At 71.6% G+C, this 94259-nt stretch carries 91 protein-coding genes; 38 read left to right on the plus strand and 53 right to left on the minus strand.

From position 1 onward, the window contains the following. Positions 1-49: 49 nt before the first annotated feature. Complete coding sequence (locus MSA03_RS10495) at positions 50-1036, plus strand: IS481 family transposase (protein WP_147050944.1); 987 nt, start codon at positions 50-52, stop codon at positions 1034-1036. On the opposite strand, the gene MSA03_RS10500 is transcribed toward MSA03_RS10495, so the two are convergent. Beyond that, positions 1033-1668, minus strand: a complete 636-nt coding sequence (locus MSA03_RS10500; protein WP_028496974.1) for a TetR/AcrR family transcriptional regulator — start codon at positions 1666-1668, stop codon at positions 1033-1035. The genes MSA03_RS10495 and MSA03_RS10500 overlap by 4 nt on opposite strands. 136 nt (positions 1669-1804) lie before the next feature. Here MSA03_RS10500 and MSA03_RS10505 point away from each other — a divergent pair, with 136 nt between their 5' ends. Together MSA03_RS10505 and MSA03_RS10510 are read left to right on the plus strand one after the other, a co-directional pair. Continuing rightward, on the plus strand, positions 1805-4609 hold the full coding sequence (locus MSA03_RS10505; RefSeq protein ID WP_147050945.1) for an MMPL family transporter: 2805 nt from the start codon (positions 1805-1807) through the stop codon (positions 4607-4609). Continuing rightward, positions 4606-6705 carry a YhgE/Pip family protein gene (locus MSA03_RS10510; protein ID WP_147050946.1) on the plus strand — a complete coding sequence of 700 codons (2100 nt, stop codon included), beginning with the start codon at positions 4606-4608 and terminating at the stop codon, positions 6703-6705. The genes MSA03_RS10505 and MSA03_RS10510 overlap by 4 nt, the downstream gene beginning before the upstream one ends. 269 nt (positions 6706-6974) lie before the next feature. On the opposite strand, the gene ccsB is transcribed toward MSA03_RS10510, so the two are convergent. The 5 genes from ccsB to MSA03_RS10535 are packed head-to-tail and all read right to left on the minus strand — an operon-like array spanning position 6975 to position 11771. Next, positions 6975-8009, minus strand: coding sequence for a c-type cytochrome biogenesis protein CcsB (gene ccsB / locus MSA03_RS10515; protein WP_147050947.1), 1035 nt, complete (start codon positions 8007-8009; stop codon positions 6975-6977). Between the two features lie 10 nt (positions 8010-8019). Beyond that, positions 8020-9759, minus strand: a complete 1740-nt coding sequence (resB, locus tag MSA03_RS10520) for a cytochrome c biogenesis protein ResB (RefSeq protein WP_174799877.1) — start codon at positions 9757-9759, stop codon at positions 8020-8022. Next, positions 9740-10552, minus strand: coding sequence for a cytochrome c biogenesis CcdA family protein (locus MSA03_RS10525; RefSeq protein WP_147050948.1), 813 nt, complete (start codon positions 10550-10552; stop codon positions 9740-9742). Before MSA03_RS10525 ends, resB begins: the two co-directional genes overlap by 20 nt. After that, the gene (locus tag MSA03_RS10530) at positions 10549-11145 is read right to left on the minus strand and encodes a TlpA family protein disulfide reductase (RefSeq protein ID WP_147050949.1); all 597 of its coding nucleotides are present in this window, start codon (positions 11143-11145) and stop codon (positions 10549-10551) included. Before MSA03_RS10530 ends, MSA03_RS10525 begins: the two co-directional genes overlap by 4 nt. Further along, complete coding sequence (locus MSA03_RS10535) at positions 11142-11771, minus strand: histidine phosphatase family protein (protein ID WP_147050950.1); 630 nt, start codon at positions 11769-11771, stop codon at positions 11142-11144. Before MSA03_RS10535 ends, MSA03_RS10530 begins: the two co-directional genes overlap by 4 nt. Positions 11772-11880: 109 nt before the next feature. On the opposite strand from MSA03_RS10535, the gene aspS reads away from it, so the two are divergent. Then, a complete protein-coding gene (gene aspS / locus MSA03_RS10540) occupies positions 11881-13221 on the plus strand; it encodes an aspartate--tRNA(Asn) ligase (RefSeq protein WP_147050951.1) in 1341 nt (446 codons plus the stop codon). A gap of 251 nt (positions 13222-13472) precedes the next feature. Next, the gene (locus tag MSA03_RS10545) at positions 13473-13655 is read left to right on the plus strand and encodes a YegP family protein (protein WP_147050952.1); all 183 of its coding nucleotides are present in this window, start codon (positions 13473-13475) and stop codon (positions 13653-13655) included. A 6-nt stretch (positions 13656-13661) separates the two neighbouring features. On the opposite strand, the gene MSA03_RS10550 is transcribed toward MSA03_RS10545, so the two are convergent. From MSA03_RS10550 to MSA03_RS10570, 5 genes are all read right to left on the minus strand, one after another. Beyond that, a complete protein-coding gene (locus MSA03_RS10550; RefSeq protein ID WP_147050953.1) occupies positions 13662-13961 on the minus strand; it encodes a Dabb family protein in 300 nt (99 codons plus the stop codon). Further along, positions 13958-14215, minus strand: a complete 258-nt coding sequence (locus MSA03_RS10555) for a glutaredoxin family protein (RefSeq protein ID WP_147050954.1) — start codon at positions 14213-14215, stop codon at positions 13958-13960. Before MSA03_RS10555 ends, MSA03_RS10550 begins: the two co-directional genes overlap by 4 nt. Positions 14216-14304: 89 nt before the next feature. After that, a complete protein-coding gene (locus tag MSA03_RS10560; RefSeq protein ID WP_003792170.1) occupies positions 14305-14403 on the minus strand; it encodes a 30S ribosomal protein bS22 in 99 nt (32 codons plus the stop codon). Between the two features lie 83 nt (positions 14404-14486). Continuing rightward, the gene (locus MSA03_RS10565) at positions 14487-14678 is read right to left on the minus strand and encodes a helix-turn-helix domain-containing protein (protein WP_028496985.1); all 192 of its coding nucleotides are present in this window, start codon (positions 14676-14678) and stop codon (positions 14487-14489) included. Between the two features lie 93 nt (positions 14679-14771). Then, entirely contained in the window at positions 14772-15167 is a 396-nt protein-coding gene (locus tag MSA03_RS10570; RefSeq protein WP_028496986.1) for an ArsR/SmtB family transcription factor, read from the minus strand. Positions 15168-15234: 67 nt separating this feature from the next. Between MSA03_RS10570 and MSA03_RS10575 the strand changes: the two genes are divergently transcribed. After that, on the plus strand, positions 15235-16677 hold the full coding sequence (locus MSA03_RS10575; RefSeq protein ID WP_028496987.1) for a TrkH family potassium uptake protein: 1443 nt from the start codon (positions 15235-15237) through the stop codon (positions 16675-16677). Further along, complete coding sequence (locus MSA03_RS10580) at positions 16670-17341, plus strand: potassium channel family protein (protein ID WP_028496988.1); 672 nt, start codon at positions 16670-16672, stop codon at positions 17339-17341. Before MSA03_RS10575 ends, MSA03_RS10580 begins: the two co-directional genes overlap by 8 nt. Before the next feature lie 6 nt (positions 17342-17347). Here the strand turns inward: MSA03_RS10580 and proC are convergent, their stop codons facing one another. Next, positions 17348-18184 carry a pyrroline-5-carboxylate reductase gene (gene proC, locus MSA03_RS10585; protein ID WP_147050955.1) on the minus strand — a complete coding sequence of 279 codons (837 nt, stop codon included), beginning with the start codon at positions 18182-18184 and terminating at the stop codon, positions 17348-17350. Between the two features lie 100 nt (positions 18185-18284). Here proC and MSA03_RS10590 point away from each other — a divergent pair, with 100 nt between their 5' ends. Together MSA03_RS10590 and MSA03_RS10595 are read left to right on the plus strand one after the other, a co-directional pair. After that, complete coding sequence (locus MSA03_RS10590; RefSeq protein WP_147050956.1) at positions 18285-19397, plus strand: alpha/beta fold hydrolase; 1113 nt, start codon at positions 18285-18287, stop codon at positions 19395-19397. A gap of 17 nt (positions 19398-19414) precedes the next feature. After that, positions 19415-20383, plus strand: coding sequence for a cation diffusion facilitator family transporter (locus MSA03_RS10595; RefSeq protein ID WP_028496991.1), 969 nt, complete (start codon positions 19415-19417; stop codon positions 20381-20383). Between the two features lie 18 nt (positions 20384-20401). Here MSA03_RS10595 and MSA03_RS10600 read toward each other — a convergent pair whose 3' ends face one another. Further along, a complete protein-coding gene (locus MSA03_RS10600) occupies positions 20402-20833 on the minus strand; it encodes a nucleoside deaminase (protein ID WP_147051018.1) in 432 nt (143 codons plus the stop codon). A 62-nt stretch (positions 20834-20895) separates the two neighbouring features. On the opposite strand from MSA03_RS10600, the gene upp reads away from it, so the two are divergent. Beyond that, positions 20896-21528 (plus strand): uracil phosphoribosyltransferase, encoded by a 633-nt coding sequence (gene upp, locus MSA03_RS10605; protein WP_028496993.1) that lies wholly within the window; start codon positions 20896-20898, stop codon positions 21526-21528. A gap of 32 nt (positions 21529-21560) precedes the next feature. On the opposite strand, the gene MSA03_RS10610 is transcribed toward upp, so the two are convergent. Next, a complete protein-coding gene (locus MSA03_RS10610) occupies positions 21561-25079 on the minus strand; it encodes a TM0106 family RecB-like putative nuclease (protein ID WP_147050957.1) in 3519 nt (1172 codons plus the stop codon). Between the two features lie 82 nt (positions 25080-25161). Here MSA03_RS10610 and MSA03_RS10615 point away from each other — a divergent pair, with 82 nt between their 5' ends. Further along, positions 25162-27258 carry an NAD(+) synthase gene (locus tag MSA03_RS10615; protein ID WP_147050958.1) on the plus strand — a complete coding sequence of 699 codons (2097 nt, stop codon included), beginning with the start codon at positions 25162-25164 and terminating at the stop codon, positions 27256-27258. A gap of 3 nt (positions 27259-27261) precedes the next feature. Here MSA03_RS10615 and MSA03_RS10620 read toward each other — a convergent pair whose 3' ends face one another. Next, on the minus strand, positions 27262-27849 hold the full coding sequence (locus MSA03_RS10620) for a 4'-phosphopantetheinyl transferase family protein (protein ID WP_147050959.1): 588 nt from the start codon (positions 27847-27849) through the stop codon (positions 27262-27264). 95 nt (positions 27850-27944) lie between these two features. Here MSA03_RS10620 and MSA03_RS10625 point away from each other — a divergent pair, with 95 nt between their 5' ends. Next, the gene (locus MSA03_RS10625; RefSeq protein WP_147050960.1) at positions 27945-28502 is read left to right on the plus strand and encodes a phosphorylase family protein; all 558 of its coding nucleotides are present in this window, start codon (positions 27945-27947) and stop codon (positions 28500-28502) included. A gap of 43 nt (positions 28503-28545) precedes the next feature. On the opposite strand, the gene MSA03_RS10630 is transcribed toward MSA03_RS10625, so the two are convergent. The 4 genes from MSA03_RS10630 to MSA03_RS10645 all read right to left on the minus strand — a co-directional run bounded on the left by MSA03_RS10630 (position 28546) and on the right by MSA03_RS10645 (position 33724). Beyond that, positions 28546-28725 (minus strand): hypothetical protein, encoded by a 180-nt coding sequence (locus MSA03_RS10630; protein WP_028496998.1) that lies wholly within the window; start codon positions 28723-28725, stop codon positions 28546-28548. A gap of 507 nt (positions 28726-29232) precedes the next feature. Beyond that, entirely contained in the window at positions 29233-32232 is a 3000-nt protein-coding gene (locus MSA03_RS10635) for an AAA family ATPase (RefSeq protein ID WP_147050961.1), read from the minus strand. Then, positions 32229-33380, minus strand: coding sequence for an exonuclease SbcCD subunit D (locus MSA03_RS10640; protein ID WP_147050962.1), 1152 nt, complete (start codon positions 33378-33380; stop codon positions 32229-32231). Before MSA03_RS10640 ends, MSA03_RS10635 begins: the two co-directional genes overlap by 4 nt. A gap of 59 nt (positions 33381-33439) precedes the next feature. Next, the gene (locus MSA03_RS10645; protein WP_147050963.1) at positions 33440-33724 is read right to left on the minus strand and encodes a DUF2277 domain-containing protein; all 285 of its coding nucleotides are present in this window, start codon (positions 33722-33724) and stop codon (positions 33440-33442) included. A gap of 56 nt (positions 33725-33780) precedes the next feature. Between MSA03_RS10645 and MSA03_RS10650 the strand changes: the two genes are divergently transcribed. Continuing rightward, positions 33781-34617 carry an alpha/beta fold hydrolase gene (locus MSA03_RS10650; RefSeq protein WP_147050964.1) on the plus strand — a complete coding sequence of 279 codons (837 nt, stop codon included), beginning with the start codon at positions 33781-33783 and terminating at the stop codon, positions 34615-34617. A 7-nt stretch (positions 34618-34624) separates the two neighbouring features. Here MSA03_RS10650 and MSA03_RS10655 read toward each other — a convergent pair whose 3' ends face one another. From MSA03_RS10655 to MSA03_RS10670, 4 genes are all read right to left on the minus strand, one after another. Further along, entirely contained in the window at positions 34625-35008 is a 384-nt protein-coding gene (locus tag MSA03_RS10655; RefSeq protein WP_147050965.1) for a hypothetical protein, read from the minus strand. Next, on the minus strand, positions 35005-35295 hold the full coding sequence (locus MSA03_RS10660; protein ID WP_147050966.1) for a hypothetical protein: 291 nt from the start codon (positions 35293-35295) through the stop codon (positions 35005-35007). Before MSA03_RS10660 ends, MSA03_RS10655 begins: the two co-directional genes overlap by 4 nt. 105 nt (positions 35296-35400) lie before the next feature. Next, a complete protein-coding gene (locus MSA03_RS10665) occupies positions 35401-35697 on the minus strand; it encodes a GNAT family N-acetyltransferase (RefSeq protein WP_028497003.1) in 297 nt (98 codons plus the stop codon). Continuing rightward, a complete protein-coding gene (locus tag MSA03_RS10670; RefSeq protein ID WP_147050967.1) occupies positions 35694-36272 on the minus strand; it encodes a P-loop NTPase family protein in 579 nt (192 codons plus the stop codon). Before MSA03_RS10670 ends, MSA03_RS10665 begins: the two co-directional genes overlap by 4 nt. A gap of 383 nt (positions 36273-36655) precedes the next feature. Here MSA03_RS10670 and MSA03_RS10675 point away from each other — a divergent pair, with 383 nt between their 5' ends. The 4 genes from MSA03_RS10675 to MSA03_RS10690 all read left to right on the plus strand — a co-directional run bounded on the left by MSA03_RS10675 (position 36656) and on the right by MSA03_RS10690 (position 39844). Beyond that, a complete protein-coding gene (locus MSA03_RS10675) occupies positions 36656-37369 on the plus strand; it encodes a winged helix-turn-helix domain-containing protein (protein WP_147050968.1) in 714 nt (237 codons plus the stop codon). Between the two features lie 282 nt (positions 37370-37651). Further along, positions 37652-38617, plus strand: coding sequence for a DNA-3-methyladenine glycosylase family protein (locus MSA03_RS10680; protein ID WP_244946400.1), 966 nt, complete (start codon positions 37652-37654; stop codon positions 38615-38617). Positions 38618-38682: 65 nt separating this feature from the next. After that, the gene (locus MSA03_RS10685) at positions 38683-39087 is read left to right on the plus strand and encodes a VOC family protein (protein WP_147050969.1); all 405 of its coding nucleotides are present in this window, start codon (positions 38683-38685) and stop codon (positions 39085-39087) included. 13 nt (positions 39088-39100) lie between these two features. After that, positions 39101-39844: an SDR family oxidoreductase gene (locus tag MSA03_RS10690; RefSeq protein WP_147050970.1), complete on the plus strand. Its 744-nt coding sequence runs from the start codon at positions 39101-39103 to the stop codon at positions 39842-39844. Here MSA03_RS10690 and MSA03_RS10695 read toward each other — a convergent pair. From MSA03_RS10695 to MSA03_RS10705, 3 genes are read right to left on the minus strand one after another with little or no spacing between them, the layout of a single operon-like run. Then, positions 39833-41917, minus strand: a complete 2085-nt coding sequence (locus MSA03_RS10695; protein WP_147050971.1) for a S9 family peptidase — start codon at positions 41915-41917, stop codon at positions 39833-39835. The genes MSA03_RS10690 and MSA03_RS10695 overlap by 12 nt on opposite strands. 21 nt (positions 41918-41938) lie before the next feature. Continuing rightward, complete coding sequence (locus MSA03_RS10700) at positions 41939-42769, minus strand: aldo/keto reductase (protein ID WP_147050972.1); 831 nt, start codon at positions 42767-42769, stop codon at positions 41939-41941. Between the two features lie 19 nt (positions 42770-42788). Then, on the minus strand, positions 42789-43595 hold the full coding sequence (locus tag MSA03_RS10705; protein ID WP_147050973.1) for a Cof-type HAD-IIB family hydrolase: 807 nt from the start codon (positions 43593-43595) through the stop codon (positions 42789-42791). 97 nt (positions 43596-43692) lie between these two features. Between MSA03_RS10705 and MSA03_RS10710 the strand changes: the two genes are divergently transcribed. The 3 genes from MSA03_RS10710 to MSA03_RS10720 are packed head-to-tail and all read left to right on the plus strand — an operon-like array spanning position 43693 to position 46480. Further along, positions 43693-44973 (plus strand): sensor histidine kinase, encoded by a 1281-nt coding sequence (locus tag MSA03_RS10710; protein WP_147050974.1) that lies wholly within the window; start codon positions 43693-43695, stop codon positions 44971-44973. Then, complete coding sequence (locus tag MSA03_RS10715) at positions 44961-45638, plus strand: LuxR C-terminal-related transcriptional regulator (RefSeq protein ID WP_147050975.1); 678 nt, start codon at positions 44961-44963, stop codon at positions 45636-45638. Before MSA03_RS10710 ends, MSA03_RS10715 begins: the two co-directional genes overlap by 13 nt. Beyond that, a complete protein-coding gene (locus MSA03_RS10720) occupies positions 45635-46480 on the plus strand; it encodes a DUF4097 family beta strand repeat-containing protein (protein ID WP_147050976.1) in 846 nt (281 codons plus the stop codon). Before MSA03_RS10715 ends, MSA03_RS10720 begins: the two co-directional genes overlap by 4 nt. 257 nt (positions 46481-46737) lie before the next feature. On the opposite strand, the gene MSA03_RS10725 is transcribed toward MSA03_RS10720, so the two are convergent. After that, complete coding sequence (locus tag MSA03_RS10725) at positions 46738-47670, minus strand: phosphotransferase (RefSeq protein ID WP_147050977.1); 933 nt, start codon at positions 47668-47670, stop codon at positions 46738-46740. Positions 47671-47983: 313 nt separating this feature from the next. Between MSA03_RS10725 and pgi the strand changes: the two genes are divergently transcribed. Further along, positions 47984-49663 carry a glucose-6-phosphate isomerase gene (gene pgi, locus MSA03_RS10730; protein ID WP_244946401.1) on the plus strand — a complete coding sequence of 560 codons (1680 nt, stop codon included), beginning with the start codon at positions 47984-47986 and terminating at the stop codon, positions 49661-49663. Between the two features lie 14 nt (positions 49664-49677). Here the strand turns inward: pgi and MSA03_RS10735 are convergent, their stop codons facing one another. After that, positions 49678-50388, minus strand: a complete 711-nt coding sequence (locus MSA03_RS10735) for an NRDE family protein (protein WP_147051020.1) — start codon at positions 50386-50388, stop codon at positions 49678-49680. A gap of 40 nt (positions 50389-50428) precedes the next feature. Between MSA03_RS10735 and coaBC the strand changes: the two genes are divergently transcribed. After that, positions 50429-51643 carry a bifunctional phosphopantothenoylcysteine decarboxylase/phosphopantothenate--cysteine ligase CoaBC gene (gene coaBC, locus MSA03_RS10740; RefSeq protein WP_147050979.1) on the plus strand — a complete coding sequence of 405 codons (1215 nt, stop codon included), beginning with the start codon at positions 50429-50431 and terminating at the stop codon, positions 51641-51643. A gap of 25 nt (positions 51644-51668) precedes the next feature. Here coaBC and MSA03_RS10745 read toward each other — a convergent pair whose 3' ends face one another. Next, a complete protein-coding gene (locus MSA03_RS10745; RefSeq protein WP_147050980.1) occupies positions 51669-52304 on the minus strand; it encodes a YdeI/OmpD-associated family protein in 636 nt (211 codons plus the stop codon). After that, on the minus strand, positions 52305-54359 hold the full coding sequence (locus tag MSA03_RS10750; RefSeq protein WP_147050981.1) for a glucose PTS transporter subunit IIA: 2055 nt from the start codon (positions 54357-54359) through the stop codon (positions 52305-52307). It lies immediately after the preceding gene. Positions 54360-54537: 178 nt separating this feature from the next. Here MSA03_RS10750 and MSA03_RS10755 point away from each other — a divergent pair, with 178 nt between their 5' ends. From MSA03_RS10755 to MSA03_RS10775, 5 genes are all read left to right on the plus strand, one after another. Further along, a complete protein-coding gene (locus MSA03_RS10755) occupies positions 54538-54939 on the plus strand; it encodes a RidA family protein (RefSeq protein WP_147050982.1) in 402 nt (133 codons plus the stop codon). Positions 54940-55123: 184 nt separating this feature from the next. After that, positions 55124-56590 carry a phytoene desaturase family protein gene (locus MSA03_RS10760; RefSeq protein ID WP_147050983.1) on the plus strand — a complete coding sequence of 489 codons (1467 nt, stop codon included), beginning with the start codon at positions 55124-55126 and terminating at the stop codon, positions 56588-56590. A 24-nt stretch (positions 56591-56614) separates the two neighbouring features. Continuing rightward, positions 56615-56956 (plus strand): cupin domain-containing protein, encoded by a 342-nt coding sequence (locus MSA03_RS10765; protein WP_147050984.1) that lies wholly within the window; start codon positions 56615-56617, stop codon positions 56954-56956. Positions 56957-56988: 32 nt separating this feature from the next. Next, positions 56989-58464: a lipase maturation factor family protein gene (locus MSA03_RS10770; protein ID WP_147050985.1), complete on the plus strand. Its 1476-nt coding sequence runs from the start codon at positions 56989-56991 to the stop codon at positions 58462-58464. Between the two features lie 188 nt (positions 58465-58652). Continuing rightward, a complete protein-coding gene (locus tag MSA03_RS10775) occupies positions 58653-59603 on the plus strand; it encodes an aggregation-promoting factor C-terminal-like domain-containing protein (protein WP_147050986.1) in 951 nt (316 codons plus the stop codon). A gap of 70 nt (positions 59604-59673) precedes the next feature. Here MSA03_RS10775 and MSA03_RS10780 read toward each other — a convergent pair whose 3' ends face one another. Then, positions 59674-60168 carry a GNAT family N-acetyltransferase gene (locus tag MSA03_RS10780; protein WP_244946402.1) on the minus strand — a complete coding sequence of 165 codons (495 nt, stop codon included), beginning with the start codon at positions 60166-60168 and terminating at the stop codon, positions 59674-59676. Positions 60169-60598: 430 nt separating this feature from the next. Here MSA03_RS10780 and MSA03_RS10785 point away from each other — a divergent pair, with 430 nt between their 5' ends. Beyond that, on the plus strand, positions 60599-61918 hold the full coding sequence (locus MSA03_RS10785) for an HNH endonuclease signature motif containing protein (protein WP_244946403.1): 1320 nt from the start codon (positions 60599-60601) through the stop codon (positions 61916-61918). A gap of 67 nt (positions 61919-61985) precedes the next feature. Here the strand turns inward: MSA03_RS10785 and MSA03_RS10790 are convergent, their stop codons facing one another. Both MSA03_RS10790 and MSA03_RS10795 read right to left on the minus strand, forming a co-directional pair. Next, positions 61986-63539 carry a molybdopterin-dependent oxidoreductase gene (locus MSA03_RS10790; protein ID WP_147050989.1) on the minus strand — a complete coding sequence of 518 codons (1554 nt, stop codon included), beginning with the start codon at positions 63537-63539 and terminating at the stop codon, positions 61986-61988. 63 nt (positions 63540-63602) lie between these two features. Then, the gene (locus MSA03_RS10795) at positions 63603-65387 is read right to left on the minus strand and encodes a DUF2207 domain-containing protein (protein ID WP_147050990.1); all 1785 of its coding nucleotides are present in this window, start codon (positions 65385-65387) and stop codon (positions 63603-63605) included. Positions 65388-65422: 35 nt separating this feature from the next. On the opposite strand from MSA03_RS10795, the gene MSA03_RS10800 reads away from it, so the two are divergent. Then, a complete protein-coding gene (locus MSA03_RS10800) occupies positions 65423-65854 on the plus strand; it encodes a MarR family winged helix-turn-helix transcriptional regulator (RefSeq protein WP_147050991.1) in 432 nt (143 codons plus the stop codon). Between the two features lie 19 nt (positions 65855-65873). On the opposite strand, the gene MSA03_RS10805 is transcribed toward MSA03_RS10800, so the two are convergent. The 4 genes from MSA03_RS10805 to MSA03_RS10820 all read right to left on the minus strand — a co-directional run bounded on the left by MSA03_RS10805 (position 65874) and on the right by MSA03_RS10820 (position 68942). Beyond that, entirely contained in the window at positions 65874-66608 is a 735-nt protein-coding gene (locus MSA03_RS10805) for an ABC transporter permease (protein ID WP_147050992.1), read from the minus strand. Further along, positions 66605-67342: an ABC transporter ATP-binding protein gene (locus MSA03_RS10810; protein WP_147050993.1), complete on the minus strand. Its 738-nt coding sequence runs from the start codon at positions 67340-67342 to the stop codon at positions 66605-66607. Before MSA03_RS10810 ends, MSA03_RS10805 begins: the two co-directional genes overlap by 4 nt. Positions 67343-67360: 18 nt before the next feature. Then, a complete protein-coding gene (locus tag MSA03_RS10815) occupies positions 67361-68371 on the minus strand; it encodes a DUF2804 domain-containing protein (RefSeq protein WP_147050994.1) in 1011 nt (336 codons plus the stop codon). A 115-nt stretch (positions 68372-68486) separates the two neighbouring features. Next, entirely contained in the window at positions 68487-68942 is a 456-nt protein-coding gene (locus MSA03_RS10820; protein WP_147050995.1) for an Hsp20/alpha crystallin family protein, read from the minus strand. A gap of 364 nt (positions 68943-69306) precedes the next feature. On the opposite strand from MSA03_RS10820, the gene MSA03_RS10825 reads away from it, so the two are divergent. Then, complete coding sequence (locus MSA03_RS10825) at positions 69307-70350, plus strand: putative endonuclease domain-containing protein (RefSeq protein ID WP_147050996.1); 1044 nt, start codon at positions 69307-69309, stop codon at positions 70348-70350. 181 nt (positions 70351-70531) lie between these two features. On the opposite strand, the gene MSA03_RS10830 is transcribed toward MSA03_RS10825, so the two are convergent. From MSA03_RS10830 to MSA03_RS10840, 3 genes are all read right to left on the minus strand, one after another. After that, positions 70532-72025 carry an L-serine ammonia-lyase, iron-sulfur-dependent, subunit alpha gene (locus MSA03_RS10830; protein WP_147050997.1) on the minus strand — a complete coding sequence of 498 codons (1494 nt, stop codon included), beginning with the start codon at positions 72023-72025 and terminating at the stop codon, positions 70532-70534. 58 nt (positions 72026-72083) lie between these two features. Then, positions 72084-72578, minus strand: a complete 495-nt coding sequence (locus MSA03_RS10835) for a hypothetical protein (protein ID WP_051526413.1) — start codon at positions 72576-72578, stop codon at positions 72084-72086. 94 nt (positions 72579-72672) lie between these two features. Continuing rightward, positions 72673-73038, minus strand: coding sequence for a VOC family protein (locus MSA03_RS10840; RefSeq protein WP_028497232.1), 366 nt, complete (start codon positions 73036-73038; stop codon positions 72673-72675). Between the two features lie 81 nt (positions 73039-73119). On the opposite strand from MSA03_RS10840, the gene MSA03_RS10845 reads away from it, so the two are divergent. From MSA03_RS10845 to MSA03_RS10870, 6 genes are all read left to right on the plus strand, one after another. Then, positions 73120-75009: an alpha-amylase family protein gene (locus tag MSA03_RS10845; RefSeq protein ID WP_147050998.1), complete on the plus strand. Its 1890-nt coding sequence runs from the start codon at positions 73120-73122 to the stop codon at positions 75007-75009. A 33-nt stretch (positions 75010-75042) separates the two neighbouring features. Next, positions 75043-75465 carry a hypothetical protein gene (locus MSA03_RS10850; RefSeq protein WP_147050999.1) on the plus strand — a complete coding sequence of 141 codons (423 nt, stop codon included), beginning with the start codon at positions 75043-75045 and terminating at the stop codon, positions 75463-75465. 102 nt (positions 75466-75567) lie between these two features. Further along, the gene (locus tag MSA03_RS10855) at positions 75568-75909 is read left to right on the plus strand and encodes a PadR family transcriptional regulator (protein ID WP_028497229.1); all 342 of its coding nucleotides are present in this window, start codon (positions 75568-75570) and stop codon (positions 75907-75909) included. Between the two features lies 1 nt (position 75910). Further along, the gene (locus MSA03_RS14570) at positions 75911-76279 is read left to right on the plus strand and encodes a DUF1048 domain-containing protein (RefSeq protein WP_147051000.1); all 369 of its coding nucleotides are present in this window, start codon (positions 75911-75913) and stop codon (positions 76277-76279) included. After that, positions 76276-77034 (plus strand): ABC transporter ATP-binding protein, encoded by a 759-nt coding sequence (locus MSA03_RS10865; RefSeq protein WP_147051001.1) that lies wholly within the window; start codon positions 76276-76278, stop codon positions 77032-77034. The genes MSA03_RS14570 and MSA03_RS10865 overlap by 4 nt, the downstream gene beginning before the upstream one ends. Then, positions 77031-77795 carry an ABC transporter permease gene (locus MSA03_RS10870; protein WP_147051002.1) on the plus strand — a complete coding sequence of 255 codons (765 nt, stop codon included), beginning with the start codon at positions 77031-77033 and terminating at the stop codon, positions 77793-77795. Before MSA03_RS10865 ends, MSA03_RS10870 begins: the two co-directional genes overlap by 4 nt. Here MSA03_RS10870 and MSA03_RS10875 read toward each other — a convergent pair. From MSA03_RS10875 to MSA03_RS10925, 11 genes are all read right to left on the minus strand, one after another. Further along, positions 77792-78874, minus strand: coding sequence for a YihY/virulence factor BrkB family protein (locus tag MSA03_RS10875; protein WP_147051003.1), 1083 nt, complete (start codon positions 78872-78874; stop codon positions 77792-77794). The two genes, MSA03_RS10870 and MSA03_RS10875, sit on opposite strands and share 4 nt — an antisense overlap. Before the next feature lie 103 nt (positions 78875-78977). Beyond that, a complete protein-coding gene (locus MSA03_RS10880) occupies positions 78978-79664 on the minus strand; it encodes an alpha/beta fold hydrolase (protein ID WP_147051004.1) in 687 nt (228 codons plus the stop codon). A 271-nt stretch (positions 79665-79935) separates the two neighbouring features. Further along, positions 79936-81681, minus strand: coding sequence for a ParA family protein (locus MSA03_RS10885; protein WP_147051005.1), 1746 nt, complete (start codon positions 81679-81681; stop codon positions 79936-79938). A gap of 103 nt (positions 81682-81784) precedes the next feature. Next, on the minus strand, positions 81785-83299 hold the full coding sequence (locus MSA03_RS10890; RefSeq protein WP_147051006.1) for a SulP family inorganic anion transporter: 1515 nt from the start codon (positions 83297-83299) through the stop codon (positions 81785-81787). Between the two features lie 79 nt (positions 83300-83378). Continuing rightward, the gene (locus tag MSA03_RS10895; RefSeq protein WP_147051007.1) at positions 83379-84086 is read right to left on the minus strand and encodes a substrate-binding domain-containing protein; all 708 of its coding nucleotides are present in this window, start codon (positions 84084-84086) and stop codon (positions 83379-83381) included. After that, on the minus strand, positions 84083-85060 hold the full coding sequence (locus MSA03_RS10900; RefSeq protein ID WP_147051008.1) for an aldo/keto reductase: 978 nt from the start codon (positions 85058-85060) through the stop codon (positions 84083-84085). Before MSA03_RS10900 ends, MSA03_RS10895 begins: the two co-directional genes overlap by 4 nt. Beyond that, positions 85057-86013, minus strand: a complete 957-nt coding sequence (locus MSA03_RS10905; protein ID WP_147051009.1) for a Gfo/Idh/MocA family oxidoreductase — start codon at positions 86011-86013, stop codon at positions 85057-85059. Before MSA03_RS10905 ends, MSA03_RS10900 begins: the two co-directional genes overlap by 4 nt. A 24-nt stretch (positions 86014-86037) precedes the next feature. After that, positions 86038-87336, minus strand: a complete 1299-nt coding sequence (locus MSA03_RS10910; protein WP_147051010.1) for a protocatechuate 4,5-dioxygenase subunit alpha/beta — start codon at positions 87334-87336, stop codon at positions 86038-86040. Between the two features lies 1 nt (position 87337). Continuing rightward, complete coding sequence (locus tag MSA03_RS10915) at positions 87338-88273, minus strand: amidohydrolase family protein (RefSeq protein WP_147051011.1); 936 nt, start codon at positions 88271-88273, stop codon at positions 87338-87340. A gap of 1 nt (position 88274) precedes the next feature. Next, positions 88275-88970 carry a 4-carboxy-4-hydroxy-2-oxoadipate aldolase/oxaloacetate decarboxylase gene (gene ligK / locus MSA03_RS10920; RefSeq protein ID WP_036273193.1) on the minus strand — a complete coding sequence of 232 codons (696 nt, stop codon included), beginning with the start codon at positions 88968-88970 and terminating at the stop codon, positions 88275-88277. A 19-nt stretch (positions 88971-88989) separates the two neighbouring features. After that, a complete protein-coding gene (locus MSA03_RS10925) occupies positions 88990-90018 on the minus strand; it encodes an amidohydrolase family protein (protein WP_147051012.1) in 1029 nt (342 codons plus the stop codon). Positions 90019-90136: 118 nt separating this feature from the next. On the opposite strand from MSA03_RS10925, the gene MSA03_RS10930 reads away from it, so the two are divergent. After that, on the plus strand, positions 90137-91057 hold the full coding sequence (locus MSA03_RS10930; RefSeq protein WP_147051013.1) for a LysR family transcriptional regulator: 921 nt from the start codon (positions 90137-90139) through the stop codon (positions 91055-91057). 2 nt (positions 91058-91059) lie between these two features. Here MSA03_RS10930 and MSA03_RS10935 read toward each other — a convergent pair whose 3' ends face one another. Together MSA03_RS10935 and MSA03_RS10940 are read right to left on the minus strand one after the other, a co-directional pair. Further along, a complete protein-coding gene (locus MSA03_RS10935) occupies positions 91060-92895 on the minus strand; it encodes a cutinase family protein (RefSeq protein WP_170245487.1) in 1836 nt (611 codons plus the stop codon). A gap of 198 nt (positions 92896-93093) precedes the next feature. After that, positions 93094-93747 carry a nucleotidyltransferase domain-containing protein gene (locus tag MSA03_RS10940; protein WP_147051015.1) on the minus strand — a complete coding sequence of 218 codons (654 nt, stop codon included), beginning with the start codon at positions 93745-93747 and terminating at the stop codon, positions 93094-93096. A 51-nt stretch (positions 93748-93798) separates the two neighbouring features. Here MSA03_RS10940 and arfB point away from each other — a divergent pair, with 51 nt between their 5' ends. After that, the gene (gene arfB / locus MSA03_RS10945) at positions 93799-94236 is read left to right on the plus strand and encodes an alternative ribosome rescue aminoacyl-tRNA hydrolase ArfB (RefSeq protein ID WP_147051016.1); all 438 of its coding nucleotides are present in this window, start codon (positions 93799-93801) and stop codon (positions 94234-94236) included. The last annotated feature ends 23 nt before the right edge of the window (positions 94237-94259 follow it).

The following is a 94259-nucleotide window of genomic DNA, read 5'->3' on the forward strand; positions in this document are numbered from 1 at the left end:
GTGGCCGGCCGCAAACGCGGCCGGCCACCGATCTATTTCAGGAGACACCTTGAGCCATCGCAATGCCGCACTGACCCCACGCCATCGTCTGCGAGTCGCTCGACTCGTCATCGAGGACGGATGGCCGATCAGCGAAGTCGCTGCCCGTTTCCAGGTGTCGTGGCCCACCGTGAAGCGGTGGGCCGAGCGCTACGTTGCTGGCGAGCCGATGCAGGATCGGTCGTCGCGGCCGAAGTCTTCACCGAATAAGACGAGCACGAAGATAATGAAGCGGTGCGTGAGCCTACGAATGCGCCTGAGGGAAGGGCCCGTCCAACTCGCGTCCCGGCTCGGCATCGCCCCGTCCACGGTCCACCGGATCCTCAAGGGAGCCCGCATGAATCGGCTCTCCTACGTCGACCGTGCCACCGGCGAGGCGATCCGCCGGTACGAACACAACCATCCTGGTTCTCTCGTGCACGTCGACGTGAAGAAGCTCGGGAACATCCCCGACGGCGGTGGCTGGCGCTACGTCGGCCGACACCAAGGAGAGAGGAATCGCGTCGCCACCCCTGACAAGCCGAAGAACAAGTGGCGCAACCCCAAGCTCGGGTACGCGTTCGTGCACACGGTCATCGACGATCACTCCCGCGTCGCCTACACCGAAGTCCAGGACGACGAGACCGCTGCCACTGCCGTCGGGGTCCTGCATCGAGCAGTCGAGTGGTTCTCCAACCGCGGGGTTGCTATCGAGCGGGTCTTGTCCGACAACGGTGGTGCCTATCGGTCCAACCTCTGGCGAGACACGTGCGAAGCGCTCTCGATCGTTCCAAAGCGAACACGGCCCTACCGGCCGCAGACCAACGGCAAGGTGGAGCGCTTCCACCGGACCATGGCCGATGGGTGGGCGTATGCACGGTGCTACACCAGCGAACAGGAACGCCGCGACGCTCTCACCGGCTGGCTCCACCACTACAACCAGCACAGGCCCCACACCGCCTGTGGCAACCGACCGCCTTTCTCACGATTGATCAACGTCTCCGGTCAGTACAGCTAGCCCGCCGGCGCCTCGACGAGCACGACGACGAGGCGCTCGAGGCGCGCGTTGAGCAGCTCTCCGATCTCATCGCGCGAGCGCCCCTCCATGGCCGCCCGCGTGCACGTGTCGTCGGAGAGGTCGAGCATGAGCTGGGCGGCGTCGGGGACGGGAAGGCGCAGACGCACTCCGTAGGCGTCGACGACCTGCGCGATGATGCGCTCCACGCGCACGCGCAGGCCGTCCTGCCACGCCAGGTAGGCGGCCGCCATCCGCGGATCGCGCAGCGCCTGCACGCGGATCTCCGCGACCAGCTGCGGCTCCATGCCGTCGCCGAGGGAGACGCCCACCACCTGGTTCACGATGGCGGAGGCGTCGAGCGAGCGGGAGCCGGATGCGAGTTCGCGCACGCGCCCCGCGACCTGCTCCAGCTTGTCTTCGGACAGCTGGGTGATGAGCGCGAGGAAGAGCTCTTCCTTCGACTCGAAGTTGGAGTAGAACGCGCCGCGCGTGAAGCCGGCGCGCTCACAGATCGCCTCGACGGAGGCGGCGGCCATGCCGACCTCGCCGAACACCTCGTGGGCGGCGTCGAGGAGACGCGCACGGGTCTGCTCCCGACGACGGGAGCCGGTCTTCACGGACACCTCGATCATGCGGACACCTCCCGTCGCTCCTCGATCTTCACACCGACTCCCCAGGCTTGCGAGGTCCGGCACACTTAGGATACATCTATGTATCGGATACAGCGCTGTATCGAAACCTGTTGACCACATCCCGCTCGGAGCGCCCGTGTCCACTCTCCTGTTCTCCCTCGGCCGTTGGTCGTACCGTCACCCGTGGCGCGTCCTCGTCGCATGGGTCCTGCTGCTCGGCATCGCCGGGGGTGGCGCGCTCGCCTTCATGAAGGGCACCGACAACGCCTTCACGATCCCGGGCACGGAGGCGCAGGAGGGCATCGAGCTCCTCGGGCGGACCTTCCCGCAGGCCAGCGGAACGAGCGCGCAGCTCATCGTCGTCGCGCCGGACGGCGACCGGGTCGACGCGGGCGACAACGCCGGCTTCATCGCCACGGCGGTGGACGAGCTGGCGGACATCGACGGCGTCATCGCCGTGACCGACCCGTTCGACGAGATGGTCGACGGACTCGTGTCCGAGGACGGCCGCGCCGCCATCGTGCGCCTGCAGTTCGACGGCCAGTCCACCGACGTCACGGCGGAGACGAAGGACGAGCTCCGCTCGGTCGCCGCCGATGTCCGTGCCGACATGCCGGACGGCTCCTCCGTCGCGATGGGCGGCGATCTGTTCTCGACATCCGTCCCCGGGATCACGCTCACCGAGGCCGTCGGCGTGCTGCTCGCGCTGTTCGTCCTCATCATCACGTTCCGCTCGCTCGCGGTCGCGTTCTTCCCCCTCGCGAGCGCCCTCATCGGCGTGGGTCTCGCGATCGCGCTGATCTACCTCGCGACGGCGTTCGCGTCGATCTCCTCCACGACGCCGCTGCTCGCGATCATGCTCGGCCTCGCGGTCGGCATCGACTACGCCCTCTTCATCGTCGCCCGACATCAAGATCAGGTGCGCGCGGGCGTCGAGCCCGAGGAATCCGCCGCGCGCGCCACCGGCACGGCGGGATCCGCCGTCGTGTTCGCCGGCGTCACCGTGCTCATCGCACTGATCGGCCTGAGCTTCGCCGGCATCCCGTTCCTCACGACCATGGGCATCGCGGCGGCGGTCGCCGTCGCGATCGCGGTCCTCGTCGCCATCACCCTGACACCCGCCCTCCTCGGCTTCGCGAAGGGACGCGTCGTGGGCTGGGCCCGCCGCCCGCGGCGCGCACGCCGCGCCCGCACGAGCGCGCGCCCCGCGCGGGGGTTCGCCGATCGCTGGGTCACCGCCGTCACGCGCCACCCCGTCATCACGACGCTCTCCGTCGTCGCACTCCTCGGGATCGTCGCGATCCCGGCCGCGAGCCTCCGGCTGGCCCTCCCGAACGCCGGCGTCCAGCCGCCGACGAGTGAGGCACGACAGGCCTACGACCTCACCGCCGAGCACTTCGGCCCCGGCACCAACGGCCCGCTGATCATGACCGGGACGATCGTCACCTCGACCGACCCGCTCGGCCTCATGGCCGACCTCAAGGACGAGGTCGAGCAGATCCCCGGCGTGAAGAACGTCGCACTGTCGACCCCCAACGAGACCGCGGACACCGGCCTCATCCAGATCGTCCCCGAGACGGCCCCGGACGACCCCGCGACCGCCGACCTCGTGCGCGAGCTCCGCGACCAGCACGACCGGCTCCTCGACGAGTACGGCGTCGATCTCAAGGTCACCGGGTTCACGGCCGTCGGCATCGACATCTCCGACCGCCTCGGCGCGGCCCTCGTGCCGTTCGGCGTCTTCGTCGTGGGACTCTCCCTCATCCTGCTGATGATCGTGTTCCGCTCGATCTGGGTGCCGATCAAGGCCGCCGTGGGCTACCTGCTCTCCGTCGCCGCCTCGTTCGGCGTCGTCGCCGCCGTGTTCGAGTGGGGGTTGCTCGCCGACCTCCTGCACGTCACCCGCACCGGACCGGTCATCAGCTTCATGCCGATCATCCTCATGGGCGTGCTCTTCGGGCTGGCGATGGACTACCAGGTCTTCCTCGTCTCCCGCATGCGCGAGGACTTCGTGCACACCAACCGCTCCCGTGACGGCCGCGCCGAGCGGGCCACGGCGGTCGCCGCCGTCCGCAGCGGCTTCACGGCATCCGCGCGCGTCGTCACCGCCGCCGCCGTCATCATGTTCGCCGTCTTCGCGGCGTTCGTCCCGGAGGGCGACTCGTCGATCAAGCCGATCGCGCTGGGGCTCGCCGCGGGTATCGCGATCGACGCGTTCCTCGTGCGGATGACGCTCGTCCCCGCCGTCATGGCGCTCCTGGGCGAGAAGGCATGGTGGATGCCGCGCTGGCTCGAGCGGGTCCTCCCCCACTTCGACATCGAAGGCGAGGCCGTCGAGCGCGAGTTCGCGCACGCGGACTGGCCCACCCCCGGCGACGCGCGTCCGCTCTCCGGCGACGGCCTCACGGTCCGCGTCGACGGCGGCCGCGGCGTCGGAGAGGTGACGCTGTTCTCGGACGTGTCCGTCCGGCTGAACGACGGCGACACGCTCGTCGTGACGAGCGCCGACCCGCGCGCCGGCCGCGCCTTCACCCTCATGGTCGCCGGTCGCATCCCGGCCGGCGAAGGCCTGCTGCGCGTCGCCGGTCACCTGCTGCCCGGCCGCGCCGCCTGGGTGCGCGCCCACGTGGGCGTCGCGCTGCTGGACGGCGCCGCCGACCCGATCCGCGAACTCCGCCGCGCCCTCGCCGGGGGAACGCGCCTCGTCGTCATCGACGGCATCGACACGCTCGTCGGCGCGGAGCGCGACCAGGCCGCCGCGCTGCTGCGCGACGCCGCCGACGCGGTCCGCGAGCGCGGCCACGCCCTCACCGTCGTCGCCTCGGCCCGTCGCGACGGGCCCGCCCTCGACCTCCTCTCCGACGCGCACCGGCCGAGCGTCATGACGCTCGCCCTCAGTGCGCACTCCGCCCCCTCCGACACGCAGGTGATCTCCGCATGACTCTCCCCATCGAACGGGCCCGGTCCCGCAAGCCCGTCACCTGGCTGACTCTCGTCGGCGTGCTGCTGCTGCCGGCCGTCATCGGCGGCATCCTCGTCGCGGCCCTGTACAACCCGACCGAGCGCCTCGAGAGCATGAGCACGGCCATCGTGAACAACGACGAGCCTGTGACGATCGACGGGCAGACCGTCCCGCTCGGGCGTCAGCTCACCGCCGGCCTCGTCGAGGGCTCCGACGACCAGCCGAGCAACCTGGACTGGACGATCTCGAACCCCGACGACGCCCGCGCGGGCCTCGATGACGGGACGTACGACGCCATCATCACGATCCCGGAGAACTTCTCCGCCGCCGCGACCTCCACCTCGCAGAGCGAGAACCCGGTCCAGGCGACCATCTCGGTCGAGACCGCACCGGACAGCCTCATCGTGGACGATGCGATCACCGCTCAGGTGACCCAGGCCGCGGCATCCCTCATGGGCGAGCAGCTGTCCATCGTGTACCTCGAGAACGTGTTCCTCGGCTTCACGACGCTCGGCGACCAGCTGGGCGACGCCGCCGACGGCGCGACGGAACTCGCCGAGGGGGCGGCTGCGGCCGCCGACGGCGCGAAGGCCCTGCCCGGCGGCGCACGCCAGGTCGCGGACGGCGCAGGCAGCCTCGGCGACGGCGCCGCCGAGATCGGCGGCGGGGCGGCGCAGCTCGCCGGCGGCGCGTCCAGCCTGGGCTCCGGAGCCACCGCGCTCCAGAGCGGCCTGTCGACGATCGCCGCGAAGACGCGCGACGCAGCCGCGGGCGCGACGGCGCTCGCCGAAGGAGTGGATGCCGGGGCGGCCGCGCTGGCATCCGACGGCATCGTCCCCGCCGACCTCACGGGCGTCGCCGCCCGCACCGAAGACACCGCGAAGGTCGCCGCCGACGCGATCGGCGGCGTCGCGCAGGGGCTGAGCGGCCTGTCCGCGCAGTGCGCGGCCGCCGGCGGGGCGACCGCGTTCTGCGCGCAGCTCGCCGCCCTCGCCGACGGGGCGGACGGCGCGTCGCAGGCTGCCACCGGCACCCACACGCTCGCCGGCTACACCGACGACGGCCTGAGCCAGTTCGCCGCGCAGGCGCCGCAGCAGCTGTCGTCGCAGCTCTCCACGATCGCCGGGAACGTCCGCACGCTCGCCGGGGGCCTGGGTCAGCTCGCCGACGGCGTCGGCCAGTCCGCGAGCGGCGCAGGCGCGCTGGCGACGGGAGCCTCACAGCTCTCCGGCGGCGCCACGGGCATCGCCGAGGGAGCGAACGCCCTCGCCTCCGGCGCCTACCAGCTCAGCTCCGGCGCAGGCGAACTCGCCGACGGCGCCGACCAGCTGGCCGACGGGGTCTCGCAGCTCGCCGACGGCACCGGCGAACTCGCGGACGGTCTCCACACCGCGGTCGAGGCGATCCCCTCCTACACGGACGATGAGGCGACGGACCTCGCCTCGGTGCTCGCCGACCCGGTGGCCGCCGAGGGGGTCGGATCGTCGATCTTCGGCGCCTCCGCGGTGCCGCTGCTGGCGACCCTCGCGCTGTGGTTCGGCGGGCTCGCGTCGTTCGTGGCCCTGCAGGCCGTGCCGCGGCACGCCCTGAGCTCGCGTCGACCGTCGGTCCTCCTCGCCGCGCGGAGCCTCGCACCGGCCGCCGGAATCGGCGCCCTGCAGGGTCTGCTGGTCGCCGGCGTCGTGCAGCTCGCCGCGTCGTACGATCTCGGCACCTGGATGCTGTTCGCCGGGCTCTCCGTGGTCGCGGGTGTCGCGTTCGCCGCGGTCAACCAGGCGCTCGTGGCCGTCTTCGGCGGCGCCGGCCGGTGGATCTCCGCGCTCGTCGGCGTCCTCGCGGTCGCGACCGGCGTCGTGTCGACCGTGCCCGGGGTGCTGTCCTCCGTCGCAGGCCTCATGCCGACCACCCCCGCGTACACGGCCCTGCTGGCCGCGCTCACGCCAGCCGAGGGCGTCATCCCCGGCGTCGTCGGGATGCTCGTGTGGGGCGGCCTCGCGTTCGTCGCCACGATCATCGCCGTGGTGCGCCGCCGCACGACGTCGCCGCGCTCCGTCCTGGTCACCGCTCCGGCCTGATCCGGGGCTTCCCGCCCGAGTGTCCGAGACACGCGGCCGCGCCTCCCGCGTCCGCAGTCTCGGACACTCGGCGTTTCCGGGCCGGGCGCCGGTGCATGTTTCGACCTTGGGGTGCCGCATCCCGCACCGTGACCCAACGGCGGATTCCGTCGCCGACTCAGGCCCACGGATGCCGTCAACACGGCCCGGCCCGCACGATCTCCGCCGTACGGCTCGGCAGCATCCCGGCCTGACGCGTTACGGGGCGCCAGGCGTGATGGGAAGGCGGGTCAGCTCAGGCCGCTGTAGACGTGCAGGCCCTTGAAGAACTGGTTGACGATCGTGAAGTTGAAGATCACGGCGGTGAAGCCGATGATCGACAGCCACGCGGAGCGGGTGCCCCGCCAGCCACGGGTGGCGCGGGCGTGGATGTATCCGGCGTAGAGGGTCCAGATCACGAAGGTCCAGACCTCCTTCGTGTCGAAGCCCCAGTACCGGCCCCACGCGTCGTTGGCCCAGATCGAACCGGCGATGAGCGTGAACGTCCAGAGGATGAAGCCCACGATGGCGAACCGGTACGCGAGCGACTCGAGTGCGTCCGCGCCGGGCAGCGTGCGCAGGAACCGCGGACCCGTCTTGACGTCGCCGGCGCCGTCGGGCTGCGTGCCGGCCGCCGCGGTGAGCCGCTCGCGGCGCGCCTGCATGAGCTGCAGCACCGACAGGGCGAACGCGAGCGCGAAGACGGCGGTCGAGAGGGACGCGACGAAGACGTGGATGACGAGCCACACGCTCTTGAGGGGGTCGGCCAGGGGCACCACCTCGACGTAGTAGGCGAGCGCGGCGCCGCCGAGGAGCACGATCATGAGGCCCGTGACGAACGAGCCGAGGAAGCGCAGGTCGTAGCGGAACAGCACGACGAGGTAGACGGCGGCCACCAGCATCGTGCCGGTCAGCGCGAACTCGTACATGTTCGACCACGGCACCCGGCCGGCGGCGATGCCGCGCAGCACGTCGGCGGCGACGTGGAACACCAGCCCGAGGGCCGTCAGCGAGGTTCCGATGCGGGCCCACAAGTAGCGCGGACGCTGCGACGGCGCGACCTCGAGCTCGTCCGGGCGGCGCTCCGCGAAACCACCGGATGTCCCACCACCGACCCCCGTGCCGACGAGGACGCGCGTGCTCGCGGCATCCTTCGCCTTGATCGCGAGGTCGGAGCGGCGCGCGAGGTCGATCGTGTAGGCGATGAACGCCAGCGTATAGACGGCGACGGCCGTCCACACCAGCACGACCGAGACGGCATCCAACGACAAACCGGTGTCCAACATGATCTCCAGTCTACGGGCGGGTTTCCGGCGCCGACCCGGCCCTCGAGCCGGCAGCGGGCCGCTCGCCGGATGCGCCCGCAAGGCCGTCCAGCGTCGCCGCGTGGTCGCGTGCGAGGTCGGCGACGGCGCCGCGGATCGCGGGGTCCTCGCCGCGCGCGAGACCGGCGTACTCCACGCGCAGGCTCGAACCCTCCGGCGTCGCCTTGACCCACAGGCGCCGGCGGGGCACGAACAGCGCGGCCAGGAGGCCGAGGATGGCGAGGACGGCGAAGGCGAGCACCCAGGGGGCTCCGACATCACGGTGCACGGACAGCGAGACATAGCGCTTGACGGGCTCGGCGGCGCCGGCGGCTGTCTCGTCCTCGAACGTGATGGTGCCGCGGCCGCCGGGCAGGTCGACGGTCTGGCCGGGCGCGAGCTCGAGCGATTCGACGCCGCTGTCGCCGCCGGCGACCTGCGTCATGCCGTCCGGGTCGAGCGTGTAGACGGAGCGCGGGGTGCCGTCGTCGATGCCGAGGTCGCCGGCGTACACCCACAGCGTCATGAGCGGGTTGAGCAGGTCGCCGAACGCCGACGTGACGGCGCCGCTCTGCATCGTGGCGGCGGTGGGGTAGAAGAAGCCGACGAGGCCCAGCTGCTCGTCGAGGCCGTCGGCGATCTTGATGACCCCCTGCGAGGTCATGTTGGCGTCCTGCGGCAGGAACGGGACGGCCTCGCTGAAGACGACCTCCCCCTCCGGGTCGCGCACCGTGACGGTCGGGGCGTATCCGTTGCCCATGAGGTACACGCGGTCGCCGGCGACCTCGAGCGGGTGGTTGACGCGCACGACGCCGTCCTGCGCCTCGCCCTCTGGCTCCCGCACGGTCAGGTGGGCGGCGAAGTCGCCGGCCTGCCCCTGCCCGGCCTCGCCGAGGGGGGTGTAGCTGACGTCGAAACGGTCGAGGGTGAGCGTGTACGGGGGCAGGACATCGGTGTCGACGAACCGGCCCGGGTTGAAGGACGTGTACCCGAGCCCCAGCGAGTTGACGAAGCTGTCGTCCTCGGTGATGACCGTCTGCCCCGTGTAGGTGAGGCCGCCGCCGATGCCGACGGCCAGCAGCACGCCGACGAGCGCGCCGTGGAAGACGAGGTTCCCGGTCTCGCGCAGGTAGCCGCGCTCCGCGGAGACGGACGCCACCCCGCCGGCGTCGTACCGCTCGACCCGGTAGCCGGCCTTCTTCAGCTGCGCCTCGGCGGCGTCGATCGCCTGCGCCGCCGCGGCACCGGCATCCACCTCGCCGGTCAGCTCGACGCGCGCCTCGGCGTGGTCGTCGAGGCGCGCCAGCCGCGCGGGCGTCCGCGGCGGTCGCGCCTTCAGGGCCGCCCAGTGGTGCTTGGTCCGCGGGATGACGCAGCCGATGAGCGAGATGAACAGCAGGATGTAGATGGCCGAGAACCACGCGGACGTGTACACGTCGAACAGCTGCAGCGTGTCGAGCACCGGGAAGAGGTCGGGGTTGTCGGTGCGCCACTGCGTGACGCCGTTGGGGTCGGCGCTGCGCTGCGGCACGATCGAGCCCGGGATCGCCGCGATCGCGAGCAGGAGCAGCAGGACGAGCGCCGTGCGCATGCTCGTGAGCTGTCGCCAGCCCCAGCGGATCCACCCGACGAACCCGAGGCGCGGCTGCGCGATCGAGGTGTCCGGAGCGGGCGTGTCGGCGTGATCGGCCGGGCGGAGCGGATCGCTGACGTCAGAGCGGGAGCTGGACACTGCCGATCACCCCCGCGAGCCGGGACATGATCGCGGTCCACAGGCCCGTCACCATGAGCACGCCCAGGATGACGAGCAGCACGCCGCCGGAGATGTTGACGACACGGATGTGCCGGCGCAGGAAGGCCAGCGACCGCGCCGCCCAGCCGAAGCCGACGGCGATGAGCACGAACGGGATGCCGAGTCCCAGCGAGTACGCGAAGGCCAGCACGGCAGCGCGGCCGGGGTCTGCCTGTGAGTAGGCGATGGAGAGGATGGCGGCGTAGGTGGGACCGATGCAGGGGGCCCAGCCGACGCCCATCGCGACCCCGAGGAGCGGCGCACCGATGAGGCCGAGTCCCTGCTTGAGCTGCGGCCGGAACGTCCGCTGCGCGAAGCCGAACACGCCGAGGAAGACGAGGCCCAGGCCGATGACGACGACGCCGAGGACCCGGGTGATCGCATCCTGGTATTCGACGAAGAGCCGGCCGAGGGAACCGGCGAAGACGCCCATCGCCACGAAGACCACGGTGAAGCCGGCGATGAAGAGCAGCACGCCGAACAGCAGGCGGCCGCGGCCGCCGGCATCCGTCGCCGCCTTCTGCGCCACGCGCACACTCCCCGCGGGGGCCTCCGCGGTCGGAACGCCGGCGTGACGCTCGCCGCGCGGGGCGACGGCGCCGCCGAGGAACCCGAGGTAACCGGGCACGAGCGGCAGGACGCACGGCGAGAGGAAGGAGACGAGACCGGCGAGCGCGGCGATCGGGATCGCGAGCCACAGCGCGCCGTCGAAGACGATCGCGCCGGGGTTCACAGCTCCTCCGCGACGGCGTCGGCGACGAGGGTCTTCAGGATGGAGGCGCTCGCGAGCTGGCCGATGAAGCGCGCCGCGACGCGGCCCTGCTTGTCGAGCACGAGCGTCGTCGGCGCCGCCTGGATCGGGGCGACCGACTGCAGTGCGAGCTTCAGATCGGCGTCGCCCCGGGCGAGGAGCGACGGGTAGGTGATGCCGTACGTGTTCTCGAAGCTCGTCGCCTGCTCGGGCCCGTCGTAGATGTTGATGCCGAGGAACTCCGCGCCGTCGCCGGAGACGGCGCCGTAGACCTCCTCCAGGAGCGGCGCCTCGGCGCGGCACGGCCCGCACCCGGCGTACCAGAAGTTGAGGACGAGGACCTCGCCGAGGTAGTCGGCGCTGGAGACCGCCGAACCGTCCACGGCCTCCCCGTCGAAGACGACGGGCTCGCCGCGCTCGGCGAGCGGGATCTCCTCGAACGACCCGTCACCGGAGATGAATCCCTGGTTGCTGCCGGATTCGTACAGGTCGGTCAGCCGGTCGTTGGGGCTCGTGCAGGCGGCGAGGGATGCCGTGAGGGCGAGGGCCACCACGGTGGCGGCGAGGCGTCTCATACCGCCCCCACGTCCACGGCGTCGTCGGTGGCGGCCGGTTCGGCGTAGCCGACCTCGCGCCACCGGTCACCGTCGAGCTCGAAGCTCGTCACGCTGGACAGGGCGCAGCGGCGGCGGCGCGGGTCGTGGCGGAGCGGCTCGCCGGCCACGGCGAGGTGCGTGACCCAGATCGGCAGCTGATGGGAGACGACGACGACGTCGCCGGATGCCGTCCGGCTCCACGCGTCGCGCATCGCGGCGTCCATCCGTCCGACGACCTGCGCGTACGGCTCGCCCCAGCTCGGCAGCGACGGCCGCAGCAGGTGGCGCCAGTTGAGGGGGTTGCGAAGGGCGCGCCGCATGACGGTGCCCTCGAAGACGTTGGTCGGCTCGATGACCCGCTCGTCGATGAAGGGTTCGGCCCCGAAGAGCTCGGAGAACGGCTGCGCGGACTCGCGGGTGCGCTCCAGCGGGGAGGCGACGAGCGCACCCAGGGGCCGCTTCATCGCGTGCACGTGCTCCGCCGCGGCCCGCGCCATGCGGTGGCCCGCCACGCTCAGCCGGAACTCCGGGAGTCGCCCGTAGAGCACGCGGTCGGGGTTGTGGACCTCCCCGTGGCGCACGAGGTGGAGGCGGGCAGCTGGCACCCGGCAAGTCTACGTGGGCAGGCTCTATGGGCGGGCTGAGTGCCCTGACACCGGGTGCGGCTCGTCGGGCCGTCTGCCGCCGGGCCCCGCCCACGTAGACTGGACGATCGTGAGTGAACGCGTTCTCGTCCAGCAGCTGAACAGCCTCCCCGACGGCCCGGTCTCGGTGTCGGGATGGGTGGAGACCGTCCGCGACCAGAAGAAGGTGCAGTTCGTCATCCTGCGGGATGAGACGGGCGCGGTGCAGCTGGTGAACCCCGCGACGCGCGCGAACCCCGAGATCGCCGATCAGGATGCCGGTGCGCTCGCCCTGACGTCGCTCATCTCGGAGCTCAGCACGGGCACCTTCCTCACCGTCACCGGCGAGCTCAAGCACGACGAGCGCGTGAAGCTCGGCGGCGTGGAGATCAAGATCGCGACGCTCGACGTCGCCGCGGCCGCCCTGCCGGAGACGCCGATCGCCGCCGACAGCGGGCAGGACAAGCGCATGGACTGGCGCTTCCTCGACCTGCGGCAGCGCCGCAACAACCTCATCTTCCGCGTGCAGACGACGCTTGAGCACGCGATGCGCAGCTACTGGGTCGAGCGCGACTACATCGAGGTGCACTCCCCCAAGCTCATGGCGACGGCCTCCGAGTCCAACGCGGAGCTGTTCTCGCTGGAGTACTTCGGCGACCAGACCGCATACCTCGCGCAGTCCCCGCAGTTCTTCAAGCAGATGGCGCAGGTCGCCGGCTTCGGCAAGATCTTCGAGATCGCCCCCGCCTTCCGCGCCGACCCGTCCTTCACGAGCCGCCACGCGACCGAGTTCACCTCGATCGACGCGGAGATCAGCTGGATCGAGTCTCACGAGGACGTCGCGACCATGCAGGAGGAGCTCCTGCAGACCGCGATCCAGGCCGTCAAGGACAAGCACGGCGCCGAGATCGAGGAGCTGTTCGGCCTCGAGGTGCAGGTGCCCGCGATCCCGTTCCCGCGCATCCCGCTCGCGGAGGCGCTGGAGATCGTGAAGGCGCGAGGCTACGCGGTCCCGCGCACCGACGGCGACCTCGACCCGGAGGGTGAGCGGCAGATCTCGGCGCACGTCGAGGAGACCTACGGCCACCAGTTCGTCTTCATCACCGACTACCACCCCGAGATCCGCGCGTTCTACCACATGCGCGATGAGGCGACCGGGCTCACCAAGAGCTACGACCTGCTGTTCAAGGGCGTCGAGATCACAACGGGCGCGCAGCGCGAGCACCGCGTCGACGTGCTCATCGAGCAGGCCAAGGAGAAGGGGCTCGAGCCCGAGCACCTCGACTTCTACTTCGACTTCTTCCGGTACGGCGCCCCGCCGCACGGCGGGTTCGGCATGGGCCTGGCCCGCGTGCTGATGCTGCTGCTCGGCGAGTCCTCGATCCGCGAGGTCACCTACCTCTTCCGCGGCCCGACGCGCCTCGCGCCGTAGGCGGCATCCCGGCATCCCCCGTACTGCGGCATCCCGGCATCCTGGCATCCCCGGCATCCCGCGTACTGCGGCATCCCCGCATCCCGGCGTCCCCGCGTGGCGGACAGTTCGGGAGGAGATGACGTTTCGGGAGGACGGATGCCGCGGATGCAACCTCCGCTCGCGTCGTCTCCTCCCGCACTACCCCGTGACGGCGCTGACCGCTAGCGTGAGGCCGAGGCCGGCGATGGCGCCCGCGGAGGGGATCCGACATGGCGGGGAAATTCGAGCTCTGGGTCGACAAGGGCGGGGACTGGCGCTTCAACCTGAAGCCCACCAACGGTCAGGTCATCGCGACCAGTCAGGGCTACGCGTCCAAGGCGAGCGCGCTGGGCGGCATCGAGTCGGTCCGGACCAACGCGGCCGGCGCCGACGTCGTCGAGATCGAGAAGTAACGCGAGCTACAGCTCGACGTCGACGGCGACCCGCTCCGCGCGGATGCCGCCGATGTACGCCGTGACCTCCTGGTGCGCCGGGTGCACCTGATAGGCGTCGAGGCCGGCCTCGTCGTCGAAGTCGGCGATCAGGACGAGGTCCCAGTTCGTGTCGGGATACAGCACGTTGCCTCCCGCGCTCATGGCCCGCAACGAGGGCACGACGCCCTGCAGCGCGTTGAGCCGGCGCGCGGCTTCCGCGGCCTGCTCGGCCCGGGTGCCGGCATCCTCCGCCGCGAGGCGGAACGAGACGATGTGACGGATCATGCGGAGGACTCCTCGGTGAGGGCGGCGCGCAGCCGCTCGGGCGAGACGCGCCAGTGCGCGTGCAGCCGACCGTCGATGAGGACGACCGGGATCTTCTCCCACCACTGGGCGTAGAGCGCGGGATCGTCGATGATCGACAGCTCCTCGACGTCCACGTCGCCCTCGGGCAGGTCCGCGACGACGGTCTCGACGATCTCGCGCGCGACGTCGCACAGATGGCAGTCGGGCTTGGAGACGAGGGTGAGCGCGGTCACTCCTCCATCCTGGCACCGGTCACCGGGCGGGCGCGCCGAAAACACGAAGCGCCCGCCACGAAGGGCAGGCGCTCGGTGTGGTGGCCGCTTTACTTCTTGTTGCGGCGCTGGTGGCGAGTCTTGCGAAGCAGCTTGCGGTGCTTCTTCTTCGCCATGCGCTTGCGGCGCTTCTTGATGACAGAACCCACGGAAAACCTCACTATGTCTGGGGTCTGGACGCGATACGTTCGCGTCCGGGTACGGGCAATGCGGAAAAATGCCTCAGGTCATTCTAGCCGACATCGGCGATGGGCCGTTGCAGTGCCTCGGTGACCGCCGTCTGGGGTACGCGATAGCTCCGGCCGAACCGCACGGCGGGCAGTTCTCCGGCATGGACGAGACGGTAGACCGTCATCTTCGACACGCGCATGAGATCCGCCACTTCGGCGACGGTCAGAAAGCGCACGTCCGACAGCTCGGCCATCGTGTCCCCTTGTCCCCAGTGGTGTGTCGGCGAATGCTAGGTCGATCTTAGGGGCAGGATACGACGCGTGTAAACCGGTGTGACTCCTGTTGTTCAGCGACCGGGCAGCTTCTTGAGTGCGCTCTCGAAGGCGTGCTTCGCGGATGCCGCGGCACGGCCGACGATGTCGGCGGCGTGGGCCGCCGAGTCCGGCAGTGGCGCTGTCTCCGGGCCGTCCTCTTCGAGGAAGGGGATCAGCCAGTCGTCGAGCACATCCAGCGGTGCGGGCGACAGGCTGTAGTACCGGTGCTGGCCGACTTCGCGCACCGAGACGAGCTCGGCCTCACGCAGCACCTTGAGGTGCTTGGAGACGGTGGGCTGACTCACGCCCAGGGCGGCGACGATCTGCGACACGCTCGTTCCGCGTTCGCCGGACCGGGAACGCTCGAGCAGCAGCTGCAGGATGTCCCGACGGGTACCGTCGGCGATCACGTCGAAGATGTCCGCCATGCCCTTAGGTTAGCCCTCGGCCGCGCCGGAGTACCATGACAACGATTCTTCACGAGAGGGGCGTCACATGGCGGGCGATTCCGTCGGTGCGCGCCTCGGGCGCGTGTTCGGTCAGGGGCAGCGCGGCGCCTGGCAGCGCGCGCGCCACGCAGCCACCTCGTCCCCGTCCCGCTTCGCCGTCCTGATCTTCTCGGCGCTCGTCCTGGTCTTCACGGCGCTGTTCTCCCTGCCGATCGCCGCCGCCGACGGGAATCCCACGCCGCTCGCGGATGCGCTGTTCACCGCCGTCTCGACGATCTGCGTCACGGGCCTGTCCACCGTCGACATGGGGACGCACTGGTCCCCCGTCGGCCACGTCCTCGTGTACGTGGGCGTCAACGTCGGCGCCCTCGGTGTGCTGACCCTCGCGTCCATCCTCGGCCTCGTCATCTCCAAGCGCCTGGGCCTGCGCGCGAAGCTCATGGCGGCGGGCGATTCGAACCCGCTGCGGGCGCACGGCGGCCCGGTCAACGAGGGTCAGACGGTGCGACTCGGCGAAGTCGGCCAGCTCCTGTCGACCGTCGCCCTGTCCACCCTCGTCATCGAGGCGATCCTCGCGGTTCTCCTCTACCCGTCGCTGATCCTCGGCGGCGTCGACCCGCTGACGGCGCTGTGGGAGGCGCCGTACTACGCCGCGATGTCGTTCACGAACACGGGCTTCACCCCGAACGAGGGCGGGCTCGAGCCGTTCGCCGACAACTACTTCATGCTCACGGTGCTGATGGCCGGCGTGTTCCTCGGATCCATCGGCTTCCCGGTGATCTTCACGCTGTGGCGGCACCAGTGGCACGTGCGCCGCTGGTCGCTGCACGCGAAGCTGACGATCATCACGACGGTGCTGCTGTTCTTCGTCGGAGCCGGCGTCTTCGTCCTGCTGGAGTACGAGAACCCTGCGACATTCGGGAGCCTGGACGCGTGGGACACGACGTTCCAGGCATTGTTCCTCTCCGCCATGACCCGCTCCGGCGGCTTCTCCATCATCGACATCGGGGAGTTGAACGGCTCCTCCCTCGTCGCGGCGTCGATGCTCATGTTCGTCGGCGGCGGCTCGGCCTCGACGGCGGGCGGCATCAAGGTGACGACCCTCGCCGTCCTCGCCCTCGCCGTGTGGTCGGAGGCGAAGGGCCGCCCCAGCGTCGAGGCGTTCGGCCGCCGCATCCCCAGCGACGTCCAGCGGGTGGCCTTGTCCGTCGTGGCCTGGGGATCGACGATCGTCGCCCTGTCGACCATCACGATCGCACAGCTCACGAAGGCTCCCGTCGAGATGGTGCTCTTCGACGTCATCTCGGGATTCGCGACCGTGGGCCTGTCCACGGGGATCACCGCCGAACTGCCGGACTCGGCGGTCTACGTCCTGGCGCTGACGATGTTCATGGGGCGCGTTGGTACAGTGACTCTCGCCGCGGCGGTGGCCGCGACGTCCCGTACGCAGCATTACTCGCTGCCGGTGGAAAGGCCGATCGTTGGTTGAGCAGATCCGGGGCGACGCCCCCGTTCTCGTCATCGGCCTCGGCCGATTCGGCGCCGCCTGCGCAGGGGAGCTGGACCGCCTCGACCGCGAAGTCCTCGCGATCGACGCGAACCTCGAACTCGTGCAGAAGTGGTCCGAGCGCGTCACCCACGCCGTGCAGACCGATGCACGCAACATCGAGGCCCTGAAGCAGATCGGCGCGCAGGACTTCCAGGTTGCGATCGTCGCGACCGGCTCGTCGATCGAGGCATCCGTGCTCATCACGGCGAACCTCGTCGACCTGAAGATCCCGCAGATCTGGGCGAAGGCCGTGTCGCAGTCGCACGGCAAGATCCTCGCCCGGGTGGGCGCCAATCACGTCGTGTACCCGGAGCGGGAGGCCGGCGAGCGCGTCGCGCACCTCGTGAGCGGCCGGATGCTGGACTTCATCCGCTTCGACGACGACTTCGTCCTCGCCAAGATGTACCCGCCGAAGTTCATCCGCGGAGTCGGCCTCAACGAGTCCGGCGTCCGCACGAAGTACAACGTCACGGTCGTCGGCGTGAAGAGCCCCGGCAAGCCGTTCCGCTACGCCGAGGCGAACACGATCGTCACCAACCACGACCTCATCATCGTGTCGGGAACGAACTCCGACATCGAGCGGTTCGCGGCGCTCGACCGCTGAGCAGCCTCAGGCGCCGGCAGCGAGCTCGCGCGACCGCGCGAGCGCCGCATCGGTGGCCGCGCCGAAGAGCTCCGCGAGGTGCGCGTCCTGCAGCACCGCGATGGCCCGTTCCGTCGTCCCCTTGGGGCTCGTGACCCGGCGCCGCAGCTCCGCGGGGTCCTCCTTCGTGGCATCCAGGAGCGCCGCGGCGCCGATGAACGTCTGCTCCACGATGAGGCGCGCGTCCGCGTCCTCGAACCCCTTGGCGCGCGCCGCGGCGGTGAGCTCCTCGATCAGGAGGAACACGTAGGCCGGCCCCGACCCGGAGATCGTGCCCAGAGCGTCGATCTGCTCCTCGGCGAGCTCGATGACGGCGCCGCACGTCTCGAAGAGGCGCCGGATGACGGCGACGTGCTCGGCCGTCGCGGCGCGGCCGGCGGCGATGCCGGTGACGGCCTTGCCGACGACGGCGGGCGTGTTCGGCATGGAGCGGATGACGGGGACGTCGTCGCCGAGGACGGACGCGAACGTCGCCAGCGTGACGCCGGCGGCGAGGCTCACGACGACGGTGCCGGGGCGGAGACCGGGGGCGATCTCGCGGAGCAGGTCGGGCACCATCGCGGGCTTCACGCCGATGAGGACGATGTCGGTCGCGGCCGCCGCCGAGCGGTTCCCGTCGGGGTCGTCCTCGAGCGCGACGGAGGTCACTCCGGCGAGATCGGCGAGTTCCGTCGCCTTCGCGGCGCTGCGGTTCGTGGCGGTCAGCGCCCCGGCCACGCCGGAGCGGACGAGCCCCTGCAGGATCGCACCGCCCATCGAGCCGGCGCCGAGGATCGCGATCGAGGGGAGCGTGTCGTCTGCCATGCCCCCATCCTCGCACCCGCGAGGGAGCCGGTGCGCCCCGCCGCCGGCAGGACCTGAAAGCCCGTTCACATGAAAAGGGCGCGGGTCTATAGTCGGGTTCATGAGGCCATTCGACGGAATCACCACCCGACTCGTCGACACGGATCGACTGAGCGTCAACATCCTGGAGCGGGACGGCGACGACCCGGCCACACCGCCCGATCGCACCGTGGTGCTGATCCACGGCAACGTCTCCTCGAGCCTGTTCTGGCAGGAGCTCATGCAGGACTTGCCCGGCGACCTCCGGGTCATCGCGATCGATCTGCGGGGGTTCGGGGGCACCGAGCACGCCCCCATCGACGCGACGCGCGGGGTCCGCGACTTCAGCGACGACATCCACCTGACGCTCACCGAGCTCGGCATCGACGCGCCCCACCTCGTCGGCTGGTCGATGGGCGGCGGCGTCGTCATGCAGTACGCGCTGGACCACCCCGTCCGCTCGCTCACCCTGCAGGCACCGGTCTCGCCGTACGGCTTCGGCGGCACACGCCGCGACGGCACCCGGCTCACCGACGACGACGCCGGGTGCGGCGGGGGCGCAGCGAACCCCGACTTCGTGCAGCGCCTCACCGACGGCGACCGCACCGATGACGCCCCCACCTCCCCGCGGAGCGTCTTCCGGTCCGGCTACGTCGCGCCCGGCTACACGTCACCGCACGAGGACGTGTGGGTCGAGTCGATGCTGACCACGTCCACCGCGGTCGCCAACTACCCGGGCGACGGGGTCGACAGCGAGAACTGGCCGGGTTTCGCCGCGGGCGACACGGGCGTGCTCAACACCATGGTCCCGAAGCACTTCAACGTGTCGGGAATCGTGGACCTGCCCGTCAAGCCGCCGATCCTGTGGGTGCACGGCACCGTCGACGCCATCGTCTCGGACACCTCGTTCTACGACCTGAACTATCTCGGGCAGATCGGCGTCATCCCCGGCTGGCCCGGCGAGGAGATCGCTCCCGCGCAGCCGATGGTGTCGCAGACGCGGGACGTGCTCGACGCGTACCGCGCCGGCGGCGGGCAGGTCACCGAGGTGACCATGGAGGGCGTCGGCCACTCCCCTCACCTGGAGCGGCCCGCCGAGTTCCGCCGCGCCCTCCTGGAGGTCATCGGCTACATCGGCCACCCCGCATCCCCGGCCCCCATCACCGAGGCGATCATCATCAGCTCCTCCGACTGAACCCTAGACTCGTCGTCATGAGTGCATCCGGCGGCAGCAAGGCGATCATCGCGGCGTTCCTGGCGAACATGGGCATCGCGATCGCGAAGTTCATCGCCTGGTTCCTCTCCGGCTCGGCGTCGATGCTCGCCGAAGCGATCCACTCCGTCGCCGACTCCGGCAACCAGCTCCTGCTGCTTCTCGGCGGCCGGAAGGCGCGCAAGGAGGCGGATGCGGAGCATCCGTTCGGCTACGGTCGCGAGCGGTACGTCTACGCCTTCGTCGTGGCGATCATCCTGTTCTCCGTCGGCGGCCTCTTCTCCATCTACGAAGGCGTCGACAAGCTGACGCACCCGCACGAGCTGGAGAACGTCTGGATCCCGATCGGGGTCCTGCTGATCGCGATTGTGCTGGAGGGCTTCTCGCTGCGCACCGCCATCCGCGAATCGAACCACGTGCGCCGCGAAGGCCAGTCCTGGGTGTCGTTCGTGCGGCATGCGAAGGCGCCGGAGCTGCCCGTCGTGCTGCTGGAGGACATCGCGGCCCTGACCGGCCTCGTCTTCGCCCTCTTCGGCGTCGGCATGACCGCCATCACGCACAATCCGATCTTCGACGCCATCGGCACCCTCATGATCGGCACGCTGCTCATCCTGGTGGCCATCACCCTCGGCATCGAGACCAAGAGCCTGCTCGTCGGCGAGGGCGCGAACCCGGACGACCATGCGGCGATCGTCCGGGCCATCGAGGCCGGCGGCGAGATCCAGCGCCTCATCCACATGAAGACCCTCTACCTCGGCCCGGACGAGCTGCTCGTCGCCGCGAAGCTCGGCTTCCCGCACGACAAGGCGCTCGGCGAAGTGGCCCTCGACATCGACACGGTCGAGCGGCGCATCCGGGATGCCGTCCCCGCCGCGCGCGTGATCTACCTGGAGCCCGACATCGTGCGGCGCGAGGCCGGCGTCCCCGCCCCGCCCACCGACACGATCGTCATGCCCTCGAGCGACTGACCGGCCACCGGCCGGCCGTCAGCGCCGCGCGTCGAAGAACTCGCGCAGCAGGCACGCCGCGTCGTCCGCACGGACCCCGCTGACGACCTCCGCGCGCACCGGCAGCCGCCGATCGCGCACGACGTCGTACAGGGACCCGGCCGCACCGGCCTTGTCGTCCCACGCGCCGAACACGAGGCGCGAGACGTGCGACTGCAGCACGGCGCCGGCGCACATGACGCACGGCTCGAGCGTCACCGTCAGCGTGCACCCGTCGAGGTTCCACGTCCCTCGCGCGGCGGCGGCCTGCCGCAGGGCGACGACCTCCGCGTGCGCCGTGGGGTCGCCGGTGGCCTCCCGGAGATTGCGTCCTTCGCCGATGACCGTGCCGTCGGCATCCGTCACGACGGCCCCCACCGGTACGTCGCCGGCGGCGCCGGCCGCGGCGGCGAGCTGCAGGGCGCGCTCCATCGCGGCGGAGTCGTGGGCCGAGACAGTCACAGCATCAGAGTAGGCCCCGGTAACCTGGTCCCATGCGTGTCCACGTCGCCGACCACCCGCTCATCACCCACAAGCTCACGGTCCTGCGCGACGCGCACACCTCGTCGCCGGTCTTCCGGCAGCTGACCGAGGAACTGGTCACCCTCCTGGCCTACGAGGCGACCCGTTCGGTCCGCGTCGAGGACCACGAGATCCAGACCCCCGTCACCACGACGATCGGCGTCAAGATCAGCGAGCCGCGTCCGCTCGTCGTCCCGATCCTGCGTGCCGGGCTCGGGATGCTGGAGGGCATGGTCAAGCTCCTCCCCACCGCCGAGGTGGGCTTCCTCGGGATGGCGCGGGACGAGAAGACGTTCGAGCCGACGACCTACGCCGAGCGCCTCCCGACGGATCTCAGCGACCGGCAGTGCTTCGTGCTCGACCCCATGCTCGCCACCGGGGGCTCGCTCGGCGCCGCCATCGACTTCCTCTTCGCCCGCGGGGCGCAGGATGTCACCGCGATCTGCATCCTCGCCGCTCCGGAGGGTCTCGCGGCCATCGAGAAGCAGGTGGGCGACCGCGATGTGACCCTCGTGCTCGGCGCCGTCGACGAGCGGCTCAACGAGCAGGGGTACATCGTGCCCGGCCTCGGCGACGCCGGCGACCGCCTCTACGGCACCGTCTGACCCCCTCGAGCCGGAACAGGCGAGCCCGCCCGTCAGGCCGCGCCGACCAGACGCGCGAACGCGCTGAGCCGCGCGACGCCGTCCGGCGTGCGGGGCAGGTCGTCGAGGAGCCCCGTCGAGTAGACGACGTACGCCGTGTGCATGGCACGGGAGACGCCGACGTTGAGGCGGTTCTGCAGCAGCAGGAACTCCAGCCCCCGCGGTGCGTCCCGGCCCGACGACGCGGCGAGGGACACGATGGCGACCGCGGCCTCCTGGCCTTGGAACCGGTCGACCGTCCCGACCGGGACGTCGGCGAACCCGGCCGCGGCCAGCGCCTCCTCGACGAGGACCTGCTGGGCGTTGTAGGGCGTCACGATGATGATGTCCGCCGCGGTCAGCGGACGGGGTGCGGCATCCGCATCCGGCGTCCATGCGCTTCCCACGAGGTCGCGCACGAGTCCGACGACGACCTCCGCCTCCTCGGGCGACTGCGTCGCGTTCCCGACGTGGGTGAGGGGGACCGGGATGACGCCGGGCGCGACGCCGGCCAGCCGGCGCCGCGCGGTGCACTCGTGGGCGGCGAGCTTGCCCTCGTAGGACAGCTGCGACACGGGGGCGGCGACCTCGGGGCGCATGCGCCGGGTCTGGGCGAGGAAATAGCCGCGGTCGGGCGGGATGACGGCGGCCCCGTCCATCACCCAGCCGAGCGCCGACGTGTCGACGGGCTCGGGATGCGTGCCCTGGCTCACCTGCGGCAGCTGCTGCGGGTCGCCCAGCAGCAGGAGCCGCTGCGCGGCGACCGAGACGGCGATCGTCGAGGCGAGCGAGAACTGGCCGGCCTCGTCGATGACGAGGAGGTCGAGGCTGCGCCGCGCGATGCGCCCGCCGTGGCTGAGGTCCCAGGCCGTCCCGCCGACGACGAAGCCCGCGGGCTGGTCGGCGATGTAGGCGGCCATGGCGTTCTTGGCGATGACGGTGAAGGACTCCGACCCGGTGGCCGGCCCCTTCGGCGCCTTCGCGACCTGCGCGCGGGGCACGCCGGCCTCCACGATCCGGTCGAGCATGTGCTCGACGACGGCGTGGGACTGGGCGACGACGCCGACCCGGAAGCCCCGCTCGCGGACGAGGCGCGCGACGACGTGCGAGCCGACGTAGGTCTTCCCGGTTCCGGGCGGGCCCTGCACCGCGAGATAGCTGCGGTCGAGGTCCGCGAGCGTCCGCACGATGTCGGCCACGTCGTCGTCTCCGCCGCGGGCGAGCGCGCCGCTGCCCGTGCGCGGCGGGCGCCGGAGCAGAAGGTCGGTGGCGGGGTCTGCCGGGAACGCCGGCGTCGCCTGGATGACGCCGTCGGCCCACTCGTCGATCGCGGCCTGCTGGCTGCCTGCCTGAGGCGGCGCCGCCGGCGTCAGGGCGACCGGGAGCTCGGCCCACGTGAAGCCCTGGATGGCGTTCTCCTCCACGATCACACCGTCATCCAGCACGTCCACGATCCGCACGGACCGGGCCGTGTGGATCCACCGCGGGTTCGTCTCGACGGGGAACGGCGCCGGCAGCTCGTAGACGGCGTAGGGGCTGGCATCCACGCTCAGCCGCGTGCCGGGGGCGACCTCCCCGCGCAGCTCCACGATGCGGCGGATCGCGCGCGCTCCCTCGGGCAGGTGCCAGTCGGTCAGGATCCGGCAGCGGTCCCGGTCGATCACGACGACGTCGCGGGTGTCCTCCCACACCGTCACGGGCTCGCGCAGGCGCAGGAAATGCGTCGCCCAGAAGGTCTTCGCCTCCCGCGGGTAGTAGTCGATGGCCGCGGAGCCGAGGCGGAGCGCCGCGGACTGCTGTTCGTCGTCGACGGCGGCGGCGAGACGGCTGAGGGTCTCGGCGCGCGGTGACGGCTCGTACGCGCGCTCATCGGCGTCCGGCTCGAGCGACGGACGCAGCTGCGCCTCCCGCGCCCGGTCGACGAGCCAGTCGCGGAGCCGCCGGGTGGAGACGCAGTCGTAGCGGTTGTAATCGGCGAGGTCGTCGAGGATCCGCTGCGCGGACGTGTCATCGCCGGCCTCGGCGTGGCTGCGCGCCTCCACGTACTTCACGATCGAGTCGTCACCGCGCTGCACGTCGCTCGTGCGGACGTCGGCGCCCATGTAGAGCGGCTCGAGCTTCTTGATCGAGTACGACCGGGACCCGACGCGCAGCGCGCGCCGCACGATGGGATACAGGTCCACGAAGACGCCGTCGCGGAGCAGCCGGTCGACGTCGCGCTCGCGCACGCCGTGCCGGGCCGCCATCGCCAGCAGGTGGGTGGGCTCGTAGGGCGCGTAGTGGTAGATGTGCATCCCCGGATGCTGCGCGCGGCGCAGCGCCACGAGGTCGAGGAAGTCCTCGAGCGCCCGGCGCTCGTCGGCGAAGCTGTGCGCCCAGAGCGACGAGTACACGTCACGGGTGTCGACCCAGCCGAAGAGGTAGTCGATCCCCCACTGCGGCGTGCCCCCCTCGGTGTAGAGCGGGTCGCCCTCGAAGTCGAAGAACAGGTCGCCGTGGTCGGGGCGCGGGAGGGCGCCGAGGGCCTTCGGGAAGACGACCTCGAACGTAGGCACGGGCGGCGGGGTCTTCTCGCCGTCCGACGCGTCACGTGGGGTGGGCGGGTCCGCGGGAGCGATCGCGACGATGCCTCCTGCGGGGCTCGCCACCTGCAGCCGCGCCTGGGTGCGGAGGTTCGCGAACGTGTCCGCAGACATGCGGGCCGGCTGCGCGTCGGCCGTGGTCAGGTCGTCGATGGTCCGGATGCCGGCCGCGCGGAGGCGCTCGCGCTGCACGGGGCGCATCCCCGCCACGAGGAGCAGGTCGCGGTGCGCGATGACCTCGAGGTCGCACGTCGGACACCGCCCGCACGCGATGACCCGCAGCGCGCCGCGGTCATCGCCCCACGCGATGGCCGCGCCGGCCGCGCCGGCGGCCAGGTCACGGTCGGCGATGAGCGCGCGCAGCCGTGCGCGGCGCAGGGCGTAGACGGGGTGCAGGTCGCGCACGGCGTGGGTGGAGACGGTGCCGTCGCCCAGCAGCAGCTCCACGCATTCCGACCGGGGCACGCCCAGTCGATCGAGCTGGTCGGCGTATGCCGCGAGCTGCATGAGCGCGGTCACGCGGGCGTGCCGTGCGAGCTTGGTGTCCTGCACGATCCAGCTGCCGTCCTCATCGCGCACGAGGAAGTCGGCGAACCCGACGAACTCCTCCGTCGCGAACGCGGCCTGGTACACGACGGCCGCGTTCGAGGCGAGCGCCTCCCCGGTCAGCGCGACGGCGCGAGCGAGGCCCTCGGCATCCGAGGACCGCGTCTCGGGGATCTCGATGACGCCGTCCGGGAACCGCTCGCGGTAGGCCGCGAGGACCCGAAGCTCATGCTGCGTGCCGAGCCGCCCGGCGCGCTCCAGCGTCAGGTCCTCGGGGTCTTCGACGGGGGCGACCCGCCCGAGCTTCGCGTCGATCGCCCGCAGCCACGCGAATTCGCATTCGGCGGCGGCTTTGAGATCGCTCGCGCTCCAGACGATCCGGCCTTCGTCCTCGATGTATCGCATGTTCCCCTTCCGGAATCGACACTAGCCGCGGCCGCCGACAGCGGCTCTGCCGGGGACCGGCCGCACCTGACAGACTGGGGAAATGAGCACGTCACCACCGTTCGAGAGCGCCTACCGGCACGGGTACGCGCGGGTCGCGGCCTGCACGATCCCCGTCGCCATCGCCGACCCGCAGGCGAACGCGGATGCCGTCCTCACCGCCGCGCGCGATTCCCATGACGACGGTGTCGCCGTCGCCGTGTTCCCGGAGCTGTGTCTCACCGGCTACTCGATCGAGGACCTCGTCATGCAGGATCCGGTGCTCGAGGCCGTCGAGGCGGCGCTGCTGCGCATCGCCCGGGAGTCCGAGGACCTGCGCACCCTGCTCGTCGTCGGGGCGCCGCTGCGCCACGGCAACCGACTCTACAACTGCGCCGTCGTCATCCACCGCGGCGAGGTGATCGGCATCGCACCGAAGTCATACCTGCCCACCTACCGCGAGTTCTACGAGCACCGCTGGTACGCCGCCGGCGACGACCTGCGCGGCGAATGGTTCGACCGGGGCGAGCTGTCGGCCCCGTTCGGTCCCGACCTCATCTTCCAGGCCGTCGACCTGCCCGACCTCCGCGTGCACGCCGAGGTGTGCGAGGACTTCTGGGTGCCGGTGCCGCCGTCCTCCCGTGCCGCCCTGGCGGGCGCCACGGTGCTCGCGAACCTGTCCGGCAGCCCCATCACGATCGCCCGCGCCGAGGACCGCAAGACGCTGTGCCTGTCGCAGTCGATGCGCTGCCTGTCGGCGTACGTCTACGCCGCCGCAGGGCAGGGGGAGTCGACCAACGACGTGTCGTGGGACGGCCAGACGATGATCTACGAGATCGGGAACCTCCTGGCCGAGACCGAGCGCTTCCCCGACGGCCCGCGCCGCGCGGTGGCCGACATCGACCTCGACCGCATCCGCCAGGATCGCCTCCGCCAGGGCACGTTCGACGACAACCGCCGGTCGCTCGGCATCCGCACCGAGACGATCGACGCGGACTTCCGCACGGTGTCGTTCACGCTCGACCCGCCGACCGGCGACATCGGGCTGCGCCGCCCCGTCGACCGCTTCCCGTTCGTGCCCGACGACCCGGGACGCCTGGACCAGGACTGCTACGAGGCGTTCAACATCCAGGTGTCGGGCCTCGAGCAGCGGATGCGGGCCATCGGCTCCCCGAAGCCGGTCATCGGCGTCTCCGGCGGCCTGGACTCCACGCACGCGCTCCTCGTGGTGGCGCGCGCCATGGATCGGATGGGGAGGCCGCGCAGCGACATCCTCGCCTATACGATGCCGGGATTCGCGACGAGCGAGCACACGAAATCCAACGCCATCGCCCTCGCGGAGGCCATCGGCGCGACCATCTCGACGATCGACATCCGTCCGACGGCGACGCAGATCCTGGAAGGGATCGGCCACGCCTTCGCCGATGGGGAACCGGTCTACGACGTCACCTTCGAGAACGTGCAGGCCGGCGTCCGCACCGATTTCCTGTTCCGGCTCGCGAACCAGAACGGCGGCTTCGTCGTCGGCACCTCCGACCTGTCCGAGCTCGCGCTCGGCTGGGCGACCTACGGGGTCGGCGACCACATGAGCCACTACGCCGTCAACGCCGGCGTCCCCAAGACGCTCATCCAGCACGTCATCCGCTGGGTGATCGCGCACAGCTCCGACGAGGAGTCGGGGACGTCGCTGACGGATGCCGCGAAGGCGGTACTGCAGTCGGTGCTCGACACCGAGATCAGCCCCGAGCTCGTGCCCGCCGGCGAGGACGGGAAGACGCAGTCGACCGAGGACGCCGTCGGCCCGTACGCGCTGCACGACTTCACGCTGTTCCACGTGCTGCGCTACGGGCTGCGACCGTCGAAGATCGCGTTCCTCGCGGAGCACGCCTGGTCCGACGCGGATGCCGGAGCCTGGCCTCCGGGATTCCCCGCGGACGAGCACTACGCGTACGACCGCGCCGAGATCGTGCGGTGGCTGCAGGTGTTCCTGAAGCGCTACTTCGGGTTCGCCCAGTTCAAGCGCTCCGCGATCCCCAACGGACCCAAGGTCTCCGCCGCCGGGTCGCTGTCGCCGCGCGGCGACTGGCGCGCCCCATCGGACGGCAACGCGAACGCCTGGCTCGCCGAGCTGAAGGCGGCGCTGCCCGACCTCGTCGACTGAGCGTCAGGCGGTGGGCAGCAGACCGTAGGCCAGCGTGATGACCCATCCGTCGCGCGAGGCATCGACGAGGCCGTACTTCATGGTCCGGTCGGGCAGCCAGCCGCGGTGCCGGCCGGCATCCAGACGCACGTGGTCGGGGGCGACCCGCACACCGCGACCGTCGGCCTCGAGGACGGCCTGCACACACACCCAGTGGTGCAGGAGGTCGCTCATGTTGTTCTCGTCGAAGAGGTGGGAGTGCTTCTTCATCTGCCGCACGTCCGCGTCCTCGGGGTGCAGGTCGCGGATGTCGATGCCCAACGGCAGCCCGGGATCGCAGATCGCGACGACGGTCGCGGCGCGGTAGCTCGCCGTCACGATCGCGATCGGGAGTTCAGCCCCGTCGCGGAAGGCGATGAGCCGCGTGTGGTAGCCGAAGCCGCGGGGCGCCTCGCGCTCGATCTTGATGTCGCTGGGCTCGCACCGCAGCCGGGTGGCGACGAGCTCCTTCGCGATGATGCGGCGGCGGTCGTGCACGGTGGTGCCCGGATCCCACCCGAGCCGCGCCGAGATGCCCTCGGGAGTGTCCAGAAGAACCGTCTGCAGAGTCATGTCTCTCCCTCGTCCGACCTTCCCCCATCTTGGCCCAACTGGGCCGCCGAGGGGGAGCCGCGCCGGCCGTGCGTAACCCCTGGGAGAATGGCGGAGTGAAACTGCTGGTCGCCGCCCTCGAGTCCGAACTGTCCGCATTCCCGCATACGCTCGACGGATTCGACCGCCTTGTCACCGGTCCCGGCAAGCTGCAGGCCACCCACGCGCTCACGCGCGCCCTCCATGCCGGCGCGTACGACGAGGTCCTCGTCGTCGGCACGGCGGGAGCGGTCGACCGCAAGACGACGGGTGTCCACGAGGTGACCGCCGCGATCCAGCACGACGTGTCGGACATCGACGGCATCGCCGGTCAGCACGTCTCGCTGCCGTCGCAGGTGACGACCGGCGCCGCCGGCGGCGCGATCATCGCGACGGGCGACCATTTCGTCGACGACGCGGCGACGGTCGCGGCGATCCGTGCCCTCGGAGGCACGCTCGTCGACATGGAGACCTACGCCTACATCTGGGTCGCCGGACAGTTCGGGGTGCGCATCCGGGTGCTCAAGGCGGTGTCGGACAACGCCCAGGACGACGCGATCACCGACTGGCGCGCCGCGGTCGCCGCGTGCAGCGTGCAATTGCGCGACCGCGTGCGCGAGCTCTACGGAGTCTGAGCGCGCCTGGCGCGGGACGACGTTCGGCGGCTCGTGGGCCTGTTCAGTCCTCGCTCCGGCGGAACAGCATCCGGATGACGAGGAAGACCACCACCGCCACGATCGCGACCATGCCGAGCTTGGCGATGAGCCATGCGAGCTTGAAGATCACGTCGACGAGGAACCAGGCGATGACGACGGCGACGATGACGCCGACGACCGTCCAGAGGCTGCTGCGGGTCATACCCCCAGCCTAGGAGAAGGGCGGAGCTCGTCCGCCCGCGGCGGGCGCGGGCGGCGCGGCTACGCCTTCGCTCGCGCCGAAATGCGGGTGCGAACGCCCTCCACCCACGATTCGGCGCGGGTCGATTTCCAACACCGGACTCGCCCGCGCCGAAGTGCGGGTGCGGGGCCCCTCCACCCACCATTCGGCGCGGATCAATTTCCAACGCCGGCCTCGCCCGCGCCGAAGTGCGGGTCCGAAGGCCCTCGACCCGCCATTCGGCGCGGATCAATTTCCAACGCCGGCCTCACCTGCGCCGAAGTGCGGCTCCGAAGGCCCTCGACCCGCCATTCGGCGCAGATCAACTTCAACGCCGAGCCTCGCCCGCGCCGAAGTGCGGGTGCGAAGGCCCTCGACCCGCCATTCGGCGCGGATCAACGCGGTGTGACGGCACGGCGCGGCGCGGCCTCACCCGCCCCAGGGCGGGCCGCCCGCCGTGGCCCACCGAAGCAGCCGCCGAGTGTCTGGCTACGGCGTCGGGTACGACCCCGGGACGGCGACGTCCTGACGGATGACGCTCGGGCCCTCCGGGGTCGCCGTGACGACGAGCTGTGCGGGGAGCTGCTCCTTCATGGCCTCGACGTGACTGATGACGCCGACGGTCCGGCCGCCGGCGCGCAGCTCGTCCAGCGTGCGCATCGCGAGGTCGAGGGTCTCGGGGTCGAGTGAGCCGAAGCCCTCGTCGACGAACAGGGTGTCGAGCCGAAGCCCGCCGGCGCGGTTCGTCACGACCTCGGCGAGGCCGAGCGCGAGGGCCAGGGATGCCAGGAAGGTCTCGCCTCCGGAGAGGGACTGCGGCGAGCGGCGGAGACCGGTGTGCGCGTCGAGCACCTCGATGCCGAGCCCCGACGCCGCGTTGCGGGCCTGCCGCGCGTCCGAGTGGTGCAGCGAGTACCGTCCCGCCGACATCTCGGCGAGGCGGAGGGTCGCCGCCGCGACGATCTCCTCGAGCTCGGCCGCGAGCACGAAGGTCTCGAGGTCCATCTTCATCGTGTTGGGCGCCCGGCCAGCGACGGTGTCGGCGAGGCGTGTGATGGCCGCGGCCTCGTCGGCGATCGCGGCGACGTCGGCGTAGGCGGCATCCGTCTGCACGAGGAGGTCGCGGAGCCGGTCGGCGGCGTTCTGCGCGTCCCGCTGCGCCGCGATCGCGGCGGCGCGCGCGGTGTCGGCGGCCGTCGCCGCAGCCTCGGATGCCGCCAGGTCGGGCGGGTCGACGAGGTCGATGCTCTCGAGCTCGAGGGCGAGGAGGCGTGCGCGGATCGCGGCCAGGGCCGCCGCGTGCGCCGAGAGCCGCGTGTCCACCGCGGCTCGCTCGGGCGGGTCGAGCAGCGCGTCGGCGGCCGCGACGGCCGAGTCGAACACGGAGCCGGCGAGGCCGGCGTCGCGGTCGGCCACGGCGGTCGCGAGGGCTCGTTCCTGCTCTGCGGCCCGCTCGCGGGCGGCGAGGCAGTCGCGCGCGAGGTCTCGGCGGCCGCGGGCCTCGGCCACGCGCGCGGCGACGGTGTCGTGGGTACCGCGGGCCGCGCGCACGTCGGCGCGGAGCGCGTCGGCGGTGGCCTGGAGCCCTGCGACGGCGGCCCGATCCTCCGCCAGCCGCGCGTCCAGCGCCGCGCGCTCCGCCCGCGCGGCAGCGTCGAGGTCGTCGAGTTCGGTGAGCTGCGCGTCGAGGAGCCTGACACGGTCGTGCGCCTCCTCGGCCGACCGCAGATCTGCCTCGGCGGCGGTGAGCTGCACGGCGAGCTCGTCGACGACGCCGCCTCCGGCGCGGGCGTTCGCGTCGGCGAGGCGGTCGCGGGCCGCCCGGGCGGCGTCCCCCGCCGTGCGCGCGGCCTCCGCGGCAGCATCGCGCGCCGCTTCCGCTGTGGTGAGGTCGTCGTCGGTGACGGGCTCCGTGGCTGCCGCCGCCGGATGCGGGTGTTCGAGCGATCCGCAGACGCTGCACGGCTCGCCGTCCAGGAGCTGGGCGGCGAGCTCCCCCGCGTGGCCGGCCAGGCGGCGCTGCAGGAGGAGCGTGACGGCGTCCGCCGCGTTGCCGGACTCGGCGCTGCGGCGCGCGTACTCGAGGTCGGCGCGCGCGGCGGCCTCCGCGAGCCCGACGGCCTCCTGCGCCGCCGCGAGCCGCGCGCGCAGCGCGTCCCGGCGGTCCTGAAGATCGGTCAGGCGCGCGGCGACGGCCGCATCGGCCCGACGCTGGGCGGTCAGCCGGTCCCGCTCGGCCGGCACGAGCGCCCGCTGCTCGTCGAGCGTCGCGATGTCCTGCGCGCGCGACGCGACCTCCGCCTCCCGCGCTGCGAGGTCGGCCTCGACGCGGACGAGGTCACGCTCGGCCTCTTCGGCCGCACCCCAGAGGGCGAGGTCACCGGTGAGCGCCTCGAGCACGGCGTCGAGGTCATCGGCCGCGTCGCCGCCGGCGGCGATCCAGTCCGCATCCGCCTGGGCGCGCGCGGCTGTCGCGGCCGCCGCCGCCGCTTCGGCGCGGGTCGCCGCCGCGAGGGTCGCGCGCAGCGCCTCGGCCGCGAGCGCACGCTCGAGCCGCGCGCGCTCGTCGGCCATGCGCGGCGCGTCGTCCTCCAGTCGGGTGAGCTCCGCCCGCGCCGCGACGAGTTCGCCGAGCGTCTTGGCCTGGGCGACGAGCGCCGCGTGCGCGTCCGCGGCGGCCGCCGCGGCGGCATCCGTGCGCTCTCGCTCGGTCGCCTGCTGCTCGACCTGGTACTCCGCGCGCTGCAGGGCGAGGTCGGCGGCTTCGCGCCGGGCCGAGAGGTCGAGTCCGTCGGGCCGGTCGCCGCCGCCGAGCCCTCGCTCGTCGATGAGCCGCTCGGCGAGATCGAGGAGCGTGCCGGCACGCTCCCCGGCACCCTCCAGACGTCGCTGCGCCTGGCGTCGCCGCTCCTCGAGATCGTCCTTGTACTCCTCGAAGCGCCGCGTGCCGAAGAGGGTCCGCAGCAGGGTCTGCCGTTCGCCGGGCGAGGCGAGCAGGAAGCGGGAGAACCGGTTCTGGGCGAGCAGGATGACCTGCTGGAACTGCTGGGCGTTCAGCCCCAGGATGCCGTCGAGCAGCAGCGCGACATCGCGCGGCTTCGCGGCGCGTCCCACCCAGACGCCGTCCACCAGCTCCTCGAGCTCCGCGCGGGTCGGTTCCGTGGTCACGCCGCCGCCGCGCTTGGCGGGACGGTCGTACTCCGGGGCGCGGGCGACGCGCCACCGGGTGTCGCCGACCGTGAACTCGAGGCGCACCTCGGTGGGATCGCCGAGCGCGCAGTGGTCGCTGCGCAGCCGGCGCTCGCCGCCGTCGTACCGCGGCACGGAGCCGTACAGCGCGAAGCTCACGCCGTCGAGGATGCTGGATTTGCCGGCGCCCGTGCGTCCGGAGATGAGGAAGACTCCGTCGCCGCAAAACGCGTCGAAGTCGACGGTCTGGGTCACGCGGAACGGCCCGAACCCGGTGAGCTCGAGGCGGTGCAGCTTCACGCAAGCGCCTCCGCTTTGGTGCGCTCGTCGAGGACGTCGGCGAGCAGGTCGGCCTCCCGCTCGGAGGCGCCCTGCCCGTCGCGGACGTGCTGCAGGAACGCGTCGACGAGCTCCCGGTCGCTGCGCGCCGCGCGCACCCGGTCGACGTAGGTGCCGCCGGCCCGCTCGCGAGCCGCCGCGGGGGTGTGCACGACCTTGGCGCAGTGCGGGAACCGTGCCTGCAGCCGCCGCAGCGGCTCGCGCTGCGGGAGGTCGTCGGTGTACTCCACGGACACCCAATCCTCCTCGTGCGCGGCGAAGCGCGCGTCGGTGAGGATGTCCTCGAGCGGCGCCCGGAGGGTCGCGAGCCGGCGCGGGACGGGCAGTTCGAGCCAGGTGACGCCGGCGAGACCGGTCGCATCCAGCTCGACGAGCCAGCTGCCGCGGGGCTTGGAGCCCTCGCCGAAGCTGTAGTGCAGGGGGGCGCCGGAGTAGCGCGCATGCGGCGCGAGCTCCTGCCGTCCGTGGATGTGGCCGAGGGCCATGTAGTCGACGCCGTCGAAGCACGACCACGGCACGACGTCGAGCCCGCCCTGCTGGATGTCGCGCTCGAGCTGCGGCGTGGGCTCGACCTTCGCGGCGAAGCAGTGCGCGATCGCGACCGACCGGCCTTCGCCGCGCTGCGCGAGATCGGCGCGGACGAGGTCCATGGCGTGGCCGAGGACGTCGGCCTGCGAGCGGGCGGCGGGCCACAGGTGGCGCAGCAGCGCGGGCTCGAGGAAGGGGATGCCGTAGAAGTGCACCGGGCCGTCGGCATCCGTCACCGTGATCGGCGTGCCGATGGCGGCAGGATCGGTGAGGACGTGGATGCCGTCGCGCAGCAGGCCGGCCTGGAAGCCCAGCCGTGCGGCGGAGTCGTGGTTGCCGCTCGTGACGATGACCTGCGCGCCGGTGTCGGCGAGCGCGCGCAGCGTGTCGGAGAGCAGGGTGTAGCAGGCGGCCGCGGGGGCGCCGGAGTCGAATACGTCGCCGGCGACGATGACGACGTCGACCTTCTCGTCACGCACCTGCTGTGTCAGCGCCTCGAGCACGCCGCGCAGCGCATCGAGCGTGGAGTGACCGTGGAAGGTCCGCCCGATGTGCCAGTCGGAGGTGTGCAGGATGCGCATGCCTCCACGCTACGAGCGAGCGCCGACATCCCCGGTGAAGCGGGCGGCGCTCCCCAGGATCAGGCGACGCGCGGGGCGTACCGTCCGGACTTCTCGGCCCGGGCGCGCGCCTTCGCGGCCTCCTCCTCGCGGTTCTTCGGCGGGGTCACGGCGACGAGGTCTTCGAGGAGGTGATGGGTTGCGTGCGCGATCTCGGCGACGGCACGGTCGAACGCGGCCTGGTTCGCCTTCGACGGCTTCGTCGTCCCGGCGATCTTGCGGACGTACTGCAGGGCTGCGGCGTGCACCTCGTCGCCGGTCGCGGCCGGCTCGAAGTTGTGCAGGGTGTGGATGTTGCGGCACATGCCCCCACGGTACGACGGCGTCCCGCGCGGCGACAGCCCCCGGATACGCTCGAGGGATGGGCGCGAGCGACGAGGGACCGAAGACGACGCCCGACCCCGCAGCCGAGTTCGCCGCGGCGGCGGATGACCTCGTGGAGCGGCTCGCCGGCGTCCCCGAGGAGGACGGCGTCGTGTCACCCTTCACCGTGGACGGCGCGGAGCTGATCCTCGAGGAGCTCGGCGCGGGCCCGCGCCTGTTCCTCCTCCTGCACGGGATCGGGATGGGGCGCCGCGTCTTCGCCGACCTCGCCGCGCACCTCGCGCCCCACGGCCGGGTCTGGATGATCGACCAGCCCGGCTACGGCGAGGCCCCGGAGCCGCCCCGGACCCCGACCATGGCGCGGACGGCGGACTTCGTCGCCGCCCTGCTGCGCGACCGCGGTGAGACGGATGCCGTCGTCATCGGCCACTCGATGGGCACGCAGGTGGCCGTCGAGCTCGCCGTCCGGCATCCGCAGCTCGTCGGCGCGCTGGTCCTCGCCGGACCCACCGTGGATCCGCGCGCCCGGACGGCGCCGCGGCAGCTCCTGCGCCTGGCGCGGGACCTCCTCGTGGAGAGCCCGCGCGTCTTCCTCCTCGGCGGCCGGGAGTACCTCCGCGCCGGCCCGCACCTGCGCCGCAAGATGACCGCCATGCTCGTGCACCGTCCCGAGGAGGTGTATCCCCGCGTCGCAGCGCGAACCCTCGTGCTGCGCGGGGCCGAGGACTACGTCGCGCCGCAGGAGTGGTGCGTGGGCGTGGCGACGCTCATCCCGGATGCCGAACTGGCCGAGCTGGCCGACCACGGGCACGAGACGCTCATCCGCGACGCGCGACCCGCGGCCGACCGCATCCTGGCCTTCGTTTCGGAGTGACGGCCGCTCAGCCGGAGATCTCCCGCACGAGGGCGGCGATGCGCCGCTCGTCGAGCTGCAGGCCCGTGTCCTGGAGCCGGCTGCGCAGCAGTTTCTCCACCATCGCGGCATCCTGCCCCTGGCCGTCGGAACGCACCTGGGCGAGAAGACCGTCGAGCTTGTCGTCCCCGGACGCCGTGTGGGTGTCCATGGCGGGGGCGTCCTGCGTGCCCGCCGCCGAGGCATCCGGCGTTCCGGCGGGGGTGGAGGCGGCGTCGTCAGGGTGGTCGTGCTCGTCGGCGATGGCACCACCGCCTACGCCGGCGTCGCTGGCCTGGGCTTTCGCGCCCGGTCCTCCGGCATCCGGGTAGTTGCCGCCCGGCTCGTCGAACTCGTTCGCCGTGCCGCTCATCGGTCGGCCTGCTCGTCGGTGACCATGTCGGGGTCGAGGCCCTGCTGGATCTCGGCGCTCTCCACGAACTGGTCGGAGATCTGCACGCCGTCGGGGGCGAGGATGCCGTCTCCCGCGGAGCCGCCTCCCTGCCGGTCGGCGTCGTCCGCCGCCTCGGAAGCGGCGAGCGAGGCGTCACCCGTCGCGGCGTCGCTCTGCTCCCTCGTCTCCTGGTCGGCGACGTCGCCGGATTCCCAGCCGCCGGCGGGGTTCCCGTCGATCATGCCCTCGGGGTTGTCTTGGTTCATGGCACGCTCCTTATCGGTCGTGCCCCCACCGTCGCCCACGGGCAGGCGGGCGGCCAGAGGGTTGACGCCCTCGGTGTTGTGCAGTAGCCGTGCGGTGGCCGCGGGTCAGCTCGCGCGGCGCGCGGCGAGGAGACCGGCGCGCTCGGGGTGCGCGGCGAACCAGTCGGCGACGTACCAGCACACGGGGCTGACGACCCGGTCGCCGCGCTGCTCGATGTCGGCGACGGCACGCTCGACGAGTTCGCCGGCGTACCCATGGCCGCGGAAGGTGGGCACGGTGTAGGCCCGGGTCATGGCGACGGTGCGACCGTCGTCGCGGTAGTCCAGGACACTGACGAGGTCATCGCCCTTGTGGAGCGTGTACCGCGAGGCGTCGGGTTCGTTCGCGAACGTGAAGCTCATGGCTCCACGCTACGCCGCTTCTCCGACAGCGAGCTGAGCCACGCGTCGACCTCTCGCTGTCCGCGCAGCCGCACCACCGGGACACCGTCCGCGATCCGCTGCAGCATCCGCTCCCGCGTCACAGGGTGGTTCGCCCACGCCCAGCGGACGATGTTGCGCTCCGGCTCCCAGCGCACCCAATCGCGCACCCGCTCCCGGTTTCCGTGCCACAGCTCCTTCTGCAGGATGCCGCGGCGCAGCGTCCTGCCGATGACCCGGCGCATAACGGTGCGGCGCGGATGGTCCAGCCAGACGTAGACGTCCGCGCCTCCAGGCGTCCCGGGGTCGAGCAGCCCCTGCAGCCGGGACGTCCAGTTGCCGTCCACGACCCAGCCGTCCGGATTCTCGGCAGCGAACGCGCGCACCTGCGCGTGCGCCTCATTCAGGTCGCGGTACGTCCACTCGGCATCCCAGAACACGGCATCGAGTTCGAGGCGCGCGACGCCGAGGATCTCCGCGAGCTGGGCGGCCAGATGCGACTTGCCGGAGCCCGAGGTGCCGACGATGCGGACCCGGCGAAGGGGCGGTTCAGTCACGACTGAGCAATCTGTCACATTCCGTCACGTTGTGACGACGGCATCCGTGCGGTTTGACACATGTGGACACGCTTCGTCATAATCAAGCCTATGACTGACAACGCACGCACTCTGTCCGCCCTGGAGGCGAACGGAACTGCCGGCATCATGATGCCGCAGCGTGTTGTCATGTGTTGCCGAATGTGTCGCTGACACGGTGATCCCCGCCGGGCTGCCCCGCCGCTTCTGAACGCGGTGCGCCAGCCCCCGAGCCACCGGCTCCCTCCGCCCACGACGCGGAAGCCGGCTGCCTCGCACATCGGCCGATCTGCGGCCGACCGCGCAACACACTCGAACCCGTGACGGGCACCGCGCCCCGGGTTCCCTCCCCGAAGGACTTCGCCATGTCGAACACCGCTCTCCTCACCCGCCCCGCCACCCGTCACCTGCGCGCCGTCGAGGATGTCGCCCCTGCCAAGCCCGCCGCGCCCGCCCCGGCTGCGGCCCTGCCGGCCGGCACCGCGCCCCGTGGCTTCGCCCTGTACGTCGGCATCGACGAGGCCAAGGCGGCCGCCGACGGCGTCAGCCTCTCCGTGCTCGTCGAGGCGCTGCGCCGCACGATCGGCGAGCTCGCCCCGCACGCCGAGACGTACGCCACGGTCGCCCTCGCCCCGGCCGGCGCCGGCGGACGGGATGTGGACGTCGTGCGCCTCGCGCTGCACGAGCCGAGCGCCGTCGCCCGCACGAAGCAGGACGAGCCGGCCGACGACCACGTCCCCGGCGGCGTCACGATCGACATCTCGCGCCGCCGCGTGCACATCGACGGCGAGGCCGCACCGCTCACCTTCAAGGAGTTCGAGCTGCTGCAGTACCTCGTGCTCCGCGAGGGACGGACGATCGAGCGCACCGAGCTCGTGTCGTCGCTGTGGAGCCACGCCGGCGACGACGAGGCGCCCGGTGAGCGCACGATCGACGTGCACGTGCGGCGCCTGCGCTCCAAGCTCGGCCGGTACGAGGACATCGTGCGCACCGTGCGGGGCATCGGCTACCGCTTCGACCGGCACGCCGACGTCGTCATCCGCTACGGGCACGGCACGCCGTCCCCCGACCGCTTCTGAGCCACTCGCGCTGCTCCGCCCCACGCCCGCCCTCCTGGACTTCATCCGCGCTGAATGGCGGGTGCAGCCCTCATGCACCCGCATCTTGGCGCGGGCGAATCGGGCGGCGAGGATTCATCCGCGGCGAATGGCGGGTCACAGCGGCCCGCACCCGCATCTTGACGCGGGTGAACCTCGGGGCGGGTAAACCTCGAGGCGCGGGTGAACCTCGAGGCGCGGGAAGCTCGAGGCGCGTGAGCCTCGCGTCCTGAGCTGTCAGGAGCGCGACGTAGGGTGGGCAGCATGACGACGGTCGCGACGGGACGGATGCCGCAGCGCGCGGCGCCGCCGATCGCCCATGGTCGCCCGATCGAGACCGAATACCGGCCGCGGACGCCCATCGACGCGGCCCGGGCGATCCGCTACCAGCAGCGCGGCGCCCACGACCCGAGCCAGACCACCCACGGCGGCGTCATCTGGCGCGCGACCCGCACTCCGCAGGGCATCGCGACCCTCGCCGTCCGCGTCGAGCGCGGCCTCGTCCGCGGAGCCGCCTGGGGCCCCGGGGCGGCGTGGACCCTCGAGCAGCTCCCCCGCCTGTGCGGAGCGGACGACGATCCGGAGGGGTTCGACGCGTCGCGGCATCCGCTCGTCGCGGAGACGCACCGGCGCCACCCGGGCCTGCGCATCGGCGGCACCGACCTCGTCTTCGACGCGCTCGCGAGCTCGATCTTCGAGCAGAAGGTCACCGGGCTGCAGGCGTTCGCCGCGTGGCGGGCGATCCTCACCTGGTTCGGCGAACGCGCACCGGGCCCGACGCCGAGGCCCATGTTCGCCCCGCCGGCGCACTGGCACCTCATCCCGAGCTGGGCGTGGCATCGCGCGGGCCTCGAGCCCCCGCAGTCGCGCACCGTCGTGGAGGCGGCGCGGCGGCGCGCGTCGATCGAACGCGCCGCCGCCGCGGCGCACGACGGAGACGCCCGCGACCGGCTGTTCATGGGCCTTCGCGGCGTGGGCATCTGGACGAGCGCGGAGACCCGCATCCGCACGTGGGGCGACCCGGATGCGGTCAGCGTCGGCGACTACCACGTGGCCCATGAGGTCGGCTACGCCCTCACGGGCCACCGCGTCGACGATGACGGCATGCTCGAACTCCTCGAGCCGTGGCGCGGACAGCGGCAGCGCGTCATCCGGCTGCTCGAGCTCAGCGGTGCGCGCGAGCCCCGCCGCGGGCCGCGTCTGCACCCGGAGGATCATCGGGGCCGCTGACACCCGTTGCGGGATGTCGGGGGTGCGCGCCACACTGGCGGCATCACCGCTGGAGAGGACAGCCGATGGACCTCAACGCGTACATCTCGTTCCGGAACACGGCGCGCGAGGCGCTGGAGTTCTACCAGTCCGTGCTGGGCGGCGAGCTCACGCTCAACGACTTCAGCGCCTACCCCGACATGGGCGTCGACCCGTCGGAGACGCATCTGATCATGCACGGGCAGCTCACGACCGAGGACGGCATGACGCTGATGGCATCGGACAGCCCGACCGGGATGCCGTATACCGCGCCGGCCGGGATCTCCGTCTCGCTCAGCGGCGACGACGCCGAGCGCCTGCAGCGCGCGTGGGACGGACTGTCTGACGGCGGCACCGTCGTGATGCCCTACGAGGAGCCGCCGTGGGGCGGTCGGTTCGGGATGCTGACCGACCGGTTCGGCATCGACTGGATGGTGGCGCTGAACGCATGACGGCGGTCGAACGGTGAGGATCGCCGTCGCCGGCGCGACCGGCACCGTGGGGCGGCATATCGTCGCCGCCGTCGAAGCGCAGGGCGACGAGGTGATCCCTGTCACCCGGAGTGCCGGCATCGACCTGCTGACGAGAGCGGGCCTGGAGCGGGCGCTGGACGGGGTGGATGCCGTCGTCGACGCCGTGAACGTCAGCACCCTGTCCGCGGAGAAGGCCGCCGAGTTCTTCGCCACGGCGACGGGCAACCTCGGCTCCGCCGCGCGGGCGGCGGGGGCGGCCAACGTCGTGCTTCTGTCCATCGTCGGCATCGACCGCAACCCGCACGGGTACTACGCCGGCAAGGTCGCGCAGGAACGAGCCCTCATCGAAAGCGGCGCGCCGGCGACGATCGTCCGGGCGACCCAGTTCCACGAGTTCGCGGCACAGATCGCCGGCCGCGCGAGGATCGGCCCGCTGCCGCTCGCGCCCACGGGCCGGGTGCAGCCGATCGCCGCGGCGGAGGTCGGCATCCATCTCGCCCGTACGGCCGCCCAGCCGCCCCACGGCCTCGCGCCGGACCTCGCCGGCCCGCGCGAGGAAGCGCTCGACGACATGGTGCGCCGATGGTGGTCGCACGCGCACGGCCGCCGCGGCTGGATCCCGTCGATCGCGCTGCCGGGCGCACAGATGAAGGGCATGCGGGCAGGTCTCAACCTGCCCGGCCCGGACGCCGTGCTCGGAACGCAGACCTTCGACGAGTGGCTGTCAGCCCAGTAGCTCGGGGCGCTCGAACTCCGCGCCGTCGATGTGCTGGGCGAGGAACGCGAACACCGTCTCGTACCAGACCTTCGCGTGCGGGGGCTTGAGCACCCAGTGGTTCTCGTCGGGGTAGTAGAGGAACCGGTGCGGGATCGTCCCGTCCTCGGCGGCGAAGTGCTCGTTGAGCTCCGACCACAGCCGCAGGCTCTCCCCGATCGGCACGCGGTAATCGCGGTCGCCGTGGATGACGAGCAGCGGAGTACGGATGTCCTTCACGAAGCGGTGTGGCGAGTTCTCGACCATCCCCTCGGCGGTGAAGATCCGCTGCCAGTAGGAGGAGTCGTCCGTCGTGCCGTTGAACTGGTCGAGGGCCCACAGGCTCGCGTGCGTGACGATGGCGCGGAAGCGGTCGGTGTGCCCGGCGACCCAGTTCGCCATGTAGCCGCCGAACGATCCGCCCATCGCGGCCGTGCGCGTCTCGTCGATCTCCGGCCGCGCGACGACGGCGTCCGTGATCGTCATCAGGTCGGTATAGGGCTTGCCGCCCCACGCGTTCCAGCCGCGCGCGATGAACTCGAGACCGTAGCCGGTCGACAGTGCGGGGTCGGGAAGCAGCACGGCGTACCCGCGCGCGACGGCCAGCTGCGGGTTCCAGCGCCAGCTCCACGCGTTCCAGCTGTTCAGCGGTCCGCCGTGGATCCACAGCAGGAACGGCGCCGGGTTCTCGGCGCTCGCGCCCGGCGGCAGGAGGAGCCAGCCGCGCACGCGCGCGCCGTCGCCGGCCGTCGCGTCGACGTCGGTCACGGTGCCGGGCACCGCGGGGAGGGCGACGGGGCTGACCAGGGGCACCGCCGTGCCGTCGCGGGCGACGCGGACGGCGTGCGGGGGCGTCATCCAGTTCGACCGCAGCGCGACGATCTCGCCGGTGGATGCCGCGACGTCGACGTCGGTGTAGGTGAAGTCGTCGCGGGTGAGCTGCTCGACGGGGCCGCCGTCCATGGGCACCCGGAAGATGGGGCCGCGGCCGTCCTGGTCCGCCGTGACGATGAGCGCGGTGTCGTCGCGGTCGAACCGGATGCTGGTGGGCCAGCGGTCCCACCCGTCCGCGATGCGACGGGCCCCGGAGCCGTCGATCCCCGCGACCCACAGTTCCTGGTCTGCCGGGGCGGACGGGTCGCCCATCGCCGCGCGGACGAAGGCGAGCGTCGCGCCGTCGTGGCTGATGACGGGGTGCTCGAAGTACGTGTCGGCCTCGTCGAACAGCACCGTCCGGTCACCGCTCGCGGTGTCGATCGCGACGAGCCGGTACCGGCCCTCGCGGCCCTGGGCGGTGCGCAGCGCCGCCACGAGTGTCTTCCCGTCCGGCGTGAGCGCCGTCCCGGCATCCTCCGCGCCGCGCCCGGCGACGAGTGTCCGCGGACGCGGCAGGCTTTCCGGGTACGGCGTCACGGCATCCTGGTCGTCGCCCTCGGCGGCATCCTCGGGCTGGTCCACGAGCACGGCGATCGTGTCGGCGAAGCCGGTGAGGTCGAGGGTGTGCAGCGCCGGCGCGGCCGGGCCGAGGTCGTGGTCCCAGTACCGCACGGGGTACGCGTCGTGCAGGATCGCGGAGACCTTCAGCTTCTTCCGCGCGGCGCGCAGCCGGGCGTCGGCTTCGATGCTGTCGGCGGAAGGTAGCAGCGGGGCGCCCAGCACGAGCACGTCGGCGCCTTCGGCCGCGGTGACGCCGGCGACGCCCCCCGCGAGGCGGGTGACGGGCCGCGCCTCGCCGCCGGCGGCGGGCAGCAGCCACAGCTGCGCCTGCTCGGCGTCCTCCTCGGCTTCGGTGTCGGGGCGCGCCGAGACGAAGAGGATGTCGCCGCGAGCGGTGAACGCGGCCCCGGTCTCGCCCTTCGCGGAGCGGGTCAGCCGCACCGGCACGCCGTCGCCATCGACCGGGACCTCCCACAGCGACCGCTCGTAGGCGGTCTTGTCCTTGCCGAGCGTCGCGACCGTCAGCACGGCGCGCGTGCCGTCCGGCGAGAGCGCGAGCGCCTCGATGCGGGGCTGGGAGAGGTAGTCGTCCAGGGAGTGGAAGGGGGTCGTCGCCATGGCATCCACGCTAGCGGCCGCTCACATCTCCTCGTGGGTATCGGGGTCGCCGTCCCACAGCCGGCCGCGTTCCAGCCCGCTGATCGCGGCGACCTCGTCGTCGCTGAGCTCGAACCCGAACACGTCGGCGTTCTCGATCTGGCGCGCCGGGTCGGCGGACTTCGGGATCGGAGTCGAGCCCAGCTGCGTGTGCCAGCGCAGCACGACCTGCGTCGGGGTCACCCCGCGTGCCGCGGCGATGTCGGCGATGACCGGCTCGGTCAGCAGTTCGCTGCGCCGCGCGAGCGGGCTCCAGCTCTCGGTGCGGATGCCGTGCTCGGCGTGGAAGGCACGCAGGTGCGCCTGCGGGAAGTACGGGTGCAGCTCGACCTGGTTGACCGCCGGCGTCACCCCCGTCTCGTCGATGAGGCGCGTCAGCATCGCAGCGGTGAAGTTCGAGACGCCCACCGAGCCGACCTTGCCCTCGTCGCGCAGCGCGAGCATCGCGCGATAGGTGGAGACGTACTTGTCGATCCGGGGGTTCGGCCAGTGGATGAGGTAGAGGTCGATGCGGTCCAGCCCGAGGCGCTGGAGCGAGCCTTGGGCGCTGCGGATCGTCTCGTCGAAGCCGTGGTCGCGACCGGGGACCTTCGTCGTGACGATGAGGTCCTCACGGATGCCGGTGCGTCGCACCGCCTCGCCGACCTCGGTCTCGTTCCGGTAGTTCACGGCGGAGTCGAGGAGCCGATAGCCGCTCTCGACGGCGGCGACGACGGCGTCGACGCCTTCCGGGCCGGTCAGCTTGTAGGTGCCGAGCCCGAGCTGGGGGAACGGGGTGCCGTCGTTGAGGGTGACCGTGGGAATCGTGACCATGCGCCCACGCTACGCCTCGTCAGGCGATGAGCGCCTCGATGGCCGTGAGCACCCCGTGGTCGGCGTTGGAGGGCGCGCGATGCCGTGCCACGGCCACGATGTCCGGGTGCGCCTCGGCCATCGCGTACGACCAGTCCGCGGCCTGGAGGAGTTCCAGGTCGTTGAGGTAGTCGCCGAACGCGGCCGTCTGCGCGGGTGTCACGCCGAGCGCCCGCTGCAGGCTCTGCAGTGCGAGACCCTTGTTCACGCCCCGGTTCATGATGTCGACCCAGTGCAGGCCCGAGACGACGACCTGGTGCGTGGTCCGCAGGTCGGCGAGCGCGGGCGCGGTGTGGGTCTCGCCGCCGTCGGCGTCGTAGACGGCGACCTTGAGGATCTGATCGTCGACGGCCAGCAGGTCGTCGACGACCTCGAGGGCGGCGTAGTACTTCTCGGTCTCGGCCCGGAACTCCGCGTCGGCGCCCTCGATATAGGCGGAGCGCTTGCCGCACACGACGACGCCCAGGTTCGCGCCGGCCGCGGCGAGCGCGCGCAGGCGGGTGATGAGGAACGCCGTGAACGCGGGGTCCATCGCATCCGAGCTGATCTCCTCGTCGCCGCGGACGACATACGCGCCGTTCTCGGCGATGTAGTCCAGCTCCGCATCCACGCCCGCGAACATCCGCTGCAGCGTCGCGAGCTGACGGCCGCTCGCGGGGGCGAACGCGATCCCCCGGTCGTGCAGGCGGTCGAGCAGCGCCCACAGGGGCGCGGGGATCGCGCCGCCCGGCTCGAGGAGGGTGCCGTCCATGTCGACGGCGATGAGGCGGATGTCGGGAGTGCTCACGCCTCCATCGTCTCAGGCCCGGGCTGGGGGTTATCCCGAACCGAGGTCTCCGGATGCCTCCGCTGTGCCGGCGCACGCCGCGTCCTACCTTGGTGACATGACCACCCCAGCGACATCCCAGACCCCGGCCGTGCCGGCGCGGTCGCGGCGCATCCGCCCCCTCATCCACCTCGGCGCGCTCGCGCAGCTCGCCGCCCTCGGCATCGTCGGCACCGCGCTGTTCACGGTGCTGATCACCTTCCTGAGCCTCGGCGTGAGCCTCCTCGTCGCCGCCGGCATCGGCCTGCTGTTCCTTGTCGCGTTCGTCTACCTGCTGTGGGCGACCGGATGGCTCGAGTACGAGCGCGTCGACGGCCTGTACGGCTACGGACTCCCGCCCCTCCGGGCGCGGCGCAGCGGCGTCCCCGGATTCGGCGGCTGGCTCCGCACACTGTGGCAGCAGTTCATCGACGGCCCGATGTGGCGCGGTGTCGCGAGCGCCGCGATCTCCACCGTGCTCGGCCTCGTCGTCCTCCCGGCCGTCGCGTGGCTCGTCGGCAGCGTCGTCCTGCTGTTCGCCCCGCTCACCGGGGCCGACACCGCCCGCATCCCCGCCACCGGCATCGACGTCGGCGGGGAATGGGCGCTGCCCGTCGGCATCCTCGGCATCATCGTCTCCGCCGCGCTGCTGCTCGGCATCGCCCTGCTGCACGCCGTCCTCACCCGCGCGATCCTCGTGCCCTCGCGGGAGGCGCTGCTCGCCGAGCAGGCGCGCACCGCCGGCGTCCAGCGCGCCGGGGCCGTCCGGGCCAGCGAGGTGGAGCGCACCCGCATCGAGCGCGACCTGCACGACGGCGTCCAGCCGCGGCTCGTGTCCGTCGGGATGACGCTGGGCCTCGCCCAGCAGAAGATCGACAGCGACCCCGTCGCCGCGAAGGCGCTCATCGACGAGGCGCACACCTCGACGAAGGCGGCCATCACCGAGCTCCGGCAGCTGGCCCGCGGCATCCACGCGTCCGTGCTGGATGACCGGGGACTGGATGCCGCCCTCTCCGCCCTCGCCGCCCGGTCGCACGTGCCCGTGCACCTCGACGTCCGCGTCGACGGACGGTGCAGCGCGACGGCCGAGGCGGCCGTGTACTTCGCGATCGCCGAGTCGCTCACCAACGCCGCGAAGCATTCGCGGGCGACCGACTGCCGCGTCGTCGTCCGGCGCCGCGACGACGGGACCCTGTGGGCCCGCGTCGAGGACAACGGCGTCGGCAGCGCCCGGGTCCTCCCCGGCGGCGGCCTCGACGGCATCACCAACCGCATCCTCGCCGCCGGCGGCACGGCCCGGCTCGACAGCCCGGCCGGCGGCCCGACGTCCCTGGAGGTGAGCGTCCCGTGCGCATCCTGATCTGCGAAGACTCCGCCCTGCTGCGCGAAGGACTCGTGCGCGTGCTGGAGGACGCCGGCCACACGGTCGTCGCCGCCCTCCCCGACGCCCGCGACCTCGTGACGGTCGTCGGCGACACGGGACCCGAGCTCTGCATCCTGGATGTCCGCCTCCCTCCGACGTTCACCGACGAAGGGATCCGCGCGGCGCTGGCCCTGCGGGCGGAGCACCCGGCGCTGCCGGTGCTGGTGCTCAGCCAGTACGTCGAGGAGCGGTACGCGAGCGACCTCATCACGGGGCAGGGCGCGGCCCTCGGCTACCTGCTGAAGGACCGGGTCGCCGACGTCCGGGACTTCCTGGCCTCGATCGAGCGGATCGGGGCAGGGGCCACCGTCCTCGACCCCGAGGTCGTGGCGCAGCTGCTGACACGGCGGGCCCGCGACGAGCGGATGGCGCGGCTCACCGACCGCGAGCGCACCGTCCTCGCCCTGATCGCCGAGGGCAAGAGCAACCAGGCGATCGCCCAGACCCTGTTCATCTCCGAGGCGAGTGTCGAAAAGCACATCACCTCCCTCTTCCAGAAGCTCGGCCTCGAACAGGACGAGCACGGCAACCGGCGCGTCCTGGCGGCGCTGGTCCACCTCGAGCACGGCGGCACTCAGCCGCAGAACGGAGCACTCCGATGAGCACCACCCTCACTCCCCCGCCCGCATCCGCACCCCAGGCGCCGCCCCCGGCCGAGCCGCGCGGCTCGTCCCGGGTCATCGCGATCCTCGCGATCGCCTTGGGCGCGGCCCTCATCCTCGGGACGATCGTCATGTCGATCATCGGCGGCATCCGCTCCGCCGCGGTCCGCACCGAGTCGCTCAGCGCCGACGCCGCCGGCGTCACGGCCCTGGACATCGACGTGGCGGCATCCGAGTTCCGGATCGCCTACGGCGGGTCGGAGGCCTCACTCTCGGTTACGGGCGGCAGCGGCACGAGCAACTGGCGCCTCGAGCGGACGGGCGACACGCTCGTCGTGTCGTCCGACCGGGGCTGGTTCCGCGGCTGGGGCTGGTTCCGCGGCGAGGAGCGCGCGGTGCTCACGCTGCCGGAGCGCCTGGCCACGACCGCCGTCGACGCCTCGTTCGACGTGGGCGCGGGATCGCTCCGCGCCGACGGCACCTACGGGACGCTCGAGCTCGACCTCGGCGCGGGCTCGATCGACGTGAGCGGCACGGCCGAGCAGCTGGATGCCGACGTCTCGGCGGGGCGCGTGTCCGTCGACCTGCGCGAGGTCCGCGCCGGAACCGTGCAGGTGAGCGCCGGCGAGCTCGTCGGCTCGGTGGACGGCGACGTCGACGAGCTGAACCTCGACGTCAGCGCCGGACGGATCGACCTCGAGGTTCCCGACGTCCGGTACGCCATCACCTCGGACGTCTCGGCCGGCGACTTCACCCACGACCTGACGACCGACCCGGGCGCGGATCGCCGCATCGACGTCAGCGTGTCGGCCGGCGGCGTGACGCTGCACGGCGCCCGCTGACCCCGGCCCCAGGGGCGCCCCGGATCCGTCCGGGGCGCCCCTTTCCGCGCGTGGCCCGGGGCCCTGCGGTCGGCTGCGCGTCGCTGTGAAGGACACCGCGCCGGGATTCTTCCGCGCCGAATGGCGGGTCCGGCCGCGGCGCACCCTCACTTCGGCGCCGGTCGACGTCACCGCCCGATGTGATCCGCGCCGAATGGTGGGTCGCGCGTCTGCACACCCGCACGTCGGCGCGGGTCAATGCCCCGGCGCGGCAGGCCTCAGGCCAGGCGCTCCTGCAGCCAGCCGAGGATCGCGACGGCCTGGTCGTACTGGAAGGCGCGCAGGGTGGGGATGCCGGGCACGTCGGGCTCCTGCGAGACGGCGAGGAAGTGCCCGGCGATGCCGATGAGCACCCGGTCGGCATCGAGCGCCGGCATCCCCGCGAAGACCGAATGCTCCGCGACGACGGCCTCGACATCCGCCTCGGGGTCGAGATACCGCACGTTGAAGAGCAGGGTCAGCGCGTCGAGCCAGCCGGCGCCGCGCGCGGCCCACGGCCAATCGATCAGCACGACCGAGCCGTCCGAGCGGAGAAGGACGTTGTCGGCGCGGACGTCGTGGTGCACAAGACGGTCGCCGGCCACGGCATCCGGCATCCGCAGCCCCTCGTCACGCAGCCACGGCAGGCGCTCGGCGACCCAGCCGGGGAGCGTCCCCGGCAGGGACGGCACACGATCGATCCTCGACCATCCCGACCCGTAATGCCCTGCCACGGTGGCCATGTCGACGATCGCCTCGGCGGCGGGCACGGGCCGCTCAGCCACCGAGCCCAGCGCGCCGAGTACCGCGACCAGCTCGTCGTGCACCCAGGGGGTGTGCGGATGCCGCGCCTCGACGTCCTCGAGGATGAGGGCGATGCGGTCACCGTGGTCCACGACACCCAGGAAGCGCGGCGCCGGGATCTCCGGCGGCAGGAGTGCGCTGATCGCGGCCTCCCGGCGATGGATGCCGACGACGTCGGGGTTGACGGCATCCGTCCCGGTCTTCACGAACGCGCGCCGCCCGTCGGCCAGACGGACCCGATCCGCGCTCCCCGGCGAGAAGCCGCCGGGCTGGGACTCCGCCGCGACGACCGGCGCGCCAAGGAGAGCCTCCACGTCCGCGCGCAGGCCGGCGTCGACCTCCGCCCATGCCTGTCGCCTCGTCGCCATCCCCTCACCTTCGCACAGCGCCCGCTGACCGCGGGCGCGCGGGCGCAGCGCGAAATTCATCCGCGCCGAATGGCGGGTCACACGTAGGCACACCCGCACTTCAGCGCCGACGAATCGGGGCACCGGTATTCGCCCGCGCCGAATGGCGGGTCACGCGTCCGCACACCCACACTTCGGCGCGGATGAAGCGCGGACGAGGCGCGACACCGACGCTGCCCCGACACAGCGACCCCCGACCGCACTCGACCCACAACCCCGATTCACACGGCCGCGGGCACATGTGCCCGCGCACCCGGAGGACTACCGTGGACGGGTGACCACTCCCATCGACGCCACCACCACGACCGCCTGGGCCGAACTCTCCGCCCACAAGAGCGGGTTCACTCCCGACCTGCGCGGCTGGTTCGCCGCCGATCCCGGCCGCGTCGAACGGCTCACGTTCGACCTCGCCGACCTGCGCGTCGACCTGTCGAAGAACCTGGTCGACGACGGCATCCTCGCCTCCCTCGTCGCCCTCGCCGAGCAGACCGGCGTCGCTGAGCGCTACGCCGCGATGCTGTCCGGCGAGAAGATCAACACGACCGAGAACCGCGCCGTGCTGCACACCGCCCTGCGCCGCCCCGCGGGGGCGACTCCCGCGCTGCACGTCGACGGCCAGGACATCGACCACGACGTCCAGGAGGTGCTCGAGGCGATGGCCGCGTTCGCCGAGCGCGTTCGCTCCGGCGAATGGACCGGCGTCACCGGCAAGAAGGTGAAGACCGTCGTCAACATCGGCATCGGCGGCTCCGACCTCGGCCCCGTCATGATCTACGAGGCGCTCCTGCCGTACGCCGACGCCGGCATCCAGGCGCGCTTCGTCTCCAACATCGACCCGTTCGATCTGGCCGACACGACGAAGGATCTCGACCCCGAGACGACGCTGTTCATCGTCGCGTCGAAGACCTTCACGACCCTCGAGACCCTGACCAACGCGCGCCTCGCGCGCGACTGGCTGTGGGCGGGCCTGCAGTCCGCGGGCGCGATCGACGGGTCGGACGAGCAAAAGACGGATGCTGTCGCCCACCACTTCGTCGCGGTCTCCACGGCCCTGGACAAGGTCGCCGCATTCGGCATCGACACCGCCAACGCGTTCGGCTTCTGGGACTGGGTGGGCGGCCGCTACTCCGTCGACTCGGCGATCGGCCTGTCCCTCGTCATCACGCTGGGGCCGGATGCGTTCCGCGAGCTGCTCGCCGGGTTCCACGCCGTCGACGAGCACGTGGCATCCACCCCGCTCGCGGAGAACGTGCCCGTCCTCATGGGGCTGCTCAACGTCTGGCACACGAACTTCCTCGGTGCGCAGTCGCACGCCGTGCTCCCCTACGCACAGCAGCTGCACCGCTTCGCGGCGTACCTGCAGCAGCTCACGATGGAGTCCAACGGCAAGTCGGTGCGCTGGGACGGCTCGCCCGTCACGACCGACACCGGCGAGGTCTTCTGGGGCGAGCCCGGCACGAACGGCCAGCACGCGTTCTACCAGCTCATCCACCAGGGGACGCGCCTCATCCCCGCGGACTTCATCGCGTTCGTGAACCCGGCCTACCCGCTCGCCGACGACGGCCGCGACGTGCACGGCCTGTTCCTCGCGAACTTCCTCGCGCAGACGAAGGCGCTCGCGTTCGGCAAGACGGCGGAGGAGGTCGAGGCCGAGGGCACGACCGGCCCGCTCGTCGCCGCGCGCACGTTCGCCGGCAACCGGCCGACGACGTCGATCTTCGCGCCCGCGCTCACGCCGCGGGTGCTGGGCGAGCTCGTCGCGCTGTACGAGCACATCACCTTCACGCAGGGCGTCATCTGGGGCATCAACTCGTTCGACCAGTGGGGCGTCGAGCTCGGCAAGCAGCTCGCGCTGCAGATCGCGCCGGCGATCGAAGGCGATGAGGATGCCGTCGCGGCGCAGGATGCCTCGACGAAGGCGCTGCTGGACTACTACCGCGCGCACCGCGTCTGACCCGGACGGGCCGATCAGCGCAGCTGCAGGGTGTTCCAGGCTCCCGGCTCGTCGAGCTCGCCGTAGACGACCTCGGCGCCGTCCGCCGATACGGACGCGGCGCAGACGAGGAGGGAGAGGGTCGGGTAGCCGAACGGCCGGTTGTCGCGGATGATCGCCCGGTCATCGGTCGGCCCCAGTGCCGTGGTCTGCTCGAGCGTCGCGAGCCACGGCGCCCACCAGCGCTCACCGTCGCCGGGCTCGCCGAACGCCTCCCGCCACGCCGCGATGCGCGCCGTGGTGGGGTCGTCGATGTCGTCGTGCGCGATCATGTGCGTCCCGGGGGCGAGGCGCACCCGGCGGACGGTGGCACCGTCCCACATCGTCACCCGGGCGCCCGCCTGGTCGACCTCCACGAGGTTGAAGCCGTGCGTGTGCGGCGGGTCGTCGAGTGCCGTGCCGCCCACGGCATCCAGCACGACGTGCCCGCGCGAGGACAGCTCCACCCCTTCGGGGACATCGACATCCGCGCGATTCAGGATGACCGCGACCCGCCCGGCGACCGGGTCCGCAGCGAGCCACGCGCCGCCGGCACGGGAGTCGCGGACGCCGAGGACACCGGGATGCGCCTCCGGCCACCACGGCCCGAGCGGATCCCAGGCACGGCCCGGGTCTTCATCCCGGACGGCGAGCAGGCGCGTGGGCGCACCGGCATCCTCGGGAACGTGGATGATGACGGTGCACATCCGCTCGCCCTTCCGTCCGATCGCCTGCGAGGATCGGATCATGTTCGTTGTCGTGGGTGTCAGCGGCGGCATCGCCGCCTACAAGACGGTCCATCTCGTGCGCGCACTCGTGACCAACGGCCACGAGGTGCACGTCATTCCCACGGAGGACGCGCTGCGCTTCGTCGGGACGACCACCTGGGAGGCGGTCAGCCGCCATCCTGTCACGACGTCGGTGCACGATGACGTCGCCGAGGTGCGGCACGTCGCGCTCGGCACGCGCGCCGACCTCGTGGTCGTGGCGCCGGCCACCGCCAACACGCTGGCGAAGATGGCCGCGGGGATGGCGGACAACCTGCTCGGAGTGACGCTGCTCGCCACGACCGCACCGGTGCTGGTCGCGCCCGCGATGCACACCGCGATGTGGGAGCATCCCGCGACGGCGGCCAACATCGCCGTACTGCGGGGGCGCGGGGTGCACATCGTGGGACCGGCGGACGGGCCGCTCACCGGTGGCGACAGCGGGCCGGGGCGGATGAGCGAGCCCGAGGAGATCCTCGCCGCTGCGCTGGCCCTCGTCCCGACGCGGACCGACCTGGCCGGACTCACGGTGGCGGTGTCCACGGGCGGCACCCGCGAGCCGATCGACCCCGTCCGCTTCCTCGGCAACCGGTCCAGCGGGCGCCAGGGGGTCGAGGTGGCTCTGGCCGCCGCCGACCGCGGGGCGCAGGTCCGGCTCGTCGCGGCCCACGTCGACGACGGGGTCCTGAGCGCGGTCGCCCACCACCCGCGCATCGGGCTGGAACGGGTCTCGACGGCCGGCGACCTGCGCACGGCGATGCACGCCGCGGCCGCCGACGCCGATGTCGCCGTCATGGTGGCCGCGGTCGCCGACTTCCGGGTGGATGCCGTGTCCGACGAGAAGATCCGCAAGGAGGACGGCGACGGCACGGCCACCCTGCGCCTGGTCGCGAACCCCGACATCCTCGCCGAGCTGGTGGCCGCACGCGGCGAGGCCCAGACGATCGTCGGGTTCGCCGCCGAGACCGCGACCGAGGATGCCGAGCTGCTCGATCGCGGGCGGCGGAAGCGCGCCCGGAAGGGTGTGGACCTGCTGGCCGTGAACCGCGTCGACTGGGCGCGGGGGTTCGAGGCGGCGGAGAACGCGGTCGTCGTCATCGATGACGCCGACGACGTCGTCACCGAGGTGTCGGGATCCAAGCGCGCCGTCGCGGATGCGCTGTGGGACGCCGTCCTCGCGCACCGCGCGCGCTGAGCCGGCGGCTGAGCCGGCGCGACGGTCAGTCCGAGGCTGCCGCCGCAGCCGCCACGGCGGCGCGTGCCAGCCACGCGGGCGGGTCACCGTAGCGCTGCGAGGGGATGAGCCGCCCCGCCGCAGAGTCCGCGACGAGCGTCGCAAGCCGGTCGGCACGGGTCTGTTCCCGCTTCGCGCTCTGCACCCAGTTCGTCGCGAGGCGCCGGTATGACGCCGTCGCGACCTCCCAGAACGCCTGCGCCGCGGGGTTCGCCGCGATCGCCGCCTCCTGCTGCGCCGTCATCTCCGCGCGCTGCTCGTACGAGTAGACGCCGGTGCGCGACGCCGACCGCCGCTCGTACGCGGCGATCCCCGCGGGATGCATCCGCCCCTCCGCGAGGAGCCGTTCCACATGGGCGATGTTGATCTCGCTCCAGTTGGAGTTCGGCTTCCGTGGCGTCCAGCGCTGCCGGCGCGAGCTCTCGTCGATCCGCTGGCTCACCGAGTCGATCCAGCCGAAGCAGAGCGCTTCGGGCACGGCTTCGTCCCAGGTGATCCCCTGTCTCGGGTCGCCCTTGCGGTAGATCCCCATCCACAGCTCCGTGGCCGTGGCGTGGTTCTTCTCCAGCCACGCGCGGAAATGCGCGGGGCCGGAGAAGAAGACCGCAGGGCGTTCCTCCATCTACGCCTTCGTCTGGACGTCCAGGAGGGGCGCACCGGAGGCGACGGGCCCGAGCGCGACGGGGTCGACCGTGGCGAAGGCATCGGCGTTCAGCACGATCACGGGGGTGATGAGCGGGTAGCCGGCATCCTCGATGACCTTGCGGTCGAAGACGACGAGCGGGGTGCCGACCTCGACGCGGTCGCCGTTCTTGACCTTGACCTCGAAGCCTTCGCCCTTGAGGTTGACGGTGTCGATGCCGACGTGGATGAGCACCTCGATGCCGTTGTCCAGCTGCAGGCCGAACGCGTGACCGGTGGGCTGCGCGGCGACGACGGTGCCGACGCCGGGCGAGACGACCGTGTCGCCGGTGGGCTGGATCGCGACACCGGGGCCCATGATCCCGCCGCCGAAGACCGGGTCGGGGACCTCGGAGAGCGCGACGACGGTGCCGTCGAGCGGGGAGGCGAGCTGCAGGAGCGTGCCCACCTCGGCCGTCGCGGTGGCGGTGGCCACGGAAGACGGTGCCGCCGCGGCGCCGCCGTTGGCGACCACCGGGGCCGCCGTTGCCGCGCCGACGGAGGCTGCGCCGGCGGGCGCCGCCACGAGGGCGCCGTCGTCTGCGACATCCTCCTTGTCCTTGTAGCCGGAGATGACGACGAGCGTCATGGCGGTCGCGAAGGCGGCGATCACGGCGATGCCGTACAGCAGCACGCTGTCGAAGGCCGGGATGGTCAGGAGCGACGTGAAGACGAACGCCTCGGTGCGGACGCCGCCGCCGATGCCGATGATGAGACCGCCGACGAGGCAGCCCACGAGCATCCGCGGGTAGATGCGCTTGAACCGCAGGTGGATGCCGTAGAGCGAGGGTTCGGAGATGCCGCCGAGGAGACCCGCCGCCAGGGCGCCGGTCGCGGTCTGCTTCATCTGCTTGTCCTTCTCCCGCCACGCGAGGAGCAGGACGCCGGCGGTCGCACCGAAGCACGCGAAGTTCCACGCGCCCATGGGGCCCTGGATGAAGTCGTAGCCGAGGGTCTGGATGTTGAGCAGCATGATCGCGTTGATCGGCCAGTGCAGACCCAGCGGGACCATGAACGGGTAGGCCAGCGGAATGATGATCGCGAAGATGAACGGCGAGAACGAGTTGATGGCGCTGAGGAAGTTCGCGAGCGCGGCACCGACGTACACGCCGATGGGGCCCAGCAGGAACGCGGTGAGCGGGATCATGATGAGCATCGCGAGGAACGGCACGAAGATGAGGTGCAGGTTCTCCGGGATGATCTTCTTCAGCAGCCGGTAGAGCGGGCCGAGGACAGCCGCCATGAGCAGCGGCGGGAAGACCTGCGACGCGTAGTTGAACACCGTGAGCGGGATGCCGAAGATCGGGATGGTCGTGATCTCGGAGCCCAGGAAGATGATCTGCGAGGCGCCCTCCTGGGTGCCCAGGGCCGTGAAACCGGGGAGCATGACGACGGCCATGATCGCGAAGCCGACCCACGGGTCGGCGCCGATCTTCTGCGACGCGTTGTAGGCGACCATGAGCGGCAGGAAGATGAACACGCACTGCCACATCAGGTTGATGAACTGCCAGGACGGCTCGAGCGTCACGCCCGGGGCGTTCCATGCGGGGATCACACCCAGCGTCGCCATGAGCGCCATGAAGGTGATGAACAGGGAGGCGCCGAGCAGCGCACCGAGGATGGGGCGGAAGGAGTCCGAGAGGAACTCGAACAGCGAGTCGAGCCAGGCGACCTTGCCGCGCGGGCCCTTCGCGCGCTCACGCGCCTTGATGGCCTCCGCCGATTCGGGCGCGGCGGCCGTGCTGCCGGACATGGCGGGCAACGCCATGATGTCGTTGTAGACGGTCTGCACGCCTCCGCCGATGACGACCTGGAAGCGGTCGCCGGCCTGCGGCACGGCGCCCATGACGCCCGGGATCTGCTCGACCTTCGCCTTGTCGACGGAGGTGCCGTCGTTCAGCTGGAAGCGCAGACGGGTGGCGCAATGGGTGAGGTTCGCGACGTTTCCGGCGCCGCCGAGGGCGTCGACGATGGCGGATGCGGGGCTCTCAGGCATGATGGCGTGCTCTCTGTGGGGGGCCTTACGTCGGCGACTCTATACCGCGCATCGATTTCGCATAAGCGGGGTGAGCGTGTGGACGGACCACAATTCCTTCCGACCCCCCGGAGACTTTTCTCCCCTCTTCACTCCATGGTGTGTCACCGTGTCGGTACCGAGGGGCAGGATGTGCGGCATGGACATCGAACTCCTGCAGCCCGCGGGACTCGTCGCGAGTCCCGCTTTCAGTCACGTCGCCGTCGTCCCGCCGGGCGCGACGACCATCTACGTCGGCGGCCAGAACGGCGTCGACGAAACCGGCACCGTCGTCTCCGACGATGTCGCCGCGCAGTCCGTGCAGGCCGTGGAGAACGCCCGGACGGCGCTCGCTGCGGCCGGGGCCTCCCTCGACGACGTCATCGGCTGGACCGTCCTCCTCGACGCCTCGGCCGACCTCGGTGCGGCGTACGGCGCGATCGCCCCGATGCTCGCACGGGAGGGTGCGCCGCCGCTCGTGACGGCGGCGCTCGTCGCGGGCCTCGCGGTGCCCGGTGCACTCATCGAGGTGAGCGCGGTGGCCGCCCTCGGGCCGGCGTAGCCGTCCGGCACGGACCGCGGGGCCGACCCGGGCATCGGGGTGCATGCCCCTAGCCCGGCGCGGCCACCTCCGCAAGGTGGTGTCTGCGAACCGCGTCGACGCCTATCCTGACGGGACGTGTCCCCGCCACGGACGGGACGCAACGGCGCGCGGGCATCCGGCGCGCGACGCCGGAGGAGGTCGCATGGTGCTGGGTTCAGGTCACGGCCGCCGCGACGCCGTCGTCGTGGGAGCCGGACCGAACGGGCTGGCAGCCGCGGTCACGCTCGCGCGCGCGGGCCTCTCGGTGCGCGTGTACGAGCGCGCCTCGCGAGCCGGAGGGGGCGCCGCGACGCGCGAGCTGACCTTGCCCGGGTACCTGCACGACGTGTGCTCGGCGGTGCATCCGCTCGCCTTCGAGTCTGCGTTCTTCCGGGCCTTCGGGCTCCGCGACCGCGTGCGCTTCATCACCCCCGATGTCTCCTTCGCGCAGCCGCTGGACGGGGGACGGGCGGCCGTGGCCTTCCGCGACCTCGCCCGCACGCGTGACGGGCTCGGACTGGACGGGAAGGCGTACGAGCGCCTCCTGCGGCCGCTCGTCGAACACGCCTCCCACGTGGCCGACCTGACCGGGTCGACCCTGGTGCGGGTCCCCCGCCACCCGGTCTCCGCGCTCCGCTTCGCGGTGCGGGTCGCCGAGCAGGGCACCCCGGCGTGGAACGCCCGGTTCCGCGAGGATGCCGCACCGGCACTGCTCACGGGCGTCGCCGCCCACACGATCCTGACGCAGCCGAGCCTCGCCGGCGCCGGTGCCGGCCTCGCCCTCGGCGCCTACGCGCACGCGCAGGGCTGGCCGATCCCGGTCGGCGGAAGCCAGGCCATCATCGACGCCATGCTCGAGGACCTCCGCGCCCATGGCGGCGAGCTCATCACCGACCACGAGGTCACGTCGCTGAACGAGCTCGACGATGCGCGGGTGGCGATGCTCGACGTGACACCGCGCGCCCTGCTGCGGATGGCGGGCGAGCGGATGCCGGCCCGGTTCGGCCGCCGCCTGCGGGCCGTCCGGTACGGCGGTGCGGTCGCGAAGGTCGACTTCGCCCTGAATGCCCCGGTGCCATGGGCGAACGCCGACGTGCGGCGCGCCGGCACGATCCACGTCGGCGGGACGCGTGCCGAGATGGCCGCCGCGGAGAACGACGTCAACCGCGGCCGGCATCCGGAGCACCCGTACGTGCTCGCGGCGCAGCAGTCCGTGTTCGACCCGAGTCGCGCGCCCGCCGGCGCGCACACGCTGTGGACGTACACGCACGTCCCCGCCGGAAGCGCCGCGGACCGCGAGGACGCGGTCACGGCGCAGATCGAGCGTTTCGCGCCGGGCTTCCGCGACACGATCGTCGCGGTGAGCTCGCGGACCGCGGTCGAGGTGGAGGCCCACAACCCGAATTACGTGGCCGGTGACATCGCCGCGGGTTCGCCCGACCTCCGGCAGATCCTGCGCCGGCCCACCCTGTCGCCCGACCCCTGGCGGACGCCGATCCCGGGCGTCTACCTCGCGACGGCGTCCGCGGCGCCCGGGCCGGGGGTGCACGGCCTTGCCGGGTGGCATGCGGCACGGAGCGCATTGCGCCACGAGTTCGGCATCCGGGATTCGCCCGACCTGTCCCCCTGACCTGCTGGATGCCATCATCGGGACATGAGCGAATCGACAGGCCGGGAGTACACCCTCATCGCCGCCGGCGTCTCGGAGTTGGCGGACGCGAACCCCGTGCAGGCCGGGCGGGTGACCCCGCGGAAGGCGTTCGACGGACCCGGCGCACGGGTGCGGCACCTCGCCTTCGACGCCGGGGCCGTGCTCGCCGAGCACGTGGCGCCGCGCCCGATCCTGGTGTCGGTGCCCGCCGGCCGGGTGCGGTTCACCGTCGGCGGAGTGGCGCACGAGCTGAGCGCCGGAGGGATGATCCATGTCGCGGCGAACGTGCCCCACGAGGTCTTCGCCGAGGAGGCCTCGCACGTCCTCGTCACCCTGCTGGGCTGACCCGGTGCAGGGCGCGCGCGTAGGGTGACGGCATGGACGGCTTCGCGGCTGTCGATTTCGAACTGGCGCGGCAGGTCCTGCAGCGGGGCATCGCGGCGCTGCTGCTGGTCGCCTTCCTCTCGACGCTGAACCAGTTCCGGCCGCTGCTCGGCGAACACGGCCTGCTCCCCGCGCCGGATCTGCTGGCGTGGGCCGCGGCCTCGAAACGGCGGGCGCGGATGCTGCGGCCGACGCTCTTCCGTTGGATCCGGTACACCGACCGCCGCCTGGCCGCGCTGTGCGTGACCGGCATCGCCGGCTCTGCGCTCCTGGTCGCGGGGGTGCCGCAGCTGGGGCCGCCGTGGGCCCCCGCGCTCGTCTTCCTCGCCCTGTGGTTCGGGTACATGTCGATCGTGTCGCTGGGGCAGACCTTCTACGGGTTCGGGTGGGAGATGCTCCTCCTCGAGGCCACCTTCCTCGCCGCGTTCCTGGGCTCCGACAGCCAGCCGCCCACCACGGTCGTGATCGTGCTGTTCTGGTGGCTCGTATTCCGGCTGGAGTTCGGCGCCGGGATGATCAAGATCCGCGGCGGCCGGGAATGGCGCGACTTCACGGCGCTCATGTACCACCACGAGACGCAGCCGATGCCGGGGCCGCTGAGCCGCCAGGCGCACCTGCTCCCCGCGTGGTTCCACCGCCTGGAGGTGCTGGGCAACCACGTCGCGCAGCTCGTCGTGCCGTGGTTCCTGTTCGCGCCGATTCTGTCGCTGTGGGTGCCGGGGCCCGTTCCGCAGCTCGTCGGCGCGGCGGCCGCGGCTACCGTCATCGCGACCCAGCTCTGGCTGGTCCTGACCGGGAACTTCGCCTGGCTGAACTGGGCGACGATCGTGCTCGCCTTCTCGGCCGTGGGGCTCCCGGGGGCGGGAGAGCCGGCATCCGACCCGCCGTTCAACGGGGTGCCGGTGTGGTGGGTCGTCGTGACGGGCGTGGTCGGAGTCGGGTACGTCGTGCTGAGCTGGCCGGCGCTGCAGAATCTGGTCGCGCGCCGCCAGCTGATGAACGCGAGCTTCAACCGGTGGCAGCTCGCCAACGCCTACGGCGCATTCGGGACGGTCACGAAGGAGCGCATCGAGATCGTCGTGGAGGCGACGACGGATGCCGACCCCGACGAGGCGGAGTGGCACGAGTACGAGTTCCGGGGCAAGCCCGGCGACCCGGCGCGCATCCCCCGCCAGTTCGCGCCGTACCACCTCCGGCTGGACTGGCTGATGTGGTTCCTGCCGCTCGGTCGCTCGCTCCACGAGTGGTTCACAGGTCTCCTCGTGCGGCTGCTGGAGGCCGATCGCGCGACGCTGCGGATGCTGCGGATCGACCCGTTCGACGGCGCGCGGCCGCGCTGGATCCGGGCCGTCTCGTACCGCTACCGATTCGCGACCCGGGCTGAGCATCGGCGGCTCGGGGTCGTCTGGATGCGCGATCGGCGGCGCGTGCTGATCCGCCCGATGGGGTTCGCGGACGACCCCGGCTGAGCGGCCGCCGGTAGCGGATTATGGCTCTGGTCTGGCCCTCCTCGTCGGGGCGCCATGCACGTTTCACCCAAGGGTTACCGGGCGTTCGTCCAGACTCGCCCCGCACAGTGGAGGTTCTTGTGTCCATCCCGAGGACGCACGCCGTTGCCTCGCGCCGGCGCTGACAAACCCGGAAGACCCACTCCCCTATGCTCCTCAGCTCACTCCGTCCGTCCCGTCGTGCCCTGACTCCCGCCACCGTCGCGGTGGGCCTCATCCTCGGCCTCACCGCCGCCGGCGGAATCAGCGGCTCCGTTCCTGCCCAGGCCGACACCGGCGCCAGCACCGCCGCGCGCTCCGGCGCCGCCGTCACCACGAGCGTCGCGCAGCCGCTCAGCGACATCACGCAGGACGCGCTCGACGCGCTGGCCGACGGCCGCGCGGCGCTGCGCGCCGCCGCGGAGGCGAAGGCGGCCGCCGACGCCTCGGCCCTGCCGCTCGAGGTGGAGTCGACCTTCATCGACACGCGCGAGCTGCGCGGCTACGTCGAGCAGCTCACCGAGCTCGAGGTGACCCCGACGCTCCTGGTGCCCGACATCACCGATGACACGAGCAGCGCGACGCAGCGCGTCCGCGACGCCGCCGCCGCCCTCACGGGCGCGGTCGAGAAGGCCGAGGCCAAGAAGGCCGCCGAAGAGGCCGCACGGAAGGCGGCCGAAGAGGCTGCGCGGAAGGCGGCCGAGGAGAAGGCCGCGGCCGATGCCGCCGCCGCTGCCGCCGCCGAGGCGGCCGCCGAGCGCGCCGCGTCGTCGCGGAGCGTGGCATCCGCCGCTCCGACCGGCGCACCCACGACGAGCGCGGCCGATGCGAAGGCCGCGGCGCGGCAGATGCTCGGGTCCTACGGCTGGGGCGATGACCAGTTCTCCTGCCTCGACTCGCTGTGGACCCGCGAGTCGGGCTGGAACTACCAGGCGTACAACGCCTCCAGTGGCGCGACCGGCATCCCGCAGGCCCTCCCCGGCAGCAAGATGGCCAGCGCGGGTTCGGACTGGCAGACCAACGCGACGACGCAGATCAAGTGGGGCCTCGGCTACATCGCCGGCCGCTACGGCTCGCCGTGCGCCGCGTGGGGCCACTCCCAGTCCACCGGCTGGTACTGAGCTCCGACGACCACGATGCCGTCGTCCGCACTGCGGGCGGCGGCATCCGTCGTCTCCGCGGCGTGCGCCGTCAGCGGAGCATGCGCGCGTCGGTGATCGACGGCGCGATCGGGTCGGTCTGCTCGACGCCGTCGAACTCGAACCCGTTGCGACGGTAGAACGCGATCGCCCGCGGATTCTGCGCGGCAACCCAGAGCATCGCCGGGCCGTCACCGACGGCCTCCTCGAGCAGCGCCTGGCCTGCACCGGTGCCGTGGTGCGCCGCGGCGACGTAGAGGGCGTACAGCTGGCGGTCCCGCGGGGGCGCCTCCGCGCCGAGGCGCAGGCCGGGGCCGGCCCAGGCGAGGCCGATGATCGACCCGTCGCTCTCGGCGATGCGGACGGTCGTGTCCGCGCGCGGGTTCTCGAGGAGGTCCCGCCACATCCGCCGGCGACGCTCGATGTACTCGTCGGTGAAGAAGCCGTCTGGCAGCAGGTGCGTGTACGCCTCCCGCCACGCCGCGACGTGGAGGTCGGCGACCGCGGAGGCATCGCGCGGACCGGGCCGGCGGATCGTGAACACCATGCGTCTCATGGTGCCAGGGCGCGGAGTCCGGCGGGACGCGCGGCTGCGACGTCGGAGTCCGCATTGGACCACGCGCACCGCCGCATCACTCGTCCAGCGACCTCGGGAAATTGATCACGAGAAGATAACGGCAAACCCTTGTCGTCGTTATCTTCTCGTTATAGAGTGCTCGCACGGTAGTTGTTTTGCTGTGGCAGCTGCCGGCATGTGATTGCAGGACACTCTTGGTGCAAAAGGGACAAGGGCCGGTCGGAAGCCTCTCCGACCGGCCCTTAGTCTTGCCTGGACGACCGGGCCGGTGGCGCGTGCTGTTGGCGCCTCCTCCCCAGGACGCGTGCGGTGGAGGTTTTCCACAATTGGTATGCTGACCTGGTTTTTTCCTGCTCCCGATGTCGGGGGTCCTCACCAAAATAGGGGTATGCAGGAAGACGTGATCACTCCAGCCGGCGACGACATCGCCCGCACCGAGGCGATCATCGACGGCATCGCGCTGACCCGGCGACGGATGGCGTCCCTGCACGCCGAGGAGGCGCGGCTTCTCGCCGCCGCCGCAGACCTGGCGCGCGAGCAGGCCGCCCGCGGAGACAGGACGCACCCCTCGAGCGACATCCCGCTCCGCTCCCTCGCCGCGCAGATCGCGGCCGCCACCCGCGCGTCCGACCGCGGGGTGCAGGCTCGGATCGGGCGCGCCTGGCAGTTGACGGCCGACTTCCCAGCGACGCTCCGCGCGCTGGAGGCGGGCGAGGTCGATCCTGCCCATGCGAATGTCATCGTCGAGGCCGGCATGATGATCGCCGATCCCGCCGTCCGCGCCGCCTACGAAGAGGCGGCGCTGGAGGTGGCGCGCCGCGAGGCTCCTGGACGTCTCCGGCCCATCGTGCGGATGCTCGCACAGCGACTGCACCCGGTGCCGCTCGACGAGCGTCATCGGGAAGCCCGGACGGCTCGCCGGCTGGCTCTCCGGGACGGGGACGACGGGATGGCGGAGCTCATCGCGGTCCTGCCCGCCACCCTCGCACACGCGATCCTCGACCGGCTCACCCAGGTCGCCCGCTCGGTCATCGACGCGCGGACTGCGGGTACCGGCGACGAGGCGCTGTTCGAGGACGAGACACTGCCCGGCGCCGACCACGCCGCGGCCGACACGCGCAGCCTCGACGAGGTGCGCGCCGATGCCCTCGCCGACCTGCTGCTGACGGGTCACAGCTCACCCGAAGCGTCGAACCGGTCCATCCCGCAGAGCCATGCGATCCGCGCGCACGTCCAGATCACCGTGCCCCTCGCGACGCTGGCGGGCGAGACGGACGAACCGGCGGAACTCGCCGGACACGGCCCGATCGCCCCGGCGACGGCACGTCGACTGGCGGGCCTCGCCTCGACGTGGACCCGGGTGCAGCTCGACCCCGTCACCCAGTGCGTCGTCGCCGTCGACACGTACCGCCCCACGGCCGAGCTCCGGCGGCTGTTGGAGGTGCGCGACGAGCACTGCCGCTTCCCCGGATGCCGTCAGCCGGCCACGCGCTGCGACCTCGATCACACGATCGCCCGCGAACACGACGGACCCACGCAGCTGGGAAACCTTGCGCACCTGTGCCGCCGGCATCATGTCTTGAAGCACCACTCCGCCTGGCGGGTGCGGCAGCGACCCGGCGGCGTGCTGGAGTGGACGAGTCCGACAGGCCGGGTGTACCCCGATACCCCGGCACGGACGGTGGCGTTCGCACCCGAACCCGATCCCCCGCCGTTCTGAGGCTGGATCGAACGGGTGTCACCTGCGGAAGCGGGCTCCCCCGACCCTGCCGCGGGCGCCATCCCGCTCAGTCGACCGTGACGGTCCGCTCGTGCCATCCCGTCGCACCATCCGGGACCACGGGAGCGACCGCCGACGTCTGCACCTCGCCCGTCGCACTCGTCGCCCGGCAGCGCACGACGTGCCGGCCGGCGGTCGCGGTCCACGGGAGGCTCCACTGCACCCAGGTGTCGTCCGAGATCGCCGTCGCAAGGGTCGCCTGCCGCCATGCTCCGTCGTCGATCTGCACCTCGACCCCGGCCACACCGACGTGCTGCTGCCACGCGACACCCGCGATGACGGTGTCCCCGGCCGCGATGCTCTGGTCGCCGCGGGGCACGTCGATCCGCGATTGCAGCTTGATCGGGCCGAGCTCCGACCAGCCCCGATCCGTCCAGTACGCGCGAGCCCGATCGAAGCGCGTCACCTCGAGCTCCACGACCCACTTCGTCGCCGACACGTACCCGTACAGGCCGGGCACGACCATCCGCACCGGGAACCCGTGCTCCTGCGGCAACGGCTCCCCGTTCATGCCGACCGCGAGGATCGCGGCGCGGTCGTCCGTCAGCGCCTCCAGGGGCGTGGATGCTGTGAACCCGTCCACCGACCGCGACAGCACCATGTCCGCCTCCGCCGTCGGCCGCGCCCGTGCGAGCAGCTCGCGGATCGGGTAGCCGAGCCACCGGGCGTTGCCGATGAGGCTCCCGCCGACCTCGTTCGAGACGCACGCCAGCGTCGTGTAGCTCTCCTCGAGCGGAAGCGCGAGCAGCTCGTCCCAGGTGAGCGTCACCTCGTTCTCCACGAGCCCGTGGATGCGGATGCTCCACTCGGCCGGGTTGACACTCGGGACGATCAGTGCGGTGTCGATCCGGTAGAAGCCGTCGTTCGGGGTGATGACGGACGCGAGGCCCGGCACGTCCAGCTCGGCCCCGGCGGGCACCGGCGGCGCTGCGACGGCCGGCCGCGGCAGCACGACATCGCGGATCGCGGTCGCCGCGGCCCGCCCGGCCCGCAGCGCGTTGCCGCCGGCGGCGGCCAGGAGGCCCACGACGACGGCCGCGCCGGACCACATCAGGAACGTCCGCCGGTCGGCGCGGCCGGGAACGGCGTCAGTGCTCGCCGCCGGCGGCGATTCCGTGCGCGTCGCCGATCCCCGCACCATCCGCGCGAGCCACCAGAGCACGCCGCCGCCCACGACACCCGCGACCACGGACGGCAGCCACGCGCCGACGACGGCATCCGAGCGCGTCGTCGCGATGACGCCGCCCACGATCCCGAACACCGCCACGATCGCCGCACCCCACGGCGGGCGTCGCGTCTCCAGCGCGCCGCAGGCCGTACCCAGCAACACGATCACGATGCAGATCGCCACGATGAGCACGACCTTGTCGTTCGTGCCGAACAGCGCGATCGCGGTGTCCTTCGCCCACGGCGGAGCGAGGTCGATGAGCCAGCCGCCGACCGCGGCGACCGGGCTGCCGCCGCTGACCAGCCCGGCGACGACCTCGCCGACACCACCGGCCAGCACGACCGCCGCCGCGCCCGCGATCCCCGCGCGCCCCGTCGCACGTTCCGTCGTCATGGGTGGAGCCTACGACCGTCGATGCTCCCTGCGGCTCGTGCCGCCGACATGCACAGCGACCGGTCAGACCCCGCCGCCGCCACCACCGCCGCCACCGCCACCGGCGCCACCCCCGCCGCCGGATCCGCCCGAGGTCGACGAGGAGGAACTCGCGGCGGCCGAGAGCGATCCGATGCCCGACGAGAACGAGCCGGCATCGAACGATCCGGCCCCGTAGTACCAGACCGGGCCGGCGGCGCCCGTCGCCGAGTAGAGGACCGCGAGCTGCTTCGACCATTCCTTCTCCTGGCCGAACACGACGGCGTACGGCAGGAGCGTCTCGTAGAGGCGCAGCATCTCCCGCGGGTCGCCGACGTCGATGGGCACGCGCTCCGCACCGGCCGGTGACTGCAGCATCCGGATGCGGTCCGCCTCCGCCCACTCGATGAAGACTCGGAGTCCCTGGAGGTGGTCCCGCACCTCGGCGCCGGCCCGCGTGAGCGGCTTGTGCGCGACGATGAGGATGACGGCGATGGCGACGAGGCCGGCGAGGACGATGAGCACGAACGGCCACGGCGACTGCACGCCGCCGTCGTAGGCGAGGACGCCGAAGAGCAACACGAGGCCGGCCACGCCGGCAGTGGCCAGGAGCGGCCAGACCCGCGCCCCGATGGGCACCGCCCGGCGGAACCCCCGGTTCTTCAGCTCGCTCTCCGCCGCCTTGAGGATCGCCTGCGCGACCTTCGACAGCCGCGTGTCCTGGCGGCCGAACTCGTACTGCTCGCCGGGACGACCGGACGGGAACAGTCCGCGCAGCAGCATCCTGCCGTCGCCGTCGGCGCGGGACGGGTCGACGAGCTCCGCCGTGAGGCGCGTGCCGCCGAAGACGCGCCGGCTTCCCTCGAGGATGCGGATGGAGCCGACGACGGCCTGCTCGAGCACCTCCGCGGGGATCGCCTTCGTGGGCTTGCCGAGCAGCACAGCACTCTCCAGCGCGTCGACGCCCGGCGGCGGCGTGTACTCCGCGATGATCGTCGGCCGTCCCGGCTCGTCCCGCAGCCAGCGCCGCCGCGAGCGCAGCGCCAGCGCACCCGCGCCGAGCAGCCCGACACCCGCGACACCCTGCGCCCAGCCGAGCGGCGATGCGAGGAACGAGGAGTCGAACAGCGTGAAGGTGTCGTCGGCGAATCCGACCGCGATGGTGAGCGTCTCGTACGGCGCGATCTGCGTCGCCCGTGCCGTCACGATCGCGCCGCCGTCGGGCGTCGCCGCGACATCGATGTCCGCGCAGGCCGTCGAAGCGCCCTGCGAGCCGGCGTAGCAGGCGGTGCGACCGGTCAGTGCGTCCGCCACGTCCCCGTCGACGTGCAGCCTGGCCGTGATCTCCCCGAACGGCTGCGCCCAGTCGACGCCGTTGACGTCCCAATAGAACTCCTGCCCGGTGTCGCCGAACGTCCAGGTGACGTTCTCGAGCGTGTAGGTGAAGACGTAGGTCTGCGCCCCGTGCACGAAGTCATCCGCCCGCGACGTCATCGAGAACATGCCGTCTTCGGCATCCGTCTCCGCCGGGCGCTCCGCCCCCGTCGCGTCGGTGATCGAGAGCAGCTGCGGATGCAGGGGCTGCCCGTTGTACGAGTCGGGGATGACCCGCCGCATCCCGCGGTTCTGATCGGTCTCGGGGAAGCGCGCGACGAACTCCTCGACCACCGTGAGCCGGCTCGTCCCGTCCTCCGCGCGGGACAGCGTGTAGTCGGCGGTGAGGCTGTCGAAAGTGAAGTCGTCGACGTCCGCGGCCGCGGGCGACGCCATGACGAGGGACGCCAGCATCCCGAGCAGGACCGCCATGATCGCGCGCGCATATCGGCCCATGCGACTCAGCCTATGGGCGGGTTACAGTGGACGCCATGACCGACCGCCGCCTCGCCATCACCGCGTGGGAGAGTCTCTTCCGCGCGCAGCACGAGGTCCTGCAGGAGATCAGCACGGACTTCGACGAGGACGAGCTGACGCAGGCGGAGTACGACGTCCTCCTCACCGTGACGCGCGGCGCCGACGGCGCTGCCCGCCTCCGCGACGTGACGGCGAACATGCTCATCAGCCAGCCCAGCGTCTCGCGGCTGGTCGACCGCATGGTCGCCCGCGGTCTGCTCGTGAAATGCCCCGATCCGCTGGACGGCCGCGGCGCCCTCGTCAGCGCCACGGAGCAGGGGAAGGCCGCCTTCCTCCGCATCGCGACCGCGCATGGCCGGTCGATCGCGCAGCGCATGTCGGTGCTGAGCGACGACGAGCTCGCCCAGCTGCGGACGCTCACCGCGAAGCTCCGCGCCCGAGGCTGACGGCGCGGTCCCCTGTCGGCTACGGGGTTCGGCGGCGGAGCGTGAGCGATGCCAGCACGAGGGAGCCGACCGCGAACGCCGTGACGATCAGCAGCGGACGCGCCACATCCCAGCCCTCGTCTCCGGCGCTCACCGCGGCCACCGCATCGATGGCGTGGCTGAGCGGCAGCCAGTCGCTGATGGCGTGGAGGACGTCGGGCATCCGGTCCCGCGGCATGAAGAGGCCGCCGAGGATGATCTGCGGAAAGACGAGCACCGGCATGAACTGCACCGCCTGGAACTCGGTGCGGGCGAAGGCGCTGGCGAGCAGCCCGAGCGCCGTTCCGAGCAGCGCATCCACGACGGCGACGAGCCCGAGCTGCCACAGGGGGCCCTCGACATCCAATCGGCAGACGAGCACGGCGAACGCGACCGTGATGACCGCCTGCAGCATCGCCATGAGACCGAACGCGAGCGCATAGCCGACGATGAAGTCCGCCTTGCCGAGCGGCGTCGTCATGAGCCGCTCGAGCGTTCCGCTGCGGCGTTCCCGCAGGGTCGTGATGGAGGTGATCAGGAACATCACGACGAACGGGAACAGCGCGAGGATGGGGCCCCCGAACGTGTCGAAGACCCCGTCCTGGTCGCTGAAGAGCCAGGCGAACAGCCCCACGAGCACGCTCGGGGCCACGAGCATGAGCGCGATGGACCGCGGGTCGTGGCTGAGCTGGCGCAGCACCCGGCCGGCGGTCGCGAACGTGCGGATGCCGTTCATCCCGCGGTGCCCCGTTCGATGAGCGCGAGGAATGCCGCATCGGGGTCGGACTCGCCCGTGTCGGCCAGGAGCGCCGCCGGCGTCGTGTCGGCGACGAGCCGTCCGGCCCGCATGAGGAGCAGCCGGTCGCAGCGCAGCGCCTCGTCCATGACGTGGCTGGAGACGACGAGCGTGACGCCGGTGGCCGCGAGGGCGCGGAACACCGCCCACAGCTCGGCGCGCAGCACGGGATCGAGCCCGACGGTCGGCTCGTCCAGCACGATGAGGTCGGGCGAGCCGAGCATCGCCACGGCGAGCGAGACCCGGTTCTCCTGGCCGCCGCTGAGGGAGGCCACCGTCTGCCCGGCCTGCGGCCGCAGCCCGACCTGCTCGATGACGCGATCGACGTCGCCTCGCGGGGCACCGATCAGGCGCGCGAAATAGGAGAGGTTCTGGCGCACGGTCAGGTCGCCGTACACCGAGGCGGCCTGCGTGTCATACGCGACGCGGCGGCGGAGGCTCACGCCGCCGGCGGGCTCCCCGAACACCGTGACCGAGCCGCCGTCGATCTTCTGAACGCCGACGATCGCGCGCATGAGCGTCGTCTTACCGCAACCCGAGGGCCCGAGCAGGCCGGTGATGCGTCCGCGCGGGATCGCGACGTCGAGACCCTCGAACACCGGTGTGCCGCCGCGGCGCACCCGCAGGTCTCGGACGACGACGGCTTCCTCGCCTGACCTCGGACGGGTGCCCATGCCGTCAGCTTAGGGGCCTCACCATCGGTTGTGGACGTCCTCGGCGAAGCCCTCGATGCCGTCGAACGGGATGCCCTCGAACGTCCCCGACCAGACCCCGAAGCACTGGTCCGTGCGCGAGGACAGGACGCCGAGGTTCGTCGCCGAGCGCTTGTCGTGGAAGGGCGTGAGCGTCGCCTCGAGTCCCCCGCCGCGTACGCGCCACGGGCGCAGCGGCTCGGCGAGGTCATATGTCCACTCGAGCTCCTGGGAGATCTTGTGGAGGACCCCGTCGATCACGACGGCGTTCTCGGTCGATCCGGTCCCGGCGGTCCACTTTCCGCCGACCTGGATGCCGATCGTCCGGCCGTGGGAGATGCCGCCGCCGGCGCCCCAGTTCCACCGGATGTCGTAAGGCCATCGCCCGCGGCCGTGGTCGAGCACGGCCCAGGAGTCCGCGGGCACCGGGTGCGCGACCCCGTCGACCGTGATCGTGCCGGCGGCGCGCAGCGCGACATCCTTCACCGTGTACTGGAACAGTCGCGGTGACCAGGGCACGACGACGGCGAGGCAGTCGTGGCGTTCCGGGCGGGTCACCGTGATGTCGAACGTGACGCCCGGGATGGCGCCGTGCAGCCGCCAGGTCTGCCCGTCCCCCGTCGGAGTCACGGTGATCGCGAGGTCGCGGGCGCCGGCGAGAGACAGTCCGCCGCCGAGGTTCGCCGGCAGTTGGACCTCCTTCGCCGGGATGACGGTCGCGCTCTTTCCCCATTGGCGGCCGGTGCCCCGCTCGAACACCCAGATCTCGTGCACGGCCGCGTAGTCGAGTGAGGAGAGCGTCAACCCCACGATGTGCGTGGGGGTCATGACGTTCCAGTACTCCCAGCGCTTGTTCCGGCCCCAGCGACGGCGGCCGTCGATGCCCGACGTGTCGACGAGCGGCCTGCGCGCCCAGCCGACGGCATCCGGATTGAGCCGTCGACCGTCCGGCGTGGTGAGGGGTACGGCGGCGGTGAGCTCGCGCTCGGGAAGAGGGCGGAGATCGGGCATCGGCGTCCTTGCTGAAGGTCCGGTGTGCGGGTGCCCTGATTCTAGGGCGACACGCAGAACCGCCCCGGTCCTGTGGACACGGGGCGGTTGTGCGGTGTATCGGGGTGCGCGTCGATCACTGCTCGATCGGCTGCGGCTCCTCCGAGCTCTCGTGCGCCTTGATGGTGGGCGCCTCGTTGCCGGCGACGACCTCGACCTTGCGGGGCTTGGCCTTCTCGCTCACCGGGATCGTCACCGTGAGCACGCCGTTGCTGTAGTTCGCGGCGATGCTCTCCGTGTCGATGCCCTGGCCGAGGTTCAGCTGGCGCAGGAAGCTGGCGGCCTCACGCTCGCGCGTGATCCACTTGACGCCCTCGCCCTGGGTGAGGGTGCGCTCCGCGCGGATGGTGAGCAGCTGGCCGTCGACGTCGATGTCAACCGAACCCGGGTCGATGCCCGGCAGGTCGGCGGACAGGACGTAGTGGTCGCCGTCGCGGTAGAGGTCCATCGGCATGCGACGCGGGCCGCGGCGGGTGTCGAAGAGGCTCGACGCGAGGCGGTCGAGGTCACGGAACGGGTCGTACGTGGCCATTGTTCTCTCCTTGTGTCTTCTGGTCTCAAGAGTTGAGTCACATCGACTCAACTAAGCCCAGATTAGCACTCGGCCACAGAGAGTGCCAGTCGTTCGCGCACGGCGAACGAGCCTGGTGAGGGGGGGTATTGGACCTTGTTGTTCGAGGATGTTTCCTCTCTGCTGGCCGAGCGTGAATGTCTCCTCCCGGCCCCGCCGGAAGGGTGTCAGTTCGGGTCGCCTCGATGCCCGCGAGGCGGCGCGGAGCGCCCCCATTCTGCGGGGCCGGCGTCGCCGCTTCCTCCCCGGCGGGCAGCAGAGGCAATACGTCCCCCGATCGACGGGGTTGCGGTCGCGCGCGTCCCCGAGCGGACGAAGGTGAAGGATGCCGATCACGCCGCGCCCGCTGCCGCCCGATCTCGCAGACGCCTTCACCTGCCGCGGGGCGCTCGCGGCCGGCGCGACGCCGCGCCGGCTCCGCGCGCGCGACCTCGAGACGCCGTTCCGTGGCGTCCGGCTGCGCCCGCCGTCCAGTGCCGAGATCGAGGACGCGGGCCCGCTCGCACTGGATCGCGCCGTGCGCGCCGACGTGCTCCGGCGGGCGGGAGCCTACGCGCTCCTCATGCCACAGGCGGCGTTCTTCGTCGGCGCGACGGCGGGCGTCATCCTCGGCCTCGGCGTGCCGCACGGGCCGGAGCTCTGCGTCGGCGTGCCGCCTCCCCACCGCGCGCCCCGGCGCACCGGCATCCACGGCGTGAAGCTCGCTCCGAGCCAGGCGAGGATCATCGAGCGCGACGGCCTGCGCCTCACCGACACCGCGTCGACCTGGGCGACGCTCGCGGGCCGGTTGGGCGAGCGCGACCTCGTGCGGGTCGGCGATGCGGCCGTGCGCGTGCCGCGCGACGACCGGGGGCGGCACCGCACGGAGGCCCGCCTCGCGACGATCGACGACCTCCGCGCCGCCGCGCTCGTCCCCGGGCGTCGGCACCGCGCCGCACTGCTGCGGGCGCTGGACCGCGTGCGCGTCGGCAGCATGTCGCCCCTCGAGACGGACTTCCGCCTGGATGCCGAAGACGCCGGGCTGCCCGAACCCGAACTGGACGTCGCGATCCGCACGGAGAGCGGCCGGCTGCTCGGGATCAGCGACCTCGTCTACCCCGGGTACCGGACCGTCGTCGAGGTCGAGGGCGACCACCACCGCACGATGCGGCAGCAGTGGAACCGCGACATCGAGAAGTACGCCGCCTACGCCGCCCAGGGCTGGGAAGTCGTCAGGCTGACCTCGACGCACATCCGCGGATGGCAGCCGCAGGCGGTCGCGCTCGTGCGCGCAGCCCTGCTGCGGCGCGGATGGCGGCCGCCCGCGCAGGCGACGCCAGAAAGGGGTCGGTCTGCGCCGCATCCCGGCGCCGGAGGCGGCACGAACTGACACCGAACCCCCCGCACGAGCCCCGGGTCACCACAAGAGGGTCAGTCCACGCCGCATCCCAGCGCCGGAGGCGGCACGAACTGACACCAAACCCCGCGCACGAGCCCCGGGTCACCACAAGAGGGTCAGTCCGTGCCGCATGGGCCCGCCCGAGGCCACCGAACCCCGCGAGGGCGGTGGATCAGCACTCGATGACATTGACGGCGAGGCCGCCCTCGCTCGTCTCCTTGTACTTCGTGGACATGTCGATCCCGGTCTGGCGCATCGTCTCGACGACGGCATCCAGCGAGACGTAGTGGCTGCCGTCGCCGCGGAGCGCGAGGCGCGCGGCGGTCACAGCCGTCGACGCCGCGATCGCGTTGCGCTCGATGCACGGGATCTGCACGAGGCCGCCGACCGGGTCGCACGTCAGCCCGAGGTGGTGCTCCATCGCGATCTCCGCGGCGTTCTCGATCTGCCGGTTCGTGCCGCCCATGACGGCGGTCAGACCGCCGGCGGCCATCGCGCACGCCGACCCGACCTCGGCCTGGCATCCCCCCTCGGCGCCGGAGATCGACGCGTTCGCCTTGAAGAGCGACCCCAGCGCCGTCGCCGTCAGCAGGAAGCGCCGGATGCCGCGGCGGCGGTTCGCGTCCGCGACGGCCTTCGCGTCATCCGTGCCGGGCACGGGCGCATCCTCCGGCGCGTGGAAGCCCAGCAGCGCCGACCCGACGAGCTCCCCGTAGGGCGTCACGGCGTTCCCCGACCCGAGCCCGGAGTCGGCGAGGAACCGCCACCAGTACATCGCGACGGCCGGGACGATCCCGGCGGCGCCGTTCGTCGGCGCCGTCACGACGCGTCCGCCCGAGGCGTTCTCCTCGTTGACCGCGAGCGCGAACGCCCCCAGCCACTCCCCCGGCAGCTCGCGGCGGCCATCGGCCTCCGCCTCCTCGAGCTGTGCCCGGATCGCGCCGGCCCGGCGCTTCACCCGCAGCATCCCGGGCAGCTGACCCTCGGCGGCGAGACCCGCATCGACGCACGCCGCCATGGCGTCCCAGATGCGATCCAGCCCCGCCGCGACCTCTTCCTCGGGGCGCAGCGCCTCCTCGTTCCGGCGCGCCGCTTCGGCGATCGTGATCCCGCGCTCGTCGCAGAGCGCGATGAGCTCCTCGGCGGTGTCGAACGGCAGCGGGAACTCGCGCGATGCGACACGCGGCGGCTCGCCCTCGCGGCGGATGAACCCGCCGCCGACGGAGTAGTAGGTGTCTTCGGCCACGACCCCGCCGTCCGCGGCGAGCGCCGTGAGCGTCATGGCGTTGGGATGCCCGGGAAGCCGCGTCCGCGGCGCGAACTCCACGTCGGTCTTCGCGAACGCGATCTCGTGCGTGCCGTCCAGGCGCAGCGCCTGCCTCTCCGGCCAGTCCGTCCACGCCGCCCGCACGGCGGCCGGGTCGACCGTCTCCGGCTCGAGCCCCGCGAGCCCGGCGACGACGGCATCCGGTGTGCCGTGACCGATGCCGGTGGCTCCGAGCGATCCGTACAGCACGCAGCGCACTCGCGACACGCTCGCCAGCTGCCCCTCCGCGCGGAGGCGCGCGGCGAAGTCGCGGCCCGCCCGCATGGGACCGACCGTGTGGGAGCTCGAGGGTCCTACACCGATGGAGAACAGCTCGAACGCCGAGACGTAGGCGCTCATGCTCCCAGGCTACGCGCGGATGCCCCGGTCGTCTCCGATCGGGGCATCCGGTGCGTCGTCAGCCTTCGCGGGCAGCCAGCTCGCTCGCCGCGCCGTACAGCTCCTCCAGGAATCCCCCGCCGGGCAGCTGCTGCCAGACGTCCGCCGTCGCCTCCAGCACCGCGCCGAGGCCCAGCGCGTAGCCGTGGTCGAACTCGGGGTCGATCTCGGTCACCCGCCACGGGTACGGACGCGGCGGCCACGGGAACGGCCACGGCCACGGCGGGCGGGGCCGGGGCGGTGGGCAGATGTCCACGATGTCGAAGGCGAACTCGAGCCCGAACGCCTTCGCCATACCGGCCGCCCGGACCAGCTCGTGCCCCACGAGCGCGCCCGTCTCGATGCCCGCGAAGATCTGCCGCGGCGGCAACGGCTGCGGGTTCAGCTCGGCGAGCCGGTGCGCGTACTTCGCCGAGTGCGCGACGTCGACGATCGGCCCATGCGGGAACACGACGTCGTAGATGGCCGGATGGATCCGACCGATGATGGCGATGAGATTGCCCTTGAGCGCCATGGCGCCTCCCCCTGTTCGATCCGCGATGCGGATGCTGTGACCCGTCCCCCACGGGTCACACAGAAGGAGCGGCCGGCCCCGCGCCTGATACCGGTCAGGGGCGCTGGAAGGCGATGAGCCCGACCGTGTTGCCCTCGGTGTCGCGGATGAACGCCTGCCATTCCTCGTGACCCTCGGGCCCCAGCAGATCGGAGTCGTGGGTGAAGATCACGTGCGGCTGCGTGACGACGTCGGCGACGCCGGCGAGACGCTCGATGGTCTCGTGCACGTTGTCGACGCGCAGGTAGTGCAGGGCGGTCGGCGCGTTCCGATCGAGCAGGAGGCGCGTGCCGCCGAGGTCGAAGAACAGCAGACCCGGCGGGTCGAAACGGGCGACCGGCGGCTCCCCGAGCAGCACCGTGTAGAAATCGGCGGCGCGGTCGAGATCATCGGCGTGCTGCGCGACCTGGACGAGATGCATCGGCGGTCCTTCCTCCCCGCGGAGTCCGTCGCCCGTGCGACGGCCTCCCTCTAGTGTGGATGCCAGGAGGAGCACACGCCAATGACCACGCTCACCACGGTCGATGCGGACCGCGCCGCCGCCCTGTCCGCCGCCGATGCGTCCGGGCGCGTCGACGAGGCGTTCCTGGGGCGGTTCGATGAGCAGTTCCCCCGCCTCCACGGCCTGTTCACCCGCCTCTACGGCGAGCGCCCCGACGGGCAGGAGCAGCTCGCGCAGATCGTGACGCTGGCATCCGCGTCGTGGAACGCCCGCCCGCTCGATCTGCGGGTGCGCGGGAGCCGGCACGCCGAGGATCCGGACTGGTTCCAGTCCGAGCGGATGCTGGGCGGCGTCTGCTACGTCGACCGGTACGCCGGGAATCTCGCCGGCATCCGCGAGCAGATCCCCTACTTCCGCGAGCTCGGACTGTCCTACCTGCACCTCATGCCGCTGTTCGACGCTCCGGAGGGCCCGAACGACGGCGGCTACGCGGTGTCCAGCTACCGCCGGGTGAATCCGAGCCTGGGCTCGATGGCGCAGCTCGCCGATCTCGCGGCGGAGCTGCGCCTGGCCGGGATCTCGCTCGTGCTCGACTTCATCTTCAACCACACGAGCGACGAGCACGAGTGGGCGCGGAAGGCGTACGCGGGCGACCCCGAGTTCGAGGACTTCTACCTGATCTTCCCCGACCGGACCATGCCGGACGCGTACGAGGAGACGACCCGCGAGATCTTCCCGGAGGATCACCCCGGGTCCTTCGTGCAGCTCGAGGACGGCCGGTGGGTGTGGGCGACATTCCACTCGTACCAGTGGGACCTCAACTACGCGAACCCCGCCGTGTTCCGCGCCATGGCCGGCGAGATGCTCTTCCTCGCGAACCAGGGTGTCGAGGTGCTGCGGATGGACGCCGTCGCCTTCATCTGGAAGCGCCTCGGCACCCCGTGCGAGTCGCTCCCCGAGGCGCACCTGCTGCTGCAGGCGTTCAACGCGCTGCTCGCGATGGCGGCGCCGGGCACGCTCTTCAAATCGGAGGCCATCGTGCACCCCGACGAGGTGCTGACCTACGTCTCCCCCGGGGAGTGCCAGCTCTCGTACAACCCGCTGCAGATGGCGCTGACGTGGGAGGCGCTCGCGACCCGCGACGCGCGCCTCCTCCAGCAGGCGCTGGAGCGACGGCACGACCTGCCGCCGCACACGGCGTGGGTCAACTACGTGCGCAGTCACGACGACATCGGATGGACGTTCGCCGACGAGGATGCCGCCGAGCTCGGCATCGACGGATACGCGCACCGCAGATTCCTCAACGACTTCTACGTCGGCCGGCACGAGGGCACCTTCGCGCGGGGCGTCCCGTTCCAGGAGAACCCGCGCACCGGCGATGCGCGGGTCGCCGGGACCACGGCATCCCTCGCCGGTGTCGAAGCCGGCGACCCGGGCGGCGAGGATCGGGTCGTCCTCGCGCACGCGATCGCGCTGTCCACCGGCGGCATCCCGCTGCTGTACCTCGGCGACGAGGTTGCGCAGCTCAACGACTACACCTACACGGACGATCCCGACCGGCGGAGCGATTCCCGCTGGGTGCACCGTGGCAACCGGCCGCGGGACCGGTACGCCGAGCGACTGACCGCCGACACCGCCGCGGGACGGGTGCACCGCCGGCTCACGAAGCTCATCTCCGCACGCGCCGGCGCCGCGGAGTTCGCGGGCAACGCGCTCGTCGGCTTCCGCACGCCCGACCCCGCCGTGCTCGGCTATCAGCGACCGGGCGAGGGAACCGTCGTGCTCGTGCTCGCGAACGTCGGCGATGAGCAGAGCCTCATCGATCCGCTGACGCTGTCGGGGTTCGATCGGATGGCACACGATCTCGTGCTCGGCGTGGACGTCGACCTCGATGAGGGCCTCGCCCTCCCGCCGCACGGTTTCGTGTGGCTGCGCGTGCGACCGCTGTAACCTGACTGTTCCGCCCACCCTGGAGATCCCCGCATGCGTCCGTCCGCCCTCGCCGCCGCCCTCGCACTCGGTCTCGGACTCCTCGGCATGACCGGCTGCTCCACCGTCGATGGGAGCCAGAGCGTCGAGGAGGCCTGCCTCGTCCTCTCCGATGGGATGGCCGACATCCAGGGCGGTCTCGCGGAGGCGCAGGACAGCCTGTCCGAGGACGGTGACCTGACCGGCGCCGCCGAGGTGATGTCCAGGATGGAGGGAGAGCTGGACGAGCTGGCTCCCGAGATCACGAACGCGGAGGTGACGGCCGCCCTGTCCGACTTCCGGGCAGGCGTCCGCGCCTTCGCCACGGCTCTCGGGGCCACCGATGATGTCGAGGACCTCGTCGCGAACGACGAGTTCGCCCAGGTCGCCGAGTCGATCCAGTCCGCGACCACGCAGTTCGCCGAACTCTGCAGCTGAGCTCGACGTCGCTTCCGTTCCGGTAGTCGGTATTGCCAACTACCGGTACTCAGTGTTACCGTCTACCGGTAGTCAGCAAGACTGAGTAGACGGGAGCCGCTCGTGGCGAGCCAGATGACGGAGATGCTCAAGGGCACCCTCGAGGGGGTGGTTCTCGCCATCCTCTCCACGCAGCCCGCATACGGCTACGAGATCACGGCGCGACTCCGCGAGCAGGGCTTCACCGACCTCGTCGAGGGGACGGTCTACGCCCTCCTCATCCGCATCGAGCAACGGGGCTTCGTCGACGTCGAGAAGGTGCCCTCGGAGAAGGGCCCGCCGCGCAAGGTGTACTCCCTCAACGCGCGGGGAGAAGACCAGCTTGCAGAGTTCTGGAGGACATGGGGTTTCCTCTCGGACCGCATCGAGCACCTCCGCCCCACCCACCCTGAAGAGGAGAACTGACGTGGCCGCCAAATGGATCGAGGCCCTCACCGGGTCGCTGGAGCAGAAGAAGCAGTACAAGCAGGACAAGGCCCGCATCGACGCGCTGCCGGGGCCCTACGCCACGGCAGCCAAGGCGCTGCACCGATACTTCATGTACTACGGCGGCGTCACCGACGGCGACACCCTCATCACGATGCTGGGCGACCTCGCCGACCTGTGGGAGCGCGCCGCCGCCGACGGCACACCCGTCCGCGACATCGTCGGGCCGGACCCCGTCGAATTCGCCGAGACGTTCGCGCAGGCCTACACCGGCACGCAGTGGATCGACAAGGAGCGCGCTCGCCTCACGAAGGCGATCGAGGATGCCGAAGGCGAGGAACGACCGTGACCGCCGCAGCCATCGACGTCGCGGGACTGGAGAAGTCCTTCGGCGACGTGAAGGTGCTGCGGGGAATCGACGTCGCGGTCGCGCGCGGAACCGTCTTCGCTCTCCTGGGCGCCAACGGCGCGGGCAAGACGACTCTCGTGCGCATCCTCTCGACCCTGCTCGCGCCGGATGCCGGGACGGCCAGCATCCACGGTTTCGACGTCGTGCGCGAGGCCGGCGACGTCCGGGAGTCCATCAGCCTCACCGGACAGTTCGCCGCCGTCGACGACGTGCTCACCGGCCGGGAGAACCTCGTGCTCGTCGCGCGACTGCGTCACCTGAAGAACCCCGGTGCCATCGCCGCCGAGCTGCTCGCGCGCTTCGCCCTCACCGAGGCCGCGGACCGGAAGGCCGCGACCTACTCGGGCGGTATGCGCCGACGCCTCGACATCGCGATGAGCCTCATCGGCGACCCGCCGATCATCTTCCTCGACGAGCCCACCACCGGGCTCGACCCGCAGGCGCGGCTCGACGTGTGGCAGACCGTGAAGGACCTCGCGGGGGCCGGCACCACGGTCCTCCTGACCACGCAGTATCTCGATGAGGCCGAGCATCTCGCCGACCGCATCGCGATCCTGCACGACGGCAGGATCATCCAGGACGGCACCCTCGAGGAGCTGCGACGCCTCCTGCCGCCCGCGGAGGTCGAGTACGTCCAGAAGCAGCCGTCGCTCGAGGACGTCTTCCTCGCGCTCACCGGAAAGGCAGACCGATGACCACACACGTCCTCGGCGACACCGCCATCCTCACCGGCCGGTCGCTGCGGCACATCCTGCGCAGCCCCGACACGATCATCACGACCGCCGTCACCCCGATCGCGCTCATGCTGCTGTTCACGTTCGTGTTCGGCGGCGCGATCGAGACCGGCTCGGCCGACGCGTACGTCGACTACCTGCTGCCCGGCATCCTGCTCATCACGATTGCCTCCGGCGTCGCCTACACCGCGTACCGGCTGTTCCTCGACATGCAGGGCGGCATCTTCGAGCGGTTCCCATCCATGCCCATCGCGCGATCCAGCGTGCTCTGGGCGCATGTCGTGACCTCGCTCGCGGCGAACTTCGTCTCGATCGCCGTCGTCGTCGGCGTGGCGCTGCTCGTCGGGTTCCGCACCGGCGCGTCCGTGCTGGCATGGCTGGCCGTCACCGGCATCCTGATCCTCTTCACCCTCGCCCTGACGTGGATCGCGGTCATCGCCGGCCTCTCGGCCAAGACGGTCGACGGGGCGAGCGCCTTCAGCTACCCGCTGATCTTCCTGCCGTTCATCAGCTCGGCCTTCGTGCCCACCGAATCGATGCCCGGTCCGGTGGCCTGGTTCGCGGAGAACCAGCCCGTGACATCCATCGTCGACACCCTGCGGGCGCTGTTCGCGCAGGAGCCCGTGGGCGGCGACATCTGGATCGCCCTCGCCTGGCTCGTGGGGATCCTCGTCATCGGCTACGCCGGCGCGATCGCGGTGTACCGCCGGAAGATCCGCTAGGACGCGTCGGGGTCGTCGTGCTCCACGCGGATACGACGGCCCTCCTCGACATCCGCCTTCTCCTTCGCGGCACGCTTGTCGCTCGTGCGGGTGTCCCGCGCCGGGAGCTGGATGTCCACCTCCGCATCGATCCCGGCCTGCAGCTGTCGTCCCCGCTCGAGCTCGGCGTCGAACTCGGCGCCGAACAGGAGTGCGAGGTTGGCGATCCAGATCCACAGCAGGAAGATGATGACCCCGGCGAAGGATCCGTAAGTGCGGTCGTAGTTGGAGAAGTTCGCGATGTACAGGCCGAAGCCCACCGTCGCGAGGATGAGGATGATGATCGCGAGCAGCGCGCCCAGGCTGATCCAGCGGAACTTCGGCTGCTTCGCGTTCGGCGTCGCGTAGTACAGCAGCGCCACCAGGAACACGACGATGAACAGCATGACCGGCCACTTGAGGATGTTCCAGAGCGTCGTGACGACGCCGCTGGCGCCGATCGCCGAGCCGACGGCATCCACGACGTCGCCGGAGAGGACGAGCCCGATCGCGACGAGGGTGAGGCACACCACCGTCACGACGGTGACGAGCAGCTGCATGGGCCGCAGCTTCCAGAACGGCCGGCCCTCCTCGATCTCGTAGATCCGGTTCATGACCCGGCTGAACGCTCCGACGTACCCGGACGCCGACCACAGCGCGAGCAGGATGCCGGTGATGAGGGCCAGACCCGCTCCGGATGACTGCGCCATCTGCTCGATGGGCGCGCGCAAGGCGTCGGCGACGTCGCCCGGGGCCACGTCGTCCACGATGCCGAGGACGGCATCGCCGGCGGCGCGACTCTGCCCGAGCACGCCCAGCAGCGAGAAGATCGCGAGGAGCGCCGGGAAGAGCGACAGGACGGCGTAGTAGGTCAGTGCCGCTGCCGCGTCGGTGCACTGGTCGGCGGTGAACTCCCGGATCGTCTTCCGGAGCACATACTTCCAGGAGCGCTTCTCGAGCTGCGCGGGGCTGTCCGGTTTGTCACCGGAGTCCGGGGCGGGGGCGTCCGTCCGTGTGCTCTCGGTGTTCGGGGTGTTCTGGGACTGCTGCTGCGTGGACATGGGGCCCTTTCGCGGAGAACGGCGTGCGAGCGTTCACTGTGCGAGGGGTCCGGGCGTCAGCGGAGGGGCTTGCGGACGAGCCCGCGGCTATGGCAGGAGGCGGTCAGTCCCAGTCGAGGTAGTCCTCGATCACGGCCGCCGTGTGCCCGGCGTGGGTGGAGACGAAGAGGTGGCCGCCGCCGTCGATGTCCACAAGGGTGGCGCGGTCGGCGGCACTGGCCTGCAGACGCCGGCCACCGGCCGCCGGGGTGATGCGGTCGTCGGTCCCCTGGATGATGAGGGCCGGGAGTCCCGGCGCGATGGCGGCCCACTCCGGCTCGGGTGTGGCGGCGAGCGCGGCGGCCTGCACCGCGTCGATCGCGGTGTCCCGGGCGCGGGCGAGGAACTCGTGGTCGGGGACGGAGCCGGACGACGACTCCGTCTCGCCGGCGTCGACGCCCAGCAGCAGCACGCCGTTCGCGCGGTCGTGGTGATCGAGCGCGACGGTGCGCGCGACGGCGCCGCCGAAGGCGTGCCCGCCGATCCAGGCGTGTTCGACGCCGAGATGGTCCATGACGTCGACGACATCCTGTGCGAGGTCGTGCATCGTGAGCGCGTCGGCGCCAGGTCTGCGCGCACCGACCTGCACGACCCGGAAGTCCTCCTCGACGAGCACGCTCGCGAGCGTTCCCAGGTAGGTGATGTCGAGGCCGCGCGCGGGCAGCAGCAGGAGCGCCGGACCGGTTCCTTCGTCGACGTACGGGATGGCGCGGCCATCGGGTTCGAAGATCTGGCGCTCGGTGATCGACATGGTTCCCTTTCGCTGTGGGGTCGCCGTCCGGTCTGCGGACCCCGCCCCTTCCATTGTGCCCGGTGCCGGAGAGCCGCCCGGCGCGAGGGGGGCGTATCGCCTCCCACCGTCCCCGTCAAGCCCCGGGCTGGATCGACGATCACGGCTAGATTGGTCATGCCCTCGGCGGAGATGTTCGGGTCATCGAGCTGTGGGACGGCGGCCCAGGTCGGACGAGGCTTCGGGTGCCCCTGATTCTGGGCCGCCTCTCCTTACCGTCGGTTCAGCCGGCTCAGAGACCGTCGGCGACGGCCGCGGCGGCTCGCATCCACGCGTCGCGCGTCTTCGGCTGCAGGCTGCCGTAGCGGATGCGGCCGGCCTTGAGCGCGTCGTCGAACGGGATGACCTCGACGGCGCGCACGTGACCGACGAACCCCTCGGCGATCTCCTGCACGGCGGCGGCGTTCGAACGCTCGGACTGGCTGACGATGACGACGGCGTTCTCGGCCAGCCGGCGGGAGTGCTCATCGCGGCGACGCAGCGCGTCCAGGAGAAGCGCTGCGGACTCCGCCGACTCGGGTGCGGCCAGCGTCGGCACCACGAGCTGGTGCGCGGAGTCGATCATCCGCAGCCAGCGGTCGGCGGACTCGTCATTGCCGGAGTCGAAGATCACCATGCGGTAGTACCGTGCGGCGACCTGCATGAGCAGGTCGAAGTCGGCCGTCGTGATCCGCTGATCCGCAGCGAGGAGCTCAGGGTTGGAGCGGAGCACGTCGTAGCGGTCGACGCTCTGGTGGTGGACGTACCGGGCGATGTCGGAGACCGACGCCGTGGTCTCCAGCAGCTTCGCGGCCTGCGGCAGCAGGTCGCGGATGGTCGTGTCGTAGTCGCCCTGCTCGGTGCGCCAGCCCAGCGTGCCGCGCGTGTCGTTGTTGTCCCACGCCAGCACCGTGCCACCGCCGTGGCGCGCGTAGACGGCGGCGAGGACCGCCGTGGTCATCGTCTTGCCGACGCCGCCCTTGCCGTTGGCGACGGCGATCGTCCGGCAGCCGGCCCAGTGCCGCGAGACGGCCATCTCCCGCGCGGCGCGCTCGATCGCGGCCCGTGATGGCCGCATCGGAAGACCGAGCTGCGCGAGGAACGCGCGCCAGCCGTCGAGCTTCGCGGGGTGCTCCCCGGCGGGCTCGATGAAGGAGGGGCGGGCGCTCTCGCCGGACGTCGCGAGCGGACCGGACAGGACGGGGACCGGCGGGATGTCGGTGAGCCCGGTGGGCATGGCGGGCGGGATCACGAGGGGCTCGGAGGGCTCGGCAGGCTCGTCCGCGGAGCCGGACGGCGCGCCCGCAGGCTCGTCGGACTCGATCATGGGGTCCGCAGGCTCGGCCGGCGCGTCCGCGGGCTCGGAGGGCGCGTCCAGCGCGGCCGGCGCGTCGGCGGAGACCGGCGCCCACGGCGACGGCGCATCCTCGACGTCGTCGATGTCCTCGTCGTCCTCATCGGCATCCGGTTCGCCCAGGGGTGTGGACGGCTCGTACGGGCCGATGTCGTCCGGGAGCGCGAACGCGAACTGCGGCGTCCCGAGATCGAACGCGACCGGCGCGGGGTCCGCCTCCCCCGGCGCATCGAGGTCGTCGTCATCCCCGGCGTCGAGCGCCGCGGTCCAGTCGCTCGGCGCGGGCTCGGTGCTCGGCGCGGGCTCCTCGCTCGGCGCAGGCTCCGTGCTCGGCGCGGGCTCGGTGGTCCACCACGCCTGCTCGCGCAACTCGGCCCGCGTGACGGTCTTCTCACTGGTCCGGACGCTGAGCGTGCCGTCGGCATCCACGATCAGATGGTGCTCGCCGTGATCGCCGCTCGTGAGCACTTCGATGGGGGCGCCGGAGAGGACGGCCTCCTCGCGCGCACGCGCCAGGATGAGGTGCCGGATGCCATCGGCATCGGCGGCAGTCAGGCTTTCGACGTCGCCGCGCGGGGTGGAGAACTCGGCGGACTCTCCCGTCACGCGCGCGTGGGCGCGGGCCGGTTCGGTGCCTGAGTTCATCGGAGTTTCCCTTTCGACGGATGTCGCCGCCCGTGGACGCTCTTTCCACGCTATCGCGACCCGCCGCGAAAACCGGGGTCCTTGCGCGCCGCGGCGGCGTGTGTCAGGCGCTGCCCTGCGTGAGCCGGCCGTACATGCGCGTCGTCGCATCGTTCATGCCCTCGAGGACGACCTGCGCACCACGCGCCTCGTATCTCGTCACGATCGCGTCGAGGGCGGCGACGGTCGAGGCATCCCAGATGTGCGAGCGGGACATGTCGATGACGACGCGGTCGGGGTCGCGGGAGTACTCGAAGAGGGTCGTCAGGTCGTTGCTGGACGCGAAGAAGAGCTCGCCGTCGACCGTATAGCGGACGGTCAGCACGTCGGCGTCCTCATCCACCGTCCGGCGCACGCTCACGAAATGCGCGACCCGGCGGGCGAACGCGACCATCGCGACGAGCACCCCGACGCCGACACCCAGTGCGAGGTTGTGCGTCCAGACGGTGACCGCGACGGTGGCGAGCATGACGACGGTCTCGCTCTTCGGCATCCGCTTCAGGGTGGACGGGCGGATGCTGTGCCAGTCGAACGTCGCGACGGACACGACGATCATGACGGCGACGAGCGCGGCCATCGGGATGACGGCGACGACGTCCCCCAGCACGAGCACGAGGATCAGGAGGAAGACGCCGGCGAGGAACGTGGAGATGCGCGTCCGGGCGCCGGAGGCCTTCACGTTGATCATGGTCTGGCCGATCATCGCGCAGCCGCCCATGCCGCCGAACAGGCCGGAGAGCACGTTCGCGGCGCCCTGCCCGAAGGCCTCGCGCGTCTTCCGCGAGTGGGTGTCGGTGATGTCGTCGACGAGCTTCGCGGTCATCAGGGACTCGAGGAGCCCGACGACGGCCATCGCGGCCGCGTAGGGGGCGATGATGCCGAGCGTCTCCCACGTGAGCGGGACGTTCGGCAGCAGCAGCTCGGGCAGGCTCTCCGGCAGGGCACCCTGGTCGCCCACGGTCGGGACGTTCAGCCCGAAGACGACCGCCGCGGCGGTGAGCAGGACGATCGCGACCAGCGGCGCGGGCACGGCGCGGGTGATCAGCGGCATCAGGTACATGATGAGCAGCCCGACGGCCACGAGCGGGTAGACGAGCCAGGGCACGTCGATCAGCTGCGGGAACTGCGCGGCGAAGATCAGGATCGCGAGCGCGTTGACGAACCCGACCATGACCGATCGCGGGATGAAGCGCATGAGCTTCGCGACGCCGAGCGCGGCGAGGACGATCTGGATGACGCCGCCGAGGAGGACGGTGGCGACGAAGTAGTCCATCCCGTACTCGCGGGCGACCGGGGCGATGACGAGGGCCACGGCGCCGGTGGCGGCGGTGATCATCGCGGGGCGGCCGCCGAGGAAGGCGATCGCCACCGCCATGATGAACGAGGAGAACAGCCCGAGGCGCGGGTCGACGCCGGCGATGATCGAGAACGCGATCGCCTCCGGGATGAGCGCGATGGCGACGACGAGCCCGGCGAGCACCTCGCGCGTCAGGATGCGTGGGCTCCGCAGCGCCTGCAGCACCGTCGGCTCGATGCGGTAGCGGCTCGCGGGATCCCGGACGGGCAGGGCATCGGTCATCGGGGGGCTCCAAGGCGGTCGGGCGCGGCGCGCGGTGCGACGCCCGCGACCTTCTACGGTAACGCTCGGCCGGCGACGGCTACGACGCGGCCGGGACCCCGAAGCTGTGCGCCGTCTTGATGCCCGACGCGGCGGCGGAGGCCATGAAGGCGAGCACGTCGCGGGCAGCGTCGGGGTCGGATGCCGTCGCCGCGACGGCGCCCGAGAACACGGTGTCGATCGCGCAGTCCGCGGGCAGGACACCGAGGATCCGCACGCCCGGCTGCCCGACGAGCTCGCTGAGCTGCTGGAAGCCGAGGTCGACGTCGCCGTCGGCGAGGGAGCGCGCGACGGGGACGCCGGGGCGCGCCTGCACGAGGCGGTCGCCGATCTCGGCCATGAGCCCCCACTCCTCGATCATCGCGACCAGGGCGGTCCCGCTCGGACCCGTCGAGTAGCCGATCCGCTGCGCGTCGCGGAGCGCGTCGCGCACACCGCCGGCGTCCGGGAACGCCGCGCCGTCGGGTCGCTCGGCCGGGTCGTCACGGCCGGAGGGCACGGCGACGGCGACCTGCGACAGCACGAGCGGGACGACGGACGCGGCGTCGACGTGGCCGTCGGCGGCGAGGCGGTCCAGCGCATCGGAGGCGAGGAAGACGAGGTCCAGCTGCTCCCCCGCGGCCACGCGCTGAGCCGCATCCACTCCCCCGACGGAGTCGACGTCCACGCGGGGCAGCCCCGCCGTGACGGCCGCCTCGGTCAGCTCCGCCAGCACGTGGCGCGTCGCCATCGAGGAGATGGCCTTCATGCCGCGGCTTCCTCGAACGTCTCGGCGTCGACCTCGGCGTTGCCGACGGGGTTGTACCGCGAGCCGGACACGGTCACGTGCGAGATGAGCTCGCCGGCGCGCGCGAGGAGCCCGGGGTCGACGACGACGTCGACGGCGGCGAGGTTCTCGCGCACGTGCGCGGCGCGGGTGCTGCCGGGGATCGGCACGACGTGGTCGCCGCGCGAGAGCAGCCAGGCGAGCGCCAGCTGCGCGGGCGTGCACTGGGCCTCGGCGGCGAGCGCGCGCCACTGCGGCAGCAGCGCGGCGTTGGCCGGCCAGTGCTCCGGCTGGAATCGGGGCATGGCGCGGCGGATGTCCTTCGGCGCGAGGGCGCCGGGGTCGGCGACGCCGTCGGCGAGGAAGCCGCGCGCCACCGGAGAGAACGCGACGAGCGCGATCCCGTCGGCACGGGTGGCCTCGAGCATGCCGAGCTCGGCGTTGCGGGTCCACAGCGAGTACTCGTTCTGCACAGCCGCGATCGGCGTCACCGCCTGGGCCTCCCGGAGGCGGGCGACCGACACCTCGGACAGGCCGATCGCGCCGATCTTGCCGGCATCCACCGCTTCGGCGAGCGCGCCGACGCTGTCGGTGATCGGCACCTTCTTGTCCCAGCGGTGCAGGTAGTACAGATCGATGTGGTCGACGCCGAGGCGGCCCAGCGACGCGTCGACATGGGCGCGCAGCGTCGCCGGGCGCCCGTCGATCACCTTGACGCCGTCGACCATCGCCATGCCGCCCTTGCTGGCGAGAACGACCTCGTCACGCCGTCCGGCGATCGCGCGTCCCACGAGCTCCTCGTTGCGGCCGCCGCCGTACAGGGTGGCCGTGTCGAGCATCCGGATGCCGTCGTCGAGCGCGGCACGCGCGACCGCGAGGCCCTCCTCGGGGGTCGGCGGCACACCGTAGGCGTGACTGAGATTCATGCATCCCAGGCCGAGGCGAGGCAGGTTCACGCGAGCTGCTCCTCCAGCATCCCGAGCACCCGGTAGCAGTCCAGCACCTGGCGCATCGACGAGTTGGGTTCGCGGCCCTCGCGGATCGCGGTGACGAACTCGCGGTCCTGCAGCTCGATGCCGTTCATGCTGACGGCGACCTGCGACACGTCGATCGGCTCCTCCTTGCCGTTGACGAGGTCGTCGTACCGGGCGATGTAGGTGCCGGTGTCGCCGATGTAGCGGAAGAAGGTGCCGAACGGGCCGTCGTTGTTGAACGACAGCGAGAGGGTGCAGATCGCGCCGGTCTCGCTCTTGAGCTGGATCGACATGTCCATCGCGATCCCGAGCTCGGGGTGGATCGGGCCCTGGACGGCGTTCGCCTGCACGATCCTGCCGGCCTGGTAGGCGAACAGGTCGACCGTGTGGGCGGCGTGGTGCCACAGCAGGTGATCGGTCCACGAGCGGGCCTCGCCCTTGGCGTTGGTGTTCGTGCGGCGGAAGAAGTAGGTCTGCACGTCCATCTGCTGGATGTTGTACTCGCCCGCCGCGATCTTGTCGTGCACCCACTGGTGCGACGGGTTGAAGCGGCGCGTGTGCCCCACCATCGCGATCCTGCCGGACGCATCGGCGGCCGCGACGGTCGCCTCGGCGTCGGCGAACGAGTCGGCGAGGGGGATCTCGACCTGCACGTGCTTGCCGGCGGCGAGCACGGCCTGCGACTGCGCAGCGTGCAGCTGCGTGGGGGTCGCCAGGATGACGGCATCCACGTCGTCCCGCTCCAGCACGGCGTCCAGGCCGACGACGGCGTTCGCGACGCCGTACTGGTCGGCGACGGCCTGCGCCTTCTCCGCGCTCGTCGCGCTGACGACGGTGACCTCTGCGTCCTCGATGTTCACCAGCCCGTCGAGGTGCTTCATGCCGAACGCGCCGGCGGCGCCGACGACGGCGATGCGGACCTTGTCATTGCTCATTGCGGATGTCTCCTTGGGATGGCGTCAGGCGCCGGGGTTGCTCAGCACGAGGTGGCCGACCGCGGTGTTCGAGGCGGGCACGTGGTAGAACCGGTGATCGACCGACGGCGCCCCGCCCGCGAACTGGTCGTCCATCGCGCCGCGCGCGATGAGCCAGTCGACGAGCTCGATGCCCTCGGATCCCGCCTCGTCGACGTACTCCATGTGCGACCACTCGGTGAGGCCCAGCGGGTCGGCGATGAGGTGGTCGAGGAACGCGTTGTCCCACTCGGCGTTGATGAGGCCGGCGCGGGGGCCCTGGAGCTGGTGGCTCATACCGCCGGTGCCCCAGATCTGCACGTTGAGCTCCTCGCCGTCCCACTTGTCGAGGGCACGGCGCAGGGCCCGGCCCAGCTCGTAGCAGCGGCGGCCCGAGGGAACGGGGTACTGGACCACGTTGACGGCGAGCGGGATGACCTTGCAGGGCCACTCCTCCACGTCGCCGAACACGAGGGAGAGCGGCACCGTGAGTCCGTGGTCGACGACCATCTCGTTGACGAGGGTCAGATCGAAGTCGTCCTGGATGATCGACTGCGCGAGGTGCGCCGCGAACTCCGGGTAGCCCTTCACGTCGGGCACCGGACGGGGACCGTAGCCCTCGTCTGCGACCGGGTACTCCGCGCCCGTGCCGAGCACGAAGGTGGGGACGATGGACGCGTCGAACGCGGTGGCGTGGTCGTTGTAGACGAGGATGACGACGTCGGGAGTGTTCTCCTTGGCCCACTGGCGCGTCCACGTGTACCCGTCGAACACCTTCTTCCAGTACGGCTCCTCGGTCTTGCCGAGGTCCATCGCCGCACCGATCGCCGGCACGTGCGAGGTGAACAGTGCGGAGGTGTACTTGGCGGGCGCGTCCGGGCGCATGACCTCGGACTTCTCGGTGCTCGGCGGCGTCCAGCCGTCGAGGTCCTTGAGGCGGTTGCCCTCGGGACGACGTCCGCCGCCGATCATCATGTCGCGGTACGCGGCCTCGCTCATCCCGGTCATCGAGCCGGCCATCTGCTGGAAGCTCAGCCCGTGCGTGGCGCCGATCTTGCTGAGGAAGTAGATGTTGCCGCCCTCGGCCATCATGGCGTTGAGGTCGAGATCCAGCACCGCCTGGCGGGCGACCGGCGTGAGGTCCCACTCGTCGAGGTACGCCTCGCGGTCGGCGAGGTACCGCTCGCGGTTCTCCGGCTTCATGAGGGACATCGAGAGTTGGTTGAGCTGGTAGCCCTTCCGGGCCTGCTCGGCGTCGAAGATGATCGTGCCGGGGACGTTCTTGTACGGCTTGTCGAGTGCCATGTCAGTTTCCTTCGGGCCAGTAAAGACGGCGCGGGTTGTCCACGAGGAGCTTCTGCTGAAGCTCGGCGGTGGGGGCGATGTGCGGGATGAAGTCGACCAGCAGCCCGTCGTCGGGCATGTGGTCCTTCAGGTTGGGGTGGGGCCAGTCGGTGCCCCACAGCACGCGGTCGGGGAACTCCTCGACGACGCGACGGGCGAACGGAACGACATCCGTATAGGCATTCTGCTCCCCGTCGAGGGCCCGCGGGCCGGTCGCGGAGAGTCGCTCCGGGCAGGACACCTTGGTCCACACGTTCGGGTTCTCCCGCATGAAGCGCAGGAACAGGCCGAACTCGGCTCCGTCGGGGTCCTTCGTGACGTCCGGCCGGCCCATGTGGTCGACGACGACGTCGGTCGGGATGGCGGAGAAGAAGTCGTACAGCTCGGGCAGGTCCTCGGCCTCGAAGTAGATGACGACGTGCCACCCGAGGGGGGCGATCTTCTCCACGATCTCGCCGAGCGACTCGGTCGGCACGCGGTCGACGAGGCGCTTGACGAAGTTGAAGCGGACGCCGCGGACGCCGGCGGCGTGCAGCTCGGCGAGCTGCTCGTCGGTGACGTCGCGGCGCACCGTCGCGACGCCGCGGGCGCGCCCGCCGCTGCGCTGCAGGGCGTCGACGAGAGCGCGGTTGTCGGCGCCGTGGCAGGTCGCCTGGACGATCACGTTGCGGTCGAAGCCGAGGTGGTCGCGGAGCGCGAAGAGCTGGTCGGCCGAGGCGTCGCACGGGGTGTACTTGCGTTCCGGCGCATAGGGGAACTGCTCCCCCGGACCGAAGACGTGGCAGTGCGCGTCGACGGCGCCGGCGGGCAACGTGAACGTGGGCGTGGTCGGGCCGTCGTACCAGTCCAGCCAGCCGGGCGTCTTCTCGAAGCCGCCGCTCGTGTCTCCGTGTGCCATGTCAGTCCTCCACGTACTCGAGGCCGGCCTTCGCGAGCGGTTCGCGCATGCCGTAGAGGTCGAGGCCCAGGACGCCGTCGCGGAACTTCTGCCGCTTCGACTCCTCGAGGTCCTCGCGCTTCTGCGACGCATCCGCCACCGCGCCGACGAGCTCGCGCGGGACGACGACGACGCCGTCGACATCCGCGACGACGACGTCACCGGGGTTGACCACGGCGTTGGCGACGACGACCTGGACGTTGACCGAGCCGAGCGTCGCCTTGATGGTGCCCTTGGAGTTGATGGCGCGGGAGAAGACCGGGAAATCCATCTTCTCGAGGTCGGCGACGTCGCGGACGCCGCCGTCGATGACGAGGCCCTTGCATCCGCGCGCAGTGAGCGACGTGGCGAGCAGCTCGCCGAAGAAGCCGTCCTCGCTCTCCGTCGTGCAGCCGGCGACGAGGACGTCGCCCTCCTGCACCTGCTCGGCGGCGACGTGGAACATCCAGTTGTCGCCGGGCTGCAGCAGGACCGTGACCGCAGGGCCGCACAGCTTCGCACCGCTGTAGGCGGGACGGATGTAGGGACGGAGGAGCCCGACACGGCCCATCGCCTCGTGGATCGTGGCGACGCCGAACTGCGACAGGCGCGCGACGTCGGCCGGGTCGGGCCGTTCGATGGTGGTGCGGACGATGCCGAGGTTGTTCAGGCGGGTCATGTGGTTCTCCGGGTGGGTCTCAGAGGCCGCGGGCGGCGAGGGCGCGGTTCAGTCGGGGGTAGACGCGGCGGGCATTGCCCTGGAAGACCTGGACCCGCTCGTCGTCGGTGAGGTTGGGGGTGGCATCGACGTAGCGCTTCGTGTCGTCGAAGTAGTGGCCCGTGCGGGGGTCGATGTCGCGGACGGCGCCGATCATCTCGCTCGCGAAGAGGATGTTGTCGGTCGGGATGACCTCGGTGAGGAGGTTGATGCCCGGCTGGTGGTAGACGCACGTGTCGAAGAACACGTTGTTCAGCAGGTGCTCTTCGAGCTCGGGCTTGCCGAGCGCCATGGCGAGGCCGCGGAAGCGTCCCCAGTGGTACGGCACCGCGCCGCCGCCGTGCGGAATCACGAACTTCAGGTCCGGGAAGTCGCGGAAGAGGTCGCCCTTGAGCAGCTGCATGAACGCCGTCGTGTCGGCGCCGAGGTAGTGGTCGCCGGTGGTGTGGAACTGCGGCTTGCAGGAGGTCGAGACGTGGATCATCGCCGGCAGCTCGTACTCGACGAGCTTCTCGTACAGCGGGTACCAGCTCTTGTCGGTCAGCAGCGGCGCGGTCCACAGCCCGCCGGAAGGGTCGGGGTTGATGTTGACGGTGACGACGCCGAGGTCGTTCACCGCGCGGTCGAGCTCGGCGAGGACGGTCTGGGGGTCGACGCCGGGCGACTGCGGGAGCATCGCCCCCGGCAGGAAGCGGTCGGGGAAGAGCTGCGCGACGCGTGCGACGAGGTCGTTGCAGATGCGCGCCCACGTCTCGCTCACGGCGAAGTCGCCGATGTGGTGGGCCATGAAGGACGCGCGCGGGCTGAAGACGGTGACGTCGCTGCCGCGCTCGTTCATGAGCTTCAGCTGGTTGGCCTCGATCGTCTCGCGGATGTCGTCGTCGCTGATGTGCAGGTCAGCCGGGTTAGGCGCCTCGCCCTTGCCGTCGGCGAACGCGATCTGCAGGTCGCGCCAGGCACCCAGGGGTGCGGGGGCCGTCGTGTAGTGGCCGTGGATGTCGATGATCAACGCGTGTCGTCCTTGTCACTTGCCTGTCACTGCCGGGGTGCTTGCACCCGACTTTAGGCGCGTTGCGAGTAATGGTCCAATAGATGGAGAGCGTCTGCCGAATAGATATGATCTATTCATGGCCTGGGCGGATCTGAACCAGTTGCGCACGTTCGTGGTGCTGTACGAGCAGCGGAGTCTCACCGCCGCCGCCGAGCAGCTCCACGTGACCCAGCCGACGGTGAGCTACACGCTCGCCCGACTGCGCGAGCGCTTCGCCGACGACCTCTTCCGCCGTGAAGGACACGTCATGGCCCCTACCCCGCGGGCCGTGCAGCTGTTCGGCCCCCTGCACGAGGCCCTCGCCCAGATCGACGCCACGGTGAACGACCCGGACACGTTCGACCCGGTGGGCTTCACCGGCGACCTGGCACTGGGTCTCACCTCGATCGGCGAGCAGACCTTCCTCCCGCCGATCATGGCCGCTCTCTCACGCGAGGACGCCCGCGCGCGGCTGAAGGTGGAGCGGCTCGACTCCGACCAGGTCGAGGACGGTCTCGTCCGCGGCACGATCGACCTCGCGCTGACCGTCTCCCTGATGGGCACGCCCCGGCTGTGGCGGACGCGGGTGCGCAGCGTGGAGTACGTCGCGCTGTCGTCCGGCGCGCACCCGTTGCCGCCGACCGGGCCGAACATGTTCGCCGGTCGCCGGTTCATCCGCGTCTCGGTGCGCGGCGGCCATGTCTTCCCGCTCCAGGCCCTCACCGAGCACGGGCTCATGCCGCAGGTGGCGCTGACCATCGAGGAGTACTCGACGGTTCCCGCCGTTCTCGAGGCGACGGATCTCGTCGTCTTCCTCCCCCGTCACGTCGCCGAGGTGTTCTGCGGCTGGTTCCCGAGCCTCCGCATCGCCGACCTGCCGTGGCCGGGACAGAGCACGCCGGTCTCGCTCTACACGCGCAGCGATACGAGCCTGTCCCCCGCGCAGCGCTGGTTCCGGCAACTCGTCTCGGATGCGGTCTCCGCGCCCGCAGAGGAGGCGGGTAGCCCGCGCGGCTGACGCTACGCGGGCGCCGGCTCGGCCGGAGCGACGACGAACTCGTACACGTACCGGAACGGGTACCGGTCGGCGTACTCGGGCGGCACGTCCATCCCTTCGATGGATTCGACGACGAGCTCGTACGTGCCCGGCTCGGCCCACTCGTCGACGGGGATCTCTGCGGAGAACGCACCGGTGTCGTCGGCTTCGGCCATCTGCTCGAAGAGGGAGGATGACAGCCGCACCGGCATGCTCGGCGGGAAGCCTTCTCCCCGGATCGTGAGGGCGCCGCCGGGCTGGACCGGGGAGGGCTCGACCGTGACCGTCGGGGTGGGATCCGGGGTCGGCGTCGGGGTGGGATCCGGAGTCGGCGTCGGGGTCGGCGTCGGCGTCGGATTCGGCTGCGGCGCGGGAGAGGGGTCGGGTGTGGGCGCCGGAGCGGGGGACGGCGCCGGGGCGGGCGCCGGAGCGGGGGCGGGCGCCGGGCTGATGCGCGGCGCCGGCTGTGACGGCGCCGGCGGCGTCGACGGCGTGACCGGACGCGCCACCGGCGTCACCACCGGGTCCGACCCGGGGGCCTCCGCCGCGGGCGCGGGCGTGATCAGCCGGCCGCGGGCGTCGAACAGGATCTCTCCGGCCTCGCTCGGCTCGACCTCGACGCTCGTCGAGTGTTGTGCGACAGCACCTGTGGCGGAGTCGACGACCCGCACCGCGACGGTCCGCGTTCCGGCGCTGTCGAAGGTCGCCCACGCCAAGCCGCTCGAAGAGACGGTCTCGTAGATGCCGTCGCCGTCGAGGTCGAACTCGTACCGGGCGCCGGTGCCGGCCAGCTCCGGCGAGAACGCGGAGACCAGGGTGGGGGTTCCGGCGTAGGCGAGTGACACCGCGCGCAGCCGCGTGTTCGCCGCGGCGTCCGCAGCCTCCCCCACAGACACCGTCTCGCCCGCGTCGCGCGCGTCGAGCGCCAGCATCCACTCCCGGTACGCGAGCTTGGCGATCTCGAGCGCGTCCTCGGACGCCTCCTCGGGGAACGCGTCGGAGTAGTAGTCCAGATGGTCGCCGTAGGCGCCGGTCGCCAGCTTGAAGAGGCCCTCGAGCGGGGTGAACTCGCAGATGGGGTCACCGGCATGGCAGATCGCCGACCCGAGATCGCGCGCCCGGTAGTAGGCATCGAGGCCGGCGCCCTGCGCCTCGTCGGCCTTCCATCGGATGATCCCGATGCCGCCGATCCCGGCGGCGCGCACCCCGAGGCCGTAGGGCTTCTGGTAGGGATCCCCGATGTTGACGACGCCGAGCACGGAGTCGGGATTCAGCTCCGCCGTGTGCCGGGCCGCCATCGCGCCCTGCGAGTAGCCGACCGCGACGAACTTCGGCTGCACGGGGCATCCCTCCGAGCCGGCGAGGTACTCCGAGATCAGGTGCGTCGCGGCCTCCGCCCCGCGGGTGGCGGAGTGCAGCAGCCGGGATGCCGAGAAGCTCAGCGCCGAGTCGAGGGTGCTGGCCTCGGTGATCGCCGCGATCGCGTCATACCCGAACGGCTGATCCGCGCCGGCGGGCCCGATCGGCACGACCGGAATCCGGTCGGCGGTGAACCCCTCGTAGACCGTCGTCGAGAGTGCATCGAACAGCCCGTCGAGGGTGACACCCTCCCAGCCGTTGGTGACGAGCTCGGACTCGCCGTAGCGGAACGCAGCGCCGGCGTTGCTCGTCTCCCCTGCGGTGAGGTTCCCCTCCCCGCTCCCGCGAAAGGCAAGGACGACCAGCGGAGCGCAGCGGGCTTCGATCTTCTGATCGAACCGTCCGTACTGAGGTTGCGCGAAGACGACGAGGTACGTGACGAGGAGCGCAACGGCCAGCACCGCCGCCGACCCTGCCGTCCAGATCAACTTCGTCGTTGCACGAGCGCGCGCCACAATGCTCACCTTCCGTGGCGCAGGCGATCAGGGCGCCATTCGGGTGACGTCGATCCGGGGGGTGATCGTGAGATGCCGCGCCCTCACGGCTACAACATATCGAATGCGCGGGAAGACGACGCACGTGGGTGTGTGGGGCCCGCGTCAGCTCTTCTTGCGGTTCCAGCTGGCCTTCGCGGGTGTGAGCGGGCTCCGCACGTGGATGGCCCACGTCGAGTGGGGATGGATGCGCAGGAGGGCCGTCTCGTAGAACGCCCGGGCCTCATCCGAGAGCGTCGGCAGGACGGCATCCTTGTCGACCTCGTCCTCGGGGCGGGGGCGGAGCGCCTTCCAGACCAGCTGCACTTCCGGGGCGCCGGTCGGGATGCCGTCGATATCGAGCACGGCGCGGTCCCACGGCAGCTGCAGCCGCGGGTCGCGGCGGTAGAGCCAGGCCCGGTCGATGCCGTCCTCGACGTTGACCTGCAGCACCCGCGCGCCCTTCTTGTCGTCATGGATGAGGACGGGCTGGATGTCGGCATCCTCGGGCGCCTCGTCGAACCGGACGAGGTCGTCCTCGTCGAGCATCGCCCAGGCGGTGAACCCGGCAGGCAGCGCTTCGATGAGCCGCGCCAGGTCGCGGGAGGTGGTGCTCACGTCGGTGTTCCCGCGCTCGCGGATCGGGGCACCGAGCCAGCGGTCCAGCGCCGCGCCCCCGGAGAGCCACCACCGAGCGGGTGTCCCCGCGAGGAGGGCCGCCACGGCGTCGGGCGCCAGTCGCTCCCAGGGCGTCGCGGGGGTCGGTGCGGGGGATGCCATGGGGACGAGCCTAATCTCGGTCACGCTTCGCTGACGGAGGATGATGGGTCCATGGCCAGTCCGCACCGCCCGGGCCTCCGGGTCACGGCCGGGGTCACGATCCCCGAGTCGGAGCTCTCGTGGCGCTTCTCGCGGTCGTCGGGCCCGGGCGGGCAGGGCGTGAACACGGCGGACTCCCGCGTGGAGCTCAGCTGGGATGCCGCCGGTTCGGCTGCGCTCTCGCCGCACCAGCGTGAACGTGTGCTCGATCGGCTGAGCGGCCGACTGGTCCGCGGCGTGCTGACGATCGCGGCATCCGAGCACCGTGCGCAGCTGCGGAACCGCGACGCGGCGCGCGAGCGATTGGCGTCCATCGTGGCGGACGCCCTTCGCCCACCTGCGGCGGCGCGGAGAGCGACGAAGCCGACTCGCGGTGCCAAGGAGCGCCGATTGAGCGAGAAGCAGCGGCGCACCGACATCAAGCAGCTGCGCCGCCGGCCGATCGACTGAGCCGGCGGCGAGAGCATCCCCGG

It is taken from the genome of Microbacterium saccharophilum, from assembly GCF_007992455.1.
In the GTDB taxonomy this organism is placed as follows: domain Bacteria; phylum Actinomycetota; class Actinomycetes; order Actinomycetales; family Microbacteriaceae; genus Microbacterium; species Microbacterium saccharophilum.

What these genes read in the sequence shown, in the direction of transcription:
- MSA03_RS10885 (WP_147051005.1), bottom strand. Translation starts at nt 81,681, where the DNA reads ATGAACTCAGGCACCGAACCGGCCCGCGCCCACGCGCGCGTGACGGGA.
- MSA03_RS10675 (WP_147050968.1), top strand. Translation starts at nt 36,656, where the DNA reads ATGTCGAACACCGCTCTCCTCACCCGCCCCGCCACCCGTCACCTGCGC.
- MSA03_RS10870 (WP_147051002.1), top strand. Translation starts at nt 77,031, where the DNA reads ATGACCACACACGTCCTCGGCGACACCGCCATCCTCACCGGCCGGTCG.
- MSA03_RS10735 (WP_147051020.1), bottom strand. Translation starts at nt 50,388, where the DNA reads ATGTGCACCGTCATCATCCACGTTCCCGAGGATGCCGGTGCGCCCACG.
- ccsB (WP_147050947.1), bottom strand. Translation starts at nt 8,009, where the DNA reads ATGTTGGACACCGGTTTGTCGTTGGATGCCGTCTCGGTCGTGCTGGTG.
- MSA03_RS10575 (WP_028496987.1), top strand. Translation starts at nt 15,235, where the DNA reads ATGGCGGGCGATTCCGTCGGTGCGCGCCTCGGGCGCGTGTTCGGTCAG.
- MSA03_RS10745 (WP_147050980.1), bottom strand. Translation starts at nt 52,304, where the DNA reads ATGGAGGAACGCCCTGCGGTCTTCTTCTCCGGCCCCGCGCATTTCCGC.
- MSA03_RS10700 (WP_147050972.1), bottom strand. Translation starts at nt 42,769, where the DNA reads ATGGTCACGATTCCCACGGTCACCCTCAACGACGGCACCCCGTTCCCC.
- MSA03_RS10720 (WP_147050976.1), top strand. Translation starts at nt 45,635, where the DNA reads ATGAGCACCACCCTCACTCCCCCGCCCGCATCCGCACCCCAGGCGCCG.
- coaBC (WP_147050979.1), top strand. Translation starts at nt 50,429, where the DNA reads ATGTTCGTTGTCGTGGGTGTCAGCGGCGGCATCGCCGCCTACAAGACG.
- MSA03_RS10660 (WP_147050966.1), bottom strand. Translation starts at nt 35,295, where the DNA reads ATGAACCAAGACAACCCCGAGGGCATGATCGACGGGAACCCCGCCGGC.
- MSA03_RS10830 (WP_147050997.1), bottom strand. Translation starts at nt 72,025, where the DNA reads ATGAGCGCCTACGTCTCGGCGTTCGAGCTGTTCTCCATCGGTGTAGGA.
- MSA03_RS10775 (WP_147050986.1), top strand. Translation starts at nt 58,653, where the DNA reads ATGCTCCTCAGCTCACTCCGTCCGTCCCGTCGTGCCCTGACTCCCGCC.
- MSA03_RS10760 (WP_147050983.1), top strand. Translation starts at nt 55,124, where the DNA reads ATGGTGCTGGGTTCAGGTCACGGCCGCCGCGACGCCGTCGTCGTGGGA.
- MSA03_RS10800 (WP_147050991.1), top strand. Translation starts at nt 65,423, where the DNA reads ATGACCGACCGCCGCCTCGCCATCACCGCGTGGGAGAGTCTCTTCCGC.
- MSA03_RS10895 (WP_147051007.1), bottom strand. Translation starts at nt 84,086, where the DNA reads ATGAAGGCCATCTCCTCGATGGCGACGCGCCACGTGCTGGCGGAGCTG.
- MSA03_RS10680 (WP_244946400.1), top strand. Translation starts at nt 37,652, where the DNA reads ATGACGACGGTCGCGACGGGACGGATGCCGCAGCGCGCGGCGCCGCCG.
- MSA03_RS10790 (WP_147050989.1), bottom strand. Translation starts at nt 63,539, where the DNA reads ATGACGACGGAACGTGCGACGGGGCGCGCGGGGATCGCGGGCGCGGCG.
- MSA03_RS10770 (WP_147050985.1), top strand. Translation starts at nt 56,989, where the DNA reads ATGGACGGCTTCGCGGCTGTCGATTTCGAACTGGCGCGGCAGGTCCTG.
- MSA03_RS10940 (WP_147051015.1), bottom strand. Translation starts at nt 93,747, where the DNA reads ATGGCATCCCCCGCACCGACCCCCGCGACGCCCTGGGAGCGACTGGCG.
- MSA03_RS10810 (WP_147050993.1), bottom strand. Translation starts at nt 67,342, where the DNA reads ATGGGCACCCGTCCGAGGTCAGGCGAGGAAGCCGTCGTCGTCCGAGAC.
- MSA03_RS10780 (WP_244946402.1), bottom strand. Translation starts at nt 60,168, where the DNA reads ATGGTGTTCACGATCCGCCGGCCCGGTCCGCGCGATGCCTCCGCGGTC.
- proC (WP_147050955.1), bottom strand. Translation starts at nt 18,184, where the DNA reads ATGGCAGACGACACGCTCCCCTCGATCGCGATCCTCGGCGCCGGCTCG.
- MSA03_RS10650 (WP_147050964.1), top strand. Translation starts at nt 33,781, where the DNA reads ATGGGCGCGAGCGACGAGGGACCGAAGACGACGCCCGACCCCGCAGCC.
- MSA03_RS10910 (WP_147051010.1), bottom strand. Translation starts at nt 87,336, where the DNA reads ATGGCACTCGACAAGCCGTACAAGAACGTCCCCGGCACGATCATCTTC.
- upp (WP_028496993.1), top strand. Translation starts at nt 20,896, where the DNA reads ATGCGTGTCCACGTCGCCGACCACCCGCTCATCACCCACAAGCTCACG.
- MSA03_RS10825 (WP_147050996.1), top strand. Translation starts at nt 69,307, where the DNA reads ATGCCGATCACGCCGCGCCCGCTGCCGCCCGATCTCGCAGACGCCTTC.
- MSA03_RS10695 (WP_147050971.1), bottom strand. Translation starts at nt 41,917, where the DNA reads ATGGCGACGACCCCCTTCCACTCCCTGGACGACTACCTCTCCCAGCCC.
- MSA03_RS10595 (WP_028496991.1), top strand. Translation starts at nt 19,415, where the DNA reads ATGAGTGCATCCGGCGGCAGCAAGGCGATCATCGCGGCGTTCCTGGCG.
- arfB (WP_147051016.1), top strand. Translation starts at nt 93,799, where the DNA reads ATGGCCAGTCCGCACCGCCCGGGCCTCCGGGTCACGGCCGGGGTCACG.
- MSA03_RS10630 (WP_028496998.1), bottom strand. Translation starts at nt 28,725, where the DNA reads ATGACCCGCAGCAGCCTCTGGACGGTCGTCGGCGTCATCGTCGCCGTC.
- MSA03_RS10755 (WP_147050982.1), top strand. Translation starts at nt 54,538, where the DNA reads ATGGACATCGAACTCCTGCAGCCCGCGGGACTCGTCGCGAGTCCCGCT.
- MSA03_RS10765 (WP_147050984.1), top strand. Translation starts at nt 56,615, where the DNA reads ATGAGCGAATCGACAGGCCGGGAGTACACCCTCATCGCCGCCGGCGTC.
- MSA03_RS10620 (WP_147050959.1), bottom strand. Translation starts at nt 27,849, where the DNA reads ATGACTCTGCAGACGGTTCTTCTGGACACTCCCGAGGGCATCTCGGCG.
- MSA03_RS10915 (WP_147051011.1), bottom strand. Translation starts at nt 88,273, where the DNA reads ATGGCACACGGAGACACGAGCGGCGGCTTCGAGAAGACGCCCGGCTGG.
- MSA03_RS10500 (WP_028496974.1), bottom strand. Translation starts at nt 1,668, where the DNA reads ATGATCGAGGTGTCCGTGAAGACCGGCTCCCGTCGTCGGGAGCAGACC.
- MSA03_RS10640 (WP_147050962.1), bottom strand. Translation starts at nt 33,380, where the DNA reads ATGCGCATCCTGCACACCTCCGACTGGCACATCGGGCGGACCTTCCAC.
- MSA03_RS10840 (WP_028497232.1), bottom strand. Translation starts at nt 73,038, where the DNA reads ATGCATCTCGTCCAGGTCGCGCAGCACGCCGATGATCTCGACCGCGCC.
- MSA03_RS10615 (WP_147050958.1), top strand. Translation starts at nt 25,162, where the DNA reads ATGAGCACGTCACCACCGTTCGAGAGCGCCTACCGGCACGGGTACGCG.
- MSA03_RS10905 (WP_147051009.1), bottom strand. Translation starts at nt 86,013, where the DNA reads ATGAGCAATGACAAGGTCCGCATCGCCGTCGTCGGCGCCGCCGGCGCG.
- MSA03_RS10565 (WP_028496985.1), bottom strand. Translation starts at nt 14,678, where the DNA reads ATGGCCGAGCTGTCGGACGTGCGCTTTCTGACCGTCGCCGAAGTGGCG.
- MSA03_RS10930 (WP_147051013.1), top strand. Translation starts at nt 90,137, where the DNA reads ATGGCCTGGGCGGATCTGAACCAGTTGCGCACGTTCGTGGTGCTGTAC.
- MSA03_RS10795 (WP_147050990.1), bottom strand. Translation starts at nt 65,387, where the DNA reads ATGGGCCGATATGCGCGCGCGATCATGGCGGTCCTGCTCGGGATGCTG.
- MSA03_RS10570 (WP_028496986.1), bottom strand. Translation starts at nt 15,167, where the DNA reads ATGGCGGACATCTTCGACGTGATCGCCGACGGTACCCGTCGGGACATC.
- MSA03_RS10685 (WP_147050969.1), top strand. Translation starts at nt 38,683, where the DNA reads ATGGACCTCAACGCGTACATCTCGTTCCGGAACACGGCGCGCGAGGCG.
- MSA03_RS10655 (WP_147050965.1), bottom strand. Translation starts at nt 35,008, where the DNA reads ATGAGCGGCACGGCGAACGAGTTCGACGAGCCGGGCGGCAACTACCCG.
- MSA03_RS10880 (WP_147051004.1), bottom strand. Translation starts at nt 79,664, where the DNA reads ATGTCGATCACCGAGCGCCAGATCTTCGAACCCGATGGCCGCGCCATC.
- MSA03_RS10805 (WP_147050992.1), bottom strand. Translation starts at nt 66,608, where the DNA reads ATGAACGGCATCCGCACGTTCGCGACCGCCGGCCGGGTGCTGCGCCAG.
- MSA03_RS10750 (WP_147050981.1), bottom strand. Translation starts at nt 54,359, where the DNA reads ATGCCTGAGAGCCCCGCATCCGCCATCGTCGACGCCCTCGGCGGCGCC.
- MSA03_RS10600 (WP_147051018.1), bottom strand. Translation starts at nt 20,833, where the DNA reads ATGGAGCGCGCCCTGCAGCTCGCCGCCGCGGCCGGCGCCGCCGGCGAC.
- MSA03_RS10875 (WP_147051003.1), bottom strand. Translation starts at nt 78,874, where the DNA reads ATGTCCACGCAGCAGCAGTCCCAGAACACCCCGAACACCGAGAGCACA.
- MSA03_RS10510 (WP_147050946.1), top strand. Translation starts at nt 4,606, where the DNA reads ATGACTCTCCCCATCGAACGGGCCCGGTCCCGCAAGCCCGTCACCTGG.
- MSA03_RS10610 (WP_147050957.1), bottom strand. Translation starts at nt 25,079, where the DNA reads ATGCGATACATCGAGGACGAAGGCCGGATCGTCTGGAGCGCGAGCGAT.
- MSA03_RS10815 (WP_147050994.1), bottom strand. Translation starts at nt 68,371, where the DNA reads ATGCCCGATCTCCGCCCTCTTCCCGAGCGCGAGCTCACCGCCGCCGTA.
- MSA03_RS10590 (WP_147050956.1), top strand. Translation starts at nt 18,285, where the DNA reads ATGAGGCCATTCGACGGAATCACCACCCGACTCGTCGACACGGATCGA.
- MSA03_RS10890 (WP_147051006.1), bottom strand. Translation starts at nt 83,299, where the DNA reads ATGACCGATGCCCTGCCCGTCCGGGATCCCGCGAGCCGCTACCGCATC.
- MSA03_RS10820 (WP_147050995.1), bottom strand. Translation starts at nt 68,942, where the DNA reads ATGGCCACGTACGACCCGTTCCGTGACCTCGACCGCCTCGCGTCGAGC.
- MSA03_RS10845 (WP_147050998.1), top strand. Translation starts at nt 73,120, where the DNA reads ATGACCACGCTCACCACGGTCGATGCGGACCGCGCCGCCGCCCTGTCC.
- MSA03_RS10850 (WP_147050999.1), top strand. Translation starts at nt 75,043, where the DNA reads ATGCGTCCGTCCGCCCTCGCCGCCGCCCTCGCACTCGGTCTCGGACTC.
- MSA03_RS10725 (WP_147050977.1), bottom strand. Translation starts at nt 47,670, where the DNA reads ATGGCGACGAGGCGACAGGCATGGGCGGAGGTCGACGCCGGCCTGCGC.
- MSA03_RS10545 (WP_147050952.1), top strand. Translation starts at nt 13,473, where the DNA reads ATGGCGGGGAAATTCGAGCTCTGGGTCGACAAGGGCGGGGACTGGCGC.
- MSA03_RS10645 (WP_147050963.1), bottom strand. Translation starts at nt 33,724, where the DNA reads ATGTGCCGCAACATCCACACCCTGCACAACTTCGAGCCGGCCGCGACC.
- MSA03_RS10530 (WP_147050949.1), bottom strand. Translation starts at nt 11,145, where the DNA reads ATGAGACGCCTCGCCGCCACCGTGGTGGCCCTCGCCCTCACGGCATCC.
- ligK (WP_036273193.1), bottom strand. Translation starts at nt 88,970, where the DNA reads ATGACCCGCCTGAACAACCTCGGCATCGTCCGCACCACCATCGAACGG.
- MSA03_RS10550 (WP_147050953.1), bottom strand. Translation starts at nt 13,961, where the DNA reads ATGATCCGTCACATCGTCTCGTTCCGCCTCGCGGCGGAGGATGCCGGC.
- MSA03_RS10835 (WP_051526413.1), bottom strand. Translation starts at nt 72,578, where the DNA reads ATGGCGCTCAAGGGCAATCTCATCGCCATCATCGGTCGGATCCATCCG.
- MSA03_RS10710 (WP_147050974.1), top strand. Translation starts at nt 43,693, where the DNA reads ATGACCACCCCAGCGACATCCCAGACCCCGGCCGTGCCGGCGCGGTCG.
- MSA03_RS10665 (WP_028497003.1), bottom strand. Translation starts at nt 35,697, where the DNA reads ATGAGCTTCACGTTCGCGAACGAACCCGACGCCTCGCGGTACACGCTC.